The sequence below is a fragment of the Streptomyces cellostaticus genome (assembly GCF_023630175.1).
Lineage (GTDB): Bacteria > Actinomycetota > Actinomycetes > Streptomycetales > Streptomycetaceae > Streptomyces > Streptomyces cellostaticus_A.
In genome coordinates, this window is sequence record NZ_JALLIN010000022.1 from 1 (window position 1) to 115343 (window position 115343).

100 protein-coding genes and 1 pseudogene (1 of these 101 running past the window's edge) are annotated in these 115343 nt (G+C 73.7%); 47 read left to right on the forward strand and 54 right to left on the reverse strand.

The genetic code is table 11. The annotated features are described in order from the left end of the window. Together MXD57_RS15715 and MXD57_RS15720 are read right to left on the reverse strand one after the other, a co-directional pair. A partial coding sequence (locus MXD57_RS15715) for a maltotransferase domain-containing protein (protein WP_250402057.1) occupies positions 1–365 on the reverse strand: 365 nt, incomplete at its 3' end. A 108-nt stretch (positions 366–473) separates the two neighbouring features. Then, positions 474–773: a DUF5133 domain-containing protein gene (locus tag MXD57_RS15720; protein ID WP_250402058.1), complete on the reverse strand. Its 300-nt coding sequence runs from the start codon at positions 771–773 to the stop codon at positions 474–476. 305 nt (positions 774–1078) lie between these two features. Here MXD57_RS15720 and MXD57_RS15725 point away from each other — a divergent pair, with 305 nt between their 5' ends. Both MXD57_RS15725 and glgX read left to right on the forward strand, forming a co-directional pair. Next, positions 1079–1591 (forward strand): pep a2, encoded by a 513-nt coding sequence (locus tag MXD57_RS15725; RefSeq protein ID WP_250402059.1) that lies wholly within the window; start codon positions 1079–1081, stop codon positions 1589–1591. Further along, entirely contained in the window at positions 1588–3777 is a 2190-nt protein-coding gene (gene glgX, locus MXD57_RS15730; protein WP_250402060.1) for a glycogen debranching protein GlgX, read from the forward strand. The genes MXD57_RS15725 and glgX overlap by 4 nt, the downstream gene beginning before the upstream one ends. Before the next feature lie 118 nt (positions 3778–3895). Here the strand turns inward: glgX and MXD57_RS15735 are convergent, their stop codons facing one another. Both MXD57_RS15735 and MXD57_RS15740 read right to left on the reverse strand, forming a co-directional pair. Beyond that, positions 3896–4705: a VOC family protein gene (locus MXD57_RS15735; RefSeq protein WP_250402061.1), complete on the reverse strand. Its 810-nt coding sequence runs from the start codon at positions 4703–4705 to the stop codon at positions 3896–3898. A gap of 204 nt (positions 4706–4909) precedes the next feature. Beyond that, on the reverse strand, positions 4910–5701 hold the full coding sequence (locus MXD57_RS15740) for an RNA polymerase sigma factor SigF (RefSeq protein ID WP_250402062.1): 792 nt from the start codon (positions 5699–5701) through the stop codon (positions 4910–4912). Positions 5702–6166: 465 nt separating this feature from the next. Here MXD57_RS15740 and MXD57_RS15745 point away from each other — a divergent pair, with 465 nt between their 5' ends. Then, positions 6167–6691 (forward strand): hypothetical protein, encoded by a 525-nt coding sequence (locus tag MXD57_RS15745; RefSeq protein ID WP_250402063.1) that lies wholly within the window; start codon positions 6167–6169, stop codon positions 6689–6691. 6 nt (positions 6692–6697) lie between these two features. Here the strand turns inward: MXD57_RS15745 and hemC are convergent, their stop codons facing one another. Both hemC and MXD57_RS15755 read right to left on the reverse strand, forming a co-directional pair. Then, positions 6698–7633: a hydroxymethylbilane synthase gene (hemC, locus tag MXD57_RS15750; protein WP_250402064.1), complete on the reverse strand. Its 936-nt coding sequence runs from the start codon at positions 7631–7633 to the stop codon at positions 6698–6700. Positions 7634–8029: 396 nt separating this feature from the next. Next, on the reverse strand, positions 8030–8983 hold the full coding sequence (locus MXD57_RS15755) for an ATP-dependent DNA ligase (protein ID WP_250402154.1): 954 nt from the start codon (positions 8981–8983) through the stop codon (positions 8030–8032). A gap of 277 nt (positions 8984–9260) precedes the next feature. Between MXD57_RS15755 and MXD57_RS15760 the strand changes: the two genes are divergently transcribed. The 3 genes from MXD57_RS15760 to MXD57_RS15770 are packed head-to-tail and all read left to right on the forward strand — an operon-like array spanning position 9261 to position 12490. Next, positions 9261–9641, forward strand: a complete 381-nt coding sequence (locus MXD57_RS15760; RefSeq protein WP_250402065.1) for a DoxX family protein — start codon at positions 9261–9263, stop codon at positions 9639–9641. After that, positions 9638–10105: a peroxiredoxin gene (locus MXD57_RS15765; protein WP_250402066.1), complete on the forward strand. Its 468-nt coding sequence runs from the start codon at positions 9638–9640 to the stop codon at positions 10103–10105. The genes MXD57_RS15760 and MXD57_RS15765 overlap by 4 nt, the downstream gene beginning before the upstream one ends. A 54-nt stretch (positions 10106–10159) precedes the next feature. Next, positions 10160–12490, forward strand: coding sequence for a SpoIIE family protein phosphatase (locus tag MXD57_RS15770; RefSeq protein ID WP_250402067.1), 2331 nt, complete (start codon positions 10160–10162; stop codon positions 12488–12490). Positions 12491–12508: 18 nt separating this feature from the next. Here MXD57_RS15770 and MXD57_RS15775 read toward each other — a convergent pair whose 3' ends face one another. Beyond that, positions 12509–12943 (reverse strand): cupin domain-containing protein, encoded by a 435-nt coding sequence (locus MXD57_RS15775; protein WP_250402068.1) that lies wholly within the window; start codon positions 12941–12943, stop codon positions 12509–12511. Positions 12944–13169: 226 nt separating this feature from the next. On the opposite strand from MXD57_RS15775, the gene MXD57_RS15780 reads away from it, so the two are divergent. Beyond that, positions 13170–14153, forward strand: coding sequence for a TauD/TfdA dioxygenase family protein (locus MXD57_RS15780; RefSeq protein WP_250402069.1), 984 nt, complete (start codon positions 13170–13172; stop codon positions 14151–14153). A gap of 42 nt (positions 14154–14195) precedes the next feature. Here the strand turns inward: MXD57_RS15780 and MXD57_RS15785 are convergent, their stop codons facing one another. Then, a complete protein-coding gene (locus MXD57_RS15785; RefSeq protein WP_250402070.1) occupies positions 14196–15698 on the reverse strand; it encodes a metallophosphoesterase family protein in 1503 nt (500 codons plus the stop codon). Positions 15699–16118: 420 nt separating this feature from the next. Between MXD57_RS15785 and MXD57_RS15790 the strand changes: the two genes are divergently transcribed. Continuing rightward, positions 16119–18482: a M4 family metallopeptidase gene (locus MXD57_RS15790; protein ID WP_250402071.1), complete on the forward strand. Its 2364-nt coding sequence runs from the start codon at positions 16119–16121 to the stop codon at positions 18480–18482. 62 nt (positions 18483–18544) lie between these two features. Here the strand turns inward: MXD57_RS15790 and MXD57_RS15795 are convergent, their stop codons facing one another. The 3 genes from MXD57_RS15795 to MXD57_RS15805 form a co-directional block, all read right to left on the reverse strand. Then, positions 18545–19744: a glycoside hydrolase family 64 protein gene (locus MXD57_RS15795; protein ID WP_250402072.1), complete on the reverse strand. Its 1200-nt coding sequence runs from the start codon at positions 19742–19744 to the stop codon at positions 18545–18547. 139 nt (positions 19745–19883) lie between these two features. Then, positions 19884–20639: a dienelactone hydrolase family protein gene (locus MXD57_RS15800; protein WP_250402073.1), complete on the reverse strand. Its 756-nt coding sequence runs from the start codon at positions 20637–20639 to the stop codon at positions 19884–19886. Between the two features lie 112 nt (positions 20640–20751). Beyond that, positions 20752–21372, reverse strand: a complete 621-nt coding sequence (locus MXD57_RS15805; protein WP_250402074.1) for an L-threonylcarbamoyladenylate synthase — start codon at positions 21370–21372, stop codon at positions 20752–20754. A gap of 621 nt (positions 21373–21993) precedes the next feature. Here MXD57_RS15805 and MXD57_RS15810 point away from each other — a divergent pair. After that, positions 21994–23523 carry a helix-turn-helix domain-containing protein gene (locus MXD57_RS15810; RefSeq protein WP_250402075.1) on the forward strand — a complete coding sequence of 510 codons (1530 nt, stop codon included), beginning with the start codon at positions 21994–21996 and terminating at the stop codon, positions 23521–23523. Between the two features lie 163 nt (positions 23524–23686). Here the strand turns inward: MXD57_RS15810 and MXD57_RS15815 are convergent, their stop codons facing one another. Both MXD57_RS15815 and MXD57_RS15820 read right to left on the reverse strand, forming a co-directional pair. Continuing rightward, the gene (locus MXD57_RS15815) at positions 23687–24955 is read right to left on the reverse strand and encodes a serine hydrolase domain-containing protein (protein ID WP_250402076.1); all 1269 of its coding nucleotides are present in this window, start codon (positions 24953–24955) and stop codon (positions 23687–23689) included. Positions 24956–25286: 331 nt separating this feature from the next. Beyond that, the gene (locus MXD57_RS15820) at positions 25287–25754 is read right to left on the reverse strand and encodes a hypothetical protein (protein ID WP_250402077.1); all 468 of its coding nucleotides are present in this window, start codon (positions 25752–25754) and stop codon (positions 25287–25289) included. A gap of 298 nt (positions 25755–26052) precedes the next feature. Here MXD57_RS15820 and MXD57_RS15825 point away from each other — a divergent pair, with 298 nt between their 5' ends. Continuing rightward, the gene (locus MXD57_RS15825; RefSeq protein WP_250402078.1) at positions 26053–27402 is read left to right on the forward strand and encodes a transaminase; all 1350 of its coding nucleotides are present in this window, start codon (positions 26053–26055) and stop codon (positions 27400–27402) included. An 18-nt stretch (positions 27403–27420) separates the two neighbouring features. Continuing rightward, entirely contained in the window at positions 27421–27861 is a 441-nt protein-coding gene (locus tag MXD57_RS15830; RefSeq protein ID WP_250402079.1) for an Lrp/AsnC family transcriptional regulator, read from the forward strand. A 35-nt stretch (positions 27862–27896) separates the two neighbouring features. Here the strand turns inward: MXD57_RS15830 and MXD57_RS15835 are convergent, their stop codons facing one another. From MXD57_RS15835 to MXD57_RS15860, 6 genes are all read right to left on the reverse strand, one after another. Beyond that, the gene (locus MXD57_RS15835; protein WP_250402080.1) at positions 27897–28967 is read right to left on the reverse strand and encodes a PP2C family protein-serine/threonine phosphatase; all 1071 of its coding nucleotides are present in this window, start codon (positions 28965–28967) and stop codon (positions 27897–27899) included. Positions 28968–29089: 122 nt separating this feature from the next. Continuing rightward, positions 29090–29980: a Gfo/Idh/MocA family protein gene (locus tag MXD57_RS15840; RefSeq protein ID WP_250402081.1), complete on the reverse strand. Its 891-nt coding sequence runs from the start codon at positions 29978–29980 to the stop codon at positions 29090–29092. A 35-nt stretch (positions 29981–30015) separates the two neighbouring features. Continuing rightward, positions 30016–30999 carry an ATP-grasp ribosomal peptide maturase gene (gene tgmB / locus MXD57_RS15845; protein WP_250402082.1) on the reverse strand — a complete coding sequence of 328 codons (984 nt, stop codon included), beginning with the start codon at positions 30997–30999 and terminating at the stop codon, positions 30016–30018. Between the two features lie 17 nt (positions 31000–31016). Continuing rightward, positions 31017–31208, reverse strand: a complete 192-nt coding sequence (gene tgmA / locus MXD57_RS15850; protein ID WP_250402083.1) for a putative ATP-grasp-modified RiPP — start codon at positions 31206–31208, stop codon at positions 31017–31019. A 158-nt stretch (positions 31209–31366) separates the two neighbouring features. Further along, positions 31367–32233 (reverse strand): fructosamine kinase family protein, encoded by an 867-nt coding sequence (locus tag MXD57_RS15855; RefSeq protein WP_250402084.1) that lies wholly within the window; start codon positions 32231–32233, stop codon positions 31367–31369. A gap of 95 nt (positions 32234–32328) precedes the next feature. Next, positions 32329–33204 carry an SCO6745 family protein gene (locus MXD57_RS15860; protein ID WP_250402085.1) on the reverse strand — a complete coding sequence of 292 codons (876 nt, stop codon included), beginning with the start codon at positions 33202–33204 and terminating at the stop codon, positions 32329–32331. Between the two features lie 667 nt (positions 33205–33871). Here MXD57_RS15860 and MXD57_RS15865 point away from each other — a divergent pair. Both MXD57_RS15865 and MXD57_RS15870 read left to right on the forward strand, forming a co-directional pair. Then, on the forward strand, positions 33872–34471 hold the full coding sequence (locus tag MXD57_RS15865) for an MSCRAMM family adhesin SdrC (protein ID WP_250402086.1): 600 nt from the start codon (positions 33872–33874) through the stop codon (positions 34469–34471). Between the two features lie 112 nt (positions 34472–34583). Beyond that, the gene (locus MXD57_RS15870; RefSeq protein WP_250402087.1) at positions 34584–35303 is read left to right on the forward strand and encodes a class F sortase; all 720 of its coding nucleotides are present in this window, start codon (positions 34584–34586) and stop codon (positions 35301–35303) included. A gap of 22 nt (positions 35304–35325) precedes the next feature. On the opposite strand, the pseudogene MXD57_RS15875 reads toward MXD57_RS15870, so the two are convergent. Together MXD57_RS15875 and MXD57_RS15880 are read right to left on the reverse strand one after the other, a co-directional pair. Continuing rightward, a pseudogene (locus MXD57_RS15875) lies at positions 35326–35851 on the reverse strand (lipase); the annotation flags it as partial. A gap of 137 nt (positions 35852–35988) precedes the next feature. Then, positions 35989–36558, reverse strand: a complete 570-nt coding sequence (locus tag MXD57_RS15880) for a TetR/AcrR family transcriptional regulator (protein WP_250402155.1) — start codon at positions 36556–36558, stop codon at positions 35989–35991. Positions 36559–36783: 225 nt separating this feature from the next. Between MXD57_RS15880 and MXD57_RS15885 the strand changes: the two genes are divergently transcribed. Both MXD57_RS15885 and MXD57_RS15890 read left to right on the forward strand, forming a co-directional pair. Next, entirely contained in the window at positions 36784–37737 is a 954-nt protein-coding gene (locus tag MXD57_RS15885) for a LysR family transcriptional regulator (protein ID WP_250402088.1), read from the forward strand. 157 nt (positions 37738–37894) lie between these two features. Beyond that, positions 37895–39838 carry a collagenase gene (locus MXD57_RS15890; RefSeq protein WP_250402089.1) on the forward strand — a complete coding sequence of 648 codons (1944 nt, stop codon included), beginning with the start codon at positions 37895–37897 and terminating at the stop codon, positions 39836–39838. A gap of 115 nt (positions 39839–39953) precedes the next feature. Here MXD57_RS15890 and MXD57_RS15895 read toward each other — a convergent pair whose 3' ends face one another. Continuing rightward, positions 39954–41414, reverse strand: coding sequence for a glyceraldehyde-3-phosphate dehydrogenase (locus MXD57_RS15895; RefSeq protein ID WP_250402090.1), 1461 nt, complete (start codon positions 41412–41414; stop codon positions 39954–39956). Between the two features lie 168 nt (positions 41415–41582). Here MXD57_RS15895 and MXD57_RS15900 point away from each other — a divergent pair, with 168 nt between their 5' ends. The 6 genes from MXD57_RS15900 to MXD57_RS15925 all read left to right on the forward strand — a co-directional run bounded on the left by MXD57_RS15900 (position 41583) and on the right by MXD57_RS15925 (position 52642). Continuing rightward, complete coding sequence (locus MXD57_RS15900; protein ID WP_250402091.1) at positions 41583–42791, forward strand: hypothetical protein; 1209 nt, start codon at positions 41583–41585, stop codon at positions 42789–42791. A gap of 281 nt (positions 42792–43072) precedes the next feature. After that, the gene (locus MXD57_RS15905; protein WP_250402092.1) at positions 43073–43393 is read left to right on the forward strand and encodes a hypothetical protein; all 321 of its coding nucleotides are present in this window, start codon (positions 43073–43075) and stop codon (positions 43391–43393) included. Between the two features lie 116 nt (positions 43394–43509). Then, positions 43510–44388, forward strand: coding sequence for a PP2C family protein-serine/threonine phosphatase (locus MXD57_RS15910; RefSeq protein ID WP_250402093.1), 879 nt, complete (start codon positions 43510–43512; stop codon positions 44386–44388). A 59-nt stretch (positions 44389–44447) separates the two neighbouring features. Continuing rightward, on the forward strand, positions 44448–45455 hold the full coding sequence (locus tag MXD57_RS15915) for an MASE1 domain-containing protein (RefSeq protein ID WP_250402094.1): 1008 nt from the start codon (positions 44448–44450) through the stop codon (positions 45453–45455). A 400-nt stretch (positions 45456–45855) separates the two neighbouring features. Further along, positions 45856–50106, forward strand: a complete 4251-nt coding sequence (locus MXD57_RS15920; protein ID WP_250402095.1) for a HAMP domain-containing protein — start codon at positions 45856–45858, stop codon at positions 50104–50106. A 133-nt stretch (positions 50107–50239) separates the two neighbouring features. Continuing rightward, the gene (locus MXD57_RS15925; RefSeq protein WP_284505648.1) at positions 50240–52642 is read left to right on the forward strand and encodes a SpoIIE family protein phosphatase; all 2403 of its coding nucleotides are present in this window, start codon (positions 50240–50242) and stop codon (positions 52640–52642) included. Positions 52643–52663: 21 nt separating this feature from the next. Here MXD57_RS15925 and MXD57_RS15930 read toward each other — a convergent pair whose 3' ends face one another. The 4 genes from MXD57_RS15930 to mgrA form a co-directional block, all read right to left on the reverse strand. After that, positions 52664–53116: an ATP-binding protein gene (locus tag MXD57_RS15930; protein WP_250402097.1), complete on the reverse strand. Its 453-nt coding sequence runs from the start codon at positions 53114–53116 to the stop codon at positions 52664–52666. Between the two features lie 183 nt (positions 53117–53299). Continuing rightward, positions 53300–53473, reverse strand: a complete 174-nt coding sequence (locus MXD57_RS15935) for a CsbD family protein (RefSeq protein WP_199209338.1) — start codon at positions 53471–53473, stop codon at positions 53300–53302. A gap of 428 nt (positions 53474–53901) precedes the next feature. Further along, the gene (locus tag MXD57_RS15940; protein ID WP_250402098.1) at positions 53902–54084 is read right to left on the reverse strand and encodes a hypothetical protein; all 183 of its coding nucleotides are present in this window, start codon (positions 54082–54084) and stop codon (positions 53902–53904) included. Positions 54085–54185: 101 nt separating this feature from the next. Further along, positions 54186–55229 carry an L-glyceraldehyde 3-phosphate reductase gene (mgrA, locus tag MXD57_RS15945; protein ID WP_250402099.1) on the reverse strand — a complete coding sequence of 348 codons (1044 nt, stop codon included), beginning with the start codon at positions 55227–55229 and terminating at the stop codon, positions 54186–54188. Between the two features lie 509 nt (positions 55230–55738). Here mgrA and pgm point away from each other — a divergent pair. Further along, a complete protein-coding gene (gene pgm, locus MXD57_RS15950; RefSeq protein WP_250402100.1) occupies positions 55739–57379 on the forward strand; it encodes a phosphoglucomutase (alpha-D-glucose-1,6-bisphosphate-dependent) in 1641 nt (546 codons plus the stop codon). Positions 57380–57440: 61 nt separating this feature from the next. Here the strand turns inward: pgm and MXD57_RS15955 are convergent, their stop codons facing one another. After that, on the reverse strand, positions 57441–58364 hold the full coding sequence (locus MXD57_RS15955; protein ID WP_250402101.1) for an SGNH/GDSL hydrolase family protein: 924 nt from the start codon (positions 58362–58364) through the stop codon (positions 57441–57443). 202 nt (positions 58365–58566) lie between these two features. Next, complete coding sequence (locus tag MXD57_RS15960) at positions 58567–59004, reverse strand: DUF5133 domain-containing protein (RefSeq protein WP_250402102.1); 438 nt, start codon at positions 59002–59004, stop codon at positions 58567–58569. 360 nt (positions 59005–59364) lie between these two features. Between MXD57_RS15960 and MXD57_RS15965 the strand changes: the two genes are divergently transcribed. Further along, positions 59365–60018 (forward strand): maltokinase N-terminal cap-like domain-containing protein, encoded by a 654-nt coding sequence (locus tag MXD57_RS15965; RefSeq protein ID WP_250402103.1) that lies wholly within the window; start codon positions 59365–59367, stop codon positions 60016–60018. Between the two features lie 86 nt (positions 60019–60104). Further along, entirely contained in the window at positions 60105–60956 is an 852-nt protein-coding gene (locus tag MXD57_RS15970; protein WP_250402104.1) for a lysozyme, read from the forward strand. 226 nt (positions 60957–61182) lie between these two features. Here the strand turns inward: MXD57_RS15970 and MXD57_RS15975 are convergent, their stop codons facing one another. Continuing rightward, complete coding sequence (locus tag MXD57_RS15975) at positions 61183–62295, reverse strand: AI-2E family transporter (protein WP_250402105.1); 1113 nt, start codon at positions 62293–62295, stop codon at positions 61183–61185. A gap of 646 nt (positions 62296–62941) precedes the next feature. Here MXD57_RS15975 and MXD57_RS15980 point away from each other — a divergent pair. The 7 genes from MXD57_RS15980 (at position 62942) to hypE (ending at position 70919) form a co-directional block, all read left to right on the forward strand. Beyond that, positions 62942–64660 carry an enoyl-CoA hydratase-related protein gene (locus tag MXD57_RS15980; RefSeq protein ID WP_250402106.1) on the forward strand — a complete coding sequence of 573 codons (1719 nt, stop codon included), beginning with the start codon at positions 62942–62944 and terminating at the stop codon, positions 64658–64660. Then, entirely contained in the window at positions 64657–65247 is a 591-nt protein-coding gene (locus tag MXD57_RS15985) for a hydrogenase maturation protease (protein WP_250402107.1), read from the forward strand. The genes MXD57_RS15980 and MXD57_RS15985 overlap by 4 nt, the downstream gene beginning before the upstream one ends. Before the next feature lie 63 nt (positions 65248–65310). Then, positions 65311–66030: a hydrogenase nickel incorporation protein HypB gene (gene hypB / locus MXD57_RS15990; RefSeq protein ID WP_250402108.1), complete on the forward strand. Its 720-nt coding sequence runs from the start codon at positions 65311–65313 to the stop codon at positions 66028–66030. Beyond that, positions 66027–68375, forward strand: a complete 2349-nt coding sequence (hypF, locus tag MXD57_RS15995; protein WP_250402109.1) for a carbamoyltransferase HypF — start codon at positions 66027–66029, stop codon at positions 68373–68375. Before hypB ends, hypF begins: the two co-directional genes overlap by 4 nt. Positions 68376–68378: 3 nt before the next feature. Next, on the forward strand, positions 68379–68669 hold the full coding sequence (locus MXD57_RS16000) for a HypC/HybG/HupF family hydrogenase formation chaperone (RefSeq protein WP_250402110.1): 291 nt from the start codon (positions 68379–68381) through the stop codon (positions 68667–68669). Further along, a complete protein-coding gene (gene hypD, locus MXD57_RS16005; protein ID WP_250402111.1) occupies positions 68666–69811 on the forward strand; it encodes a hydrogenase formation protein HypD in 1146 nt (381 codons plus the stop codon). Before MXD57_RS16000 ends, hypD begins: the two co-directional genes overlap by 4 nt. Beyond that, complete coding sequence (hypE, locus tag MXD57_RS16010) at positions 69804–70919, forward strand: hydrogenase expression/formation protein HypE (RefSeq protein WP_374114702.1); 1116 nt, start codon at positions 69804–69806, stop codon at positions 70917–70919. Before hypD ends, hypE begins: the two co-directional genes overlap by 8 nt. A 42-nt stretch (positions 70920–70961) precedes the next feature. On the opposite strand, the gene hypA is transcribed toward hypE, so the two are convergent. From hypA to MXD57_RS16055, 9 genes are all read right to left on the reverse strand, one after another. Continuing rightward, positions 70962–71318, reverse strand: a complete 357-nt coding sequence (gene hypA / locus MXD57_RS16015) for a hydrogenase maturation nickel metallochaperone HypA (RefSeq protein WP_250402112.1) — start codon at positions 71316–71318, stop codon at positions 70962–70964. A 9-nt stretch (positions 71319–71327) separates the two neighbouring features. Beyond that, entirely contained in the window at positions 71328–71480 is a 153-nt protein-coding gene (locus tag MXD57_RS16020; RefSeq protein ID WP_250402113.1) for a hypothetical protein, read from the reverse strand. Between the two features lie 53 nt (positions 71481–71533). Then, entirely contained in the window at positions 71534–71740 is a 207-nt protein-coding gene (locus MXD57_RS16025) for a hypothetical protein (RefSeq protein ID WP_250402114.1), read from the reverse strand. Between the two features lie 21 nt (positions 71741–71761). Further along, positions 71762–72355 (reverse strand): DUF5947 family protein, encoded by a 594-nt coding sequence (locus MXD57_RS16030; protein ID WP_250402115.1) that lies wholly within the window; start codon positions 72353–72355, stop codon positions 71762–71764. Beyond that, positions 72352–72918, reverse strand: coding sequence for a NifU family protein (locus MXD57_RS16035; RefSeq protein ID WP_250402116.1), 567 nt, complete (start codon positions 72916–72918; stop codon positions 72352–72354). The genes MXD57_RS16030 and MXD57_RS16035 overlap by 4 nt, the downstream gene beginning before the upstream one ends. Beyond that, entirely contained in the window at positions 72911–74704 is a 1794-nt protein-coding gene (locus MXD57_RS16040) for a nickel-dependent hydrogenase large subunit (protein ID WP_250402117.1), read from the reverse strand. The genes MXD57_RS16035 and MXD57_RS16040 overlap by 8 nt, the downstream gene beginning before the upstream one ends. 79 nt (positions 74705–74783) lie before the next feature. Continuing rightward, positions 74784–75872 (reverse strand): hydrogenase expression protein HypE, encoded by a 1089-nt coding sequence (locus MXD57_RS16045; protein ID WP_250402118.1) that lies wholly within the window; start codon positions 75870–75872, stop codon positions 74784–74786. Next, positions 75869–77488: a hypothetical protein gene (locus MXD57_RS16050; protein WP_374114703.1), complete on the reverse strand. Its 1620-nt coding sequence runs from the start codon at positions 77486–77488 to the stop codon at positions 75869–75871. Before MXD57_RS16050 ends, MXD57_RS16045 begins: the two co-directional genes overlap by 4 nt. 200 nt (positions 77489–77688) lie before the next feature. Then, a complete protein-coding gene (locus tag MXD57_RS16055) occupies positions 77689–78339 on the reverse strand; it encodes a DedA family protein (RefSeq protein ID WP_250402158.1) in 651 nt (216 codons plus the stop codon). 427 nt (positions 78340–78766) lie between these two features. On the opposite strand from MXD57_RS16055, the gene MXD57_RS16060 reads away from it, so the two are divergent. Continuing rightward, on the forward strand, positions 78767–80341 hold the full coding sequence (locus MXD57_RS16060) for a hypothetical protein (protein WP_250402119.1): 1575 nt from the start codon (positions 78767–78769) through the stop codon (positions 80339–80341). 145 nt (positions 80342–80486) lie between these two features. On the opposite strand, the gene MXD57_RS16065 is transcribed toward MXD57_RS16060, so the two are convergent. Further along, a complete protein-coding gene (locus MXD57_RS16065; RefSeq protein WP_250402120.1) occupies positions 80487–81461 on the reverse strand; it encodes a LysR family transcriptional regulator in 975 nt (324 codons plus the stop codon). A gap of 185 nt (positions 81462–81646) precedes the next feature. Here MXD57_RS16065 and snpA point away from each other — a divergent pair, with 185 nt between their 5' ends. Next, on the forward strand, positions 81647–82342 hold the full coding sequence (gene snpA, locus MXD57_RS16070) for a snapalysin (protein ID WP_250402121.1): 696 nt from the start codon (positions 81647–81649) through the stop codon (positions 82340–82342). A gap of 222 nt (positions 82343–82564) precedes the next feature. Here the strand turns inward: snpA and MXD57_RS16075 are convergent, their stop codons facing one another. The 10 genes from MXD57_RS16075 to MXD57_RS16120 all read right to left on the reverse strand — a co-directional run bounded on the left by MXD57_RS16075 (position 82565) and on the right by MXD57_RS16120 (position 95632). Next, on the reverse strand, positions 82565–83362 hold the full coding sequence (locus MXD57_RS16075; RefSeq protein ID WP_250402122.1) for an enoyl-CoA hydratase/isomerase family protein: 798 nt from the start codon (positions 83360–83362) through the stop codon (positions 82565–82567). After that, positions 83359–84648, reverse strand: coding sequence for a cytochrome P450 (locus MXD57_RS16080; protein ID WP_284505636.1), 1290 nt, complete (start codon positions 84646–84648; stop codon positions 83359–83361). The genes MXD57_RS16075 and MXD57_RS16080 overlap by 4 nt, the downstream gene beginning before the upstream one ends. A gap of 56 nt (positions 84649–84704) precedes the next feature. Beyond that, a complete protein-coding gene (locus MXD57_RS16085) occupies positions 84705–86063 on the reverse strand; it encodes a cytochrome P450 (protein ID WP_250402124.1) in 1359 nt (452 codons plus the stop codon). A gap of 13 nt (positions 86064–86076) precedes the next feature. Next, positions 86077–86637: a GTP-binding protein gene (locus tag MXD57_RS16090; protein WP_250402125.1), complete on the reverse strand. Its 561-nt coding sequence runs from the start codon at positions 86635–86637 to the stop codon at positions 86077–86079. A 3-nt stretch (positions 86638–86640) separates the two neighbouring features. Next, positions 86641–87024: a DUF742 domain-containing protein gene (locus tag MXD57_RS16095; protein ID WP_250402126.1), complete on the reverse strand. Its 384-nt coding sequence runs from the start codon at positions 87022–87024 to the stop codon at positions 86641–86643. After that, a complete protein-coding gene (locus tag MXD57_RS16100) occupies positions 87021–87860 on the reverse strand; it encodes a roadblock/LC7 domain-containing protein (protein ID WP_250402127.1) in 840 nt (279 codons plus the stop codon). Before MXD57_RS16100 ends, MXD57_RS16095 begins: the two co-directional genes overlap by 4 nt. Continuing rightward, complete coding sequence (locus MXD57_RS16105) at positions 87857–89035, reverse strand: ATP-binding protein (RefSeq protein ID WP_250402128.1); 1179 nt, start codon at positions 89033–89035, stop codon at positions 87857–87859. Before MXD57_RS16105 ends, MXD57_RS16100 begins: the two co-directional genes overlap by 4 nt. Positions 89036–89777: 742 nt before the next feature. Beyond that, a complete protein-coding gene (locus MXD57_RS16110) occupies positions 89778–91256 on the reverse strand; it encodes a glutamate-cysteine ligase family protein (protein ID WP_250402129.1) in 1479 nt (492 codons plus the stop codon). Positions 91257–91374: 118 nt separating this feature from the next. Continuing rightward, positions 91375–93438, reverse strand: coding sequence for a SpoIIE family protein phosphatase (locus tag MXD57_RS16115; RefSeq protein WP_250402130.1), 2064 nt, complete (start codon positions 93436–93438; stop codon positions 91375–91377). 316 nt (positions 93439–93754) lie between these two features. Beyond that, on the reverse strand, positions 93755–95632 hold the full coding sequence (locus tag MXD57_RS16120) for an acyl-CoA dehydrogenase family protein (RefSeq protein ID WP_250402131.1): 1878 nt from the start codon (positions 95630–95632) through the stop codon (positions 93755–93757). A gap of 386 nt (positions 95633–96018) precedes the next feature. On the opposite strand from MXD57_RS16120, the gene MXD57_RS16125 reads away from it, so the two are divergent. The 4 genes from MXD57_RS16125 to MXD57_RS16140 all read left to right on the forward strand — a co-directional run bounded on the left by MXD57_RS16125 (position 96019) and on the right by MXD57_RS16140 (position 100270). Continuing rightward, the gene (locus MXD57_RS16125; RefSeq protein ID WP_250402132.1) at positions 96019–96702 is read left to right on the forward strand and encodes a ScbR family autoregulator-binding transcription factor; all 684 of its coding nucleotides are present in this window, start codon (positions 96019–96021) and stop codon (positions 96700–96702) included. 121 nt (positions 96703–96823) lie between these two features. Next, a complete protein-coding gene (locus tag MXD57_RS16130; protein ID WP_250402133.1) occupies positions 96824–98062 on the forward strand; it encodes a cytochrome P450 family protein in 1239 nt (412 codons plus the stop codon). Positions 98063–98321: 259 nt separating this feature from the next. Then, positions 98322–98978, forward strand: a complete 657-nt coding sequence (locus MXD57_RS16135) for a ScbR family autoregulator-binding transcription factor (protein WP_250402134.1) — start codon at positions 98322–98324, stop codon at positions 98976–98978. 221 nt (positions 98979–99199) lie between these two features. After that, entirely contained in the window at positions 99200–100270 is a 1071-nt protein-coding gene (locus MXD57_RS16140) for a YihY/virulence factor BrkB family protein (protein ID WP_250402135.1), read from the forward strand. Positions 100271–100695: 425 nt separating this feature from the next. Here the strand turns inward: MXD57_RS16140 and MXD57_RS16145 are convergent, their stop codons facing one another. After that, positions 100696–101922 (reverse strand): cytochrome P450, encoded by a 1227-nt coding sequence (locus tag MXD57_RS16145; protein WP_250402136.1) that lies wholly within the window; start codon positions 101920–101922, stop codon positions 100696–100698. 513 nt (positions 101923–102435) lie between these two features. On the opposite strand from MXD57_RS16145, the gene MXD57_RS16150 reads away from it, so the two are divergent. Next, entirely contained in the window at positions 102436–103809 is a 1374-nt protein-coding gene (locus tag MXD57_RS16150; protein ID WP_250402137.1) for a tannase/feruloyl esterase family alpha/beta hydrolase, read from the forward strand. Between the two features lie 181 nt (positions 103810–103990). On the opposite strand, the gene MXD57_RS16155 is transcribed toward MXD57_RS16150, so the two are convergent. Both MXD57_RS16155 and MXD57_RS16160 read right to left on the reverse strand, forming a co-directional pair. Then, on the reverse strand, positions 103991–105574 hold the full coding sequence (locus MXD57_RS16155) for a glycerol-3-phosphate dehydrogenase/oxidase (RefSeq protein ID WP_250402138.1): 1584 nt from the start codon (positions 105572–105574) through the stop codon (positions 103991–103993). Then, a complete protein-coding gene (locus MXD57_RS16160; protein WP_250402139.1) occupies positions 105571–106170 on the reverse strand; it encodes a TetR/AcrR family transcriptional regulator in 600 nt (199 codons plus the stop codon). The genes MXD57_RS16155 and MXD57_RS16160 overlap by 4 nt, the downstream gene beginning before the upstream one ends. 83 nt (positions 106171–106253) lie before the next feature. On the opposite strand from MXD57_RS16160, the gene MXD57_RS16165 reads away from it, so the two are divergent. Together MXD57_RS16165 and MXD57_RS16170 are read left to right on the forward strand one after the other, a co-directional pair. After that, a complete protein-coding gene (locus MXD57_RS16165) occupies positions 106254–107846 on the forward strand; it encodes an FAD-binding oxidoreductase (RefSeq protein WP_250402140.1) in 1593 nt (530 codons plus the stop codon). A 52-nt stretch (positions 107847–107898) separates the two neighbouring features. Further along, positions 107899–108801 carry a YegS/Rv2252/BmrU family lipid kinase gene (locus MXD57_RS16170; protein WP_250402141.1) on the forward strand — a complete coding sequence of 301 codons (903 nt, stop codon included), beginning with the start codon at positions 107899–107901 and terminating at the stop codon, positions 108799–108801. A 39-nt stretch (positions 108802–108840) separates the two neighbouring features. Here the strand turns inward: MXD57_RS16170 and MXD57_RS16175 are convergent, their stop codons facing one another. After that, on the reverse strand, positions 108841–109257 hold the full coding sequence (locus tag MXD57_RS16175) for an ATP-binding protein (protein ID WP_250402142.1): 417 nt from the start codon (positions 109255–109257) through the stop codon (positions 108841–108843). A gap of 153 nt (positions 109258–109410) precedes the next feature. Further along, positions 109411–109635, reverse strand: coding sequence for a hypothetical protein (locus tag MXD57_RS16180; protein WP_250402143.1), 225 nt, complete (start codon positions 109633–109635; stop codon positions 109411–109413). A 219-nt stretch (positions 109636–109854) separates the two neighbouring features. Here MXD57_RS16180 and MXD57_RS16185 point away from each other — a divergent pair, with 219 nt between their 5' ends. From MXD57_RS16185 to MXD57_RS16215, 7 genes are all read left to right on the forward strand, one after another. Further along, positions 109855–110307, forward strand: a complete 453-nt coding sequence (locus tag MXD57_RS16185; protein ID WP_250402144.1) for a hypothetical protein — start codon at positions 109855–109857, stop codon at positions 110305–110307. 247 nt (positions 110308–110554) lie between these two features. After that, on the forward strand, positions 110555–110734 hold the full coding sequence (locus tag MXD57_RS16190; RefSeq protein WP_250402145.1) for a DUF2945 domain-containing protein: 180 nt from the start codon (positions 110555–110557) through the stop codon (positions 110732–110734). Between the two features lie 142 nt (positions 110735–110876). Further along, entirely contained in the window at positions 110877–111731 is an 855-nt protein-coding gene (locus tag MXD57_RS16195) for an oxygenase MpaB family protein (protein WP_250402146.1), read from the forward strand. 107 nt (positions 111732–111838) lie between these two features. Next, the gene (locus MXD57_RS16200) at positions 111839–113521 is read left to right on the forward strand and encodes a PP2C family protein-serine/threonine phosphatase (protein WP_250402147.1); all 1683 of its coding nucleotides are present in this window, start codon (positions 111839–111841) and stop codon (positions 113519–113521) included. Beyond that, positions 113518–114612: a cobalamin B12-binding domain-containing protein gene (locus tag MXD57_RS16205; protein ID WP_250402148.1), complete on the forward strand. Its 1095-nt coding sequence runs from the start codon at positions 113518–113520 to the stop codon at positions 114610–114612. The genes MXD57_RS16200 and MXD57_RS16205 overlap by 4 nt, the downstream gene beginning before the upstream one ends. Beyond that, complete coding sequence (locus MXD57_RS16210; protein ID WP_250402149.1) at positions 114609–115001, forward strand: STAS domain-containing protein; 393 nt, start codon at positions 114609–114611, stop codon at positions 114999–115001. Before MXD57_RS16205 ends, MXD57_RS16210 begins: the two co-directional genes overlap by 4 nt. A 44-nt stretch (positions 115002–115045) precedes the next feature. Beyond that, on the forward strand, positions 115046–115343 hold the 5' portion of the coding sequence (locus MXD57_RS16215; RefSeq protein WP_250402150.1) for an STAS domain-containing protein. 62 nt of this gene lie beyond the right edge of the window; the window shows 298 of its 360 coding nt (coding positions 1–298); its start codon is at positions 115046–115048; its stop codon lies beyond the right edge, outside the window.

The following is a 115343-nucleotide window of genomic DNA, read 5'->3' on the forward strand; positions in this document are numbered from 1 at the left end:
TCAAGGACCAGGCCGGTGTCGATGCCGGCCGGGACCTTGACGGAGGCGGTGTGCCGCCAGGTCGCCAGCGGATCGCTCCACGCCTCCACCCGGAACGTCCAGCGGCCGGTCGCGTCCGGAGTGACCTCGGCGCCCCACACGTCGCTGCCGGGGGACAGCTCCCGCATCGGCGTCCACGGGCCACGACGGCCCCTCGGATCCCGCAGGACCACGTTGGCACCGACGGCGTCGTGCCCCTCCCGGAACACGGTGGCCGTGACCTGGAACGTCTCCCCGGTCACCGCCTTCGCCGGGCGCCTGCCGCACTCCACGGCCGGCCGGACGTCACGTACCGGTACGCGGCCGATGGCCGGGGTCCTGCGCATGGTCTGTCACCTCCGCCGTGCGCGAAGCCGGGCCCCGGGCCCGGCTTCGCGATCCGATGCACGTCCGGCTGCTGCCGGTTCGTGCGGAACGCCCTGTACGGTGCCAGGTCATGGCCTCGGCGCCGTGGAACGCCGCTCCGAAGGCGGCGCGCGCCGCGCCGCCCGGCCCGGCTGGGGCCGGCCGTCCTGCTCGCGCAGGTAGCCGGCCAGGGTCGAGCGCAGATAGCGCTCGGCCGCGTCCGCTGCCTCCCGGGCGCAGCGCTTTCCCATCAGCACGCACAAGGTGTAGCCCGAGTCCTCGAAGGCTGCCCGGACCGTGCGGTCGTGGGGCGAGGCGAGCATCACGCGCTCCCAGGCCCGGTAACGCCGCAACTGCCTGGCCACTTCGGCCTTGGCGGGTAGCAGCATGACCCTCTTCACCTTCCACGCTCTCGACTGGGCGCGTTCCCGACGGTCGGGTGGTGTCCGCGCAGGGGTGGGCACGGAACCGTTACGGCGATCGAGGCTTTCACTCATGGTGCACGTACAGGCACGCACCGTCCTGTTGGACGTTCAACCACTAGGGCCGTTCGGGATGCTCGTGTTGCACGAATGGCGTAGCGACCCCACTGTGGGGAGTGACTCAGAAGCGATCACTGCTCACGCTCGGTGTCCGGGATCCCTCCCGGACGCAGTGAGAGAGCGAGAGCCTCGCCGGTGAGGAGCAAGCGACGATGAAGACCGCAGTGCCCTGCTACTACCACATAGATGTGGAAGTCAGCCCGGAACGGGTGGGACAGGTCAGCCGCATCCTGGGCGCCCACCTCCGCTACTGGGACCTCGACAACCTCGTGGCCCCCGTCCGCCGCGGCGCCGAACTGCTGCTGCGGGCGATCGAACGGCACGCCACGGACAAGACCATGTCGATCGAGATGTGGTGGAACGGCCAGCATCTGATCACGGCGGTCGGCGGCGGCGACCGCGACCTGCGCCCGGACCAGGACCTGCGGGCCTGCCTGGCGGACATCGCCGCCATGAGCGACGGATGGGGCTGCTGCGCCGCGGAGACCGGAAGCGTGATCATCTGGTTCTCGCAGCGCGCCCGCACCGGCGAACGCGTCCCGCTGGTCCCGACCGCTCCGGCGCCGAGCCTCACCGAGGGCCTGCAGGTGCCGCGCGAGCTGCGGGTGGCCGCGCTCGCCGCGCCGGCGGCCGCCCCGGACGGCCTCCTGGAGGGTGCCCGGTGACGGCACGCAAGTCCCGGCAGGGGGTGTCCGTGTGGAGCGGACACCCCTACCCGTTGGGGGCCGTGTTCGACGGCGAGGGCACCAACTTCGCCCTGTTCAGCGAGGTCGCCGAGCGCGTCGAGCTGATCCTCGTCGACGACGCCGGCGCCGAGACGCCCGTCCCGCTGCACGAGGTCGACGGCTTCGTCTGGCACGCCTACCTGCCCGGCGTCGGTCCCGGCCGGCGCTACGGCTACCGCGTGCACGGGCCCTGGCAGCCGTCCCTCGGGCACCGCTGCAACCCGGCGAAGCTGCTGCTCGACCCGTACGCCCGCGCCGTGCACGGCCAGATCGACAACCACGCCTCCCTGTACGAGCGTTCGCCCGACGGTCCGTCCCCGGGCGACAGCGCGGGGCACTCCATGCTGGGCGTGGTCACCGACCCGTACTTCGACTGGGGCGACGACCGCCCGCCGTGCCACCCCTACGCGGACTCCGTCATCTACGAGGCCCATGTGCGCGGCCTGACCCGTGCGCACCCGGACGTCCCCGAGCGGCTGCGCGGCACCTACGCGGGTCTGGCGCACCCCGCCGTCATCGAGCACCTGACCTCGCTCGGTGTCACCGCGGTGGAGCTGATGCCGGTCCACCAGTTCGTCCACGACGGCGTACTGCAGGACCGGGGCCTCGCCAACTACTGGGGCTACAACACCATCGGCTTCTTCGCCCCGCACAACGCCTACGCCGCCTTCGGCAGTTCGGGCCGGCAGGTCAACGAGTTCAAGGCGATGGTGAAGGCGCTGCACGCGGCCGGCCTCGAGGTGATCCTCGACGTGGTCTACAACCACACCGCCGAGGGCAACGAGTTCGGCCCCTCGCTGTCCTTCCGGGGCATCGACAACGCCTCCTACTACCGGCTGGTGGACGGCGACTGGGCGCACTACTACGACACCACCGGCACCGGCAACAGCCTGCTGATGCGCCACCCCTACGTGCTCCAGCTCATCATGGACTCGCTGCGGTACTGGGTGACCGAGATGCACGTCGACGGCTTCCGCTTCGACCTGGCGGCCACGCTGGCCCGGCAGTTCCACGAGGTGGACCGGCTGTCCGCGTTCTTCGACCTGATCCAGCAGGACCCGGTGATCAGCCGCGTCAAGCTGATCGCCGAGCCCTGGGACGTGGGCGAGGGCGGCTACCAGGTGGGCAACTTCCCGCCGCTGTGGTCCGAGTGGAACGGCCGTTACCGGGACGCCGTACGGGACTTCTGGCGCGCGGAGCCCGGCTCGCTGGGCGAGTTCGCCTCCCGGCTGACCGGATCGTCCGACCTGTACCAGCACAGCCGCCGCACCCCGCGTGCCAGCGTCAACTTCGTCACCGCGCACGACGGCTTCACCCTGCGCGACCTGGTGTCGTACAACGACAAGCACAACGAGGCCAACGGCGAGGGGAACCGGGACGGCGAGAGCCACAACCGGTCCTGGAACTGCGGGGCGGAGGGCGACACCGACGACCCGGCCGTGCTGGAACTGCGTGCCCGCCAGCAGCGCAACCTGCTGGCCACGCTGCTGCTCTCGCAGGGCATCCCGATGCTCTGCCACGGCGACGAACTGGGCCGGACCCAGCGCGGCAACAACAACGCCTACTGCCAGGACAACGAGGTCTCCTGGGTGGACTGGGGGATCACCGACGAGCAGCGTTCGCTCGCCGACTTCACCCGGTACGTGATCGCCCTGCGCGCCCGGCATCCCGTGCTGCGCAGGCGCCGGTTCTTCCGCGGCGAGACCCCGACCAACGCCAGGCAGCCGCTGCCCGACGTGATGTGGCTGCGGCCCGACGCCCGCGAGATGACCGAGCGGGACTGGCACCGCGAGGACGCGTACTCGATGGGGGTGTTCCTCAACGGCGACGCGATCGCCGAGCGCGATCCGCACGGCCGCCGGGTGGTCGACGACTCCTTCCTGCTGCTGTTCAACGGCTACTGGGAACCGGTCGTCTTCCGCCTGCCCGACGGGTCCTTCGGCGAGCGCTGGACGACCCTGATCGACACCGCCGACCCGGACGGCATCCCCGACGAACGGGAACGCAAGGCCGGTACCAGGCTGCGGGTGGAGCCGCGCAGCCTGGTCCTCCTCTCCCGCCCGGCCCGTGACTCCCACCCGGAGCGCGGCACCCGGCCGGCGCGTTCGGCGCGCGGCACCCGCTGAAACCCCGGCCGTCGGCCCCCCCCCCCCCCCCGCCGGGCGCCCCGCCGGGCGGGCCGGCCCCCCCCCCGGGCGGCCGCCCCCCCCCCCGGCGGGCCGCCCCCACGGCCGGGGCGGCCGGTCAGCGCGCGCTGCGCGAGGTCACCGTGAACTGGGCGCCGTCCGGGTCGCGCAGGATCGCCTCCTGCTCGTCCTCGCTCAGCACACTGCCGCCGTGCTTCTCGGCGGTGCGGGCACAGCCCGGCACGTCGTCCACCGCGAAGTGGATCTGCCAGTGCGGCCGCACGGACGGGTCCGGGGCCGCCTCGACCGCGCCCGAGTCGATGCGCGCCACCACGTCGCCCCGGCTGCGCAGCACCACCTCACCGCCCTCGTACTGGACCTCGCAGCAGCCCGGTTTGCCGGACGCCCAGCCGAGGATCTCGCCGTAGAAGATCGCCGAGTCGAAGGCGTTGCGGGTGTGCAGCCGGATGAAGGTCGGGGCCGCCCGGCGCCAGGCCTCCCAGTTGCCGACCAGTTCGCCCTGCCAGATGCCGAAGGTCGCCCCGTCCCGGTCGGCGAGCAGCGCCGCCCGGCCCGGCGGGAAGGACAGCGGTCCGACCGCCGCCGTACCGCCGCGCTCCCGGGCCCGGGCCACGGCCTCGTCGGCGTCCGGCACCGCGAAGTACGGAGTCCAGGCCACCGCCATCTGCCACATCGAGGCGACCGCGGCGATACCGGCCACCGGCACGCCGTTGGCCAGGGCGATGCGGAAGTGCTCGCCGAGTTTGGCGCCGCGCCACCGCCAGCCCAGCAGGGCCGAGTAGAACTCCTGGGTCGCGCCCAGATCGCGGCTGGTCAGGCTCACCCAGCACGGGGCGCCGAAGACGGAGTGCGTCGAGAGGGGCTCGCGCGTCCTCGTCCCACCACCGGCAGGCTTGTCATCGTTCATGGCTGTCGCGTCCTGAGTCTCGGGGCCCGGCGGCCACCGCTCACGCACCAGTGTCCAACCGGAAGGGCCTGATCTGCTCGTCGAGTACCCCGGTGACGATCGCCCGGGCGGGTGACACCGGGAGCCGTGGCGCACGGCGGCACGGACCGGATCGGCGGGCCGGGGGCGGGGCCCACCCGGGTGCCGTGGGCGGGGGACCGGGACTCAGCCCGCCTCCGAGAGCAGCTCCTCCCGCAGCCGGTCGAAGCAGCCGCTCAGCAGACGTGAGACGTGCATCTGCGAGATGCCCAGTTGCTCGGCGATCCGGCTCTGCGTCATCCCGCCGAAGAATCGCAGGTAGAGGATGGTGCGCTCACGCTCGGGCAGCGCCGCCAGGCACGGTTTGACCGCGGCCCGGTCGATGACCAGGTCGAATCCCGGGTCCGGGGAGCCCAGGGAGTCCCCGAGCGCGTACCCCTCCGCGCCGGCCACCTCGGCGTCCAGGGACAGCGCGGTGAAGCACTCCAGCGCCTCCATGCCGGTGCGCACCTCGTCCTCGCTCAGCCGTGTGTGCGCGGCGATGTCGGCGACCGTGGGCGTGCGGCCGGGCGTGGTGTGGGCCAGCTCCTTGAGGGCGGCGCGCACCCGGTTGCGCAGGTCCTGCACCCGGCGCGGCACGTGCAGGGTCCACATGTGGTCGCGGAAATGGCGCTTGATCTCGCCGGTGATGGTGGGCACCGCGTACGCCTCGAAGGCCCGGCCCCGGGCCGGGTCGTAGTGGTCCACGGCCTTGACCAGGCCGAGCGCGGCCACCTGGTAGAGGTCCTCGAGCGACTCCCCGCGACCGCGGAACCGTACGGCGATCCGCTCGGCCATGGGGAGCCAGAGCCGGACCAGTTCGTCCCGGAGCGCCTGCCGCTCGGGACCTTCGGGCAGGCCCGCGAGCCGCAGGAAGGACTCGCCCGTGTCCGGGGCGTCGTCGTGGGGGTGGGGCCTGGTGCTGGCGGTGACAGGCATCGTGCGCACCTCTCTCGGCAGGTGCTGGGTCGACCGACACCGTGGGGGGTGCGCGCGGATGCCTCAGGAAACACCGGGGCGCCCGGCCGGCGCCGGCTCCCACGGACGTGCCTCCTGTCCGAAGCACTCAAATCTATCTTCCCTCCCCTGGGCATAAACAAACAAAACGGTCCATTCGGGTCATGCGTGGAATGTTTCCTTCCCCTTTCCTGTCCGGCCAGGCCCGGCCCCCGGAGCGGCCCGCCGTGTCACCGGGTGCCCCGGCCCCCGGAGGTCCCGCGGTGAAAGTGATGTGCGGCACGCACCCGGGTCCCGCCCGGGAGCCCGCCGGCGGGGTTTCTCCTGGGCAGCGCTTGATCGCCGAGCAAAGCGGGCGAACCCGCTGGCCACAGCGCATTCCGCTCATTTGACAGTGTGCTCGGCACACAGATAGACAGCAGCTCTCGATAGGTGGAGAGGGGCATTGTGTACGAGCCGAACGTGGTCGGGGACTGGCAGGAGTACGACGAGCACGCCGGCCTGCGGATCCGCGTCCACCGCCTGGAAGCGGCCGAACCGCCGCGCGGACGCGACGACGCCGCCGCGGGTCTGACGTACTTCAGTGTCCGGGTGACGATCGAGAACCGCGGCTCACGGCACTACGGTGTCCACCTCGAGGACGGCCAGCTCGACATCCGGGTCGGCCCGGACGGGGAAGGCGCCTTCATCGACTGGCGCAACTCCCAGTTCATCGAGGGCTTCGACGTCTACCCGCTGCGCCGGGCCACCGCCGTCCTCTACGCGGCCGGCCCCGAGGCCTCCCTGACGCACGTGGACGTCCAGGTCCAGCTCCGGGTGGACGACGAGTGGACCGACCGGCGGCTGTGGGCGGGCGGCATCGGCCTGCTGGAGGCCGCCGCGCCCGCCGCCCCGGCGGCCGGCGCGCAGAGCAGCCTGGCCCACCAGGTGAGCGCCTTCCTCAAGGAGCAGACGGAGCCGGGCGGCGCCTGAGGCCGGTCAGTGCGGGATGCCGTCGATGATCTCCCGCGCCCCCTGCCGCAGCAGCGACACCGCGACCGACGTGCCGAGCGTGGCCGCGTCCAGCCGGCCCGCCCATTCGTGGGCGTTCAGCCTGGTCTTGCCGTTCGGGGTGAACACGCAGGCGCGCAAGGAGAGTTCGCCGCCTCGGTCCACGCGCGCGCAACCGGCGATCGGGCTGTTGCAGTGGCCCTGCAGCACGTGCAGGAACATCCGCTCGGCCGTGGCCTCCCGGTGCGTGTCCGGATGGCCGAGACCACTGACCGCGTCGATCAGCTCGGTGTCGTCCTCCCGGCACTGCAGGGCGAGGATGCCCGCACCGATCGGCGGCATCATCGTCTCCGTGGACAGCACCTCGCTGATCACGTCCTCGCGGCCGATCCGCTCCAGACCGGACACCGCGAGCAGCAGCGCGTCCGCGTCGCCGGCGGCCAGTTTGGCCAGTCGGCGGTTGGCGTTGCCGCGGAACGGCACGCAGTCCAGGTGCGGGTGCGAGGCGGCGAGCTGGGCCACCCGGCGCACCGCCGAGGTGCCGATCCGGGTGCCCGCGGGCAGCTCGTCGAGGGTGAGTCCGCCCGGGTGGACCAGCGCGTCCCGCACGTCGTCCCGCTTCAGGAACGCGGCGAACACCGTGCCGGCGGGCAGCGGCCGGTCCGCGGGCACGTCCTTGACGCAGTGCACCGCGAGGTCCGCCCGCCCGGCCAGCAGGGCCGCGTCCACCTCCTTGGTGAACGCGCCCTTGCCCTCGACCTGGGACAGGTCGCCCAGCCACTTGTCCCCGGTGGTCTTCACGGGGACGACCTCGGTGCGCACTCCCGGATGCAGTGCGCCCAGCTCGGCGCGCACACGCTCGACCTGGGCGAGGGCCATCGGCGAGTCGCGGGAGACGATACGGATCAACTCGGGCACGGGCATGGTGGACACCCTAGACCCTCACGGGCCTCCCCTCGCACGCTTCCCCGGCCAGGGGCGGGCCGGCGGCGGTGGCCGGGAGGCGTCGGGCGTTCGGGCCGGGCGGGCCCCCGGACGGGTTGGCCGACGCCGGGTGGGAGCCGGCTCGGATGGCGGGTTCGCGGCCGGCGCGCGGAGTCTTCAACCGGGGCGACGAGTGCGGGAGTTCGGCGTCCCGCCGTGCGCACCGCCGCCGAGGGGGCGCAGCCGGCGCGCGGGTGAGGGGCCGTGGAACGGCCTTGCCCGGTGCCGTGTCAGCCGACGTGCGCCCGTGTCGAACTCCGACTGACGCGGCACCGGGGCCTGTTGCGAGGGTCCCGACCGCCCTGCGGGCGGACGACGGGCGTTTCGCCGCAGGTTCTAGCCGAAGTCGTCCGGCAGGTCCGCCGCCGACTCCTCGGCGGTCAGGTCGGGGCGCAGCCGCCGCCACGAGGGCTGGCGCAGCATCCCGGCCCGGGTGCGGGTGCGGTAGCTGACCTCGCCGACCAGCCGGGGCACCACCCACTGGGCGCCCGCGACGCGCGGGGCGGGGTCGAAGGGGCACCGGCTGCTCGCCGCGGCCCGCAGCAGCCCGGCCAGTTCGGTCCGCTCCGCCTCGCTCCAGCCGGTGCCCACCCCGCCGACGTAGCGCAGCCGGCCACCGGCGCGCTGGCCGACGAGCACGGCGCCGGGCAGCCCGGTCAGGTGCCCCCTGCCGGGCAGCCAGCCGCCGACGATCACGTCCTCGCTGCGCATGTTCCGGATCTTGATCCAGGAGCGGGAGCGCACTCCCGGCTCGTACACCGATTCCAGCCGCTTGCAGACCAGGCCCTCCAGGCCGTGCTCCCGGGTCGCCCGGAGGGCCTCGGCGCCGTGTCCGGTCACCGCGGCCGGCGTCGACCAGTGCGGTCCGCTCAGACCCAGCTCCGTCAGCCGCGCCCGGCGCCGCGTGTAGGGGAACCGGACCAGGGGCCGGGCCAGGTACGGGACGTCGAACAGCACCAGGTGGACCGGCACCCGGGCGGCGCGGCGGGCCGCCCGGGCGGGGGCGTGCGCGAGACCCATCCGGCTCTGCAGCAACTGGAAGTCGGCACGGCCCAGTTCGTCCAGGGCCAGCACCTCGCCGTCCAGGACGGCCGGTGTGGCGCCCAGGGCGGCGCCGAGCGGGCGGAGTTCGGGGTAGGCGCCGGTGATGTCCTCGCCGGAGCGGGCGCGCAGCAGGACGCTGCCGTCGCCGGGCAGATAGGCCATCACCCGCTGGCCGTCCTGCTTGGTCTCGTACGCCCACCGCGCGTCCTGTGCGGCGGGCGGCAGGGTGCCGGGGGTGGCGAGCATGGGCGCGACGAGGGGCAGGGTGGGGGTGTTCACGGCTGGAGGTGTCGACCACTCCCGCCGCCCCCACGCGCCTTTCGGCCCGTGTTCCCCCGAACGGGCCCGGGACCGGTCCGGCCGCTCCCGCCCCACTCTCGCCCGGCGGGCGGCCGGTACCGTCCCGCACCGGCGCCCCGGGCGCGGCGCCGGGCGCCCTTTTGTGCCGCCCGCCCGCCCGAAGCGGCCCGGGTCGCCGCTACTGTCGAGTAATATCCGGCGGCAGGTCACCAGAGGAGGAAACGTGCCCCGGTCCGAACGCTCACCCCTGCTGCTCGCCGGCCTGCTGGCCACCGCGGGGGTCGCCCACTTCGCCGCACCCCGCCAGTTCGACCACCTCGTCCCCCGGACGCTGCCCGGCTCGCCCAGGGCCTGGACCTACGGCAGCGGGGCCGTGGAGCTGGCCCTGGCGGCCGGTGTCGCCGCGCGCCGGACGCGCCCCCTGGCGGCCAAGGCGGCCGCGGCCTTCTTCGTCGGGGTGTTCCCCGCCAACGTGAAGATGGCCGTGGACTGGCGCCACCGGCCGGCTCCCCAGCGCAACGCGGCCCTGGCCAGGCTGCCGCTCCAGGTGCCCCTCGTGCTCTGGGCGCGCGGAGTGGCCCGGAACGGGGAGGGGCGGTCGTGACCGGACGTGTCGAGGTGGGCGACAAGGCGGAGGACTTCGCGCTGCCGGACGAGACCGGCACCGTCCGCAGCCTCACCGGGCTGCTGGCCGACGGCCCGGTCGTGCTGTTCTTCTATCCCGCCGCCATGACGCCCGGCTGCACCGCCGAGGCCTGCCACTTCCGAGACCTCGCCGCCGAGTTCGCCGCCGTCGGCGCACGCCCGGTCGGGATCAGCGGCGACAGCGTGGAACGCCAGCAGGAGTTCGCCGGACGGCACACCCTCGGCATGCCGCTGCTGTCGGACGCCGACGGCGCGGTGCGGGACCGGTTCGGGGTCAGGCGGGGCTTCACCCTCGCCCCGACCAAGCGGGTCACGTTCGTGATCGGCCAGGACCGCACGGTCCTGGAGGTGGTGCTCAGCGAACTGCGCATGAACACCCACGCCGACCGCGCCCTGGCCGTGCTGCGCGCCCCCCGGGACTGATCCGGTCCGCCGCCGCGCTTGATGGACCGCGGTAATCGGATCATCCTGGGGCATATGGAGCGAGTCGCGGCCGCTGTGGTCATCGACGCCCAGGGCAGGGTGACCGGGTGGAGCCAGGGCGCGCGGCTGCTCACGGGCCGTGCGGCGGACGAGGTCGTCGGCCGTCCGGCGGCCGAGCTGCTCGCCGGGAACCACCGCGGCGGAGCCCTGGCCGCCGGGACCGGCGTCGTCACCCTGCGCCACCGCGAGGGGCACGGGGTCGAGGTGACGGTGAGCGTCTGCCCGGTGCTCGGCGCCGACGGGGCACCGGCCGGACACGTGATCACCGCCGACCCGAGCGGCCCGGTGCTGGTCGGCGAGGCCTTCCAGCAGGCGTCCACGGCCATGTCGGTCCTCGACCTCGAACAGCGCTACCTGTACGTCAACGGCACGGCCTGCCGGCAGATGGGGGTGCCCGAGGAGGACCTGGTCGGCCGCCTCTACACGGACACCGTGGCGGAGGGCGAGCACAGCCGTGGCTTCGTGCGCCATCTGCGCGAGGTGGCCGAGACCGGGCGGCCCGTCCGCTACGAGAGCTTCACCGACGCCACCGAGCTGCACCGGGCGCACGCCTGGAGCATCGAGATGTGGCCCCTGTGCGACGGTGCCGGGGCGCCGACGGCGGTGGCCCTGGCCGCCTTCGACAGCAGCGAGCAGTACTGGGCCCGGCGCCGCCTCGCCCTGCTCAACGAGGCCGCCACCCGCATCGGCACCACCCTGGACGTGGCGCGCACGGCCGAGGAGCTGATCGACCTCCTGGTCCCGCAGTACGCCGACTTCGCGACCGTCGACCTCCTGGACTGGGTCCTCGGCGCCGACGAGCCGCCGGCCGTCCCGGACGCCGGCACCGAACTGCGGCGCGTCGCCCACCGCTCCGTCGTGCCGGGCAACCGGGGCGCGGCGCTGAGGCCGGGGGAGTCGGAGGAGTACCTGCCGTCGACCCCGCCGGCCGTCGCCCTCCGCGAGGGCCGGGCGGTGCTCGCCCAGGCCGGCGAGCCGGCCTTCGACGCGTGGCTGGCGGGCCGCAACGCCCGCTCCCCGGAGGGCCGGCCCCACCGCGAAGGCGTCCACTCGATGATCGCGGTGCCGCTGCGCGCCCGGGGCGTCACCCTCGGCGCCGCGGTGTGCGTGCGCAAGTACCACTCGGACGCGTACGGCCCCGACGACGCCGTGTTCGCCGAGGAACTCGCCAGCCGCGCCGCCGTGTGCGTGGACAACGCCCGACGGTTCGCCCGCGAACGCGACACCGCGCACGCCCTCCAGCACAGCCTGCTGCCGAGCGGCCTGCCGGGCCAGGCCGCGGTCGAGGTGGCCCACCGGTATCTGCCGTGCGGCTCGCTGGCCGGCATCGGCGGCGACTGGTTCGACGTGATCCCGCTCTCCGGCAGCCGGGTCGCACTGGTCGTGGGGGACGTCGTCGGCCACGGCATCCAGTCCTCCGCGACCATGGGCCGGCTGCGGACGGCGGTGCGGACCCTCGCCGACGTCGACCTGCCCCCGGACGAACTGCTCACCCACCTGGACGACCTGGTCAGCCACCTGACGTCCGCCGGGACCGGCGAGGAGGTCGCCGAACTCGGCGCCACCTGCCTCTACGCCGTCTACGACCCCGTCTCCCGCCGGCTCAGCCTCGCCGCGGCCGGCCACCCGGCCCCGGCCGTCGTCCTGCCCGGCGGCACCGCCGAGTTCGTGCCCATGAGTGCCGGGCCGCCCCTCGGGGTCGGCGGACTGCCCTTCGAGGCGACGCAGGTCGAACTGCCCGAGGGCTCGGTCGTCGCCCTCTACACCGACGGCCTGGTCGAGGAGCGTGACCGGGACGTCGACCGCGCCGTCGAGGAACTGCGGCTCGCGCTCGGCGCGCCTGCCACCTCCCTCGAGGCCCTCAGCGACGACGTCCTCAAGGCCGTCATGCCCGAGCAGCCCACCGACGACATCGCCCTGCTCCTGGTCCGCACCCGCGCACTGGGCGCCGACCGGGTGGCCACCTGGGACGTCCCGCCCGACCCGGCCGCGGTGGCCACCTTCCGGCAGGCGGCCACCGAGCGGCTCACCGCCTGGGGGCTCGAGGAGATCGCGTTCGTCACCGAACTCGTCGTCAGCGAGCTGGTCACCAACGCCATCCGCTACGGCGAACCGCCCGTCCAGCTCCGCCTGATCCGTGACGGCGCGCTCATCTGCGAGGTGTCCGACGCCAGTTCGACCTCACCGCACCTGCGCCGGGCGCACGCCTACGACGAGGGCGGCCGCGGACTGCTGCTGGTCGCCCAGCTCACCCAGCGCTGGGGGAGCCGGCAGACGGGCGGCGGCAAGACCATCTGGGCGCAGCAGCCGCTGCCCGGTACCTGATCACTCACCGGCACCCGATCACTCGAAGGAGCACCCCGGATTCGGCGCGTCCTGCGAGAACGGGGCACCGTGCGGCAGCACGTAGAGCACCTCCAGGACGACGGGGGTGCTGCCCAGGTTGCGGCCGATGTGCACGTGCCCCGGGCCGGACGGCTCCCGGATGGTCGCGCCCGCGCGGTACACGCCGTCGGAGGCGCAGCCCGAATCGAAGTGGCTGAGGGTGCCCTGCTTCACCACGCCGTACAGCGGACCGTCGTGGTAGTGCCAGCCGGTGCTCTGGCCGGGCGGGATGGTGATCTCGCGCAGGGTGTAGTCGGTGCCGCCGACCGTCCGCTGGGCGACGAGCCGGGCCGTCACCCCGGAGCCCGGCGGGGTGGCGCCCGCGGTGCCGCAGGTGAGGAACGCGGTGGCGGTCACCGTGCCGAGGACGGCGGTGCGGAGTGCGGTGCGCATGCGGGAGCCTCCAGGGTCGCGAGCGGTCACCGACGTGAACATAGGGGCAACGGGCCGGCGCCGAGGGCGGAACCAGGTGATCCGGTCATGGGACCGGGCCGTGCGACGGCGCGGGCGGCGGTGAGCGGCGCGGGCGCACGCACACGGGCGTGGGAGGGTCGCCGCGCGCGGGCCGGCGGTGTCACGATCGGTCGTGGAGCCGGTTCGGACGACCAACGGAGCGCGCATGACGACGCACAGGGCCACGGCAGAGCCCACCGGGCAGGCGGAACGGGCCGGGGGTGTGGAGGTGCGCCCGGTCGCCGGGCACATCGGCGCCGAGATCACCGGCGTCGATCTCGCCGGTCCGCTGGACGACGCGGTGGCCGCCCTGATCAGGGCGGCGGTGCTGCGCTGGAAGGTGGTGTTCTTCCGCGGGCAGGAGCTGGACCACGCCGGGCACGTCGCCTTCGCCCGCCGGTTCGGCGAACCGGTCGTCCTCGGACGGCGGGGCAGCGCCTCACCGGAGGGGTTCGCGGCGGTGGAGACGACCGCCGACCGGCTGGAGCTGGGCGGACGCTTCGGGATGGAGCACGAGGAGTGGCTCTGGCGGCGCCGGCACACGCTGCTGCGCGGCTGGCACTGCGACCACGGCGCCCGGATCGACCCGCCGGCGGCGACCATCCTGCGCGCCGAGACCGTGCCGCCGTACGGCGGCGACACCACCTGGGCCAATCTGGCCGCCGCCTACGCCGGACTCTCGGCACCGGTGCGCGCCTTCGTGGACGGGCTGCGCGCCGAACACCGGCTCGGCGTCGGCTACCAGCCGCGGCCCGGCGACGACGCCTACCTGCGCCACCTGCTGGACCACCAGGTCGCCTCCGTGCACCCGCTGGTGCGGGTGCACCCGGAGACGGGGGAGCGGGTGCTGTACGTCAACGGCTACTACCTGGAGCACATCAGGGACGTCTCCCGGCCCGAGAGCGCGGCCCTGCTGGAGATGCTGCTCGACCAGGCGGTGCGCCCCGAGTACACGGTCCGCTTCCGCTGGGAGCCCGGGAGCGTCGCCTTCTGGGACAACCGCGCCACCATCCACCTGGCCCCGAGCGACAACGCCCACCTCCGCTTCCCCCGGATCATGCACCGGGTGATGCTCGCGGGCGACGTACCGGTGGGGGTGGACGGCAGACCGTCCGAGCCGGTCACCGGTACGCGGGCGGGCCGCTGGTGAGCCGGGAGGCCGGCCGCCCGCGCGGCGCCGGCCGCCGGTGACTCATATCAGCGGGATCGTGACCTCGTCCTCGACCGGCGGATCCAGTTCCTGGGCGCGGTTGCCGGTCGCGGCGAAGCAGCGCAGGCGCACCGCCGCCGCGGTGACGTCCAGGCGCAGGAAGGACTTGAAGAACGGCGGGCTGTACGTGACCGAACCCGGTGAGAAGAGCCGGGTGTGGAGCTTGCGCACGGGCAGCCGGAACCGGGCGGCCCGGTCGGGGCGGCGGCCCGCGCCCAGCAGGCTCGCGACCAGCCGGACCCGCCGGGTGACGCGGACCCGCTGACCGGGCTCCCGGCCGGGCTCGATACCGAGACGCTCGGCCACGACCGCGGTCGCCTCGTCGTCGGTGAGGGCGAAGAAGCGGCGCAGCCGCAGCCGCCGGGCGTACACCCGGCTGTAGAAGGCCAGGGAGTCGCCGCGCAGCGGGTAGCAGCGGAACTCCCGCTCGGTGACGCCGGCGACGGACACCCGGGGGACGGTGTGCGTGGCGTGCATGAACGCGCCGCCACCGCCCGAGACCACGTACTGGACGGTGCGGCCGTCCACGTCGACCGGATAGCGCTGGTAGTTGTGGATGTCGCCGCCGATCGCCGCCACGTAGTGGTGCTCCGGGTCGCGCACGACGTCGTCGACCGTGCCGCCGCCCTCGATGGCGCAGGGGTGGTGCTCGCCGTCCACGTAGAGCGGGGAGCCGGTGATCAGGATCTTGGGCTTCGGCCCCCGGGACACCTCCCGCAGCCACGCGCCCTGCTCGGCGTCGATCGTGCCGAGCAGGCCGGTGTCGATGCCGACGATCCGCACCGGTCCGGCGTCGATCGCCCAGTAGGGCCCCGGCTGCACGGCCCGCTGCTCCGGTGCCGAGCGCAACGCCGCCGCCTCCGCCAGGTGCCGGCCGTCCGAAGGGCGCGCGCGGTGCCACAGCAGGGTGCGCCACCAGGCGCGGGTGAGCGGGCGGGGCCGGGGCTCGGGGGCCGGCGGGGGAGCGTCGGCGCAGAACACCCGCATGAAAGCGGTGAGTTCCTCGTACCAGTCGTGGTTGCCCGGTATGGCGAAGATGGGCGCGGGATAGTCCTGGTACGGCCGGAAGAACTTGGTGCCGTAGTCGTCCGCGCTGCCGACGGGGTAGATGACGTCGCTCGCGATCACCGCGAACTCCGTGCCGCGGCCCGCCTTCAGGAAGCCCGGCACGGTGGCGTACTGGGAGGCGCCGCCCTCGCCGGTGTCCCCGACGACCATGAAGGAGAAGCACTCCGGCACGTCCCGCCGCACCACCTTGTCCGCCGGCGCCCCGGCCGCGGCCTGCGCGGCCACCAGCCGGCTGCGGGTACGGCCGGTCGGGTCGCCGAACCATGACGCGAGCACCCCGTTGCGGGCGGCCCACAGCAGTCTCGGATCCAGCCAGGAGAGCTTTTTCACGTGGTCGGGCATCAGCCGCTGGTAGAGGCCGGGTTCGGAGGGGCCCCAGCCGGCGCCCCGGGCGGTATCGCGTGAGGATTCAGACACGCGAGCACGGTAACAACGCCCCTGTGAATGCCCGGCAGGCGGGACTGGCGTCAAGTGCTGGTAAAATAAGGCGACTTCGTGATTCGACTTCGCGATTCGGTCTCGCCGCGGCCGTGTTCACCTGCCCGGCGCCGCCCGAGGCGCCGGACCCCGCGCGGCCGGAGCGTCCGGGCGCGCCCGGACGCCCACCGGGGCAGGGTAGGGAAAACCCTCGAATTGCCTCTGACGTTGCTGACATGCGCGAGTCAAGGCTGCCATTCTCCCCCAACACGCAGTCGGTTTCGCGTGCAAGTACCTCGCTCCCCACACAGTTCAGCTCGTCCCGGACAGCACACCCGTCTGCCCGGGTCTTCACCGGCCGCTACCCAGGCGGCCGCAGCAGGAGGAAATCGAGTGAGTCGTCTTCCCCACAGACGGGCCATGGCCGGAGCCGCACTGGTCTCCACCGCGGCCTTCCTCGCCGTCGGCATCCAGTCGGTGCCGGCCGCCGCCAAGCCCTCCGCTCCCCACGCCGGCCACCTGCGCACCGGCGGCCTGGAGGCCAAGCTCTCCCCGGCCCAGCACGCCAAGCTGGTCAGGAGCGCCCAGCAGAAGACCGCCACCACCGCCCGCTCCCTCGGCCTCGGCGCCAAGGAGAAGCTGGTCGTCAAGGACGTCGTCAAGGACAACGACGGTACCCTGCACACCCGTTACGAGCGCACCTACGCCGGGCTCCCCGTCCTCGGCGGCGACGTCGTGGTGCACACCCCGCCGGCCTCCGTGGCCAAGGGCACGGTGAGCACGACCTTCAACAACAAGCGCACCATGAAGGTGGCCTCCACCACCGCCGCCTTCGCCAAGGGCGCGGCCGAGACCAAGGCCCTGAAGGCCGCGAAGGCCCTCGACGCGAAGAAGGCCACCACCGACAGCGCCCGCAAGGTGATCTGGGCCGGCGAGGGCACCCCGAAGCTCGCCTGGGAGACGGTGATCGGCGGCCTCCAGGACGACGGCACGCCCAGCGCGCTGCACGTCATCACCGACGCCACCACCGGCAAGGAGCTGCACCGCTACCAGGCCATCCAGACGGGTACCGGCAACACCCAGTACAGCGGCTCGGTCAGCCTCAGCACCACGCTGTCCGGCTCGACGTACCAGCTCTACGACACCACGCGCGGTGGCCACAAGACGTACTCCCTCAACGGGGGGACCTCCGGCACCGGCTCGCTGATGACGGACTCGGACGACGTCTGGGGCACCGGGTCGGGCTCCAACACCCAGACCGCCGGTGCCGACGCCGCCTACGGCGCCCAGGAGACCTGGGACTTCTACAAGAACACCTTCGGCCGCAGCGGCATCCGCAACGACGGTGTCGCCGCCTACAGCCGGGTCCACTACAGCAGCGGCTACGTGAACGCCTTCTGGGACGACAGCTGCTTCTGCATGACCTACGGCGACGGCTCCGGCAACACCCACGCGCTGACCTCGCTCGACGTCGCCGGCCACGAGATGAGCCACGGCGTCACCTCCAACACCGCGGGCCTCAACTACAGCGGCGAGTCCGGCGGCCTGAACGAGGCCACCAGCGACATCTTCGGCACCGGCGTGGAGTTCTACGCCAACAACTCCTCCGACCCCGGTGACTACCTCATCGGCGAGAAGATCGACATCAACGGCGACGGCACCCCGCTGCGCTACATGGACAAGCCCAGCAAGGACGGCGGCTCCGCCGACAGCTGGTACTCCGGCGTGGGCAACAAGGACGTCCACTACTCCTCGGGTCCCGCGAACCACATGTTCTACCTGCTCTCCGAGGGCAGCGGCAGCAAGGTCATCAACGGGGTCAGCTACAACAGCCCGACCTCCGACGGCGTCGCCGTCGCCGGCATCGGCCGCGCCAAGGCGCTGCAGATCTGGTACAAGGCGCTGACGAGCTACATGACCTCGAGCACCAACTACGCCGGTGCCCGCACCGCCGCCCTGAACGCGGCCGCCTCGCTGTACGGCACCAACTCCGCCGAGTACGCCGGGGTGGGCAACGCCTTCGCCGGCATCAACGTCGGCAGCCACATCACCCCGCCGAGCAGCGGTGTGACGGTCACCAACCCGGGCAGCCAGAGCGCCACCGTCGGCACGGCGGTCAGCCTGCAGGTCCAGGCGAGCAGCACCAACAGCGGTGCTCTCACCTACAGCGCCACCGGTCTGCCGGCCGGCCTGTCGATCAACGGCTCGACCGGTCTGATCTCCGGCACGCCCACCACCGCCGGCTCATCCAGCACGACGGTGACGGTGAAGGACTCCACCGGCGCGACCGGCACGGCGACCTTCGGCTGGACGGTCAGCACCACCGGCGGCGGCTGCTCCTCGTCCCAGCTCCTGGCCAACCCCGGCTTCGAGTCGGGCGGCACCGGCTGGACGGCGACGAGCGGCGTCATCACCACCGACTCCGGTGAGGCCGCGCACAGCGGTTCCTACAAGGCGTGGCTCGACGGCTACGGCACGTCGCACACCGACTCGGTGTCCCAGTCGGTGACGATCCCCGCGGGCTGCAAGGCGACCCTGACCTTCTACCTGCACATCGACACCTCGGAGAGCGGCAGCACCGCCTACGACAAGCTGACGGTGACCGCCGGTTCGAAGACCCTGGCCACCTACTCGAACGTCAACGCGGCCTCCGGCTGGAGCCAGAAGTCCTTCGACCTGTCCTCGCTGGCGGGTCAGACGGTCACGCTGAAGTTCAACGGCGTGGAGGACTACTCCCTGCAGACCAGCTTCGTCGTGGACGACACCGCCCTGACCACAAGCTGATCCGGGCACCAGGCGGTCCCGCACCCCGGAGGAACCTCCGGGGTGCGGGACCTTCCCATGTCTCAGCTCAGCGGATCCAGCGTCAGATACGCCTGCCGCGGGCCGCCGTCGTGCACCAGCGACTCCTGGTTGCCGACGTCGTCGAAGGCGAAGGCGTACGCCTTGCCGTCGGCCATCCGGGAGTGGACGGCACGCGCGTAGTGGTTGGTCACGCCGTCCTTGTAGAAGTCCGCCGGCGAGGTGTCGGGCTGGTGCGGATCGCTCAGCAGCGTGGAGCGGTTGAAACCGGCGCACAGCGTGCGGGAGATGGGGCCGCGCACGGTGTCGTTGGGCGCGTCCAGCAGCTTGTGGCAGCCGAAGATGCTGGCGGCGTCCGGCTTCCGGAAGCCGGTGACCACCGCTCCCGAGGAGTCGGTGAAGTTCATGACGTTCCCCGACACCCGGCCGAAGTAACGGGTGTTCGGCTGGTCGGCGAAGGGTGTGACGGTCAGCGTCGACGTCGCGTACTTCTGCCACACCCGGTCGACGTAGTCGTCCATGACGTTCGCCGGCAGGGCCCCGGTCTCCACCCCGTACAGCGGGGAGAGCGCACGCAGCACGGTGCCGTCGGCACGCGTCTGGACCAGGCCGGACCAGCCTCCCGGCCGGCTGCGCAGGGTGTCGAACACCGCCTTGTAGCCGCCGGGTTCGAGACGGCCGGTGGTGCTCACGCCGCCGTCCGCACGCTGCACCCCGTCCGTGTACGGCGCCGAGAACATGTCCACCTGGGTGCTGTTGAGCCACAGGCCGGAGTCGTTCAGGGTGTACTCCGACCAGTTGAACAGGATGTTCCGGTTGGGGTCGGAGGGGTTCTGCACGGCCGGCTGCACCAGGCCGCCGGTGGTCAGCCGGAAGTCGAGTTTCCGGCCGTAGGAGAAGTAGATCCGGCCGGAGAACCTGGGTATCCGGATCGTCCTGGACTGTCCGGGGGCCGGACCGGCGATCGCCGCGTCCGGTGCCGGAGTCGGCGGATCGCCGCCCGCCGGCCAGGCGTGGAAGGCGCCGCCTTCGTCGGCCCAGCCCTGCCGTCCCGAGGAGAGCTGGGTGCCGAGGTCGTATACGTACACGGGCTCGGAACGGCCCGAGTTGTTGGTGATCTTCAGCGGGATGGTGTCCGGGACGGCGGCGCCGGCGCGGTCCGGCGTGCCGAGTGCGAGCACACCGCCCACCAGGGCCGCCGCGGCCGCCAGGGGCAGCACGGGACGTGTACGGCTGGGGAGCACTCTCCACCTCCGTGGGGGGTCGGGGTGGTACGGATATTGGTCCGTACCTGTCGTGAGAGCGCTCTCAGCGTCCTGTTCGATCGCGTGCATGTCAATGATGTGAACAGGATCCGCGGCCCGGCGGACGCCGCGGCGAACCTCAGAGGGCGCGTTCCAGCAGGGACAGCAGGGCGGACCAGTGCCGTTCGTCGGCCTCCCGGTCGTAGGCGGTGGTGTCCGCCTGCGTGAATCCGTGCGCGGCCCCCGGATAGACCTCGGAGGTGTGCCGGACACCGGCGGCGGTGAGCGCGTCCGTCAGCCGCCGGATCTGCGCCTCGGGCATGGACCGGTCCTGGTCGGCGTGGCCGAAGTACAGCTCGGCGGTGATATGCCCGGCCCCCAGGTGCGGACTGTCGGGGGCGTCGGTGGCCAGCCGTCCGCCGTGGAAGCCGGCCGCGGCCGCGACCCGGTCCGGGTGGGTGGCCGCGGTCCGCAGGGCCAGCCGGGCGCCCATGCAGTAGCCCGTCAGCGCCACCGGGCCGTCGGCGACCACGGGGCTGCGGGCGAGCCAGTCCAGGTAGGCGTCCGCGTCCCGCCGGGTCCGGTCCGGCGTGAGGGAGGCCATGACCGGTCCGATCCGCTCCCAGATGGTCGGGTCGGCCGCGGTGTCGATGAACTCCGGGACCTCTCCGATCGGGGTGCGGCCGTGCCGGTGGAAGACGTTGGGCACCAGCACCGTGCAGCCGGCGGCCGCGAGCCGGTCTGCCATCGAGCGCAGCCACGGGCGCAGCCCGTACGCGTCCTGGTAGAGGAGCACCCCCGGCCGCGGCCGCCCGTCTGCGGGGTGGGCGAGATAGGCGTCGGCGACGCCGTCCGCGGTCGGTACGTCGACGTCGGTGCCCTGTACGTCGGTCATGGTGGGGAGCCTCCCGGATGGATCGGCCGAGCGGGGCCCGGGTGCCCACCGGCCTCGCGTGTACGCCCTCATGCTGCCACGCAAGATCCATACGGCCGGGCCGGCCCGTCCGTCACTCGAAGCGGGCCGTGTCCCCGGCGCCCCGCCGGACGATCTCCGCCTCCCCGCCGGAGAAGTCGACCACCGTGGTCGGTTCGGTGCCGCACTCCCCGGAGTCGACCACCGCGTCCACCACGTGGTCGAGCCGGTCCTTGATCTCCCAGCCCTGGGTCATCGGCTCCTCCTCGTCCGGCAGCAGCAGGGTGCTGGACAGCAGCGGCTCACCCAGTTCGGCCAGCAGGGTCTGGGTGACCACGTGGTCGGGGATGCGCACGCCCACCGTCTTCTTCTTCGGGTGCAGCAGCTTGCGCGGCACCTCGCGGGTGGCCGGGAGGATGAAGGTGTAGCTGCCCGGGGTCGACGCCTTGACGGCCCGGAACACGTCGTTGTCGACCCGTACGAACTGGCCGAGCTGCGCGAAGTCCCGGCACATCAGGGTGAAGTGGTGCCGGTCGTCCAGCCGGCGGATCGAACGGATCCGCTCCATGCCGTCCCGGCTGCCGATCTGGCAGCCCAGCGCGTAGCAGGAGTCGGTCGGGTATGCGATGAGCGCCCCCGAGCGCACCGCGTCGACGATCTGGCCGATGCTGCGCGGCTGCGGGTTCTCGGGGTGCACGTCGAAGTACTTCGCCATCCGCCGAGCTTAATGCCCTTCCGGGGGTGCCGCGGGCCGGGCGGGCCCCGTCCGCCGTGGCATCCGTACCGCCGGCACCGCCGGCCGGCGGTGAACCGGAACGGGACGCCCGGTCGGCGGTGCCGGTGCCTCCCCTCGGCGCACCGGCCCGCCGCACCGCCCGTACACCCGTACGCGTTCCGCGCCCCGCCGGGCAGGGCCCCCGCCCGCCGCCCGGGCGCACGCGGGGCACCCGAGCGGGTGCCCCTGGACGGGCTGTGCGCCTCCGCCGCGGTCACCGGTGCGCTCCGCCTGCCGGGCACCCTCCTCGCGGGGACCGGAGTGTGCCGCTCGCCGGGCACGCACACCGGCGCCCCGGACCGCCGGGAGCGATCGGCGGCCCCCGTGCCGGAACTCCCCGCGATTCGCCTCGTGTAGGACGTGCATCAGGGGGCATCCGATGGAGGAGCCGCCCGGGGGCCTCCCCCCCGCCACCGGGCTGCGGTGCCTCCGCCGGCGGTCCACCCCCCTGACCGCCGGCGGAGCCGCGCCCACGGGCGCCGCCGACGGCACGAGGCCGTGAATCGGGTAACGTCCACGTCCGAAACCCGAGGTCGACGCGAGAGCGAGGAGGGGCACGACGTGGTCGGCCGAGTCGACGAAGGCCTCCACGCCGAGGAGCCGCACACCACCGACTGGGCCGAGCAGTTGCTGGACCATCTGCGCCCCGCCGCCCGCGATCCGCACCGGCTCGTGGCCTGGCTGGGACGGGCCCTGCGGGCGGCCGTGTGCCTCCAGGACCCGGACGGCGGCCTCCTCGCGGGCGAGCCGGTGCCGCTCGACTCCGCCGTGCTCGCCGACGTGGGAGGCGGCCGGGTCTCCTCCGCCGCGCTGCACGACGGCGAGCGCCACGTCCGCATGGTCGCGGTACGCCACCGCGAGCAGGGCACCGGCGCCGTGCTGGCCCTGGTCCGCGGCGAACCCTTCGACCCGCGAGCCGCCGCGCTCGTCAACCGCGCCGCCGGTGTGCTCGAACTCCTGCTGCGGCACCGGGAGCTGACCCGTGCGGGGCACCGCCTGCGCCGGGCCACGGCCGATCTGCGGCTCGCCATCCTGCAGTTGCTGATGGTGGAGGACATCGTCTCCGCCCGCAGGGTCGCCGCGGGCCTCTGGCCGGGCCTGCTCGAGGGGGACACCGCCAGGGTGTACGTGGTGGAGAGCGACCCCGCCGAGCGGGACGCCCTCGCCGACGCCTGCGCTTGCGCCACCGACGGCCAGGCACTGGTCGTGCGCTGTCCCGCGAGGGACGGCCATGTCATCGTCGTCGGCCCCGAACCCGCGGCGGGGCAGCGGCTGCGGTCCCTGATCGACGGCCGGCCCGGCGTCTTCCTCGGCGGCAGCCTGCGCCAGCGTCTCGCCCACACCGCCACCGCCTACGGCCAGGCCGTCAGCGCCCTCGCCGTCGCCCGCTTCCGCCCGGACCGGACGGCCGTCCACGCCGAACGCACCCACCCCGAGCGCCTCATGGACCCGGCCGCACTGCACGCCTGGTCCGCGGCGGTGCTGCGCCCCCTCGACACCCTGCCGCACCACACCCGCGCCGAACTCCTCGCCACCACCCGTCTCGGCCTGGAGTTCACCGCCGTGAGCGCGGCCAAGGTGCTCGGTGTCAGCCGCAACACCGTCCGCGCCCGCACGGACCGTGTCGAGGCGCTGATCGGCGCGGACTTCGCCGGCCTCGCCACCCGGGCCGCGGTCCGGCTCGCGCTCGGCTCCGAAGCGGGGCACGGCCGGTACGGCCCCGGCGGCACGGAATCCGCCCCGCCGTCCGGCGTCCGGCTCGCCGACCTGCTCACCCAGCCCGCGCTGCGCGGCTGGGCCGGGGATCTCCTCGGCCGCCTGGACGGCGACGGCCGCGATCTGCGCCGCACCGTGCGCTCCTGGCTCGCCGCCGACGCCAACGCCGAGCGCGCGGCACGGGAACTGGGCGTCCACGCCCAGACCGTGCGCGAGCACGTCCGGGCCGCCGAACCCGTGCTGGAACGCCAGTTGCTGGCCGGCGGGAGCGATCTGTACGAGGTCGTGCTCGCCCATCTGGCGCTCGGTGCCCTCGCCCTGCCCGGCCTCGGCGGGGCGAACCGGGGCCAACCGGACTCGCCTGTGCACGGGTGAGTCCCCGGCGCCGCCGGGAGGGCACGGGCGCGGTACCCGCGGCCGTGCCCCGTGCGTAACGTCGGTGATGCGCGGGGCACGACCGGTACGGGGGACCGGTCGCCGCCCCGCCCCCTTCTCGGCGGCGGGGTGGATCCCCCCCTTCGCGGCAGCCCGGCCGGTCTCACCGCGCCGCGGGCTGGGCCGGCAGGTCGAAGACGTGACCGGGGGAGATGATCCGTGTGACGGCCCGTCCGAACAGCGTGCTCGGCTCCTGGTTGTCGTGGCCGATGTCGGTGTTGAGGGCCACCACCAGGGTCGTCCGCGCCTCGGGCAGGTGGATGGTCAGGGTCTCGTAGCCGGGCAGCGAGCCGTTGTGGCCGATCCATCCCTGCACGTCGAAGATCCCCAGCCCGTACCCGGCGCCCGGGATCGCCGTGGGCGGTGTGTCGAGCCGCTGCCGCTGCGCGGCGGCACTGATCATCCGCCGGCCGTCCGGGAATCGGCCGGTCGCCACCGTGGGCGCCCAGGTCCGCAGGTCCCCCACGGTGGAGATCATCGCGCCGGCCGCCCACGCCCACGACGGGTTCCAGTCGGCCGTGTCCTGCACCTTGCCGTCGGCCGTCTGGTCCGTGTAGCCCTGCGGGTGGGGGGAGGGGAAGCCGGCGCCCGACGGGAAGGAGGTGTCCTTCATCCCGGCCGGGACGAGGATGTGCCGGCGGATGTAGTCACCGAGCTTCAGCCCGCTCTGCCTCTCGACCACCAGGCCGAGCAGGATGAGGTTGGTGTTGCTGTAGTAGAACTTCCGCCCCGGCGGGAACATCACCGGGTGCCGGAAGGAGTAGCCGAGCAACTGCCGTGGTGTGAAGGGGCGTTGCGGATCGGATGTGAGGGCCTTGAAGAAGCCGTCGTCCTCGGAGTAGTTGAACAGCCCGCTGCGCATCCCGGCCAGCTCGCGCAGGGTGATCCGGTCCCCGTTCGGGACGCCGTCGACGTACCTGCCGATCGGGTCGTCCAGGCCGGCCTTCCCCTGGTCGACCAGTTGCAGCAGCGCCGTCACGGTGAAGGTCTTGGTCTCGCTGCCGATCCGGACGTACATGTCCGGTGCCATCCTCCGGCCGTCGCTCCGGTCGGCCACGCCGAAGGAGCGGACGTAGCTGCCGCGGTCCGGCGTCCAGACGCCGACGGTGACGCCGGGCACGTCCGCCGTGCGCATCACCTGCCGCACGGCGGAGTCGAGCCGTCGGGTCACCTGGGGGGTGAGCGGGCGGACGGCGTCCGGTCCGGAGGGGGAGGGGGAGGGGGAGGAGAGGATCGGCGAGCCGGTGGCGGCCGCGACCGGCGCGCCGGCCTGTGCCGCCCCGGCGGGAGCGCCGGTGAGCGGTACCGTCAGTGCCCCTGCCGCGACGGCGACCGCGGCCCCCCTGCGCAGGCGTGCGAGCGAATGCGACATGGGCGACTCCAACCACATGAGAGCCGGACGTGCGGTGGGCGAGACGTCGGAGCCCTGCCCGCTCAGCATAGGGGCGCCGACCGCACCCCGCCCGTCGGCCCGGTGAGGGCGGCGGCCGACGGTCCCCGCCCAACTCGGGGTGAGGCGGCGGTCTTCGGGGCGGTCCGCGAGGAGGGGGCGAACGTCCGGAGCACACGCCCGCCGTGTCCGCTGCGAGCTCCGGGGGAGTGCCGGACGGATGCGCCCGTACCGGGTGCACTCGCGCCGGCGGCCGGTGCGGCGGGGCCGGCGTGCCGGGCGCCCCGGTGCTGTGCGGCGCCGTGGCGGCCCCCTAACGTCCGCACAGGGGAGCCGTGACCGCCAGCATGCCGTTGGCCTGCCGCAGTGCGCTCTCCAGGGTGCCGGGTGTGTGCAGCGAGCCGGTGCCGTCCGGCGGGACCAGCCATTCCAGGGAGCGGGCGGGCCGGTACGGGGGCGGCACGGCGACCCAGGACCCCTTGGTCGCGTACCGCAGGCCGGCCCCGACCCAGCCGCCGGCGGGGTCGGGCGGCAGGAAGAACCCGACCCGTCCCGCGGTGGTGTCCACCAGGGTCGGGCCGGGCACGGGCAGCCCGGGCCGCCACAGCAGGTCAAGTGTGAGCAGACCGAGCCGGTCGGGCACGCTCAGCACGTCCCAGAAGCGGCCCGCCTCCAGCACCGAGACGCCGTCGCCGTGGTCCCACTCCCACTTGCAGGCCCGTGGATCGCCCGCCGCCGCGGCGAGCCACTCCACGCCCCGCATCCACATCGCGTTCGTCATGCACTGCTCCGGGTGATTCTCGCTCGTCCGCCCGCGGCGCGGGAAACGGTCATGACCGGGCACTCGGTGCGTGGGCACGCCAACCCGGCATATGCATGCTGATAGATATTTCTATCCGGCGGAAGGGGTGGCGCAGGCCGGCGTTTCGGTGGCGCGCCCGGCGTTCCCGTGGCCAGGCGGCAACGAGCAGCCGATTCGAGTGTTGTGGCAATCGATTCGAGCGTCAGACCTTGTTCGATGTGCGTTTTCGGTCGTACGCTGCTGCTGTTCCGTTGCCCAGCCCATACCGAGGTACTCCATGGACCGCACGCGTCTGCACGCCCTACTGGCCCGCGAGAGCGCGGAGGCCGAACGCCGCAACCCGCGCTCCAGGGCGGCCTACGCACGGGCCGACCATCTCTTCGGCCGCGTGCCGATGACCTGGATGAACAAGACCGCCGGGGCCTTCCCCCGCTACCTCGCCGGGGCACGCGGCGCCCGGGTCACCGACGTGGACGGCCACGAGTACATCGACTTCTGCCTCGGTGACACGGGCGCGATGGCCGGTCACTCGCCGGCCCCGGTCACCGAGGCCGTCCAGCACCGGTACGGGACGCTGGGCGGGGCCACCGCCATGCTGCCCACCGAGGACGCCGAGTGGGTCGGCGCCGAGCTGACCCGGCGCTTCGGCCTGGCCCGCTGGAGTTTCTCGCTGACCGCGACCGACGCCAACCGGTGGGCGATCCGGCTCGCCCGCGCCGTCACCGGCCGCCCGAAGATCCTGGTCAACAGCTACTGCTACCACGGCAGCGTCGACGAGTCGCTGATCGTGGTCGGTCCCGACGGCCGGGGCGCGGACCGGCCCGGCAACGTCGGCGCCCCGTGCGACGTCACCCGGACCAGCAGGGTCGCGGAGTTCAACGACCTGGCCGGGCTGGAGCGCGAGCTGGCCCACGGCGACGTCGCCGCCGTGCTCATGGAACCCGCGCTCACCAACATCGGCATCGTGCTGCCCGAGCCCGGCTACCTCGCCGGCGTCCGCGAGCTGACCCGGCGGTACGGGGTGCTGCTGATCAACGACGAGACCCACACCTTCTCCGCCGGACCCGGCGGCTGCACGGCGGCCTGGGACCTCGACCCCGACCTGCTGACCATCGGCAAGGCGATCGGGGGCGGCATTCCGGCCGGCGCGTACGGCCTGTCCGCCGAACTGGCCGAGCGGCTGCTGGGACGCGACGACCTGGACCTCGTGGACATGGGCGGCGTCGGCGGCACACTCGCCGGGAACGCCCTGTCGGTGGCCGCGACCCGCGCCACCCTGGAGCACGTGCTCACCGACGGGGCCTTCACCCGGATGGCGGGGCTCTCGGAGCGCTTCGAGGCGGGCGTCCGGGCCGGTGTCGAGGCGTACCGGCTGCCCTGGTCCGTCAGCCGGCTCGGCGCCCGCACCGAGTACCGTTTCACCTCCCCGGCACCCCGCACCGGCACCGAGTCCGCCGCCGCCACCGACCCCGAGCTGGAGGACTTCCTGCACCTCTACCTCGCCAACCGGGGCATCCTGCTGACCCCGTTCCACAACATGGCGCTGATGTGCCCCGACACCACCGAGCAGGACGTGGACACCCACACCGAGGTCTTCGCCGCGGCCCTGGCCGAACTGGCGGAGTGAGAGAGGACGCCCGCCCAGATGGACGAGATCGACCGCGCCATCCTGCGCGAACTGCAGACCGACGGCCGTATCGCCTACGCGGATCTCGGCCCCCGGGTCGGCCTGTCCGCCTCGGCGGCCCGGCAGCGGCTGCAGCGCCTGCTGGACTCCAGGGCCGTCCAGGTCGTCGGCGTCACCGACCCGATGGCGATGGGCGGACAGGCCATGGCGCTGCTCGGCATCGGCGTCGACGGCGACCCGCGGACCGTCGCGGACGCGCTCGCCGCCCGCCCCGAAGTGGTCTACTCGGTGCTCACCGCCGGCGGCTTCGACCTGTTCGCGGAGGTGGTGGCGCCGGGCCCCAAGGACCTGCTGGACTTCGTCAACGACGTGGTCCGGCCCGTCGAGGGAGTCCGCGACGTCCAGTCCTTCCCGTACTTCGGGATCCACACCCACCGGTTCCTCTGGGACGTGGGCTGACCGGTGCGGCACATCCCCGGACACCGGGTGGCCGGTCAGGCACCCGGTGTCCGGGGCGCGAGCACCAGCATGGTGGCGTCGTCGCGGACCTCGTAGCCGAGCCGCGCCAGGTCGTCCCACACCGCGCCGGGCAGCTCGGCCGGGGGGACCGCGGCCAGGCGGGCGAGCCGCTCGGGCAGCGGATAGAAGGCACCGGCGGCGTTCCGGGCTTCCCAGAGCCCGTCCGAGGCCAGCAGCAGCCGGTCGCCCGGTGCGAGGGCGAGGGTGACCTCCTTCGGCGGGTCGAGGCCGACCAGCCCGATCCCCAGCGGCGGACCGGGGGCCACGGTCGCCTCCCTCGCCTGCCCGTCGTGCAGCAGCACGGGCGGCGGATGACCGCAGGCCACCACCCGCACGGCATCGGCGTCGCCGGTGAACTCCAGCAGCACGGCGGTGGCGAACAGCTCCGTCTGCCCGGCACCGGCCGCGTCCACGGAGAGTCTTCGGTCCATCCGGGCCGCGACCGCCTCCAGGTCCGGCTGGTCGAGGGCGGCCTCGCGGAACGCGCCCAGCAGCGACACCACGGTCGCCATCGCCGCCAGGCCGTGCCCCCGCACGTCACCCATCACCGCCCGGACACCGCCGGGACCGTCCCGCACGTCGAAGAAGTCGCCGCCCACGAGGGTCCCGTCCTGCGCGGCCCGGTAGAAGCCGGCGCAGCCGATCCGCCCGACCCGCTCCGGCAGCGGTGGCATCACCGCCCGCTGCACGGCCTCCCCGATGGCGCGTTCCACGACGAGCTGGGCGTCCCGATGGCTGCGCACGTAGGACACGAACACGCTCAGCAGGGCGACGAACACGACCGTGAGCAGATCGGTGTTGCCGGGGCGGTTCAGATGCGTGGCCGGCACATTCAGCACCACGACGACCGCGCCGCCCAGCGCGGCCGTCGCCCAGGGCCCGTACGACAGGACCGCGAGCGGCGGGATGGCGCCGAGCAGGAACCCGAGATCACGTGCCTCCGAGGTGACGAAGGTGGCGGTGGTCACCACCACCAGCAGCACCACCGGCAGCACCCGCACCCACCACGGTGGCGGCGCACCCCGCAGCCAGCCGCGATCCTCCACGTCCCGACGCGACGCCCCGCCGCGCACCCCAGTCACACTCCCACGCTACGCCGCCCCCTCGCCCCGCACCTCCCTCCGCCGCCCGCGACCGCCGGGCGGCGGAGCGCCGGCATCGGGGCGGGTCAGTCGGTCGTGCGGCCGGCCAGGCGGGCCTCGGCCATGGCGAGGATCTCGGTGACGCGCAGGCCGAAAGTGGCGTCGCAGGGATGCGGGCGGCCGGTGCGCGCCGCGGTCAGGAGGGCGTCGGCGGCGCGGGAGAGGGCGGGGACCGCGCCCTCGGAGCTCCTGGGCAGTACCGCCGTCCCGGCCTCGCCGCGCAGCTCCAGGTCGGCCCCGGCCGCCGCCGGCGGGGCCGTCAGGCTCAGGGTGAGGGTGCTCGAGGCGCCGGCGGCGTGGTCGAGCACCAGGTGCACGGTGTCGGCGGGGCCGTGCGCCGCGGCCGCCACCTGCCGGACGTCGCCGAGCACCGGCAGCAGCAGGGAGAGCGCGTGCGGTCCCACGTCCCACAGCGCGCCCTTCTCCCGCCGCCAGGGGGAGTGCGCGAACGGGCTGTCACCGGTGAACACCGCCCCCAGCCACTGCGCCCGCGCCGTGAACCAGCCGGCCGTGGCGGCCTGTTCCTCGATCCACGCCTCCGGCTCCTTCTGGAAGCGGGCGGTGAAGAACACCACGGAAGCCACCTGGGCCCGTTCCACCGCCTCGACGACGGCCCGCCCCTCGGCCGCCCCCGCCGCCAGCGGCTTGTCCAGCAGCAGATGACGGCCCGCCCGTGCGGCCCGTACCGCCAGCTCCGCCTGCGCGGACGGCGGCAACGCCATCGCGACCGCGTCCACGTCGTCCAGCAGCGCGTCCACGTCGTCGTACGCCCGCACGCCGTACCGCGCCGCGAGCTCGGTGGTCGCCTCCGGGCGGCGGCCCCACACCCCGGCGAAGTCCAGGCCGGGGTGCCCGGCGAGGGCGGGTGCGTGGGCCGCCCGGGCCCACGGGCCCGTTCCCAGCAGTCCGATGCGCATGTCGTCTTCCTCTCCTCGGACCGGACCCGACGGCGTCACGACGCCGCGTCCCGGTCGTCGCCCGCGTCCGGCACGGCCGGCTCGCCGTCGCCCGCCAGCCACCGTGCGATGGCCGCGGCGATCGGCTGGCCGGTGTCCATCTCCACGAAGCCGAACTGGCCCGACTGGTTGCACTCCAGGAACCACCAGATCCCATCCGTGTCCTCCGCGAAGTCGAAGGCGCCATAGGCGAGTTCGGCATCCCTCATGTAGCGGTGGACGGCCTCAGCGACGCGCGGCGGAACGTCCGCCGGGAGCCAGGGCGAGACCGACGGCGCGAAGCGCACGTCGACGTCGTCGGGGTGGCCGTCGGGATCGGCCGGCTTGCGTGCGGCCAGCAGCCGGTCACCGACGACGGTGAGCCGGATGTCGGCCCGCTTCGGTATCCGCCGCTGCAGCAGGGTGGGGCCGAAGGCGACGGCGGCGAAGTCGGCGTCCGGTGGGACCCGGCTGGTGGGAACCGCCCGCGGCGGCTCCTGCGGATGCGCGCCGGAGACCGGTTTGACCACCAGGTCCGGGAAGCGCTCGGCGAACTCCCGGGCCGCCTGCGGGAATGTCGTGATGAGTGTCGCCGGCACGGCGAGGCCGCTGTCCTGCGCGAGCCGCAACTGCCAGGGCTTGTGCCGGGCGCGGCGGGCCGCGTCCGGATGGTTCATCCAGCGTGCCCCGGTGGAGCGCAGCATGCCGTACAGCGCCTGGGCGGACTCCTCCGTCAGCCAGGCGGACGGCTGGGCGGCTCGGGAAGCGGCCTCCCCCGGCCTGCGCACCCAGACGGACCGCAGGCCGCTCATGCTCACCAGGCGCCCGCCGGCGGACAGGTGTCCGCGACAGGCGCCGTGCACGAACTCGCCGGACAGCGCGACCCCGTTGGTGAGATCGGCGGGGTCCAGCCGGACCACGGGCACTCCGGCCTGGCGCAGCCGGAGCACCACCATGTCCGCCGTCACGTCCTCTTCACTGGTCAGGATGAGCACGGTCATCTTCCGTGGGCCCGCGGTCAGTCGTCGAAGTGCGTCTTGGAGCCGGCCGTCGAGGTCGTCGTCCCCAACGCTCTCAGCGTGGCGTGGTCGGTGGCGGCGATCCGCCCGTCCGGGAGGACGTTCAACTGCAGTCCGGAGTCGTACGCGTACGGAGTGGCGACGTCCAACTGCACAGCGGGCCGCGCGTAGTTGAGCGTGAACGGTTGCATTGGTCTCTCCCTGATTCGGCTTTCACGTCCTTATACGAGTCGAACGGGTGATTGGTTTCCTTACGCTCCGTAATCATGGTCGGGAGCAGGGTCGTTCGCGGGCGTCAGGTACTAGGACGCCGGCCGGGGCCGCGAGGCTGCGCGCGGCCGCCGCGGATTCATCCGGCCAGGGCCGCCCGGGCCGCCGCGAGGGCCTGATCCGCGTATCCGCGTCCGAACAGCACCACGTGCACCAGTAGGGGAAAAAGCTGGTGCAGACCGATCCGGCCCCGCCAGCCGTCCGCCGGCGGCGCGGCCTCCGCGTAGCCGGCCAGCACCCGCTCCAGCCGGGGGCAGCCGAAGAGCCGGAGCATCGCCAGGTCCGTCTCGCGGTGCCCGCCGTGCGCGGCCGGATCGATGAGGCGCACGTCCCCGTCGGCGCCCCACAGCACGTTGCCGTTCCACAGGTCGCCGTGCAGCCGGGCGGGCGGCTCGGCCGGCCCGGCGAGGTCCGGCAGCCGCGCGCAGACCTGCTCGATCAGGGCGCCCTCCTCGTGCCGCAGGGTGCCGGCGTCGACCGCGGCCCGCAGGTACGGCAGCACCCGGTGCTCGGCGTACCACGCGGGCCAGTCGGCCGCCGGGGTGTTGCGCATGGGCGCGGCCCCGATGTACGCCTGCGCGGGCCCGCCGGGCGGCGGTGCGCCGAACGCGGGCGCCCCGGCGGCGTGCAGGGCGGCCAGGGCCCGGCCGAATCGCACGGCCCCCGTGCCGTCCGGCTGCCCGGTCGGCACCCGCTCGGTGACCAGCCACCGCTCGTCATGCCCGAGCACCGCCGGGACGGGCACCGCGTCCGCCTCGCGCAGCCAGCGCAGCCCGGCCGCCTCGGCGCGCACCGCGCCCGGTGCGTCAGCGCGCTTGACCATCACCACCTCACCGCCCTCGAGCGTCACTTCGGCGGGTGACGCGGACGGCGCCCGCACGGCCGCGACCCGGCGCCCGGTGAGCCGGGCCGCCGCCCGCCCTGCTTCCTCGTCTCGGTTGACCACGGCGTCAGCGTACGACCCGTGCGCGAGGGCACTCTGAGCACACTTCGGACCTGGCCTGATCAGGTTTCAGCCGCCGTGGGGCGATCCGGCGGCCGTCACCGCTCGGCCGACGTCCTCGGGGACAGCCCCACCGGGTTGCCGGGCGGCAGCAGCCCCGACTCCCCGACGGCGCGGGTCAGCGGCTCCAGCAGCCGGGCCAGGCGTGCGGTGCGCTCCGCGCCGAGCCCGCGCCAGGGCCGCGCGGCCGCCTCGTCCGTCCGGCGCTCGACCAGCGCCCGGCCCTCGGCGCCCGCGCGGGTCAGTGAACCGTCGGCGGCGAGGAACCCGCGCTCGCGCAGGGCGGCCTCGGCCGCCGCCCAGTCCGCCGGCTCCCACTTGCGGGTCTCCCGCAGGAACGCCCCGTCCGACTCGCCGGCGGCCGCCTTGAGCACCATGGCCTCCACGGGGCCGATCCCCAGGCTCACGAGCACCGCGACGTGCCCGTCGCCCCGGTGCTCCCGCAGCGTCGTCACCGCCTGCCAGAGCCGCGCGGTCGCCCGGCCGGGCCGCTCCAGCGCCTGGTTCGCCGCGGCCAGCACCCGGCCCGTGGTGTCCGCAGATGCCGCCGCCTCCCACGCTAGGTCGGCCGCCTCCGCGAACTCCGCCGACCGTGCCGCCTCGGCCCCGAACAGGCGCGTCATCGCCGCGTCCATGGCCTCCCCGCGGGCCGCCAGCACCTCCGCCGGTGCCGCGTACTTCCAGGCGTCGGGGAGCGCGCGGGCGACCCGGGAGGGGTGGAAGACGCTGAAGGCACTCGTCACCACGCTCGGGCCCACCGGGCCCAACGGGGCGGCGCGCAGTGCGAAGTACCCCATCCAGTACCCGCGCATCCCGAGCCCCTCGGCCGCCCGCAGCGCCTCGGGCGCGAAGTACACCAGGTCGTGCACCGGCTCGAACCGCTCCCACATGTCCCGCGCCGTCGAATCCACCACAGCGTCCTCCCGCCGTACCGCCCCGCCGGGCCACCGCCGACCGGGCTCGCCTGCGAACCGTCGAACAGCCTGCTCTATGACGCCGGTCATAACAAGGGGCTTCCGCGCTCCCGCACGGACGGGTGGCGGCGTCGCGGGGCCGGTGCGGCCCGGGCACCGCCCCACCGCCGTGGCCGGCGGCCCGGTGCCCCACGCGCCGCCGTGGCCTCCGGTGGCCGCAAACGGCACCCCGCCGCGGTCGTCCGGCACCCGGAAGGGCGCGCTCACGCGGCCCGCGCCGGATCCGACGGCGGACCGGCCGCCGCCCCGCCGGGGGTAGGCGGGCCGGCCGAGCGGCCCCGCCGCGCCGGCCGGGAGCAGGTGTTCCGCCGTCAGATGATGCGTCGTCGGGTTTCGCGCACGCCCGCCACCGCCGCGGCGGGGAACGGCCCGAAGGGGGGTGCACCCGTGTCGCCAAGGGCCTGTCCGGCGCGCGGCCGGGTGACGTCCGGTGCCCCGGACGGGGGGTGCCGCGGGGTGCCGCTGAGGCAGACGGGTGGCGCGATGACCCGGCTGGGCCGCCCGGATGGTGCGCGGTCACGGCCTGACTGACGGTGGTTCATGTCGAGACCGGGCTTATCAAGCTGATGACGTATCCGCTGCCCGGCCACGGCGGAAGGACACCGATATGCGCTCTGCCCGCATTCTTCTCGCCACGGCGGCCGCCTCCGCCGCCCTGGCCTTCGCCACGCCCGGCGCGGCCTTCGTCGCGTCGGCCGCGGACGGCGGGGGCCGGGGCGACTCCTCGCACAGCAAGGAGCACGACAGCGACTCCGACAGCGGTTACGACAAGGGTTCCGACGGGGACCACGACAAGGGGTCCGGAAAGGGCTCCGGCAAGGACCACGACAACGACTACAGCAGCGAGGACGACGGCGGCCGCAGCCACGACGGGCCGCGCGGCGGAATGCACACGGGCGGCGGTGCGCTCGCCGCGGTCCGAGGCGGGGACGACTGGGGCTCGGGCGGCGACAGCAGGTTCGACCCCGAGACCTACCGCGACAAGGACAAGGGCGGAGGCAAGGAGGACGGCGGAGGCAAGGAGGACGGCGGAGGCAAGGACGACTGGGGCGGCGGCGACCACGGCAAGCCGCGCGGGGGCATCCACACCGGAGGCGGCGCCCTCGCCTCTCCCGGTGTCACCACGGGCGGTCTCGCCGTGCTCGCCGTAGGCGCCACCGGCCTGTACGCGCTGCGCCGCAGGAAGGCCGCCGAGCCGGCGTCCTGACCGGCCCTCTCTTCTCCCGGGGCCACTCACGCCGCCGGCGCCCCCGCGCCGGCGGCCCGCGCCCCGCGGAGCCCGCCGCCCGTGCTGCCGCGCCCGAGTGAGGTGATGTCCGATGGCAGCAGACCCCTCGTCCCCGGACTCCCCCTCTCCCGACTCCCCGCCCGAGGCCCGCGCCGAGCGGTCCCGGGCCGCTCAGGACGCCGGCCGCGGCGGGCGGCTGACCCTGTGGGGCGTGGCGATCGTCTTCATCGCCGTCAGCGTGTTGGGCGGCCACCGCGCCGGCGGTGACGTCCCGCGGGCCCCCGGCGGTACGACGGTGGGCGCCGGCACCGAACGGCCCGGTGCGCGACAGCCGGGCACGGGCCAGGCGGAGCGGTCGCTGACCCGCGCCACCCCGACCCGCCTGGTCATCCCGAAGATCTCCGTGGACGCCCCCTTCACGCCCCTGTCCCTCGCCTCCACCGGTCAGCTCCAGCCGCCGCCGGGGGCCGACACCAACCTCGTCGGCTGGTACGCCGACGGCGTCACGCCCGGCGAGAAGGGCACCGCGATCATCGCCGGCCACGTGGACACGGTGACGTCGGCGGCGGTCTTCGCCAACCTCTACGAACTCGCGCCCGGCGACCGCTTCACGGTGGACCGGGCGGACGGGCAGAAGGCGGAGTTCGTCGTCGACGACACGGAGACCTTCGCCAAGGACGCCTTCCCGAGCGACCGCGTGTACGCCGACGCCGACCGCCCCGAGGCGCGGCTCATCACCTGCGCGGGGGACTACGACCACACGGTGCGGGACTACACCGACAACCTGGTCGTCTTCGCCCACCTGGTCTGAGGGTCCGGCCCGGCGGTGCCGGTCAGCCGCTCCGGCGGCCGAGCGGGCCGCCCGGTCGGAGGGCGAGCGAGGCGAACCGCTCGCCGCTCCGGCGGTGTGCGGCGGCGTCCGGGCGGAGCCCGTCGGGCAGCGGCAGTTCGGCGAGGTCGGACGCCCCGTGGAGTCCACGGCCGTCGAGGCGGTGCAGCGCCGGGTCCCCGCCGGCCCGTTCCCGCACGATCCGGGCCGGCGACTCCCGGACCACGCCCGGGGTGAGTCCGCCCCGCGCGACCTCCGCGGGTCCCCGGCGGCCCGGAACCTGAGCCGTCCGGAACCCAGGGCCATCGGGTCCGGCGCGCTCGGGTCCGGCGTGTCCTCGTGGACGGGGCACAGGGCCGGCGAGATCACGAGCAGCGGCGTACCGGATGTCCCTCCCGCGCGGTGTCGAGGAAGCCGTGCAGGGCAGGCCCGGGCGCGCGCGGCACCAGTCGTACGCCGGACGGCCGGGACTCCGCATCCGCGGTTGCGGATCCGCGCACCGGGCGCGGGCCCGGGCGGGCAGCCCGTGCGGCGGCAGCCCGTGCCCGGTGCGCTCCAGGTCCAGGGCGCCGCGCAGGAGGCCGCCGGTCAGCGGGGTGGTGATCCGGCCGGACGGGGTGGAGGTCATCGGATGAGCCGAGCCTGTGCTGCGGGGGAGCCGAGGGGTTCAGGGGGCCGGCCAGGCGCGCAGCAGCGCGTCGAGGGCGTCCAGGATCCGGGTCCACGACTCCTGCGAGTCGGGGGCGCTGTGGCTGAAGCCGCCGGCCGCCTCCAGGTCGACGTAGCCGTGGAACACGCTGCCGAGCATCCGGACGGCGTGGGTCTGTTCGGGCTCGGTGAGGTCGTAGCCGCGCAGGATCGCCCGGGTCATCTGCGCGTGCCTGCCGCCGGCGCTCGCGGCGGCGGTCTCCGGGTCGAGCCGGAAGCGTGCCGCCTGGTAGCGCCCGGGGTGCTCCCGGGCGTAGTCGCGGTAGGCGTCCGCGAAGGCGCGCAGGGCGTCCTTGCCGGCCCGGCCGGCGAGCGCCTCCGCGGCGCGGTCGGCGAGTTCCTCCAGTGCGAGCAGGGCGATACGGGTCTTCAGGTCGCGGGAGCTCTTCAGGTGCGAGTACAGACTGGCCACCTTGACGTCGAAGCGCCGGGCCAGGGCCGACACCGTCACCTGGTCGAAGCCGGCCTCGTCGGCCAGTTCCGCCCCCGCCAGGACCAGACGCTCCGTGGACAGACCCGCGCGTACCATCGGCTTCCTCCTCATGGACTAGTTCCATTATGTGTATGCCTAATATGCTTAGGCAAGTGCCATAAAACGGTAGCCGTGTCCCGTCGATGGATGGGCGAGGGGCGCGACCGGGGACGGCCGGGGAGGTGATGGGCGCCGGCCCTCCCGGGGTGGACAATCGAGCGGGGCCGGCCGTGCGCCGGCGCCGGCTGCGTGGCGGGTGCGACCGGGACGGGGAGTGGATCGATGGAGCTGGAGCTTCGGCACCTGCGGGTGCTCTGCGCGATCGCGGACGCGGGCGGCGTGGGCCGCGCCGCGGCGCAGCTCGGCTACTCGCAGCCCGCCGTCAGCACCCAGCTCCGGCGTATCGAGCGGCACCTGGGCGAGCCGCTCTTCGAGCGGGGCGCGAGCGGGGTGCGGCCCACTCCGTACGGCGCCGAGGTCGTCGCCCGGGCCCGGGACGTCCTCGCCCGCGCCGACGCCATCGGCCACCGCGCGCCCGCCGCCCGCCCGGCCCGCACCCTGCGCGTGGCCGCCACCAACTCGCCCATGCTGTCGGGCACCATGTCCCGCCTCCGCGCCCGGCTGCCCGACCTGTCCGTCGCCGTGACCAGTGTCTACGCCTCCTCGCGGATCGTGGAACTGCTGGAGGAGGGGGCGGTGGACGCGGCCATAGCCGCCGACTACCCGGGCCGGGAACTGGCGCACTCGCCCGCAGTGCGCCACCGCGGCATCGTCACCGAGCCCACGTTCGTCGCCCTGCCGGCCCGCCACCGCCTGCGCCAGAGCGCCCAGGTGCAGCTCGCCGACCTGGCCGAGGACCCGTGGTTCGTCACCCCGGACGACGGGGCCGGCTGGCCCGGGGTGTTCTACGACGCCTGCGCCGCGGCCGGGTTCACCCCCGTCACCGTGCACGAGTTCCTCGGCGACCAGGCGCAGCTCCAGAGCATGATCGCCGACGGGATCGGCGTGTCCCTGGTCCAGCCCACGCTGCGCCCGATCTCGCACGTCGCGGTGAAGCCCCTGGCCGGATCACCGCTGTGGTGCCGGTACGTGCTGGCCTGGCGACCGGCAGCGGTCGGTGACGACGTCGTGGAGGCACTGATGCAGTCGGCCGCCGGCGCCTATCGCGAACTGGTCGCCGCCGCACCGCACTTGAGGGCGTGGGCCGCGCGCACCTGGAGCATCGCCGGGGCCTGACGGGCCGGCGCCCGCCGCTCTGGCGAGGACGGGACGTTATGGGCGGGCGATGTCATGTGCTATGTCACACGCCATTGTTGCCGCCGCGTCGCGCTGAGACATTCCTCGCACGCCTCGACACCCCACAGAGGCGCACCCCTTCCTGGAGGGATCCCCGATGCGCCATCGCTTCGCGCTGCCCGGACGGCTGGCCTGCGCGGCCGCCGTCTGCGCCACCGTGGCCGGCCTGCTGTCGGCCCCGGCCCCGGCCCTGGCCCTGCCCGGACCCCCGTCCGGCCCGTCGGCCGTCCCCGCCGGGCCCGTGACCGCGCCGCCGCCCACCGGTCCGGCCCCCGCCGCCACCGAACGCCCCGCTCCCGGCCGGGCGCGGCCGCTCAGCCCGGCCCAGTTACCGCCTAGGGCGACGCCGTTCACCCACGGCGGGGAACGCCGCCCGCGACCCGGGGCGAAGGCACGCTCGTGCGCCCCGGGCGACTTCGGCGGCCGCACCGGAGCGGCCCTCGTCGCGTTCGTGAGGGCCTCCACCGCCGACTGCGTCGACACCCTCTTCTCCGTCACCGGCACCGACGCCCACGACGTCTTCCGCCAGCCGCAGATGCTGAGCGTCGCCCGGGCCTTCACACGCGCGGCGCGGCGGTACCGGGGCGACAACTCCGCGGGCCTGCTGCAGCTCGTCCTCTTCCTGCGCGCCGGCTACTACGTGCGGTTCCACCACCCCGGCGACGTGGGCCCGTACACCACCCGTCTCACCGCCGCGACCACCGGCGGCCTGGACGCCTTCTTCGCGGGCCGTCACTCCCGGGACGTCACGGCGGCCAACGGCGACATCCTCGGCGAGACGGTGATCCTCACCGACAGCGCCGACCAGCAGGACCGCTATCTCCCCGTGTACCGGCGGCTGCTGGACGCCTACGACGGCTCGTACGACGCGATCGGCAGCATGGTCCGGGCCGTCAACGACGTCCACACACCGCTGTGGCGCGGCAACTGGAACCCCCGGTACGTCGCGGCGGTCGCCGCCGACCCGCGCGTCACCGGCGCCCTGCACGACTTCGCGCTGGGCCATCTGGACCTGCTCGGCACCGATCTCGCCTTCCTGGACACCAACGCCGGCATGAACCTGGCCCGTTACGTCGAGCACCCGGAACTGCGCGCCACCGTGCGGCCGTTGGCCCGCGACCTGCTGGACCGGTCGCGGATCACCGGCCCGACGGCCGGACTCTGGGTGGCGGTCGCCACGCAGGCGGACGCCTACGACGGCGCCGGCTGCTCCTACTACGACGTCTGCGGCCTGCCCGGCAGGCTGACCGAGGCCGCCCTGCCGATCACGCACCGCTGCGACGCGGCCCACTCGGTCCGCGCCCAGGCCCTCACCGCGGACGAACTGGACGCCGTGTGCGCCAGCGTGCTGGGCCAGGGCCCCTACTTCCGCGGCGTGGTCGGGGCCGACGGCCCGATACCCGGCCAGTACGTCTCGACCATCCGGCTCGTGGTCTTCGCGAGCCGCGCCGACTACCGGACCTACGCGGGCGCGATCTACGGCGTCAGCACCGACAACGGCGGCATCACCCTGGAGGGGGACCCGTCCGACCCGGCCAACCGGCCGACCTCGATCATGTACCAGAAGGAGGCGGACGACGGTTTCGCGGCCCGGGTCTGGAACCTGAACCACGAGTACACGCACTTCCTCGACGCCCGGGACGACCTGCCCGGCGACTTCGCCCAGCAGACCTCGGTGCCGGACGTGTGGTGGATCGAGGGTCTCGCCGAGTACGTCTCGTACGGCTACCGGGGGCTGGCCTACGACCAGGCCGTCCAGGAGGCGGCCCGGCACACGTACCGCCTGAGCACCCTCTTCGAGAACACCTACGGCAACAGCGACGTGACCCGCACCTACCCGTGGGGCTACCTCGCCGTGCGCTACATGGTGGAGCGGCACCCCGACGACGTCCAGCGCGTGCTCGCCCGCTTCCGTGCCGGTGACTACTCCGGCGGATACGCGCTCTACCACGACGGCATCGGCACCCGCTACGACGCCGACTTCGACCAGTGGCTCACCGCGTGCGCCGCGGGGGCCTGCGCCCCGCCCCGGCGGCTCTGACCGGGAGCGCCGAGCACGAAGGCCGCCGACCGGAGGCCCGGTCGGCGGCCGTCATGCGCTCGGTGCCCGGTGCTCGGTGCCCGGTGCCCGGTGCCCGGTGCCCGGTGCCCGGTGCTCAGAGCTCCGGCGTCCGGCCTTCCGCGGCCGGGTACGTCGGGTACTCCACGCCCGAGACGTGCTGGACGACCCGGACGACCTGGCAGGAGTAGCCGAACTCGTTGTCGTACCAGAGGTAGAGGATCGCGTTGTCCCCCTCCACCTTGAGGGCGCCGGCGTCCACGATCGAGGCGTGCCGCGAGCCGATGAAGTCGCTGGAGACCGCGTCGGGTGCCGTGGTGAAGTCGATCTGGCGCTTGAGCGGTGAGGTGAGCGACACGTCCCGCAGGTAGTCGTGGACGTCCTCGCGGGTGGTCTCACGCGCGAGCTGGAGGTTGAGGATCGCGATCGAGACGTCCGGCACCGGAACGCGGATCGAGCTGCCGGTGATCGGCGCCTTGAGGTCGGGCAGCGCCTTCGCCACGGCCGAGGCGGCACCGGTCTCGGTGATCACCATGTTGAGCGGTGCGGAGCGGCCGCGACGCTCGGCCTTGTGGTAGTTGTCCAGCAGGTTCTGGTCGTTGGTGAACGAGTGGACGGTCTCCACGTGGCCGCGCAGCACGCCGTACTCGTCGTCCATGGCCTTCAGCGGCGGGACGATCGCGTTGGTGGTGCAGGACGCGCAGGACAGGATCCGCTCGTCGGGCTTGATCGTGTCGTGGTTGACGCCGTGCACGATGTTCGGGACGTCGCCCTTGCCGGGCGCGGTCAGCACGACCTTGTCGATGCCGGGGCGCAGGTGCTCGGACAGGCCCTCGCGGTCGCGCCACTTGCCGGTGTTGTCGATGAGGATGGCGTCCCGGATGCCGTACTCGGTGTAGTCGATCTGCGACGGGTCGTCGGCGTAGATGACCTTGATCGCGTTGCCGTTGGCCACGATCGTGCTGTTGTCCTCGTCCACCGTGATGGTGCCCTGGAACTGGCCGTGGATGGAGTCGCGGCGCAGCAGCGAGGCGCGCTTGACGATGTCCTGGGCGCCGCCGCCGCGGACGACGACGGCGCGCAGCCGCAGGCCGTTGCCCGAGCCGGCCTTCTCGATCAGCAGCCGGGCGACGAGGCGGCCGATGCGGCCGAAGCCGTACAGGACGACGTCGCGCGGTTCGCGGCGCTCGATCTTGTTGGCGCCGGTGGCGCCGGCGACGGCCTCCGCGGTGAACTCCGCCACGCCCAGGCCGCGGTCGTCGGCCTTGTAGGTGGCGGCCAGCATGCCGAGGTCGATCTGGGAGGGCCCGAGGTCGAGGGTGGTCAGGGCCTGGAGGAACGGCATGGTCTCGGTGACCGACAGCTCCTCACCGGCGATCTGCCGGGCGAAGCGGTGCGTCTTCAGGATGCTGACCACCGACTTGTTCACCAGGGAGCGGCTGTGCAGCAGGACGGTCACGTCCCGCTCGCGGTGCAGCTTTCCGATGATCGGGATCATGGACTCCGCGATTTCCTCGCGGTGCATCCAGTTGGTGAACGAGTCGTCGTTGACAGTCACAGATCTATCTTTCGAGCTAGGCAGCGCTCATATGGTAACCACACCCTACTTCGATCCTGCCGGGGGTCCCCGGGAGGGCGCCCCGCGCCGTTCCTGAATCAGGGTGAAGGGGCCGGGACACGCGGGTCGCGCATTGCACGACCGAACCGGCCCCACCAAGGTCGGGGCGTGAGCACGTCTTCCGTACCCCGGCCCGAGCCCGCCGCCCCGTCCGGTCTCCTCCGCCGTCCGGTGCCGCGCCCGACGGCACGGCACCGGATGCCCGAGGGAGCCCCGGCGGCCCTGGCGGTGTTCGCGACGGCGCGGCTCGCCGGCATCCTGGTCGTGATCGCCGCCGACCACCTCGCCGGACACACCCTGGCCAGGAGCCTGGCCCACTCCTGGGACGCCCGCTGGTACCTGCACATCGCCACCCACGGCTACGGCCGCCTCATCTGGATCACCCCGTCCGGAGCGGTGCAGACGGACTGGGCCTTCTTCCCCCTGTATCCCGGACTCGTCCGCGCCGTTCTCGCGGTGCTGCCGTGCACGCCCGGGCAGGCCGGGCTGCTGGTCGCCTGGGCCGCCGCCGGCGTGGCGGCCTACGGCCTCTACCTCATCGGCCACCTCCTGTACGGCCGGGCCGCCGCCACCGCCCTGGTGGCCCTGTGGGCCGTCCTGCCCCACTCCGTCGAGCTGACCATCGCCTACACCGAGTCCCTGTTCGCCGCGCTGGCGGTCTGGTCCCTGTACTGCCTGCTCACGGGGCGCTGGCTGTGGGCCGGCTCGCTCGCCGCGCTGGCCGGACTGTCCCGGCCGACCGGATTCGCCGTGGCCGCGGCCCTCGGGGTCGCGGCCGCACACGAACTGCTGCGCCGGCGGGGCCGGGTGCCCGCCACCCTGTGGGCCGGTGTCCTCCTGGCCCCGCTGGGCTGGCTCGGCTACGTGCTGTGGGTCGGCGCCCGGACCGGCGCCCCGCTCCGGGGCTACTTCACGGTCCAGAGCGCCTGGGAGTCACGCTTCGACTTCGGCGCCGGCGCCCTGCGCTTCCTCCGGCTGCTGTTCCTGTACGGCGGCGGCGTCGTCTACCCCGCCGCGCTGATCCTCGTCCTGGTCGGTGTGGTGCTCTTCGGACTGCTCTGCCTGGACCGCGCCCCGCTCGCCCTGGTGGTGTTCGCGGGGGTCCTGGTGCTGCTGGTCCTGGGCGGCTCCGGATCCTTCTCGTCCAAGCCCCGCTTCCTGCTGCCGGTCTTCCCGCTGCTGATCCCGCCGGCCCGCGCACTCGCCCGCACCTGGCGGGTGCGACCCGCCCGGGCCCTGCTCGTCGGCGGCGCCCTGGCCGTGGTGTCCCTGCTGTACGGCGCCTACGTGACGGTGGTGGCGCACTCACCGCTGTGAGCCTCCACCCGCCCGGTCCCACCGGTCTCGCCGCCCCCGCCCGGGCGGTCTCGCCACCCGCCCCTCCCGGCCACCGGCCGCCCGGCGCCCCTGACGCCCTCCGGCCGCCCCCCGTGGATCGCCCGCGGTCCGGTGACGGGGTCCTGCGGCGCCCGGAGCGGTGGGACGAGCGGATCCCCGAGGGGCCCCGGCGGGGCGGCACCACGCCCGAGCGGGGGACCGGGGAGCGGGTCGCCGTCCCGAATCGGGGTAGGCGTGGAGGGCCCGAGGAAAGGATCGCCATGACGACCTACGTCATCACCGTGCCCGGTACCTTCACGACGGGAGTCGGGGACGAGGCCCGTGCGCGGCTGAGCCGGGCGCTCCGGCCGGCCGATCCGCACACCACGCGGATGGGCAGCACCGAGGACCTGGACGTACTCACCGTGAACGAGGACAACACCTTCACCCTCCGTCTGACCGTCGAGGCGGACACCGGCCCGCACGCCGAGGAGGAGGCCCGCAGGCTCGCGGACTCGGCACTGCGCGGCGCCGGGCTGGACGAGCGGACGGCCCCGCTGGGACCGGCGGTCGTCACGGGCATCGACTCGGAGGTCCACTGACCGTGCGGACCTCGGGTGCCGCACGGACCGTGCGGCCCCTCCTTTGGGGGAATCGCCGCGAATGGGTAAAATCTAGGCGTTTACCCGAGAGGCTGCCGCCCAGCCGGATGTGATCGATGCCCCGCAAGCGCTCCATGGACGATGGCGACGAGCTGCTGGTCCGGCTCGGGACGCTCACCGCCCAGGCACGCGAGCGCGCCGAGCTGCAGCGCAGCCAGGTCGAACTGGCCATCGCCCTGCAGCGCGGCATGCTCCCCCCGGACCTGCCCACCGCGCCCGGCCTGCACCTGGCGGTGCGCTACACACCCGCCTGCCAGGGCCTCAACGTGGGCGGCGACTGGTACGACGCCTTCCACCTGCCCGACGGCCGCATCGGGATGTCCATCGGGGACGTGCAGGGCCACAACATCGAGGCCGCCGCCTTCATGGGCCAGGTCCGCACCGCGCTGCGGGCCCTCGCCTCGGTCAGCACCGAGCCGGGCGAGGTCCTCGCCCGGACCAACGAACTGCTGCTCTCGCTGGGCATCGAGCTCTTCGCCACCTGCACCTTCATGCGTCTCGACCCGGCCACGGGCGTCCTGGAGAGCGCGCGGGCCGGGCACATCCCCTTCGTCTGGGCCACCGCGGACGGCAGGTCCGGCGTCGCGGAGGACGAGGGAGGACCGCCGCTCGGTATCCAGCAGGGCGCGACGTATCCGGTGACCCGGCACCGGCTCACCACCGGCGGGGTCTTCGTCCTCCTCACCGACGGCGTGGTGGAGGGACCCTCGCTGCGCATCGAGGACGGCCTCGACCAGGTGGTCCGGCTCGCCGGCATCGCCGCGGTCGCCGGGCTCGAGCCGCACGCGCTGGCCGCCGCCGTGATCAAGGGCGCCGAGGGCGTGGGGCACGAGGACGACGCGGCCGCACTGGTCGTGGGCCTCGACGGGCCCGGAGCGCACTGGCGGGACGCGGTGGCCGGGGGGTCCCGGCAGCGCCCCGGCGTTCAGCCATAGGGCGGGACCGATCACCGCTCACCTCGCAGACGGGGAGCAGGCGGTGTGAGATTGCTGCTGTGGTGCCATACCAGGATCCGCGCCGGCCGGGCGGCTACGCGATCCGGCTTCTGGCGGTCGCCGCCTGCTACTACGGGTCGGCGCGCCTCGGACTCATGCGCGAACTGGCCGTGGAGGGCGCCGTCGTCACCCCGATCTGGCCGCCCACCGGAGTGGCCGTCGCCGCCCTGCTGCTCCTCGGCCTCGGTTGCTGGCCCGCCATCACGGTCGGCGCGCTGCTCGCCGTCTGGTCCCTCGGCACCCCCGGTCCCGACGTGGTCGGCATCCTCTTCGGCCAGACGGTCGCACCGGTGACCGCGGTGCTGCTGCTGCGCCGGTCCGGCTTCCGGACCGACATCAGCCGGCTGCGCGACGGTCTCGCCCTGGTGTTCCTCGGTGCGCTGGCGGCCATGACGATCAGCGCGACCTTCGGCGTCGGCGTCCTCGTCCTCACCGGCAAGCTGGCGCCGCAGGCCTTCTGGGCCGTGTGGCTGGCCTGGTGGGTGGGCGACGCCATGGGCGTCCTGCTCGTCACCCCGGTCCTGCTGTTGCTGCGGCGCACCACCTGGCCGCCGCCGCTGGGGCGCTGGAGGGAGGCCACCGCTCTGGTCGTGGTCGCCTGCGCCCTCGTTCCGCTGGCCGCCTACAGCTCGCTCAGCCTGCTCTTCCTCGTCTATCCGCTGATCATCTGGGCGGCGCTGCGCTTCCAGCTCGCCGGCGGCATGCTCTGCGCCCTGCTGACGTCCGTGCTGGCCACGGTCGCGGCGACGGACGCCGCCGGCGCCTTCGCCGGGCTGAGCCAGATCGAGATCATGGCGAAACTCCAGGCGTTCAACGGCGCGATGGCCCTCACCGCGCTGCTGCTGTCCGCCGTGATCACCGAGCAGCGCAACACCCGGCGCTCCGTCGAACAGGCCTGCAAGGAACTGGTGGAGGTCCTGGCCCACCTCACCGCCGGCGAGGCGCCCCAGCGGCGGACGCCCCCGCCGGCCGGGGACCGTCCGCGGGAAACCGACGGCGGTCCGTGACACGGCCGGTCGGTCCCGGAGCGCCGGACCACGTCGCCCGCGGACGACGAGCCGACGCCCGCCCGGGCACGGCGGGGCCGGCGTGCCCGGGCGGCCTGTGCCCGGCAGCCGCGGGACGCGCTGCCGGGATTAGGCTCGCCGGCACGTACCGAACACATACCACTACCCGGGGTTGCGGACTCCACACCCGGGGCGGCGGATCGTCCCGAGAACTCCCGCCGGCCGGGCGACGGCTTTGTGAGGGGTCGTGAAAGTGGGTTAGCCTGCGACGTATTTTTCTCATCAGGCAAATCCGTGAACTGCGGAAATGCACACACCAAGGGCCGGGTCAGGCCGCGTGCCCGGCGGTGGTTCCGAGCCCTCTGCCCGAGGGCTCCTGGGGAGCGGAACGAGGGTGCACATGGCCGGCAAGGCGACGGGGACGACCGACGCGGTCCCGGGTGAACAGGAACTGAGACGGCTCCTCGCGGGGCTGACGGCGGTCCGTGACGGCGACTTCGGCACACGTCTGCCGGACGACTCCAGCGGCCTGATGGGCGACATCGCCACCGTCTTCAACGGCATGGTCGACCAGTTGTCGGTGTTCACCTCCGAAGTGACCCGGGTGGCCCGCGAGGTGGGCACCGAGGGCACCCTCGGCGGCCAGGCCGAGGTGCCGGGGGTCTCCGGTACCTGGGCCGACCTCACCGACTCGGTCAACGCGATGGCGGGCAACCTCACCACCCAGGTCCGCGACATCGCCCAGGTCGCCACCGCCGTCGCCAAGGGCGATCTGTCGCAGAAGATCGACGTGCCCGCGCGCGGTGAGATCCTCCAGCTCAAGGAGACCGTCAACACGATGGTCGACCAGCTCTCCGCGTTCGCGGACGAGGTGACCCGGGTGGCCCGGGAGGTCGGCACCGAGGGGCGGCTCGGGGGACAGGCCCAGGTGCCCGGGGTCGCCGGTGTCTGGCGCGACCTCACGGACTCGGTCAACTTCATGGCCGGCAACCTCACCGCGCAGGTCCGCAACGTCGCCCAGGTGACGACGGCGGTGGCGCAGGGCGACCTGTCGCAGAAGATCACGGTGGACGCCCGGGGCGAGATCCTGGAGCTGAAGAACACCATCAACACGATGGTGGACCAGCTCTCGGCGTTCGCGGACGAGGTGACCCGGGTGGCCCGGGAGGTCGGCACCGAGGGCCGGCTGGGCGGCCAGGCCGACGTCAAGGGCGTCAAGGGCACCTGGCGCGACCTCACGGACTCGGTCAACTTCATGGCCGGCAACCTCACCGCGCAGGTCCGCAACGTCGCCCAGGTGGCCACGGCGGTGGCGCAGGGCGACCTGTCGCAGAAGATCACGGTGGACGCCCGGGGCGAGATCCTGGAGCTGAAGAACACCATCAACACGATGGTGGACCAGCTCTCGGCCTTCGCCGACGAGGTGACCCGGGTGGCGCGCGAGGTCGGCACCGCCGGCAACCTCGGCGGACAGGCGACCGTGCGCGGGGTCTCGGGCACCTGGAAGGACCTCACCGACAACGTCAACGTGATGGCGTCCAACCTCACCGGTCAGGTCCGCTCCATCGCCCAGGTCGCCACGGCCGTCGCCAAGGGGGACCTGTCGCAGAAGATCACCGTCGAGGCCGAGGGCGAGGTCGCGGCGCTCGCCGACGTCATCAACACCATGGTCGACACGCTGTCCGCGTTCGCCGACGAGGTCACCCGGGTGGCCCGCGAGGTCGGCACCGAGGGCCGGCTCGGCGGGCAGGCCCACGTGCCCAACGTGGCCGGCACCTGGAAGGACCTCACCGACAACGTCAACTCCATGGCCAACAACCTCACCGGCCAGGTGCGCAACATCGCGCTGGTGACCACCGCCGTGGCCCGGGGCGACCTGTCCAAGAAGATCGACGTCGACGCGCGCGGCGAGATCCTCGAACTGAAGACGACCATCAACACGATGGTGGACCAGCTCTCGGCGTTCGCGGACGAGGTGACCCGGGTGGCCCGCGAGGTGGGCACCGAGGGCAGGCTCGGCGGACAGGCCGAGGTCGAAGGAGTCTCCGGCACCTGGAAGCGCCTGACGGAGAACGTCAACGAACTCGCCGGCAACCTCACCCGGCAGGTGCGCGCCATCGCCGACGTGGCGAGCGCCGTCGCCGAGGGCGACCTGACCCGGTCGGTCACCGTCGACGCCTCAGGCGAGGTCGCCGACCTCAAGGACAACATCAACTCCATGGTGGAGTCCCTGCGCGAGACCACCCTGGCCAACCAGGAACAGGACTGGCTCAAGACCAACCTCGCCCGTATCTCCGCCCTCATGCAGGGCCACCGCGACCTTCCCGTCGTCGCGGAACTGATCATGGACGAGCTGGTGCCCCAGGTCTCCGCCCAGTACGGCGCCTTCTACCTCGCCGAGGACGGCGAGAGCGGCCCCGAGCTGCGGCTCGTCGGCTCCTACGGCAGGCCGGAGGACGACGACCGGCCCGCCCGCATCCCGTTCGGCCGCTCCCTGGTCGGCCAGGCCGCACGCAGCCGCCGCACGATCGCCGTCGACGAGCTGCCGCCCGGCTACGTCACCATCTCCTCCGGGCTCGGACAGGTCGAACCCACCGCCCTGCTGCTGCTCCCCATCCTCTTCGAGGAGCAGGTCCTCGGCGTCATCGAGCTCGCCTCGGTCACCGCGTTCACCCCCGTCCAGCGGGACTTCCTGCAGCAGCTCGTGGACACCATCGGGGTCAACGTCAACACGATCGTCGCGAACGCCCGGACCGACGAACTGCTGGAGGAGTCCCAGCGCCTCACCAGCGAACTGCGCTCACGCTCCGCCGAGTTGCAGGCACGCCAGGAGGAGCTGCAGCAGTCCAACGCCGAACTGGAGGACAAGGCCTCCCTGCTGGCCGACCAGAACCGGGACATCGAGGCCAAGAACCTGCAGATCGAGCAGGCGCGACAGGAACTGGAGGCCCGCGCACAGCAGTTGTCGCTCGCCTCCCGCTACAAGTCCGAGTTCCTCGCCAACATGAGCCACGAGCTGCGCACCCCGCTCAACAGCCTGCTCATCCTCGCGCAGCTCCTGGCCCAGAACCCCTCCCGCAACCTCACCCCGAAGCAGGTCGAGTACGCGGGGATCATCCACTCCGCCGGCTCCGATCTGCTGCAGCTCATCAACGACATCCTCGACCTGTCCAAGGTCGAGGCCGGAAAGATGGACGTCAGCCCCGAGCGGGTCCCGCTGCGGCAGCTCATCGAGTACGTCGAGGCCACCTTCCGCCCGATGACCTCGCAGAAGAGCCTGGACTTCACCGTCACCACCGCGCCCGGCGCCCCCGCCGACCTGCTCACCGACGACTCCCGGCTGCGCCAGATCCTGCGCAACCTGCTCTCCAACGCGGTGAAGTTCACCGAGCAGGGCAGCGTGGAGCTGCGCATCGAACCCGCCCCCGGAGACGAGGTGCCCGAGGGCGTGGTGCGGGGCGCGACCATCGTGGCCTTCCGGGTGAAGGACACCGGCATCGGCATCCCCGAACAGCAGCGGGAGACCATCTTCGGCGCCTTCCAGCAGGCGGACGGCACCACCAGCCGCAAGTACGGCGGCACCGGCCTCGGCCTGTCCATCACCCGGGAGATCGCCCATCTCCTCGGCGGAGCCGTCACCGTGACCAGCACCCCCGGCAAGGGCAGCACCTTCACCCTCTTCCTGCCCGTCGCCCGCGTGGACTTCGAGGAGCTGCTGGGCAGCGCGCCGAAGCCGCCCGAGCTGTCGCCGGCCGGCACGGCGCCCGGAACCTCGGCCCTGGAGGGCGCGCCCCCGGCGTCCGCCAGGCGGGAACGCCCGCGCCGCCTGCTGGTGGTGGAGGAGCGTCCGCGCGGCCTGCTCACGCTCGTCGCCGAGAGCGTCGTCGGGGACCTCGGGCACGGCCGGGCCGAGGGCGCCACCGTGGACATCATCGCCGCGGTCGGCGCGCACGAGGCGGCCGGCGCCCTCGCCGCCGAACCCTGCCACTGCGTCGTCGTCGAACTCGGCGCGCCGGACGGGGAGTCGGCACGCTTCCTGCGGGCGCTGCGCGGTGACTCGGCTCTCGCGAGCGTCCCGGTCCTGGTGCACAGCTCGCACCGCACCGAGCATCTCGCCGAGGAACCCTCGGGCGGCTCGCTGGAGTACCTGTACAGCCTGGACGAGCTGCGCGAGCGGATCGCCCTGCACCTTTCGGCCGAGGAGCCCGGTGAGGTGCTGACCCTGGTCCGTGGCGAGGAGCCGCAGCTCACGGCACCCCAGCCGGTCGACGAGCGGACCCGCGGCCGTACGGTCCTCGTCGTCGACGACGACGCCCGCAACCTGTTCGCGCTCAGCGGCATCCTCGAACTGCACGGTTTCCGCGTGCTGCACGCGGAGAACGGCCGCAAGGGCATCGAGACGCTGACGAACAACCCGGACGTCGAACTCGTCCTGATGGACGTGATGATGCCCGAGATGGACGGCTACACCGCCACGGCCGAGATCCGCAGGATGCCCCGGTACGCCGAGCTTCCGGTCATCGCCGTGACCGCCAAGGCCATGCAGGGCGACCGGGAGAAGAGCCTCGCGTCCGGCGCCAGTGACTACGTCACCAAGCCGGTCGACACCCAGGACCTCATCGCCTGCGTCCGGCGCTGGCTGCCCGCATGAGGACGCACGCCATGACCGCAGGCCGAGGAGCAGGTGACCGGTGAACGACCACGAACCGCTGTCCGGGGCGACCGCCCCGGACCCGGGCCCGCCCGGTGCCGGCCCGCCCGCCGTACCCGGCCCGCCCGGGGCCCTGGAGGCGCCGGGTCGGCCGAAGAGCGCGGCGCCCCACGGGGCACCGCAGGAGGGCGACCCGTCCGGGGCGCCGGCCACCTCGCTGGTGGGCAGGCTCGCCGCCACCGTCGAGCGGCTGCGCGGCGAGGTGCGGGCGGCGCAGGCCGAGGCCGAGGGCCGGGCGCTGCTGGAACTGGCCAAGGGCATCCTGGTCGAGCGCCTCGGCTGCGGACCGGCCCAGGCCGCCCGCCAGCTCGCCGAACTGACCGAGCAGGCCCGGGTGACCCCGCTGGAGTTCGCGGTCGAGGTCATCAACCAGGCCGCCCGGGACCGGGTGTCGGAGGTCGCCAAGGCCTTCCTCGCCGCCACCGCGGACCCCGCCGGGCAGGACGAGGACTCCGCCGCCGTGCGGCTGCGCGCCGCCGAGAGCGGTGTCCTCGCCGCCCCCGACACCCAGGCGGTGGCCGACTCGCTGCTCCAGCACGCCCTGCGGCCGCTCGGCGCGGTGGCCGTCGCGGTCTGGGCCGCCGGCTCCGACGGTTCGCTGACCCTCGCGGGCAGCGCGGGGTTCGCGCAGGCCGAGGCGGAGCGCTGGCGCTACGTCCCGCCGGACGTGGCCACCGTGGCCCGGCGCGGCCTGACCGAGCGGGACGGCCAGTGGCTGGCGTCCCTCGCCGAGTCCGGGCTGCCCACCATCGGCCGCCGTGACTTCGCGGAGGGCGCCCGGGCCGCCGTACCGGCCGGCGTGGGCGGCCGCATCCACGGCGTCCTGGAGATCGCCTGGCCGGGTCCCGAGGGCCCGCAGCCGCCCCAGGTGGTCCGTCAGGTCGAGGCGCTCGCCGAGCTGTGCGCGCACACCCTGGAGTCGCATCCGCTGCTGCCGGGGGCCCGGGAGACCCGGGTGCTGCCGGACGCGGTGGAACTGATGGACCTCGCGGACGGACTGCACGACCCGGCCCTGGTCCTGGTGCCGCACCTCGACGACAGCGGGCAGCTCGTCGACTTCCGCATCCAGCACGTCAACGGTCGCTTCCTCGATCCGGCGGGCCGGCCGCGGGCCGTGGTCGGCGGCGCCCTGCTGCTGGAGGCCTACCCGATGGCCGCCGGGACCAACGAGCTGTTCCAGCGGGTGGAGCGGGTCTACGCCACCGGAGAGCCCTTCCGCGCGCACCGCATGCGGCTCACCGCCCTGGTCGACCAGGTACCGCTGTCCGCGGTCGCGGACATCAGCATCAGCCGGCACGGCTCCAGCGTGCTGCTGATCTGGCGGATCGAGGACGAGGCGGCCCGGCTGGCCAGCCTGCTCCAGCACGCTCAGCGGCTCGGCCGCATCGGCGGCTTCGAGGAGAACCTGCTGACCGCCGAGATCACCTGGAACGGGCAGCTCTTCGACCTGTACGGCCGGCCGCCCACCAGCCCTCCGGTGCCGCTGGAGGACCTGGCCGCGCACGCGCACCCCGACGACGCCGTCGGCATCGGCCGGTTCCTGCGCACCCTGGTGCACCACCGGCGCCCGGCCTCCGTCGCCTTCCGGCTGCAGCGGCCGGAGGGGGTGACCCGGCATGTGCGGGTGGTGGCCGAACCGGTCCTGGACACCGACGGTCAACTGCTCGTCGTCCGCGGCGCCTACCAGGACATCTCCGCCCAGCACTGGACGGAGGTCGCCCTGTCCGCGACCCGTGACCAGCTCGCCCACACCGAGCAGCAGGCCGACGAGCGCAACCGTCTGGCGCTGCAGCTCCAGCACGCCATCATGCCGCCGACGCAGTCCCCTCTCGAGGTGCCCGACCTGCAGGTGGCCGTGCGGTACCGGCCCGCCGAGACGGAGCAGCTGGTCGGTGGCGACTGGTACGACGCGGTGGTGCTGCCCTCGGGCCTCGTCCTGCTGTGCGTGGGGGACGTCGCCGGGCACGGGATAGAGGCGGCGACCAGCATGGTCGTCCTGCGCAACGCCCTGCGCGGTCTGGCCGTGACGGGCGCCGGGCCGGCGCAGCTGCTGTCCTGGCTGAACATCGTCGCCCACCATCTGACCGGTGCCGTCACCGCCACCGCGGTGTGCGGTCTCTACGACGGCGAGCGGCGTACCCTGCGCTGGGCCCGGGCGGGACATCTCCCGCCGGTCCTGGTCCGGGACACCGAGGCCACCGCCCTGCCCACGCTCAAGGGGCTGCTGCTGGGCGCCGTACCGGAGGCCGAGTACGAGGAGACGGAGGTCCAGCTCGCGGCCGGGGACACCCTGCTGATGTACACCGACGGCCTGATCGAGCGGCGGGACCGCTCCGTGCAGGAGTCCCTGTCGCACCTGCTGTCCATGGCGCGCTCCGCGCCCTGCGGCCTGGACCAGCACCTGGACCGGCTGCTCACGCACAGCAGGTCCGACACCGACGACGACACCTGCATCGTGGGGATCAGGCTGGCCTGATCCCGGCGGCCGGGCCGGGCGTCACCCGGCCCGGCCGCCGGAGTGCAGGGCGACGGTGGCGGTGACGCGCTTGCCGTGCGGCAGCGGGGCGACCTCCAGGCCGCCGCTGAGCATGTTCACCAGCAGCAGCCCGTGGCCCCCCACGCGCGCCGGGTCGGGCGGGGGCTGCCGGGGCAGTTCCGGGGACGTGTCGACGACCGTGATGCTCAGCGCGGTGGCGTCGGGCGACAGCTCCAGCCGCAGCGCGCACGGGCCGGGAGCGTGTTTGACGGCGTTGGTGACGAGCTCGCTCGCGACGAGCTTGGCATCCTGGACCGCGCGCCCGCCCGGTGCGGGCAGCGCCTGTGCCAGGAGGACGCCGACCGCGTCCCTCGCCTCGGCGATGCGGGGCGCGCCCCGATCCCAGGTGCGGCTGTGCCGCAGCGGCCCGGGGCGGGTCTGCGTGGCCGTGTGCGTCGACAGTCGGATGTCCATACCTCGTTGCCCTCTTCCTCCGGGGTCGGGGTCCCTTCCTGATCGGGGAGGCTCGTGCCGTCCCTGTCGCGCATACCCGTGGGAGGGTCGATCAAGCACACGCGAACCGGGGCAGGCCGCGGAAATCGCTGCGAGCGATCCCTGCGGCCTGCCCCGGCGGCGGTTTCCCGGGTTCGGCGCCCGTCAGTGCTTGAAGGCGTCCTTGCCCTTCTCCTTGGCCTGTCGGGCGTCGCCCCGCGCGCCCTCCATGCGGCCCTCCGCCTCCATGCGCTCGTTTCCGACGGCGCGGCCCACGGCCTCCTTGGCCTTGCCCTTGGCCTGCTCCGCCTTGGCCTTTGCCTTCTGGTTGCCTGCCATGGGGTAGTCACATCCCAACGTCGTTCCGAAGTGCGGTCGCCATCCGGTTTGCCACTCTGCGCGGGTCCAAACACCCCGCCCCCGCGCCGCGGCCTCCCGCCGCACGGGTTCTCGCGGCCGCTCCTCCTCCGCCGCCGGATTCACGGGCCGGCCCGCCCCGCGGATCCGGCCCGCCCCGCGGGTCCGGCGCGCCCCGCCCCGGACGGCTCGTGCCCGCCGGCGCCCGGGTCGGGAGCGGCCGGCCGTGTCCTGGTCGTGCGGTACGCGTTCGGCGTCCCCGGTGAGTGCCGTGCCACCCGCGTCCGGCCGGGTGGCCGGTGCCGTACGGCGGCCGCCCGGGGCGGTGAGCCGGCGGGCGGCCGGTTCCGTGCGGCGGGTGGTGAGGCGGCGCCTAGGGCGACCGGGATCGAATCCCGGCCCAGGCGGCACTAGAAGACGGAGCCGGGGCCGCCCTCGCCGTCGTGCGGGTCGGGCTGGCAGGTGCGGCACAGTTCGTGTTCACCGTCACGGGTGACGACGGTTCCCCAGCCGAGGCAGTGCGCGCAGTGACGAGCGAGGCCGAGGTCGGGGTGGGGCGGCGGGAAGGGGCTGTGGTGGGCTCCGTAAGCCATACGGGGAGCGGCTCCTCGAGTCGCGGTCGCGGTCCGAATGACTTCCATTATGTCCGACTTTTTCCTTATGTCCACACTTTCGTGTCACTCAGTGCCATGTATCACCCGAGAGTGCCCTGGCGCGCCTCCCGCCACAGGTCCACACCGCCGTCGGTGGCCAGCTTGTCGATCTCGGCCAGCTCCTCGGCGGTGAACTCGAGGTTCTCCAGCGCGGCGACGTTCTGCTCGAGCTGCTCCGTGCGCGAGGCACCGATGACCAGCGAGGTGACCCGCTCGTCACGCAGTGCCCAGGCCAGCGCGAGCTGCGCGAGACTCTGCCCGCGGCGCGCGGCGACGTCGTTCAGGGCGCGCAGCCGGTTCCGCATGTCCTCGGTCAGCCAGGCCGGGTCGAAGGACTTGCCCGCAGCGGCCCGCGAGTCCCCGGGCACGCCCTCCAGGTAGCGGCCGGTGAGCAGCCCCTGGGCGAGCGCCGTGAAACCGATGACGCCGAAACCCTCCTCCTCGGCCGTGTCCAGCAGGCCGTCGGTCTCGATCCAGCGGTTGAGCATGCTGTACGACGGCTGGTGGATCAGCAGCGGCGTGCCCAGTTCGCGCAGGATGGCCGCGGCCTGCCGGGTGCGCTCCGCGTCGTAGGAGGAGATGCCGACGTACAGCGCCTTGCCCTGGCGGACGGCGGTGTCCAGCGCGCCCATCGTCTCCTCCAGCGGCGTGGTCGCGTCCAGCCGGTGCGAGTAGAAGACGTCCACGTAGTCCACGCCCATGCGCCGCAGCGACTGGTCCAGCGAGGCCAGCACGTACTTGCGGGAACCACCGCCCTGTCCGTAGGGGCCGGGCCACATGTCCCAGCCCGCCTTGGTGGAGATCACCAGCTCGTCCCGGTAGGGCGCGAGGTCGCTTCGCAGCAGCCGGCCGAAGTTGATCTCGGCGGCGCCGTACGGCGGGCCGTAGTTGTTGGCCAGGTCGTGGTGGGTGATCCCGAGGTCGAAGGCGCGCAGCGCGATCTCGCGCTGGGTCTCGAACGGCCGGTCGTCGCCGAAGTTGTGCCAGTAGCCCAGGGACAGGAGCGGGAGGTCCAGTCCCGAGCGGCCGGTGCGCCGGTAGCGCATGGTGCCGTCGTAGCGAGCGGGGTCCGCGACGTGGTTCATCGGGTCGTCTCCGGGTGGTGCCGTAGGGGTGCCCTTCGTGTGCGAGAGGGCACTTCCCACCCTGCGCCTCCATGATTCGTAAGTCCAACCACCACCTGTCATGGCATTGAGCGGTCCGGTTTCTGAATCGGTGCCGCGCCGGGCACCGGTCGGGGCCGCGATCACTCCGCTGTGTGGCGAGTGCGAGGCAGGGCGGCCCAGGTGCCGATCGACGGCTCGCGGCCGATGGCCGGTTCGCAGGAGGAGCGGCGGGGGCTGATCACCACCTCGAAGCAACCGTACGCGGTCGCGCGGGAGCGGGCCGGGCCGCCGGGGCCGCCCGTCGGCCCGTCGGTCCGGCGGAGCGCACCGCCCGATCCGGCGCGCGTCGCTCCGGGCGGGTCCGCGGGCCGCAGCGACCGGCCCCGGCGGCCCGGCGAGGAGGGGCCCGGCGTACTCGCACGCCGGGCCCTCGACGGGGAAGGATGGGCTCCGAGCGATCGATCACACCGATGCGGAGGAGCGGACTCATGCCGCACGAGCGAGCGGGACGGCCGGCCGGACCCGAGGACCTCATCGACGTGGCCCGGCTGGTCACGGCGTACTACGCGCTGCGCCCCGACCCGGCCGACCCCGGCCAGCGGGTGGCGTTCGGCACCTCGGGACATCGGGGTTCGTCCCTGGCGGGCGCCTTCAACGAGGACCACATCGCCGCCACCAGCCAGGCCATCTGCGAGTACCGCGCGGCACAGGGCGTGGACGGGCCGCTGTTCCTGGGCGCCGACACGCACGCCCTGTCCGAGCCGGCCAGGGTCACCGCGCTGGAGGTGTTCGCGGCCAACGACGTGACCGTGCTCGTCGACAGCGCGGACGGCTACACCCCGACGCCGGCCGTCTCGCACGCCATCCTCACCCACAACCGGGGCCGCGGCACCCGTCTCGCCGACGGTGTCGTCGTCACCCCGTCGCACAACCCGCCCGCCGACGGCGGCTTCAAGTACAACCCGCCCAGCGGCGGCCCGGCGGCCTCGGACGCGACGTCCTGGATCCAGGACCGCGCCAACCAGATCATCACGGGCGGCCTGAAGGAGGTGCGGCGGCTGCCGTACGCCCGCGCGCTCGCCGCCGGTACCACGCGGCGCTACGACTTCCTCGGCACCTACGTCGGCGACCTGCCCGCCGTCCTGGACCTCGACGCGATCCGCGCGGCCGGGGTGCGCATCGGCGCCGACCCGCTCGGCGGTGCGTCCGTCGCCTACTGGGGCCGGATCGCCGAGCAGCACCGCCTCGACCTGACCGTGGTCAACCCGCACACCGACCCCACCTGGCGGTTCATGACCCTGGACTGGGACGGCAGGATCCGCATGGACTGCTCGTCGCCGTACGCGATGGCCTCGCTGATCGAGCAGCGCGACCGGTTCCGCATCGCCACCGGCAACGACGCCGACGCCGACCGGCACGGCATCGTCACCCCGGACGCGGGCCTGATGAACCCCAACCACTACCTCGCCGTCGCCATCTCCTACCTCTACCGGCACCGCGAGCAGTGGCCGGCCGGCACCGGCATCGGCAAGACCCTGGTCTCGTCGACGATGATCGACCGGGTCGCCGCCGACCTGGACCGGCACCTGGTCGAGGTTCCGGTCGGGTTCAAGTGGTTCGTGGACGGACTCGCCGGCGGCACCATCGGGTTCGGCGGCGAGGAGTCGGCCGGGGCGTCCTTCCTGCGCCGGGACGGCTCGGTGTGGACCACCGACAAGGACGGGATCCTGCTGGCCCTGCTCGCCTCCGAGATCACGGCGGTCACCGACCGGACGCCGTCGGAACACTACGCGGAGCTGACCGCCCGCTTCGGCGAACCCGCCTACGCCCGCATCGACGCCCCGGCGACCCGTGAGCAGAAGGCACTGCTCGCCAAGCTGTCCCCGGCCCAGGTCACCGCGGACACCCTGGCCGGCGAGGCGGTCACCGCGGTGCTCACCGAGGCGCCCGGCAACGGCGCCGCCATCGGGGGGATCAAGGTCACCACCGCCAACGCCTGGTTCGCGGCCCGCCCTTCGGGCACCGAGGACGTCTACAAGGTCTACGCCGAGTCCTTCCTCGGCCCCGACCACCTGGCCCGGGTGCAGGAGGAGGCCAAGGGCGTGGTCCGGGCCGCGCTCGGCGGCTGATCCCGGCCGACCGCGCGACCGGCCCCGGCGCACCCGTGCCGGGGCCATCCGCGCGCGGTGCTCAGCCGCGCCCGCGCCCGTGCCCGTGGTCCAGCCGGTCCCGCACGGCCCGCGCCATGGCGTCCTCGCCGCGTGCGTTGGGGTGTGCGGGGGCCGCCGGCGCGGCCGGCTGGAGCGGCTCGATCCAGCGGTCGGCGGGCGCCTTGCACATGTCGTGGCCCACCGTGGGCCCGTAGGTGTCGGCGTAGTCGACCCGGTTCCACGCGGCGACCGTGCGCAGCATCAGGTTCAGCCGCTTCTCGGTGTCCCGGAGATAGGGGAAGTCCTTCGCCGCGAACGGAACCGCCGGGAAGCAGCCGACGCCGTCCTCGGGGAGCAGGTCCGGATAGCCGACGAGGAGGACCCGCGCGTGCGGCGCGCGCCGGTGCACGGCCCGCAGCACCCGGTCGACCTTCGGCGCGGTGCGCAGGACGGCGAGGGCCAACTGGTCGTAGCCGCCCCCCTTGTAGAAGCGTTCGCAGGGATTCCCGGCCGGCTCCTGGGCGCCGAGACGGGCGCAGGTGCTGATGATGGAGCCGAATCCGACGTCGTTGCCGCCGATCTGGACCGTCACCAGGTCGGTGCTGCGGTCCAGCGCGTCGAGCTGGGCCGCGTTGCCGCCCTGGGCCTGCCACATCTCCTTCGTCGTCGCCCCGGCGCAGCTCACGTCCTTGAACGCGCTCGCTCCGCGCCACGACGCAAGCAGCGAGGGGTAGTTGTGGTCGGAGCGGGCGCATTCGGCGTCCACCTGAGCCGGGATGAGCGGGCCCGAGGTGTACGAGTCCCCGAGGGAGACGTACCTGAGCCCGTGGCCGTGTCCGGCGGGGTGGGCGGTGGCGGGCACCGTGGCGGCGGCGACGAGGGCGCAGCCCCCGAGTGCCGTCCCCAGTACGGCGGTCCCCCGCCGGCCTCTCGCCCCGCCGGCCGCGCGCGTGTCGTTCGCCATGGTTCCTCCCCCGGAAGCTGGGCACACGGACGGCCCGAGCGGCGGTCCGTTTTTCAACTGGGCCTGTATACCGCCCGGTAGGTCGCGTGGGCCATAACCGGGAAGGAACTCGTGGGAAGGAACGACAAGAGGGAGGGAAGGCGTGAGGCCGGCCGGGGGAGCGGCCGGCAGGATCGCGTGTGCCGCCCGGACGGGCTCGCCGTCAGACGCCCGCCGCCGGTCCGGACAGGGCGGCCGAGTCCGGCGCGGCGGCCGGCTCCAGCACGGCAGCCGTTCCCCCCGGGGTGGCGGGGTCCAGCAGGGGAGAGGCCTCCCGCGCGGAAGCCTGCCCCACCGAGGGGGCGGGACCCGGCACCGGAGACGCCTCCAGAAGCGAAGACGCCTCCCGCACGGGGGCGGGGTCCAGCACGGCGGTCGGCCCCAGCAGCGAGTCGTCCTCGGGGCGCGCCCCGGACAGCCGGTGACGGGCGGCGATCAGCGCCATGTCGACGTCCTTGGTACCCGTGGCGACGCACAGCGAGTAGGCGATGTCCGCAAGCCGCTGCCGGGCCTGCGGGGTGCTCTCCTCCGCTCCGAGCAGTGTGAGGGTCTCGTACTGGGCGATCAGGTCCTTCAGTACCGCGGGGTGTGCCATCAGCATGAGATCCGCCTTTCCGGTGCGAAGCCGAGTTCGATCAAGTCGAGAGCCGACTACCCGCGCCCCGGCCCCGCATGTCCCCCGATCGGCCGCGGGCCCGATCCGTCCGGCGCTCCTCCTCCGAGGGCTGTCCCACGATCCCCGGCGGGCGCACGACGGCAGCCGCGGCACGTCGCCGTGTCGCCGGACCGCCCGGATGTGCCCGGCCCCCGACGACCCTCCGCCTTCGGCGCACCGCGTCCGCGCCGTGCGCCGATCCACCGGGGGCCACGGGACAGCACCCGGGCGGAGCCGATCATGAGGTCCTCCGCGTGTGAAAGGCTGGCAAGGCTCATGTCCCCGCGTCCCAGGAGGAGTTGACGCATGGCCGTCATCCACCGCACCACCCTCACACCGACCAAGCTGGAACTGCTGGCCCGGTGGCTGCCCACCCGCCCCTGGTACCGCGGGGGACCAGTGCCCGAACCGCGGAAGTCCGGCGGCTTCCGGCTCGACGATCCGGCGGGCGAGGTCGGGATCGAGTTCATGGTGACCACCGACACCTCCGGCCCCGAGCCGGTCGCCTACCTGGTCCCGCTCACCTACCGCGGAGCCCCGCTGGCCGGTGCCGAGCACGCGCTGATCGGCACCTGCGAGCACGGCGTGCTGGGCAAGCGCTGGGTCTACGACGGCTGCCACGACCCGGTACTGGTCACCGAACTGCTCGCCCTGATCGAGGGCCGCGCCGGGGCCGTGGCGCAGAGCGTCACCGACACACCCGACCGGGAGGTGACCCGCGCCTACACCGGCGAGCCCTTCCCCCGGGACGCGTGCGTCCCGCGCCCGGCCGACGACGAGCACGGCACCCACCTGCCCGCGCCGCACGGCACGACCCTCCATGTGCACCGCGTCCCGGTCCCCGCCGCCGGGGACCCGGCGCTGCCCGGCGGGGATCCGCTCGGCCATGTCGCGGGCGGCTGGCCGGGTCCGCACGGCACCCGCCTCAACGCCGTCCTCATCACCCTGGGCACCCGCTGAACGCCACACCCGCATGGCCCAATGTCCGGCCGGGGTGACACCACACGGCCGTATCCGGCGTGCGGTGCGGTCCGACCCCGGGTCAGATGGATCCCGTGCGAAGCCATATAACCCTTCATCGCCGCCGCTCACGCTGGTCCGTCACCGGCGTTCTGACCGGCCTCCTGCTGTCCCTGACGACACCCGCGGCCGTGCCGGCGCCGGCCGGCGGGTCCGTGCCCGAGCGCGGCAGCGCCTACATGGGCATCGGCGTACTGACCCACGACGGCGCCGGCCCCACGGACGAGTTCACGCCGACGGCCCCCCGGACGACCCAGACCGAAGGGGTGGACGTCGCCAGCTACCAGGGCAACGTCGCCTGGCCGACGCTGTGGAGCAGCGGCGTCCGCTGGGCCTACACCAAGGCCTCCGAGGGGACGTACTACACGAACCCCTACTTCACGCAGCAGTACAACGGGTCCCGTGACGTCGGCATGATCCGCGGCGCGTACCACTTCGCGACGCCCGACACCACCACCGGCACCACCCAGGCCGACTACTTCGTCGACCACGGCGGCGGATGGTCCAAGGACGGCAGGACGCTGCCCGGTGTGCTGGACATCGAGTGGAACCCGTACGGCGACGACTGCTACGGAAAGTCGCACAGCGGGATGGTCACCTGGATCCGCGACTTCCTGGACCGCTACAAGGCCCGCACCGGCCGCCACGCCGTCATCTACACCGCCACGAGCTGGTGGACCCAGTGCACCGGCAACTACGGCGGCTTCGCCGCGAACAACCCCCTCTGGGTCGCCCGTTACGCCTCCTCGGCGGGGACGCTGCCCGCGGGCTGGTCGGCGTACACGATGTGGCAGTACACCTCCACCGGTCCGACGGTCGGCGATCACGACCGGTTCGACGGAGCCCTGGACAAGGTCGTCGCGTTCGCGAACGGCTGACGTGCCGGCTGCGGGCGGGGTCCCGGCCGCAGCCGGCGTCAGGACGGGACGGCCAGGTGCCCGGTCCTCCACCGGTCCCTGTCGCCCGGGGCGCGACGGACGCCACCGGCGCCACCGGCGCCGCCGGCCTGCCGGCCGGCGGCGCCCTGCGGCGCATCGCCTCTGTTCCACGCGCGACGCGCACCGGGTGCCGTCGCCGCGGGTGCGCATGCCCCGTCCGTCACGCTCAGGGCGGAGCCGGGCGCAGCGCACGCACCACCGCCCAGATCACCGAGACGAACGGGACGGCCACGACCGCCCCGATCACCCCGGCCACGATGCTGCCCGCGATGACCGACACGGCGACGACGAGCGGATGCAGGCGGACCGCCCAGCTCAGCACCAGCGGATGCAGCACATGACCCTCGAGCTGGCCGATGACGACGATGAGCACCAGCACGGCCAGGGCCGTCAGCGGCCCGCGCCCGGCGAGGGCCACCACGGTGGCCACCCCGAGCGCCACCGGCGAGCCGACCAGGGGCACGAACGCGGCGAAGAACTCCAGCAGCGTCAGGGGCAGTGCCAGCGGTACCCGCAGCACGAGCAGGGCGATGCCGACGAGTACGGCGTTGGTGGCCGCGACGATGATGATCCCCCGGGTGTACCCGGCGAACGTCCGCCACGCCGTGCTCCCCGCCCGGTCCCAGGCCGCGCGGGCGCCGCCCGGCAGGAGCTGGTCGCGCGCCCAGGCCCACAGGCGCTCACCGGAGTGGATGAAGAAGACCGAGGCGAAGAGCGCGAGCGCGCCGCCGGTGACCAGTTCCACCACCCTGCCGAGCTGCGTGACCGCGCTGCTGAGCAGTCTGGACCGGTGGGCGTCGATGTAGTCCGTCACCTGGTTCTCCAGGGCGGAGAGCCGGCCCGGGCTGAGCCGGAGCGGCGGACGCTGCAGCCACAGTTCGATCCGGTGCACCCCGCCGCGGAACTCACCCACCAGCGTGGCCGATTCGCTCGCCACGGCATTGCCGACGAGGGCGAACAGGGTGAGCAGCAGCAGCGAACTGCCGAGCAGGGCGACGGCGACGCTCAGTGGCCGGGGCAGGGCGCGGTCGAGCAGATCGGCGAGCGGGCGCAGGACCGAGGTGACGATGAGGGCGACGAACAGCGCCACGGCGATGAGCTGGAAGCGGCCGAGCACGGTGAAGACGCCGTACACCACGACGCCGACCAGGATGAGCCGCCAGGCGTAGGCCGCGGTGATCCGCAGCCAGGGCATGATCCGCGCCGTCACCGCCGCGTCGGTGGCGGGCGTGGCGCGCGCCGGGAGCCGCACCGGGTGCGCGGGCCGGCTGCCCAGCACCGTCCCACGCGTCCGGTGCCCCCGGCCCGTCCGCCGTCCCGGACCGCCCACCCGGCCTCCCGCGCACTCGACGTATCGAAGCTGTGACGTTCGGTCACCGGCGAGAACGTTACGGGCAGAGCCGTGCCGCTTCGGCGCAACGCGCCCGTCCCCGCGGGCGCCGTCCGATTCCACCGACGCGCCGGGGAGCCGCAGGACTTTCGCACGCCCGGGCGCCGGGCCGGGCACTCGTCCGCCGTACTCGCAGGGAGGAGTTCTCGAGATGGCCCTCGTCGCGCTTGTGCTGCTTCCCGCGCTCGCCGTGCTGCTCTTCGGCCTCGACCGGATCGAGGACCGCTGGGTCACCCGGCCCTCCGGGCCGCGGCACGCCCGGCGGCGGCCCTTCTTCCGGCGCACCCGCCGGCGGGGGCGCCACCGGCCGGTCCCGGCCGCCCGCCGCCCGCCGCCGCATCCCGCCCGCCCCCGCGGCGTGCCGCCCGGCGCGGGTGTCCGCGCCGCCCCCGGCGAACGCCGAGCGACGCCGAGCGACGCCGAACGTTCAGAAAACGCGCCGTGCGAGCCGCTTGGTGGAGCTATCCGACCGACCCTGACGAAACGCCGCACCGGTTCTTCACGGCACCCCGTGAAAGGACGAACATGCCGCGTCATGGACATTTTGCTCGTCGCAAGCGCGTTCAACAGCCTCTCCCAACGGGTGTACGCCGAGCTGTCGGACCTGGGCCACCGGGTGGATGTCGTACTCGCCGCGCAGGGCGCCGAACCGGTCCGGGCCGCCGTCCGCGAACTGCGCCCCGACCTGGTCGTCGCGCCGATGCTGAAGTCGGCCCTGCCCGAGGACGTCTGGCGCGACCACACCTGCCTCATCGTGCACCCGGGACCGCCCGGTGACCGCGGCCCGTCCGCACTGGACTGGGCCATCGCCGAGCAGGGTCCGCACTGGGGCGTGACCGTCCTCCAGGCCGGGGCGGCGATGGACGCGGGCGACATCTGGGCGTCCGAACCCTTCCCGGTCCCGCCCGTCGGCAAGAGCGACCTGTACCGCAACGAGGTCTCCGACGCCGCCGTGGCCGCCGTCCTGCTCGCCGTGCGCCGGTACGCCGACGGCTCGTACAAGCCCCGCCCGCAGACCCGCGACGCGGGCATCGCCCCGCACATCGTGTGGCGCGACTTCCTCCGGCAGGACCGGCGCCGGATCGACTGGGACCACGACGGCACCGACACCGTGCTGCGCAAGCTGCGCGGCGCCGACTCCCAGCCGGGCGTCCTCGACGAACTCCTCGGCCGGGAGATGTTCCTGCACGGCGGACACCCCGAGGACCGGCTCCGCGGCCGCCCCGGCGAACTGCTCGCCACCCGGGCCGGCGCGGTCTGCCGCGCCACCCGCGACGGCGCCGTGTGGATCCCGGAACTGCGCCCGCGGCGGAACTCCGGCGACCCCGCGCCCTTCCGGCGCCCGGCCGCCTCCGTACTCGCCTCCCTCCTGGACGCGCCCCGCCTGCCCGAGGACTCCGTCCCCCTGGAACCGCCCCCGGACCGGCGCACCTGGAGCGACATCCGCTACCGCGGGCGCGGCGACACGGGCTTCCTCACCTTCGCCTTCCCCGGCGGCGCGATGAGCACCGAGCAGTGCCGCAGACTGCTCACCGCCTACCGGTACGCGCTCGCCCGCCCCACCTCCGTCCTCGTGCTCGGCGCGGACCGGGACTTCTTCTCCAACGGCATCCACCTCAACGTCATCGAGGCGTCCGCCGACCCGGCCGAGGAATCCTGGACCAACCTCAACGCCATGGACGACCTGGTGGAGGCGGTACTGCGCACCACCGACCGGCTGGTGGTGGCCGCGCTCCCCGGCAACGCGGCCGCCGGCGGCGCCATGCTCGCCCTCGCCGCCGACGAGGTGTGGTGCCGCACCGGCGCCGTCCTCAACCCGCACTACCGGCGCATGGGCCTGTACGGATCCGAGTTCTGGACCTACAGCCTGCCGCGCCGGGTGGGAGACGGCCTCGCCCACCGGCTGACCGGCGAGGCGCTGCCGCTCAGCGCCGCCTCCGCCGCCCGGATCGGACTGGTGGACCGGCTGGTGCCCGCCGCGCCGGGCGAGTTCGGCGCCCAGATCGAGCGGCTGGCCGCGGACCTCGCCGCCGCACCCGGCCTCGCCCGGCGGATCGCCGCCAAGGAAACGGCGCGCCGGCTGGACGAGGCACGGCGGCCGCTCGCGGAGTACCGGCGCGACGAACTCGCCCGCATGCGCGCCGTCTTCTTCGACCCCGCGGCCCCGTACCACGCCCTGCGCTCCGCCTTCGTACGCAAGAAGCCGGCCGGCTCCGTCCGCCCTCTGGCACCGGTCACAGGAGAGCTCGGATGAGCGCCCCGTCCGGCCGGCTCCTCGTCGCGGGCGTGGGCAACATCTTCCTCGGCGACGACGCCTTCGGCCCCGAGGTGATCAGCGCCCTCGACCGGCGCCCGCTGCCGCCAGGGGCCACGGTGCGGGACTTCGGCATCCGCGGCATGGACCTCGCCTACGCGCTGCTCGGCGGCTGCGCCACCGCCGTCCTGATCGACGCGGCCCCGCGCGGGCACCGGCCCGGCACCCTGACCCTGATCGAGGCCGAACCGCCCGACGCGAGCGTCGCGCCCGAGGCGCACGGCCTCGACCCGGAGAAGGTGCTGGCCCTCGCCACCCACCTGGGCGAGGAGCCGCTGCCCCGCGTCCTCGTGCTCGCCTGCGAACCCGCCGTCCTGCCCTCGGGCGACGAGGACATCCTGCCGGGACTGAGCGCACCGGTGCGCGCGGCCGTCGACCGGGCCGTCGACGCGCTGCACACGCTCGTCCCCGTCCTGCTGGCCGACCCCGCCGCCCCCGCACCGCCGTTGGGCCGCCCGATGGAATCCGGGCCCCCGCACACGGCTGCGCTGCCCCGCCTCGCGGCCGGCGCGGCCGAAGATCGGTGAGACCCCGGACCGCACAGGGCGTGGCCGGGGCCTTCCGCCCCACGACCGCGAGGAGCTGCGCCCATGTGCCGGTCCGACGTCAAGCAGGCCGTCCTGGCGAAGAACGACGACCTGGCCGCGAGTCTGCGACAGGACCTGGCCCAGCGGGGTGTGACGGTGGTCAACCTGCTGTCCAGCCCCGGCAGCGGCAAGACGGAACTGCTCGGCCGGGTCCTGGCGCGGGCCGTGGAGCGAGGGGTGCCCGTCGCCGCGCTCACCGCCGACCTGGCCACCGAGAACGACGCGGTCCGGCTGGCCCGTTCGGGCGCGCCGGTCCGGCAGCTCCTCACCGACGGACTGTGCCATCTGGAGGCCCGGCAGGTACGCGGGCATCTCGACGGCTGGCTGCCCGAGGACACCGCTGTGCTGTTCGTGGAGAACGTCGGCAACCTGGTCTGCCCGGCCTCCTACGACCTCGGCGAGACCCTGCGTATCGTGCTGATGGCGGTCACCGAGGGCGAGGACAAGCCGCTGAAGTACCCGACCGCCTTCGGCTCCGCCCACCTGGTCGTCATCACCAAGACCGACCTGGCCGAGGCGGCCGGCTTCGACGAGGCCGCCTTCCGGGCCAACGTCCAGCGCGTCAACCCGGGCGTGGAGATCGTACGGTCCTGCGCCCGCACCGGCGAAGGGTCCGACACCCTCCTGACCCACGCCCTCGCGGCCCGCGACTCGGCGCCGGCGCACCGGCCGCCGCTCGCCCCGCACCCCCACGGGCACCACCACCCCGCCCCCGCCTCGTGACCGCGCCCGTCACCGGCCGGGTGCGCCGCCGGATCACCGTGCGCGGCACGGTGCAGGGAGTGGGCTTTCGGCCGTACGTGCACCGGCTGGCGGCCGAACTGGCCCTGACCGGGTTCGTCGGCAACACCGCGAGCGGCGTGCTCATCGAGGTCGAGGGCCCGGCGCAGGACGTGGCCCTCTTCCACGACCGGCTGGTCAAGGAGCCGCCCCCGCTGGCCGTGGTGACCGGCACCGGCTGCGAGGACGTCCCCGCCACCGGTGCCGCCGCGCCCTTCACCATCCGGCCCACCGGTGAGTCCACCGGCCGCACCCAGCTCCCGCCCGACACCGCGACCTGCCCGGACTGCCTGCGCGAGCTGGCCGATCCCGCCGACCGCAGGCACCGCCATCCGTTCATCACCTGCACCCACTGCGGCCCCCGCTTCACCATCGCCACCGCGATGCCCTACGACCGCGCGGCCACGACCATGGCCGGTTTCCCGCCCTGCCCCCGCTGCGCCCACGAGTACGGCGACCCCACCGACCGGCGCTTCCACGCCCAGCCCGTCGCCTGCCCCGACTGCGGCCCGCGGCTCACCCTGACCCCGGCCGCCGGCACCGGCGTCCGGGCGGCCCGGGACGCGGGCGCCCTGGCCGCGGCGAGGGCGCTGCTGGCCGCCGGACGGATCGTCGCCGTCAAGGGCGTCGGCGGGTATCACCTCGCCTGCGACGCGACCGACGCGGCGGCGGTCGCCACCCTGCGCGACCGCAAGGAGCGCGGTGGCAAGGCCTTCGCCGTGATGTGCCCCGACCTCGGCACCGCGCAGGACATCGCCGTCCTCACCGGCGCCGAACGCGCCGCCCTCACCAGCGCCCGCCGCCCCGTCGTCCTGCTGCGCCGGCGCCGGGCCCCGGCAGGACCCCGGCTCGCCGACCAGGTGTGCCCGGGCAGCCCGTACGTCGGCGTCATGCTGCCCTACACCCCCCTGCACACCCTGCTCCTCGGACTGCCCGGCGATCCCCCCGGGCCGCGCGTCCTGGTCATGACCAGCGGCAACCGCTCCGGCGAACCCATCGTCACCGACGACACCGAGGCGCTCGACGGACTCGACGGACTCGCCGACGCCTGGCTCTCCCACGACCGGCCCATCGCCTCCCCGTGCGACGACTCCGTGCTGCGGGTGCGCAGCGACGGCACCGAGCAGGTGCTGCGCCGCTCCCGCGGCTACGTCCCCCGGCCCCTGCGCCTGCCGGTCCCGGTCCGGCCCGTGCTCGCCGTCGGCGGGGACCTGAAGAACGCCCTGTGCCTGGGCGACGGCGACCAGGCCTGGTTCGGGCCGCACATCGGCGACATGGGCGACCTCGCCACCCTCGACGCCGCAGCGCGGGCCGAACGCCACGTCACCGCCCTCACCGGTGTCACCCCCCGCCTGATCGCCGCCGACCGGCACCCCCGCTACCACTCGGCCGGCTGGGCCCGGCGCCTGTCCGGGGAACGGGGCCTGCCGCCGCCCGTGCCGGTCCAGCACCACCACGCCCATGTCGCCGCCGCGATGGCCGAGCACGGCCTCGACGGCACCGCCCCGGTGATCGGCGTCGCCTTCGACGGCACCGGGTACGGCGACGACGGCACCGTCTGGGGCGGGGAGGTGCTGCTGGCCGACTACTCCGGCTTCTGCCGCTTCGCCCACCTGGCCACGGCTCCGCTGCCCGGCGGCGACGCGGGCGTGGCCAACCCGTGCCGGCTGGCCCTGGCCCGGCTGTGGGCCGCCGGGCTGCCGTGGGAGCCGGACCTGCCGAGCCACCGGGCCTGCACCGGCGCCGAACTCTTCGTGCTGCGCCAGCAGTTGGAACGGAACGTCGCCTGCGTGCCCACCTCCAGCATGGGCCGCCTCTTCGACGCCGTGTCCTCGCTGGCCGGCGTCTGCCACCGCACCACCTACGAGGCACAGGCCGCGCTGGAACTGGAGGCCGCGGCGACCGAGGCCTGGGGGACGGACACCGGGGCCTACCCCTTCCGCTTCGGGGCCGGCCACCGGATGGACCCCGCACCCCTGCTGGAGGCGCTCCTCGCCGACCGGCGGCGCGGCACCCCCGCGCCGGTGCTGGCGGCCCGCTTCCACCGCGGGGTGGCGCGGGCCGTCGCCGAGGTCTGCCGCCGGGCCCGCCGGTCCGCCGGCCCGAGCACCGTCGCCCTCACCGGCGGTGTCTTCGCCAACGGGCTGCTGGAGGAGGAGTGCGCCGCCCTGCTGGACACGGACGGGTTCACCGTCCTGCGGCACCACGAGGTGCCGCCGGGCGACGGCGGGCTGGCGCTCGGCCAGCTCATGGTCGCGGGAACAGCAAACCACCACGAGACGGAGTGACCCATGTGTCTGGCAGTGCCCGGCAAGGTCGTGTCCATCGACCACAGTGCCGACCCGCTCACCGGGCTGATCGACTTCGGCGGAGTGCAGAAACAGGCGTGCCTGGAGTACGTGCCCGAGGTACGGGTGGGGGAGTACGTGATCGTCCACGTCGGCTTCGCCCTGCAGCGCCTGGACGAGGAGTCGGCCCGGGCCTCCCTGGAGCTCTTCGAGCAACTCGGTCTGCTCGATGAGGAGTTCGGTGACGCCTGGGAACAGGCGGCCCGGCAGGAGAGCGGGAGCGAGGTCCGGTGAAGTACATCGACGAGTTCAACGACCCCGCCCTGGCCCGCCGGCTGCTGGACGAGATCCGGGCCACGGCCACCCGTCCCTGGGCGCTGATGGAGGTCTGCGGCGGCCAGACGCACTCCATCATCCGGCACGGCATCGACCAGCTCCTGCCGGAGCAGGTGGAGCTGATCCACGGTCCCGGCTGCCCCGTGTGCGTCACACCGCTCGACGTCATCGACAAGGCGCTGGAGATCGCCGCCCGCCCCGACGTCATCTTCTGCTCCTTCGGCGACATGCTGCGGGTGCCCGGCACCGACCGCGACCTGTTCCGGGTCAAGAGCGAGGGCGGTGACGTGCGGGTGGTGTACTCACCGCTCGACGCCCTGGAGCTCGCCCGCAGGAACCCCGCCCGGCAGGTCGTGTTCTTCGCGATCGGCTTCGAGACCACCGCCCCCGCCAACGCCATGGCCGTCCACCAGGCACGCCGGCTGGGCCTGGCCAACTTCAGCCTGCTGGTCTCGCACGTCCGGGTCCCCCCGGCGATCGACGCCATCATGAGCGCCCCCGCCTGCCGGGTGCAGGGCTTCCTCGCCGCCGGGCACGTCTGCAGTGTGATGGGCACCGCCGAGTACCCGGAACTGGCCGACAGGCACCGGGTGCCCGTCGTGGTCACCGGCTTCGAACCGCTCGACATCCTCGAGGGCATCCGCCGCGCCGTGCACCGGCTCGAACGCGGCGAGCACCGGGTGGACAACGCCTACGCCCGGGCCGTGCGCGACGAGGGCAACCCGGCGGCCCGGCGGATGATCGAGGAGGTGTTCGAGGTCACCGACCGCAACTGGCGCGGCATCGGCCTCATCCCGGCCAGTGGCTGGCGGCTCGGCGAGGCCTTCCGCGACCACGACGCCGAGCACCGCTTCGACGTCGCGGACATCCGCACCGAGGAACCCGCCGTCTGCCGCGCCGGCGAGGTCCTGCAGGGCCTGATCAAGCCGACCGAGTGCGAGGCGTTCGGCGGGGCCTGCACCCCGCGCACCCCGCTCGGCGCCACCATGGTCTCCAGCGAGGGGGCCTGCGCGGCCTACTACCTGTACCGCCGGATGAGCGGCTCCCCGGCACCCCGGGGAGCCCGCATTCCGCAGGAGGAGATGAACCCCGTTGGCTGACCTCGCCACCGAAGCGGCCCGCGACGCCACGAAGGCGCCCGCCGATGCCGCCGGAACGCCCGTCGACCCCGCGAACTGGACCTGCCCCGCCCCCCTGCGCGACCAGCCGCTCGTGGTCATGGGCCACGGCGGCGGCGGCGCGCTGTCCGCCGAGCTGATCGACCAGGTCTTCACCCCCGCCTACGGCAACCCCACGCTCGCCACGATGGCCGACTCCGCCGTCTTCGACCTCGGCGGCGCGCGCCTCGCCTTCTCCACCGACTCCTACGTCGTACGGCCGCTGTTCTTCCCCGGCGGCTGCCTCGGCGACCTCGCCGTCAACGGCACCGTCAACGACCTGGCCATGAGCGGCGCCCGGCCGGCCTACCTCTCCACGGCCTTCGTCCTGGAGGAGGGCGTGGAACTGGCCGTCGTCGGACGGATCGCCCGCGCCATCGGCTCGGCGGCCGAGGCGGCCGCGGTCACCGTCGCCACCGGCGACACCAAGGTGGTGGAGTCCGGACACGGTGACGGCGTCTACGTCACCACCGCCGGTGTCGGCCTCGTCCCCGACGGGGTCGACATCCGCCCGCAGCGTGCCCGGCCCGGTGACGTGGTCATCGTCAGCGGGCCGATCGGGCTGCACGGCGTGGCGATCATGAGTGTGCGCGAGGGCCTTGAGTTCGGTGTGGAGATCGCCTCCGACACCGCGCCGCTGGCCGGTCTGGTGGCGGCCATGCTGGCGGTCACCAAGGACGTCCACGTCCTGCGCGACCCCACCCGGGGCGGGCTCGGCGCCTCGCTCAACGAGATCGCCCGCGCCTCCGGCACCGGCGTACGGCTGCGTGAACGCGCCCTGCCCGTGCCCGACGAGGTCGCGAACGCCTGCGGCTTCCTCGGGCTCGACCCGCTCTACGTCGCCAACGAGGGACGGCTCGTCGCCTTCGTGCCCCGGGACCGGGCCGAGGCCGTCCTCGCGGCGATGCGCGCCCACCCGCACGGCACCGGGGCGACCGTCATCGGCGAGTGCGTCGAGGAGCATCCCGGCATGGTCGTCGTCGCCACCGGTCTCGGCGGCACCCGGGTGCTCGACCTGCCGCTGGGCGAGCAACTGCCGCGCATCTGCTGAAGCGGCCCCCGGACCGTCCCGGCGGCGGGAACGGCCCCGCGCTCAGCGCGGGGCCGGCACCGCCTCGACATCCGTGATCTCCAGTTCCCGTCCGCTGCGCAGTTCCCGCGTGGGACGGTCGCAGCGCGGGCACCAGAAGAACGGCGGCATGCCCACCGCGAACTCCTCGGCGCACCCGCCGCACCAGGCCTGTGCCGTCACCTGCTCGACGACGAGCCGGGCCCCGGCCAGTGCCGTACCGTCCCGGGCCACCTCGAAGGCGAACCGCAGCGCGTCCGGCACCACACCGGCCAGTTCCCCGACCCGGACGGTCACCGCCGACACACCGTCGACGCCGTCCGCCCGGGCGATCTCCTCCGCCTGCTCCACGATCGCGGTCGCGATCGACAGCTCGTGCATGCGGCGGACTCAGGGGTACCGGCGGTGGGCGCGGAGCCCACCGGTCATCCGGTAGATCCGCACCTCCCGCAGCAGGCCGGGCAGCTCCTTGAGGAACAGGGCGGCCACCACGCCGCCCACCAGGGCGGCCTGCGCGAGCAGCACCTGCCGTCCGGTCGTCACCGACCTCTTCGTCGTCCTTGCCCTTGCACAGCGTTTGGTCACTTTCCGCCCTCTCATCCCGGTGAGATGTTCGGCATGGCGTCGATCAGGGCGTCATGCCGCTTCGAATGGATCCCGGTGGAGCGGCGGGCGTCGGAGGTGCCGTCCGCGTGGAATCCGGACTGTCGGTCGCGCGGGCCGCTGTTGCCCTGGTGAAGACCGGGCACATGGCTGGGCGTGTCGGGCCTCGCCTGGGCGCGGCCCACTCGGATGCTGCCCATCTTTTCTCTCCTTCCAGGTCCTCAGCGTCGCTCGGTGAGCTCCGCGAAGAACCGTTCCACGGCCGGCCAGACCCGGCCGCCACCGGACAGGCCCCGCCACTCGCGGCGGACCAGGGCGACCATCCGGAAGCAGTCGTCGACCGGCACGATCCAGTGTTGCTCGCAGCCGCGTGCCGTGTTCACCAGCAGCGCCTCCACATCGGGTGCCATCCCGGCGAGCGGCGCACACTCGCCGGCCAGCCGCCGCCAGGCCGCCGCGTCCACCTCCCACCGCATGGCCCCGGCCGGGCTCGGGCCCTGCGCGGTGACCGTGCCGTCGGAGCGCGGCACGAAGAACACCAGGCCCACCGGCACGCCCAGCACCGCCGTGTCGACCGGCGGCAGCCGCAGCCTGCGCCGCGGCACCAGCCGGTAGCGGCCGTCGCCCGCCCCGTCCCCGGCGAAGAGCACCGAGCAGGGGCCGCACACGCACCGCACGTCCGCGTCCGCGGTGTCGTAGAGATGCGGGTGGGTCTCGGCCACCGGAGCCGCGCACAGCTCGCACACCTCGGCCTCGGCCGCCGCCCGGCCCGCGGCCGAGCGGATGACACGGGCCAGCGCTCCCTCGGCGGTCACCGGGCCTCCTCTGCCGCGGCCCGGCGCCTGATCGAGCCCAGCGGTACGAACGCGGGAGCCGCCCGCCGCTCCTCGGTCACCGGCTCCACCGCCGTCAGCTCCGGAGCGGCGGCCAGCACAGCCGCCCGGACCACCTCGGTGACGTCGGCGGACCCGCCGCCGCATCCGGAGCCGCACCCGCCCCCGCCGCTCACCCGCACCCGGGCCACCCGACCCTCGATGCCGGCCCACTCCAGGTCGCCGCCGCGCTCGCGCACCGCCGGGCGCAGCCTCTCGACCGCGCGGGCGGCCCGGCGCTCGGCCGGCTCGGGGTGGACGCGGTGCAGCACCAGCAGGTGTCCCAGCAGCTCGTCCCCGGCCAGCCGCTCGCTCAGCCGCTCGTCCGCCACGTCCACGACCCGGGCCAGCGCCTCGCCGTACACCTCGGTCAGCAGCCGCACCGACTCCAGCGCCTCGCGGGCGGCCGGGCCCGGCGCGGACTCCAGCCCCGCCAGCAACTCGTCGAGCCGGGCGAGCCGTGCCTCCACCGCCGGGTCCGGGAGCCGGACGGCGGACTCAGCCATGATTGGCCCCGTACGTCGGGGAGTGCACGGTGGTCAGGGTCCTGCCCTTGCCCATGTACATGTGGACGCCGCACGGCAGACAGGGGTCGAAGCTGCGCACGGTGCGCATGATGTCGACGCCCTTGAAGTCGTCCGGCCCGTTCTCCTCGAAGATGGGCTGGCCCTGCACGGCGTCCTCGTACGGCCCGGGGGTGCCGTAGATGTCGCGGGGGCTGGCGTTCCAGGGGGTGGGCGGATAGGGGTGGTAGTTGGCGATCTTCTTGTCGCGGATCACCAGGTGGTGCGAGAGGACACCGCGGACCGCCTCGTGGAAGCCGCAGCCGATCGCGTCGTCCGGCACCTCGAAGTTCTCGAAGACCTTGGTGTCGCCGCTGCGCAGCATGCCCATGGCCTCCTCCAGGAACTGCAGGGCCATGGCGGCGGCGTAGGCCACGAAGTACGGCCGGGCACGGTCGCGTTCGATGGTGTTGCTCCACTTGGGGATGTGCCACTCCAGTGTGGTCTCCGGCAGCGACTCGCCCTTGGGCAGCGAGATCCGCACGCTGTTGCCGGTGGACTTGACGTAGGGCGTGTCGACCAGGCCGCTCAGCGCGGTCGACCACAGGCGTGCCAGGGGGCCGCCGCCGGTGTCCAGGGCGAGGTGCTCGCCGCTGTCCCGGTGGTACCAGCGCGGGCTCATCACCCAGCTGTAGTTGCCGTCGAAGTCCCGCTTCTGCGGCACGGGGACGGTGGTCTGGTTCCACGGGTGGCGCATGTCGACGGGGTTGCCGAGCGGGTCGTGGGTGACGAACGGCTGCTCGTTGACCCAGTCCTCGTAGAAGGAACTGCCCAGCATGATGCGCAGGCCGAGGTTGATGTCGACCAGGTTGTTGGTGACGAGCTTGCCGTCCACGACGATGCCGGGGGTGACGTACATCGCCTTGCCCCACCGGTCCATGTTCTCGTACCGGTAGTCGACGACGTCCGGGTTCTGCCAGGCGCCCCAGCAGCCGAGCAGGATGCGGCGCTTGCCGACCTCCTCGTAGCCGGGCAGCGCCTCGTAGAAGAAGTCGAAGACGTCGTCGTTCATCGCCACCGCCTTCTTCACGAAGTCGATGACGTGCATGAGCCGGCTGAGGTAGTCGGTGAAGGTGTTCGGCTGTGGCATCGTGCCGACGCCGCCCGGGTAGAGCGTGGAGGGGTGCACATGGCGCCCCTCCATCAGGCAGAACATCTCCCGGGTGACCCGGCTGACCTTCAGCGCCTCCTTGTAGACCTCGCCCTCGAAGGGGTTGAAGGCCTTCATGATGTCGGCGATGGTCCGGTAGCCGTGGATGTCGCCTCGGGGAGCGTCGGTCCGTTCGGCACGGGCCAGCACTCCGGGGTTGGTGGCCTTGACCATCGCCTCGCAGAAGTCCACGAACACCAGGTTGTCCTGGAAGATCGTGTGGTCGAACATGTACTCGGCCGCCTCGCCGAGGTTGGTGATGTGCTCGGCCAGCTTCGGCGGCTTCACGCCGTACGCCATCTGCTGCGCGTAGTTGGAGCAGGTGGTGTGGTTGTCGCCGCAGATGCCGCAGATGCGCGAGGTGATGAAGCCCGCGTCGCGCGGGTCCTTGCCCTTCATGAACACCGAGTAGCCGCGGAACAGCGACGAGGTGCTGTGGCATTCCACGACTTCCTGGTTCGCGAAGTCGATCTTCGTGTAGATGCCGAGGTTGCCGATGATCCGGGTGATCGGATCCCAGGACATGTCCACGATCTGGGCGGGTTTGCGCTGTGTCTGCCGGGACTCGGTGGTGGTCATCTGCGGTACTGCCCCTCGCTGTTCGGGATCGGCGGTTCGGTGGGGGATTGCGGGACGGAGACGTACGGGACCACGGCGGTCACGGGCGGTAGCGCGGGTCGTAACCGCTGGTGAGCTTCCGCTTGTTGTGACGCCACCTGGGCTCGTGGTTCACCATGTCGTTGGTCAGGCCGCGCAGCCGGCGGATGACCGCCCCGTAGGGCTTGATGACCATGGACGACAGAGTGCCGCCGGGCGGCTCGTCCATGAACGGCATGAAGGCGTCGGGGAAGCCGGGCATCGTGCACCCGATGCAGATGCCGCCGACGTTGGGGCAGCCGCCGATCCCCGCCATCCAGCCGCGCTTGGGCACGTTGCAGTTGACCACCGGTCCCCAGCAGCCCGTCTTCACGAGGCACTTGGGGGAGTTGTAGTCGAGTCCGAAGTCGGCCTGCTCGTAGTACGAGCCCCGGTCGCAGCCCTCGTGCACCGTCTTGCCGAACAGCCACTGCGGACGCAGCATGTGGTCCAGCGGGGGCGGGGGAGCGGTACCGGCGGCGTGCTGGAGCACCCAGATCAGGGTCTCCATGAAGTTCTCCGGCTGGATGGGGCAGCCGGGCACGTTGACCACCGGCAGCCCGGCCTGTGAAGTGAACTCCCAGCCCAGGTAGTCGGCGAGGCCCATGCAGCCGGTCGGGTTGCCGGCCATCGCGTGGATGCCGCCGTAGGTCGCGCAGGTTCCGGCGGCCACCACCGCCCAGGCCTTGGGCGCCAGTTGGTCGATCCACCAGTTCAGGGTCTGCGGTTCCCCGGTCTCCGGGTCGTTGCCGAACGACGTCCAGTAGCCGTCGCCGTCGATGATGTTCTGGTTCGGGATGGAGCCCTCGATCACCAGGATGAACGGGGCCAGCTCGCCGCGGGCCGCCGCCCGGTAGGGCGCCAGGAAGTCCTCGCCGCCCAGGCTGGGCGAGAGCACCTTGTTGACCAGGTTGACCTTGGGCAGGCCCGGGATGAGACCGAGGACGACGTCCTCGATCGAGGGCTGGTCGGCGGCCGTCAGGGAGACGGTGTCGCCGTCGCAGCTCATCCCCTCCGAGATCCAGAGGATGTGGATCTCGTCGATCCCGTCGCGTGCTCCGGCCCCGCCGGGCTCGCGGCTGACGTGGGTGGTACCGCTGTGGCTGCTCATGTCGTCGGCCTTTGCTGCAGTCGGTCGGGGAGTCGGCCGGCGGCCTGCGCCGGCGTCTCGGAGGCGTCCGTCGCGCCGTCCGTCGAGCCGTCCCTTCTCCGGCCGGCCGGCCGGGCGCGGGGACCGCGGGAGCCGCGGCCGGGTGGGGCGACCGGGTCCGCGGAGGCGAGTGGTTCGACCTCGTCGGGCCGGAAGTAGTGGAAACGGCCGTACCAGCCGTGGAGTTCGGCCGCGGGATCGTCGTCCACGGTCACCGCGAGGTGCGTGCTGCCGTCCACGTCGTGGAAGACCGCCGCCACCCGCGCCGTCCGGCCGGACAGGAACATGTCCTGGGCGTCGGCGCCCCGGCCACGCGGCCGCAGCCGCACCGGGCTGCCGCCGCCGACGTCGACACCGTCGACGACGACCGTGTCGGTGGCCGGGGACAGCCCGTCGTCGGCGCCCTCCTGCCACCAGGCGGGCCGGTCCACGAGGGCTCCGGGCGGGGACGGGCGCACCGGGGTGAGGGATCGGATGGCGCCGTGCAGCTTGGCGAAGACCTCGGGGGGCATGCTGTCGACGCGGTCCAGGATCCGGGCGGCACGCGGGTCGGTGGCCCGGGCCTCGGCCTTCTCGTCGTCGGTCAGCAGCATCGTGCGCAAGGTCAGGATCTCGTCGATCTCCGCCGCGTCGTGCAGATCGCCCGGGCTCTCCGGCGCCACCTGCGGGCGGTCCGGGAGGATGATCGGACAGGACAGCACGACCGGTCCGGCCCGACCCGTGTCCTCGGGCGCGCCCCCCAGCACCGGGTAGGTGAACGCGTTGACGCAGCCGCGGGCCTGCTCCTCCAGGTCGGCGGGCGGATCGACGAGCGACACGAACTCCAGGTCCGCCCCGCCGATCAGGGTGTGCGCGGCGAGCAGCGCGTGGCGCAGCGCCTCGCCGCGTACGGCCCGGACGTCCGGTGCCCGCCCGGTGTTCTCGGTGCGCACGCGCAGCCGGTACACGTCGTCGGTGAGGCGCTCGGCCATGACGGTGGTGCGGGCCCGGACCTCCTGGCGCCGTCGCACCACCCGCCCGGCACCGCCGGGCAGCGGCTCGGTCTCCTCGGCGGCCGGCGCCCCGGTCGCGGCACCGCACTCGCCGCGCAGCAGATCCGCCAGCGGCCACGCGAGATCGACCTCGTGCGGCACCGCCTCGTCGAAGGTGAGGTGGTCCCGCCCGTCGTCCGTACGCAGTGACTCGACCGGGCGGTCCCAGCCGTCCGCGGCCGCCGCCCGCACCTGCTTGTGCTGCATCTGCAGGTACCGCACCCGCACCCGTACGACCGCACCGGGACGCCGCACCCGCACCAGGCACTCGGTGCGCTGGTACCAGGAGTCGGCGGAACCGGAGACGCCCGGGACGACGGGGCCGTCCGCCTCCACCCAGTCACGGGGCAGCAGCACCCCGAACTGCCACCGGACGCGGTTCTTCGCCGAGGAGCGGCGGTAGGGGTAGAGCAGGTAGCCCTCGTACAGGACGGCGTCGGCGACACCGCTCACCCGCGCGAAGGCGTCGCCGGAACCGCCGTCCCGGGTGTCGCCGCCCATGAGGGCGACACCCGCCACGCCGTCAACGTCGCCGGACTCCGGCATACCGCCTCCTTGTCACAGGTGCACCGGCCCATCCCTTCCACCACGGAAACACCCCTCACCGGACCTCGCCCCTCCGGCCGAGCCGCGTTGGGCCGGTCGGGCGACGGCTGGATTCCGCGTGGCGTCGAACGCCGGTCCCGCGCCGTCCCGCGGGCCGGCCGCCGCGGCCCCGGTCCGGGCTCGGCCGCCTCGGCCGAGGCTCAGCCGTCCCGGCGGCGTTCCTGGTCGCGCCGCAGGCGGCGCGTCCGGCGGGCCTCCGCCAGCAGCGGCAGCAGCGAGAGCGCGACGATGACGGTGACCAGCGGCAGCAGGTAGTCGTCGACGTGCGAGACCGACGAACCCAGGAGGTATCCGGCGAGCACCAGGCTCTGGGACCAGAGCAGCCCGCCCACCGTCTGCCAGAAGGTGAACGCCCGTATCGGCACCCCCAGCGCCCCGGCCGCCGGATGCAGCACGGTGCGCAGCATCGGGACGAAGCGGCCGATCACCAGCGCCTTGCCGTACCCGTACCTGGCCAGAAGCCGCTCCGCCCGTGCCGTGCTCTGCTGCACCCGCCGGTTCGAGGAACGTTCCAGCAGGGGCCGCCCGCCGTGCCGCCCGAGCAGGTAGCCCACCTGGCCGCCCACCACGGAGCCGACGGCCGCGCAGAGCATCACCTGCCACAGCTCCAGCCGCGGCGGCTGCCCGTCGCCCGCGGCGCACAGCACTCCGGCGGGGAACAGCAGCGTGTCACCGGGCAGGAAGAACCCCACGACGAGCAGACCCGACTCGGCGAAGATCACCGCCAGGACACCCAGCGCCCCGAAGGCAGCGAGCAGCGAGGCGCTGTCCGTCGGATTGACGGCGATCACCACGCTCGCCTCCCTGCCCCGCTCGCCGGCCGCTTTCCCCCAGTGTCCCGGTGCCCGGGGCCGCCGGCCGCTCCGACGGCCCGACCGGGCATCACGTCGCCGGATCCGTACGTCCTCGCCGTTCCTCGGGGCCGAGATCGGCACCGGTGCCGGCTGCGGCGTCGTGGCCGGCGGTCCTGCGCATCCCCGGTACCCCCGGTGAGGCCGGCATCCCCGTCGCCCCGGCGGCGCCGGCCGCCTCCGGCCCGCGCCCCGCGGCCGCCCCCGCCGTGCGCGCCCAGGGCGACCACAGCCGCCCACCCGGACCCGCCCCCCGGCCCGCGCCCCGGCCGGGCGCCGGTCCCGGACCCCCTCTGTCGGGCCCCGCCCAGCGGCCCTACACTGCCCATCCGCAGACATGTGGGGACAGTTGACGGGGGGAGCCGCCATGTCCGGAGATCCGTACGGCCCGGAACCTGGATTCGCCGTACCGCCCATGCCCCAGGCACCGCCGCCCGCACCGCCGGACGGCCTGCGCGCGACCGCCGTCGCGGTGCTCAACCTGAGCGGCCTCGGCCTCGGGTACGCACTGGTCCGGCGATGGCTGACGATGGCCGGCTGCTGGGTGGCGACCGCGGCCCTGCTGTTCGTCGCCCTGCCCGCCGACGCGGACGGCGTCCCGGGAGCCGCCCTCGCCCTCTACGGCGTGGTGCTGCTGCTCGCGGCCGTGCACGGCGCGGTCGCCGGACTGCGCACCCGGCTCACCGGACCGGCCGGCGCGCCCCTCGCCCTGCTGCTCGCCGTGCTGCTTCTCGCCGTCCCGGCGGGCGGCGCCCTCTGGTACCAGGACGCCCGGGAGGAGGCCGTGCAGCAGGCGCTCCTGGACCGTCTCGAACGGGCCGACCACCTGGTGACGGCGGCCGGCCGGCACCCCTTCGCCACCGCCCGGTCCGACTACCGGACCGCCCTGGACGTCTACCGCGACCTCGCCGTGGAGCACCCCGGTTCCCGCGCGGCCGACCAGGTCCCCGACCGCATGCGGACCTACTACACGACGGTCGGCGCGGCCTACGGCCACCAGGACTACTGCGCGGCCGTCGAGCCGCTCACCTACCTGCGCACGGTGCCCCGCGGCATGCCGGAGCGGCAGCTCGGCTCGCTGGCGCGGTGGCCGGACGGCCGCCTCGCCACCTCGCTGTTCGAGTGCGGCTCGGCAGGGCTGACGAGCGGTGCGCAGGACTGGGCGGCGCGCTTCGGCGACCTGCTGACCACCTTTCCGCGTTCCGCCCCCGCGGCCAGGGTGGCGCCGGCCGTGGACGCGGCGGTGCGCAGGGCCGAGAAGGGCGTCCACGGCGGCGACCCCTGCGCCGCCGTCGAGCGGTTGAACAGCCTCAGCAGCCGGATCACCGATCTCGCGCGGAGCGCGGCCGGCGCGGCGGACGCGGCGGACGCCCTCGACGGGACCGCCGGCCGGGCGGGCCGCAGCGGGAACGCCGGGCAGTACTCCTGCGGCGTCGACCAGTTCGAGGACGGCGACTTCGACGCGGCGCAGAAGACGATGGAGAGCTACGTCGACGACAACGAGCACGGCGGGAACCTCGAGCGCGCCAAGAAGATAGCCATCGGTGCCGAGGTCGCGCGGACGCTGCCCGCCGCGGGGAAGAGGCTGCCCACGACCGCCTCCGGCGGCAGCATCTCCGTCACGGTCAAGAACGACAGCCCCGACGACGTCACCGTCCTGTACACCGGGCCGGTCACCGGCAGCTTCACCCTCAAGGGATGCGGCGGCTGCAAGGCGTACCCGCTCTCCAGCACGCTCCTGACCGGCTTCAAGCCCTGCGCCGACAGCGGCCGGCACTACCCGCAGCGCACCCTCAGCCTGCCGGTCGGCACCACGTACTTCGTGCACAAGCCGCACGGCGGCAGCACCGCCACGCCCGCCTCCGACACCGCCCGGCTGCGGTCCGGCTACGTCTACACCGAATGCGCCTACACGACCCGGTCCCTGGGGTCCGCCCACTGACCGCGCCGGGCCCCTCGCATCCGGCCGGCCGTGTCGGTTCCGCCGGCCGGCGCGGGACCCGCCGGGGGCCCGCGCCGAGGACCGCGGCGACCGCCGCGGCCGGCCGGGGTGCCCCGGCTCCGGCGCGCCCGGAAGCCGTGGCTCCTCAGGCGCCCACCGCACGCAGTGGCTGCGTGGACCGCCCGGCGGCGGCGTCGCGCGCCAGCCACCCCTGGTACGCCGGCGCCTGCCGGGCCGCCTCCCAGTAGGCCTCCTCCAACTCCCGCCAGCCGAGGCCGAGTTCGTCAGCCGTCCGGGCCGCGAGCAGCAGCCGTACTCCTATCGGGTCACCGTGCAGGGGCCGGATGACCAGGTCGGAGCGGGGCGGGAGCGCGGTCGGCTGGCTGACCGTGACCACCTCGCCGATGGCGGCCAGGAAGTAGGCCGTGAGGTAGTCGCCGTGCAGCAGGTCGGGCTCGATCCCGGCGGCGCGCAGCACCCGGCACACTCCGTCCCACTCGCCGTCGACGGTGGCGTCCACCATCCAGCGGTCGTCCGCGAGGTCCGACAGACGGACCTCGCGCCGGGCCGCCGCGGGGTGGTCGGCGGACATGGTGACGAACTGGGGTTCGCGCTCCATCAGGACCCGCAGACTCAGCCCCTCCGGGACGCGCAGCGGGCTGCCCTCGACCTCGTGCACGAACGCCAGGTCCAGCCTGCCCTCGGCGACCTGCCGCAGCAGGGCGTTCGCGGACACGTCCATCTGCAGGCTGGGCTCGACGGGTGGAACGCGGGCGCGCAGCCGGCTGAGCCAGCCCGGAATCGCCCGGCTGGCCGTGGCGCCGATGCGCAGCCGGGGACCGCCCGCCGCGCGGGCGGCCGCGGCCCGGGTCTCGGTCACGATCGCGGTGAGTTCGGCGACCACCGGCCGGGCGCGGCTGACCACGACGTGCCCCAGCGGCGTGGGGCGGCTGCCCGTACGGTCGCGGGTGAAGAGCCGCCCGCCCAGCAACTGCTCGATTCGGCGCAGCTGAGTGCTCAGCGAGGGCTGGGCCATGCCCAGTTCACGAGCCGCCTTGTGCAGGCTGCCGGCGTCGGCGATGGCGCACAGCACGCGTAAGTGCCTCACCTCGAGCTCCATGCGCGGAGCGTATGGGGTGAGCCTGATGAGGCGCCAGATGTTCAAACGCCAACGGAACAGCACGAGTCGCCCTGATAGCCGGGCGCTATCCCCAGTTGCCATCATCCGCACGGCCCCCGGGCTGGCCCAGACTCATGGGCGACCGATCGTTCACCACCCCACACGAACGAGTAGGAGCCCCCCACATGACGTCGACCCGTAGGCCCTCCATGTCCGCGAAGGCCTCCAGGAGACTGCTGGCGCTCGGCCTGGGCGTGACACTCGCCGCCCTGGGCGGCGCGATCCCGGCGAGCGCCCGGACCGGCACCCCGACCACCGGCTCCACCGCCACCGTCCGGGCCGGCTACACCGGCTCGGACCACGAGGCGGCGAACAACAAGGCGTTCTTCGAGGCCGTGCTGGACTCGGTCGCGAAGAAGCAGGCGGCGCACCCGAATCTGCGGTCGGTGACCGTGTACTACAACGCCACCCAGGCGCCGACCTTCCGCTCCCAGATATCGAGCGCCGCCTCGATCTGGAACAGTTCCGTGAGCAACGTCAAGCTGGCGTCCACCTCGGGCAGCGCGGACTTCTCGTACTACGAGGGCAACGACTCCCGCGGCTCGTACGCCTCCACCAACGGCCACGGCAGGGGCTACATCTTCCTCGACTACGCGCAGAACCGGCGGTACGACTCGATCCGCGTCGCCGCGCACGAGACCGGCCACGTGCTGGGGCTGCCGGACCACTACAGCGGGCCCTGCAGCGAGCTGATGTCGGGCGGCGGCCCCGGCCCGTCCTGCACCAACCGCTACCCCAACTCCACCGAGCGGTCACGCGTCAACCAACTGTGGGCCAACGGTCTCACCAAGGCCCTCGACAAGCTGAACTCGGTGCGCTGACACCCTCGGGGCAGTCCTCCGCTCCTGCCCGAAGCGGGCCGTGCCACCGGCGGCACGGCCCGCTTCCGCGTGCCGCCCGGCAGGCCCTTCCGGTCGCCGGTCGCGGCAGCGGGGTGTCCGGCGGCCACCGGAACCCGGCCCGACCGCGGTGAGCGGCCCTGGTGCCGTGACCGGGAAGGTTCACCGGCTCGCGGCGTCCGGCAGACCTTCCCGGTCACGGCACTAGGTGTGCCGTCCCGCCCGCCGCGGCCGGCCCAGCTCCGCGGTCAGCAGGTGCGCGTCGAGCAGTGCGACGTCGGCGGTGCGGGCGGCCCGCGAGTGGCCCGCGAGCATGCGCTTGGTGAGGGTGACGGCCTCCGGCGGGCGCCGGACGAGCGGCCTCACCCACGCCTGGACGGCGGCGTCCAGTTCGCCGGGCGGGGCGACCTTGTGCAGCAGACCGAGCCGATGCGCGGTGGCGGCGTCGAAGACGTCGCAGGTGAGCATGAGTTCACGGATCCGCGCGGCACCGCCCTCCACGATGAGGCGGCCCATCGCACCGCCCCAGGCCGGCGGGAGTCCCACGCCGATCTCGGGCATGCGGAACCGGCAGGTGTCGGCGCCCGCGCGCAGGTCGCAGAACGAGGCGAGCGCGAGGCCGGCGCCGATGACCCTGCCGTGCAGCCGGGCGATGGTGACGGCGTGGGTGTTCTCCAGGGCGTCGCACACCCGGTGGGCCTTGTCCGCGATCCGGCGCATGACAGCCCCGGTCGGGTCCTCCGCCAGCGCCTCCTGGTACTCGTTCCGGTCGGCGCCCAGACAGAAGTCGTCGCCTTCGGCCGACAGCACCAGCACGCGTACGTCGGGGCGGTCGTGCAGGCCGTGGAGCAGCCCGGCGAGGTCGTCGAGGGCGGCCACGGTCAGCGTGCTGTCCCGCCCCCCGGGGTTGAGCCGGACCCGCAGGACCGGCCCGTCCTGCTCGGCGGCCAGCGCCTTGCCGTGGAACACGCCGGCGGGGGAGGGGTTGACGATCTCGGTCATGACAGGGCGACGTCCAGGTTCAGCAGGCGCCGGAAGGCCACGCGCGGTGCCCATGACGGCCGGCGTACGAGGGTCAGTCCGGGCAGGCGCCGGACCAGTTGGTGGAGCAGGGTCTGGGCCTCGAGGCGGGCCAGCGGCGCCCCGAGGCAGTAGTGGACGCCGCCACTGAAGGACAGGTGTCCCGGTTTGCGGTGCAGGTTGAACAGCTCCGGGTCCGGGTGCCGGGCCGGGTCGCGGTTGGCCGCGCCCACCATGAGGTGGACCATGTCGTCCCGGCGCACCTCGGTGCCGCCGAGTACGCAGTCCCGGGAGGCAACGCGGCTGATGACGTGCGTGGGCGGGTCGTAGCGCAGCGACTCCTCGACGGCCGCGGGGACGAGCTCGGGACTGACGGTGAGCCGGTCCCACTGCCGCGGGTGCTCCAGTAGCAGCAGGGCCGTCGTGGACAGCAGCGTGGACGTGGTCTCCAGGGCCGCCAGCAGGAAGAACAGGGCCAGGTGGTAGACCGCTTCGTCGGCCTTGTCGCGGTCGCTCTCCATGCCGTCCCACACCGCGAGCCAGCGGGACACGGGGTCGTCACCGGGATGCGCCCGCCGGTCGCGCACCAACTCGGTGAAGTAGTCGCGCAGTTCGGCCGTGGCGGCGTCGGACAGGGCCAACTGGCTGGCCGAGGGGAGGAGTTCCTGGGTGAAGACCTGGTCGTGGGTCAGGTCCCGCAGCCGGGGGAAGTCCGCGGCCGGCAACCCCAGCCAGTGGCCGATGGTGGCCACCGGCAGCTCCTCGCCCACCAGGGCGTTGAAGTCCGCCTCGCCGTCGCGCAGCCGCTCGGCGAGGGTGTCGAGGAGTCCACCGGTGATCTGTTCCACCGTCCCGCGCAGTTCCTCCAGGGAGGTGCGGTCGAACATGCCGGCCGACCGGCGCACCCAGGTGTGGTCCGGGGCGTTGAGCGCGGGCAGCGTCTTGCTCATCTCCCTGGAGGAGGGCGCCGTCCAGCGCGTCCCGTCTCCCTGCTGCTCCCGCCAGCGCGTGTCGGGTTCCAGCCACTCGCGGCTGCGCAGGACCTGGTCGCACAGGCCGAAGCCGGTGACGAGATGACCCCCCCAGGGTGCCGCGACCACTCCGCCCCTCGCCCGAAGCTCGGCATAGATCGGAAAGGGGTTCGCCTGACCTTTCGCCGTCCGCAGCCGGGAGAAGAGCGAGACGGCGAAGCGTCTGTCGGCGGGCGGAGTTGTCGCGATCTCCACGACGGTCCCTTCTTGATCGTCAGCATCGGGCGCGCCATGCATACCCCACCGATGGCTGATACATACAAGATGACTATGCGCGGTGCGAGTTGCCTACGTCACTCACCCCTGGTCCACGCCAGGAACCGGCTGAACAGACCGGGCTTCGCCTTGGGCGCGGTCGGTGCCGCGGACCGCGGCGACGGGCCCGGGACCTGGTGCGCGCCGCTCGCGGCCGGCTGCGGCTGCGGCGACTGGGCGGGCGTCACGCTGCGCGGCGTGAACCGGACCGGCAGATTCACCAGGGAACGGCTCCACGGGGCGGGCACCCAGTTCAGGTCCTTGAAGGGAACCCGGACCTCGACGTCGGGCAGCCGGTTGAGCAGCGACTCGACGGCGGTGACCGCGATCACGAACGCCGGGTCCTTGGCCGGGCAGGCGTGCGGCCCCGCCCCGAAGGCCAGATGGGCCTTGGCGCTGAGCTGTTCGCGGTGCTCGGCCAGCCGGGGGTCGGTGTTGGCCGCGGCGAAGGAGATCACCACCGGGTCGTTGGCCCGGATGGTCCTGGCGCCCAACTCCACGTCGTGGGTGGGGTAGTGGGCGGCGTAGTTGGCGATCGGCGCGTAGTTCCACAGCACCTGGGTGACGGCGTCCTCGACCGGCAGTCCGACCTGCCAGTCCTCGCCGAGGATCAGGGCCCCGGCGCTGCCTATCGTCGCCGACAGCGGAGCGGTGCCACCGGACAGCAGGGTCACGAGCTGGTGCAGCACCTCCTCGTCGGTGAGCTGCGCCGAGTGCTCCATGAGACGGGTCGTCAGGTCGTTGCCGGGCCGGCGCCGCTTCAGCGCGATCAGCTCGCCGAGCGCTTCGCCCAGCACCTGGTCCGCGCCGGCCGTGCCGTCGAAGATGCCGCTGATGCCGACGATGACACGGTCACCGATCTCCGGCGGGCACCCGAACAGGTCGCTGAAGACCAGCAGCGGCAGCGGCTGGGCGTACTCGGCCATCAGCTCGGCCTGCCCGAGGCGGTCCGAACTGAACCGGCTGATCAGGTAGTCGGCCGACTGCTGGGTCTGCCGCACCAGTTGGAGTTCGTTGACACCGGCCAGGCTGTCCGTGACCGCCTGGCGCAGCCGGGCGTGCGCCGCACCGTCGCTGAACAGCGCGTTGGGCCGGTACCCCATCATGGGCAGGGCCGGGCTGTCCGAGGGCACGCGTCCCTCGTTCAGCGCCCGCCAGCGGCGGGAGTCCCGGACGAACGAGGCCGGGTTCTGCAGGATGTACAGGGCGGCGTCGTAGCTGGTGACCAGCTCGACCTCCACTCCCGGGGCGATGTCCACCGGCGCGCTTGGGCCGAGACGGCGCAGTTGTTCGTAGTGGGCGTCCGGATCGGAGCCGAACTCGGGTCCGTAGAGCGGGACGTTGCCGTGCGCGGGGCAGCCGGGCGGTGGCCCCTGGATGCCGGGAGGCTGCTGCATGTGGGGGTGGCTCCTAGTCGAGAAGGGACAGAAGGTGGTGGACGAGGGTGATCAGGGCCTGTGCCGACGACTGCTGGTCGCGTACGTCGCAGGCGACGACGGGGGTGCGCTCGGACAGGTTCAGCGCCTCGCGGATCTCCGCGAGCGGGTAGTCGGTCGTGCCGTCGAAGTGGTTGACGCCGATGGCGTACGTGAGCCCGAACCGCTCGACCAGGTCGAGGACGGGGAAGGAGTCCGAGAGCCGCTCGGGGTCGACGAGGACGAGTGCGCCGAGCGCGCCGCGGGACAGCTCCTCCCACATCTCCTTGAAGCGCTCCTGACCCGGCGTGCCGAAGAGGTAGAGCACCACCTCGTCGCTGATGGTCAGGCGGCCGAAGTCCATGGCGACCGTCGTGGTGGTCTTGTCCGGGGTTCCCGACAGGTCGTCAAATCCGACGCTGGCCTCGGTGATCTCCTCCTCGGTCCGCAGGGGCTCGATCTCGGAGATGCTCCCGATGCACGTGGTCTTCCCGACCCCGAAGTGCCCCACCACGAGGATCTTGACCGCGGTGAGAACACCTGAATCCAGGTACACGAATCACGCTCCGAATCGGGCTTTGAGGCCGTCGAGTACGGCGTTGAGCACTTCGCGGTCGACGCGTTCGGCGGGTGGAACCGGCTTGCGCGCGATGATGTGGCCGCTCTCCTCCATCTGCGCCAGGAGAATCCGCACGATCCCCAGCGGCAGATGCGTGTGGGCGGCCACTTCGGCCACGGAGAGAAAGCCCTCCGTCACGAGTTCCAGGACCCGGCGCGCCTCCGGTGAAAGGGTGCGCGCCGAAGCGGCGGCACCCTCTTGCGCGGACACCAGCGTGGTGCGCTCGTAGGTATTGTCCGGTGGCAGGGCCCGCCCGTTCGTGATCACGAAGAGCGGGACTAATGCCGAGGTCAGTTCGAGTTCCTCGTGCGGCTCGTCAATCACGTACGGCTCGCCTCCCCACGGGGTGCCAGATATCCGTTCAGCCGGGGCACCGCCTGATGCAGACGGGTGGTGAACTCCTCGATATCGGCATCGTGTTCGGCGGCCGCCGCCAGGAAGGCGCCCTGCCCGGCCGAGATCAGGAAGATCCAGCCGTGCTGGAACTCGATGACCGTCTGCCGCCATCGCGCCGCCTGTTCCGGCCCGGCGAACTGCGAGGTGGCCCTGCTGTAGGCGTGGATACCCGTCATCGCGGCCGAGATGGTGTCGGCCAGGTCCTGGCTCATGCCCGTGGTGGCGCCGCGCGGCAGGCCGTCGTGACCCAACAGGACGGCGTGACGGGCGCCTTGCACCTCGCCTACCGCCGCGTCGAGGTCCGCGATCGGGATCCCCGTGCCGCCCACCGGTACCTGCTGGGTCCCGCCGGAAGGCCCGTCGCCGCTCTCCGCGTGCACGCGCGGCGGCGAAGTGAGGTTGTTGCCGAGCCGGGCGACGAGCCGGTGCATACGGAAGGAGATCTGCTGCATGTCGACGTCGGGGGCGGCGGCCGCGGCGAGGTAGGCACCCTGGCCGGCGCCGATCAGGAAGATCCAGCCGTGCGAGAACTCGATGATCGTCTGGTTCCACTGCCTGTCCGTCCCGGGCCCGGCGAAGTGGGAGGTCGCCCGGCTGAGCGACTGCATGCCCGCCATGGCGGCGGAGATCGTCCGCACGTCCTTCTGCTCCATGCCGTCGGTCGCGCCGCGGGGCAGGCCGTCCGAGGAGAGCAGGACGGCGTGGCGTGCCTTCGGCACGTTGTGCACGATGTCCTCTAGCATCCACGACAGGTCGCTGGTCATGCGTCATCGGACCCTTCGGACGGCGCCGAGGCGAGATTGCGACCCGAGAGCGTGCCGCGCTGGAAGGCTCCCAGGCTCCGGCCGACGGCTCGTCCGGCGTCCTCCGACGCCGGGGCGGGCGACGCGCCGGCCTGATCGGGAACGCTCGCGATGGGTACCTGACGGGCACCCCGCCGGGGCAGGCCGTGCGCGGTGCGGGCCACCACCTCCGGCCGGCCCACGCTGCCACGTATCCCGCTGACCTGGGGCTCCTCGGGCACCGCCGGCTCCTCCTCGGTCCACAGTTCCTCCGGCAGCAGGACGACCGCCCGCACACCGCCGTAGCGGGAGACGCCGGTCACGTCCACCCGGAATCCGTACTGCCGCGCGAGCAGGCCGATCACCGGAAAACCGAACTTGGGCTGGTTCCCGAGGTGCGAGAGCCGCGGGCTGAAGTCACCGGAGAGCAGTGTGGAGGCCTTCTGCCGGTCCTCGTCGTTCATACCGACACCCGCGTCGTCGATGACGATGCACAGATTCTTCTGCACCCGCTGGAAATTGACCTCGATCGGCGAGCCCTGCTGGGAAAAGCTGGCAGCGTTGTCGAGCAGTTCGGCGACCGCGAGTGCGACCGGGGAAACGGCGGACGCCTTCAATGCAAAACCGGTCTGCTGCATGATTTCGACGCGCCGGAAGTTTCGAATCTGTCCCTGCGCGCTGCGCACCACGTCATAAACGCTCGCGGGCCTGTTGCGGCGGCCCAGCGGCGCACCGCACATCACGGCGATGCCCTGTGCCTTGCGTGCCATCTGCGCATTGGCGTGACTGACTTCCAGCAGGTCGCCCAGCACGGAATGACCGCCGTATTTGCGCTGGATTTCCTCGAGCAGTGCGAGCTGTTCCGCGGCAAGGCTCTGCAGAAAGCGTGCCGATCCCTTCAGGACGGCCTTCGTGCTTTCCTCGGCCGCCTCTTCGGCGTCCGCGATAGTCTGGTCGTGCTCGGCCCTGTGTCGCTGCAACTCTGCGCTTAAAGCTGCCAGTTGACCGTCTGCCGCGCTCAGTTGCCGGGTGAGTTCGGCTTCGGCCAGGCGCTTCTTCGCGGCGATGGCCTTGTTGCGACGACTGAGCGCGAGTGCCGCGGCGACGGCGATGACCGCCACCGCGCCCAGGCACCAAACGAGTGCGTCTCGAAACATGGATACCTTTCCTATGTGTAGCCTGCAGCCATCAGTGGACGGACATGGGGGGAATCCGTGACACAACCGCTCGGAACGACTCGGCCGACTTCGGGTCGAGAAGCCGGTCCCAGCGCAGCGCCCGAGCCGAGTGGACCAAGGTCGCAGACGCGGGGATGCTATCACTGACTTGGGGAAGTGTTTGCAGCGCGGAGTGGCTGTATCGAGCCGGTCCGGGGTGCTGGTTCCGTCTCTTTTGCCGGCGTGCCGGTGGCCGTGCGTGACCCTGGTAACCGGCGGTTGTTCGCCGCGGCGCCTATTGAATGCGCGCCGCCCGTCATTTTCCCGACATGCAGCCGGACTCATTGCCTTTTGTCGGACTTGGGATCGGGTCCGTCCGTATACACGGCCGGGCCGTCCCGCCCGGCCGGGAGGGAACCGGCACGGGGGCGCGTCGGCCCGCCGTGTGTCCGACGCCGCGGCGCGTGTCCTGTGGGGAGTCCACCTTCTCGTCGGCCTGTCCGTGTCCACCGGGCGTCCCCACTGCGCGCCCGACCGGTCGGCGGCCGCGATCTCCTTCGGGGCGGACGCCCTGCTCCTGCGGACCACCGCGCAGCCCTTACGCGCGGGAGGGAGGGCGGAGGTGGAGGACGGCGCGGAGCGGCTCGCCCGACGGATGCCGCGGCGCCCGGCCGGCCACCGCCGGGGGAGCCCGGCCCGTGACCGGCCGGGCGCCGGCGGACCCGCTGCGCGAGCGGCGCGGTCAGTCCACCGGCCAGGTGTGGACCGGGGCGTTGAGGTGCATGTAGTCGATGTACAACTCGGTCATCCGGCGCAGCGCCTCATGTCGGCCGGCCTGGGTGCCGGACTCGATGCGGTGGAACATCTCCTTCTGCCACACCGCCCCGTTGCGGGCGGTGACGCAGCGCTGCTCGATGATGCCGAGCAGCGGCTCCCGCCAGGCCGAGTCCATGCCGGAGTGCTCGAGGCCGCGGTGCGCCAGCGGCAGCAGCCTGCGCAGCACCAGTTCGGGCACCGGCACCTCACCCATGCCGGGCCAGTACAGCAGCGCGTCGATCCCCTGCCGGGCCGCCGTGTGGAGGTTGTCCTCGGCCGCGGCGAAGGACATCCGCGACCACACCGGCCGGTCCTCCTCCACCAGGGCGCGCGTCAGACCGTAGTAGAAAGCGCCGTTGGCCAGGGTGTCGGCGACGGTCGGTCCGGCGGGCAGCACCCGGTTCTCGACCCGCACGTGCGGCTTGTCGTGGGCGATGGCGTAGACCGGCCGGTTCCAGCGGTAGATGGTGCCGTTGTGCAGGGTCAGTTCGGACAGTCCGGGTACGTCCCCCCGGTCCAGCGTCTCACCTGGATCCTGCTCGTCGCACAGCGGCAGCAGCGCGGGGAAGTAGCGCAGGTTCTCCTCGAACAGGTCGAAGACGCTGTTGATCCACCGCTCGCCGAACCACACCCGGGGCCGGACCCCCTGGACCTTGATCTCCTCGGGGCGGGTGTCGGTCGCCTGCTCGAACAGCGGTACCCGGGTCTCGTGCCACAGCTCCTTGCCGAACAGGAACGGCGAGTTGGCCGCCAGTGCCACCTGCACCCCGGCGATGGCCTGCGCCGCGTTCCAGTAGTCGGCGAAGTTCTCCGGGGACACCTGAAGGTGGAACTGGGTGCTGGTGCAGGCGGCCTCCGGGGTGATCGTGTCGGCGTACGTCCGCAGCCGGTCGACGCCGTCCACCTCGATCCGCAGGTCCTCGCCGCGTGCCGCGAAGACCTGGTCGTTCAGGAGCCGGTAGCGCGGGTTCTCGGACAGGGTCCCCTCACCGATGTCGTCCTGCCGCAGCGTGGGCAGGATACCGATCACGACCAGGCGCGCGCCGACCGATCCGGCCCGCTCGTCCGCGTGGTTCAGCGCCGCGCGGATCTCGGACTCCCAGGCGTCGGGTCCGCCCTCCGTCAGCGTGCGGGGCGGCACGTTGATCTCCAGGTTGAACCGGCCCAGCTCGGTGGACCAGGCGGGGTCCGCGATGGCCTCCAGCACCGCGGTGTTGCGCATGGCGGGCTCGGCCGCGTCGTCGACCAGGTTCAGCTCGATCTCCAGCCCCACCTGGGGCCGCTCCGCCTCGAAGCGCTGATCGCGCAGCATCTGCGCGAAGACGTCGAGACACTCCTGCATCTTGATCCGGTACCGGCGCCGGTCCTCACGGGTGAAGACGAGTGCCGGGACGTCCCGTCCCATCCGTCCTCCTGGATCGCGCTCCTCGAAAGACCTCCCGTCCCAGGGTGGCATTGCGGGGCGAACCGCACCATGTGGGGCGGGGATTGCGTCCGGCGCCCGGCGCCCGGCGGCGCGGTCCTCATAGCGCCCGGGCGACGAGCAGGGCCACGTCGTCGTGGTCCTCGGGATGCCGCAGGCCGTACAGCAGCAGGTCGCAGGTCTCCTCCAGCGGCCGTTCCGGCTCGTCGAGGAAACCGAGGAGCACGTTGAGGCGGTCGTCGATGGAGTGCTGCCGCGTCTCCACGAGACCGTCGGTGTACAGCACCAGCAGATCCCCGGGCCCCAGCTCCACCGTGGCCGTCTCGAACTCGACGCCCCCGACGCCGAGCGGCGCCCCGGCCGGCAGGTCGAGCAGCTCCGGCGCCCGGCCGGGCCGGGCGAGAGCGGGCGGCATGTGCCCGGCGTTGGCCACGGTGCACCGCCCGGTGCGGGGGTCGAAGGCGGCGTACAGGCAGGTGACGATGTAGTGCTCCAGGTCGCAGGTGATCCGGTCCAGGTGCTGGAGCACCGCGTCGGGGGCGAGGTCCAGGTCCGCGTAGGCGCAGGTCGCCGTGCGCAGCCGGCCCATGGTGGCGGCGGCGTCGATGCCGTTGCCCATGACGTCGCCCACCACCAGTGCGGTCTTGTCGTCGGCCAGCGGGATGACGTCGTACCAGTCGCCCCCCACCTCGCTGGTGGCCTGCGCCGGCTGGTACCGCGAGGCCAGCTCCAGGCCGGTGTGGTGGGCCGAGTGGTCGGGCAGCAGGCTGCGCTGGAGGGTGAGCGCGGTGTTGCGCACGCTCTGGAACCAGCGGGCGTTGTCGATGGCGATCGCGGCGCGGCCGGCCAGCTCTCCGGCCAGCACGACGTCGTCGTCGTCGAAGGGCAGCGGATTGCGGGTGCGTTTGAGGTCGAGGGCGCCGAGCACCTCCCCGTGCGCGATCAGGGGAACGGCCAGATACGAGTGCACGCCCGCCCGGGCCAGGTAGGCGCCGGCCTCCTCGTTCCGCGCGATGCGCGACAGGTCCCGCTCGCCGACGTGCCGGACCAGGACCGGACGGCCCGTGTGGACGCACAGGGTCACCAGCCGGTCACCCTCGTAGGAGGTGAGGTCGCCGGGCGGATCGGCGGCCCGCAGCGCCACCGTGGGGTGGGCCGCCCGCAGCGCGAGGGCGCGGAACAGCTCCGGTCCGTTGTCCGGCCGGCGGACGCGCCGGCAGGCCAGGGCCGAGTCGAGGACGTCGACGGCGACCACGTCGGCGAGGCCCGGCGTGGCGATGTCGGCCAGTTCGCGGGCGGTCTGTTCCACCTCGAGCGAGGTGCCGACCCGGGTCGAGGCGTCCGCGATGAGCGCCAGCCGCCGTCTGGCCCGGTCCGCCTCGGCGGCCGCGTGGTGCCGCTCGGTGACGTCGACCACGGAGGTGGCCGCGCCCAGCACCCGCCCGCCGGGGTCCTCCAGGCGGTAGAAGGACAGCGACCAGGCGTGCTCGTGCTCCGGGTCGGAGGGCGGCAGGCCCACGTGGTACTGGTCCAGCAGCGGCAGGCCGGTGGCGATCACCTGGCGCAGACAGGACTCGACGGTGCCCACGTCGAAGAACGGCAGCATCTCCCGCAGCCGGCGCCCGATGTGCTCCTCGGCGGGCACACCGTCGATCCGCTCGAGCGCCGGGTTGACCAGCAGGTAGCGCAGCTCCGGGTCCAGCAGGGCCAGGCCGATCGGGGACTGGTTGATCAGCCGCTCGCACAGGGCCAGATCGGTCTCCACCCGCTGCAGCAGCGTGTGGTCGGCCGCGATGCCCAGGGCGTACACCTCTCCCACGTCGTTCAGCAGCCGCATGGTGCGGAACTCCGTCAGCCGGCTGCTGCCGTCCTTGAGCCGGATCGGGAAGGCGCCGGCCCATCCCCGGCCGGTCTGCAGGACCTCGGAGAACAGGCTCACCACGGCCTGCAGGTGCTCGGGACGGACCAGTAGCTGCGCCGCGTACTGGCCGAGGACGTCCTCGGCCGTGTATCCGAACAGCTCCTCGGCCTGCGGGGTCCAGAAGACGATGCGCCCGCTGGTGTCGAGCGCCACGGCGGCCACACTGAGCACGTCCAGCAGGCCGGTCGGGCGCGGCCGGTCGGGGCTGTGCTCGTCGCCGGCGCGGAAGGAGTCCACTGCCATACCGGATCCACCTCCACCGGTCGGTCGTCGGGGGCCGTACTCCGAGCGCGGGGGACCGGTACCTCCATGCTGCCCCTGGCGCCGGGCCCGCCCCAACCGCAGAACGGCCCGTGCGCCCCGGGCGGACCGGCGGGGGCGCGGGGCGCGCAGCACGCGGGACGGTGGAGGGCGCGGACGGAACCCGCAGCGGCGGTCCGGCGCGGCTTCTGCGCCCGCGACGGACGGGAGCCGCCGGATCCCGCCGCGGCCGCCGCGAGTCCGCCGCCCCGCGGCCGGGTGGAGCGTCCGGTCCGGGCGGACGGTCCCGCCGGTCCGGTCAGTCCTCGACGCCGTCGGCAGCGTGGTCGGTGCAGTGGCCGGCGAGCGCGACGGGGCCGGGGCCGGCCATCGGGATGCCGTCGAGATACTCCCTCGGCAGGTCGAACGCCTCGACCAGTTCGGTCATGTGCGGCGCGAGGTCGCGCAGGACGTCGTCGAGGAGCCGGGGGAGGGCGCGTACCTGGTCGGCGGAGAGGTGGCCGTCGGCCAGCAGGTCACCGGTGAACTCGCCGAGCTGCTGCAGCAGGAACAACCGGCACAGTCTTTCCAGCAGTTCGCCCGCCTCGGGGCTGCGCGCCCGGCCCACCGCGGTCAGGAAGGCGTCGGCCGCCTGCAGCCGGGCGTGCACCGAGACCATCTCCAGAGCGGCGGAGGAGGCGCCGTTCCACCGCTCGACCGGATCACCCGAGGGACCCCGGCGCAGCGCGGCCCGCGCCCGGTCCTGCCAGACGGCCTCGGCCCGGGCGAGCAGACCGCGCAGATGCCGGACGTCCGCCAGCCGTTCCACGCCACCGGGCGGTTCGGGGTCCTGGCGCGGCGGCTGATGCTCGAACAGCATCTCCGCGGCCGCCTTCACCCAGATCACCAGGTTGTCGCCCTCGGCGGTGATGGTGCCCTCGATGTACTGCGGGAACTCCGACAGGCCGTTGGCGGCGAACAGACCCTGGGCGCCGCAGCGTTCGCGGCACTCGACCGTGATGTCCCGGGCCTGCCAGGTGATCCAGCTCTTGGCCACGGCGACCAGCCGCTCGGCGTCGGCGCGTTCCCCGGCGTCCGCCGAGGTGCGCCCGAAGGCCCAGCGGGCGAGCACCGCACGGTGCAGGAAGGTCATGGCGTAGGCGGTGGCGACGCCCCTCAGCAGTCGCCCGTGGTGCGAGCGGTGGGCGTTGACCGGGATGCGCTCGCCCGCGCGCGGACCGCTGACCAGCCGGTGCTCCCCGTGGCGAACGGCGATGGCGAGCGCGGCCCGGGTCGCTCCGACGGCGGCCCCGCTCATGCACAGCTTGCCCGTGGTGACCCGGCCGATGGAGTGCAGGAACCGCTTGCGCCGGTTCCCGAGACGGCTGCGCAGCCGGCCCTCGGCGTCCAGGCGGCCGTGCTCGGACTCCAGCAGGGCCTCGCGCGGCAGCGCCACCCGGTCGAACGCGGTCAGGCAGTGGTCCACCGGCGCCCCGGTGCGCAGTGGCAGCCGGCGGACCCGGACCCCCGGCAGCAGTCCCCGCTCGTCGCTCAGCGGGGTCAGGAAGAGGAAGACCCCCTCGTCCCGGCCCCCGACGAGGAGGCGGGCGGCGACCACGGCGCTCTTCGGGCCGCCCGTCATGCTGGTGTTGGGCATGAACTTCTGCGCGCCCGCGTGCGGGGTGTCGAGCACGAACCCGCCCGTCTCCGGGTCCAGTTCCGCCGTGGTCTCCAGCGCCGAGGCGTCGTTGCCGTGGTCCAGCTCGGTGCACAGGAAGGTTCCGGTACGCCGCAGGGCCGTGAAGTCGGACAGGTCCCGGTGCCCGGCTCCCCCGTGGTCGAGGAGGCTGCCGAGGAAGAGGTTGTAGTGGATGCTCGCCACCGTGCACAGGCCCCCGCCGCCGTCCACGATCGCCGCCCACTCGTGCAGCGCGGCCAGCAACCGCGGATCGTCCGCGAGCCGTTCGGCCTCTCCGGCGGTGTCGTTCACCAGGCGCAGCCACTCGTAGGCGAGCGCGGCGCGCTCGGCGGCGCCGAGTCCGGGGCGGTGGCGGAAGGTGTCCTTGGCGATGAGGTCGCGCCACATCCCGTGGACGCGCTCCCGGTCGTCGCCGTCGAAGAGGAGCCGGGTCAACTCGCCGTGGTCCTCGGCCTCCGGCGAAGGGGGGAGGTGTACCTGGGGCGTCAAAAGGGTCATGGCCCTCTCCCGTCGTCGCGGATCCGGCAGGGTGGGTTGCGCAGAGTCAGAAGATACGGACCTTCCGGTTTGCTTATCAAGCCAAATTTCTGCCAACGGTGGCCGAACAGGAGTGCCTCGTGGACCCCGCCGGACGCGGCCGTGAGTGGAATGCGCGACTCCCCTCGGGCGCGGTGTTCCTCCCCGTGCGGACGGGTTCCGCGGGGCATTGAGATACCGGTCGACAGGTTTTATCGTGGCGTCGGCGACGGCCCGGGGGCCCGTGCGCGCGGTGCAGGGGAGGCATCCATATGGTTGAAAGGGCATCTTCCGAGGTGGCACGATACGTACCTGTCGGTTTCTTTTCATGGCCGACGGGTCCGTGAAGCCAGTGCGGAGGATGTGCCGTGGCCCTGCAGGAACGAGCGATCAGGACGAGGCGCAACATCCTGGTGGCGGCAGCCGAGGTCTTCGCCGACGTCGGCTACGAGGCCGCGACCATCTCGGAGATCCTCCAGCGGGCGAACGTCACCAAGGGCGCCCTCTACTTCCACTTCGCCTCCAAGGAGCAGCTCGCCCAGGCGGTGCTGACCGACCAGCTCAAGTCGGTGCCGGCATCGCCGCCGCGGGAGCTGGTGCTCCAGGAGGGGCTGGACGCGGGCTTCCTGCTCGCCCATCTGCTCGGCTCGGGAGACGCCATGGTGCGCGGCAGCATCCGTCTCACCGTGGACCAGGGCTCACCGCAGGACGGGCTGGACCGGCGGGTGCCCATGGCCTCCTGGGTCGACTACAACGCCATGCTGCTGGAGCGGGCGAAGGCGAACGGGGAGCTGCTGCCCCAGGTCGACGTCCGCGCGGCGGCGAAGGCGTTCGTGGCGGCGTTCACCGGTGCACAGGTCCTCTCCAAGATCATGAACGACCACTCCGACCTGATGGAGCGGGTGGTCGACCTCTACCGGCACCTGATGGCCGGCATCGCCGTCCCCGCGGTCCTGGTGCGTCTGGACATGTCGCTCGACCGGGGCAGACGCGTCCACGAGGAGGTCATGGAGCTGCGCGGGGAGCCGCAGGAGGCCCCGGCAGCCGGCTGAACGGAGGTCCTCCGCCGAGCACGGCCGCCGGTTCCCTCCCGGAGCGGGGGAGCCGGCATCGCTGCCATGGGCACGTCGCCACGCCACAACGTGATGCAGGACCGACCCAGGGAGCACACCGATGGAACAGACCACCTGCCCGCACGCACTGGACCTCACGGGCCGGGACCACATGGGGGAGGCCGCGACGCTGCGTGCCCAGGGCCCCGCGGTACGGGTCGAGTTGCCCGGCGGCATCCTCGCCTGGGCCGTCGTGGGGCAGACGCACGTGGAGCGGCTGCTGACCGACCCGCGCGTCTCGCGCAGCGCGCGGCTGCACTGGCCGCCCTTCATAGCGGGGGAGATCACCGAGGAATGGCCGCTCTACCCGTGGGTGGCCAACGAGAACATGCTGTTCGCCTACGGCGAGCACCACACCAGGCTGCGCCGGCTGGTGGCCGGCGCGTTCACCGCGCGGCGCTCCGAGGCGCTGCGGCCCCGCGTCCGGGAACTGTCCGCCGAACTGCTCGGCGAACTCGCCGCCCTGCCGGCCGGCGCCCCAGTCGACCTGCGCACGGCCTACGCGGAGGTGCTGCCGCTCCGGGTCGTCTGCGAACTGTTCGGTGTGCCGAGGGGACCCGAGACGGACGCCCTGTCCGCCGCGCTGAGCACCGTGTTCAGCTCCACCGTCCAGGGAGCCGAGATGGAGGCGGCCCGGCTGGAGGCCTTCGGGCGGCTGGCCGCACTGGTCGAGGTCAAGCGGGAGCGGCCGGGAGACGACCTCACCAGCTCGCTGATCGCGGCCAGGGACCACGGAGACCGGCTCACCGAGGACGAACTGCTGGGCTCCCTCTTCATGTTCATCGCCGCCGGCCAGGACACCACCGCCACCCTCATCACCAACGCGGCCGCCGCCCTGCTCACCCACCCCGACCAGCTCGCTCACGTGCGCGAGGGCCGGGCCACCTGGGCGGACGTGGTCGCCGAGACCATGCGGGTGCACACGCCCGGCGCGTACGCGCCGATGCGGTTCGCCGTGGAGGACATCGACCTGGACGGGGTGCGGATCCGCAAGGGCGACTGCATCCTGGTCAACTTCGCGGCAGGCGGCCACGAGGCCGAGCGGCACGGGCCCGACGCCGACCGCTTCGACCTGCTGCGCGAGCGGAATCGGGACATCCTCGGCTTCGGCCACGGACCGCACCGCTGCCTCGGCGCCCCGCTCGGGGAGATCGAGGCGGCCTCCGCGCTCTCCCGGCTCTTCGAGATGTTCCCGGCCGTTGAACTCGCCTGCTCGCCGAAGGAGTTGGAGCCATTGCCCACGTTCATGCTGAACGGCCACCGGTCACTGCCGGTGCTGCTGGGCCCGCGGCACCCCTGAGTACGCGGCCGCCGGCGGTCCGCCGTCCGTTCGGGCGGCGGACCGCCCGCGCCTTCCCCTCGCCGACCGGTCGCGCGGTTTTCCCGCCGAGTCGACGGCGGACCCCCCGCGCCATGAGGGGTCTTGAGAGTCCCGCGGGGTTTTCCCGCCGCGTGTGACGGCAGGCCTTGCCGTGCCCGTCCGGCATAAACATACTGAACGTGCGGTTTACGGGGCCGAGGAGTGGCCTGCCTCCGCGCCGGCCCAGGAGGAGGGCTACATGGTCAAGCAGGTACGGGCGGTGCGCACCCGGCAGGCCCTGGTCCGCGCGGCGGCGGAGGCCTTCGCCCACGACGGCTACGCCCGCGCCTCCCTGCCCGCGATCAGCGGAAGGGCCGGGGTCAGCGCCGGCGCGCTGCACTTCCACTTCCCGAGCAAGGACGCCCTCGCCCGCGAGATCGAGTGCGCCGCCGCGTACTCGGTGCGGGAGCTGGCCGAGTGCGCGCGGTCCACGGAGGCGGGTGCGGCGGGCACGCTGGTCGCCGGGATCCGCCGGCTGGTGGTGGCCCTGGCCGCCGATCCCGTGGTGCGGGCCGGGTTCGTACTGAGCGCCGACCCCGCGCGGCACAACGGGACGGCGGTGCTGGACACCTGGCGCGACTGGGTGCGCGACACGGCCCGGCAGGCCCACGAGGCCGGGGAACTGCGGGAGGGGGTCTCGCCCGAGGGCGTGGCCACGGTCGTGGTGGCGGCGACGGTCGGCTTCGAGCGGCTCGGAGGCCCGGACCGCGACCCGGAGTCGGAGGACCGCATGGTGGAGTTCTGGACCTGCCTGCTGCCCCGGCTGACCGCCGCGCCCGCCGCCTGCCCCGCCCGCCTCCCGGCCGGCGAGCCAGCCGTCGGCCGCGGCGCCGGTAACAGCATGGCCGGGCTGTAGCCGCCGTCCCGTGCCGGCCGGCCTGGAGAGCGGTCCGGCCGGGCCGCCGCAGGCGGCTGCTGCGGGGCCGGAGGACGCGTGCTCCACCCGGCCCGGCTCCCGCGGGGCGAGGGGAGCCGGACCACGCCGGCCGCGGCCCGCGACACGAGGCCGCCCGGCGGAGAACCGCCCCGGTCCCGGCACCGGCTGCGTATCCGCGTCTGCGGGGGTACCCGGAGGACATGGCGCGACTGCATCTTCCAGGGCACAAGGACCACCACGACGGCGACGGCGACCGTGCGCGGGAGCCCCGGCCCCCGTCACCGGAGGAAGCCGGGCCCGGCCCGGAGGTCGAGCGGCGTGCCCCGGACTCCCCGACGAAGCTGCCGAAGGCGGCGTGGGGCCGCGTCCTCAAGGGCTCGCTGCGCGAATTCAAGGAGGACGAGCTCACCGACCGGGCCGCCGCGCTCACCTACTACGGCGTGCTGTCCCTCTTCCCGGCGCTGCTGGTGCTGATCTCCCTGCTGGGCATCACGGGCAAGTCCGCCACGGACAGGGTGCTGGCCAACCTCAAGCACCTCGCGCCCGGCCCGGCCCGCGACATCCTCACGCGCGCGGTGGAGCAGTTGCAGGGCAGCGCGGGCACCGGCTCCGTCCTCGCCGTCGTCGGTGTGGTGCTGGCCGTCTGGTCGGCCTCCGGCTACGTCGCCGCCTTCATCCGCACCGCCAACGCCGTCTACGACGTCCCCGAGGGCCGGCCGATCTGGAAGATCCTCCCGGTCCGCCTGGGTGTGACGGTCGTCCTGATGGTGCTCGCCGTGATCAGCGCCCTCATCGTCGTGTTCACCGGCGGCCTCGCCCGGCGTGCCGGGAACGCCCTCGGCATGGGAGACGCCGCCCTGACGGCCTGGGCGATCGCCAAGTGGCCTGTGCTGGTCGTGCTGGTCACCGTGATGATCGCGATCCTGTTCTGGGCGACCCCGAACGCCAGGATCCGGGGGTTCCGGTGGATCACCCCCGGCAGCTTCCTCGCCCTGCTCCTGTGGCTGCTGGCGTCGGCCGGGTTCGCGCTGTACGTCGCCGGGTTCGCCTCGTACAACAAGACCTACGGGACCATGGCCGGCGTCATCGTCTTCCTCGTCTGGCTGTGGATCAGCAACCTGGCGATCCTGCTGGGCCTCGAGTTCGACGCGGAGACCGCACGGCAGCGGGCGATCGCCGGCGGGAACCCGCCGGAGGCGGAGCCGTACGTCGAACCCCGCGACACACGCGCGTGGGACGAGGAGGACATACGCCGGCTGGACGACGCGTGAGGGAACCGGGCGCGGCCGGCCCGGCTGCCGTACGCCGCCGGCGACTGCGCCGTCGTCGTCCCCGCCGGGACGATCCACCGGGGGGATGCCGAGGACCGCGCCGCTCGCGGTGAGCCGCGGGTCCGCCCGGGAGGCGGCGGGCACCGGCGTGAGGGCGGACCCCGTCAGCGCCGGGCCCACCCGCGCCGGCGGGGCCGAGTTCCTCGCGCGCGGACGCGCCGGCCGTTCCCCGCGTCGGGGCGAGGCCCGGCGCGCCTCGTCCACGAGCACCCCCGCGGTCCGCGCCACGGCGCCCGACCGAGCCGGCGGAGACCGCCGGCACGGCGGTCCACCCCGGCTCCGGGCGGGCCCGGCCGCCACCGGGGAGCGCCGCGCGTGCACGGCGGTCACGCGGACGCGCGCCTGCCCCGACCGGCGCCGCGCGGCTACCAGGTCACCGGCAGGACGCGCGGCCCGCGGATCAGACCCTCGCGCTGGAACTCGACGTCCTCGGACGCCACGGCGAGCCGGATCCGCGGGAAGCGGCCCAGCACGGCCCTGATCATGACCTCGGCCTCCATCCGGGCCATCAGGGCCGCCAGGCAGAAGTGCGGGCCGTGGCCGAAGGCGAGGTGACCGGCGCCGTCGCGGCCGAAGTCGAGAGCGTCCGGGTCGGGGAAGACGGCCGGGTCGCGGTTGGCGGCGACATAGGCGTTGTAGACGACCTCGCCCCGGCGGATGAGCCGGCCGCCGACCTCCACGTCCTCGGTCGCGATCCGGGGGATCCCGACGCCGTTGCGGTGGGGCACGAACCGGTACAGCTCCTCCACCGCCTTCGGCACCAGCGCCGGGTCGCGCCGCAGCCGGTCGCGGTGGGCCGGATGGGTCAGGAGCGCGTACATCATGGAGCCGCTGTTGTTGCGGACCGCGTGCCCGCCGCTGACGTAGACGGCCATGGCGAGCGAGACCGCCTCGTCGTCGCTGATCTCGCCCGCAGCGGCGGCCTGGGCCAGCACAGTGGCGAGGTCCTCCCGGGGCTCCGCGCGACGCCGTGCGAGCAGATCGACGACCCGGCCGCGGGTCGCCTCGCGGGCCGCCCGGTTGCGGTCACCGCCGTCCGGGTCCTTGGACAGCAGCGCCTCGGAGTTGCCGGCCCAGTCGCGCCAGTCGTCCTCGTCCGCGCCGAGGAAGAAGCACACGACGGCGATCGGGAACGGGGTGTGCAGGTGTTCCATGAGGTCGGCCGGCGGTCCGGCCTGCTCCATGCCGTCGAGCATCCGCTCCGCGGTGCGCTCCGCCAGCGGGCGCAGCCGGTCCATGCCCCTGGCGGTGAACGCCCGGGCCACGACCCGGCGCAGCCGGGTGTGCCGCGGCGGGTCGATGTACTGCAGCCCGGCCGTCTGCGAGGCCACGGCCTGCGGCGCCATGCTGGTCACGGAGCGCCCGACGAGCTCCGCGCGGGAGAAGCGCGGGTCGGAGGTGACGAACCGGACGTCCTCGTAGCGGGTGACCAGCCAGGCGTCCCCGGAGCCGTACGGCAGTGTGATCCGGGTGACCGGCTCGTCCCGGAGCACCTCGTCCAGGAACGGGTCGGGTTCCAGGGCGGGCAGGTCGTCGACGGGCCAGTGCCGCACCTGCGGGGCAGGTGCCGCGGGCTCGGTGTCGAAGCTCATGTCGCATCACTCCTGACTGCCCCCCGATTCCGAAGTGCGGTTCCGCCTGCGGGCGGCCGCGCGTCAGCAGGTCCCGTGCTCCACGCCGGAGTATCCGGGGGAGGGGCTGTCGCGGTGCGGACGCGGTGCCCGCCGTACGACCACCCGGGCCGGCCGCCGCGTCCGGGACTCCGCGCCCGGTCGCGGGGCCGGCTGGTGCGCTCGCCCGGCGCCGTCCGCGCTGCCTCGCCCGGACGGCCGGGGCGGTCTGCCGCCGTCGGCCACGCTGCGTCCTTTCGCCGAACCTCTCTGTAGCGTGCCGCAGTCGCCGACCGCCCGCACGCCGGGACCCTCGGGAGCGCCCTGGGAGGGCGAGTGCGCCGGACCTCGGCGGCATGTGTGCCCATGCCATCCCTGACGCTCTCGGTGTGTGGCCATCGACCATGGTCGGGCGGGCGTGGGGGGCCAACCATGTGCACGGCACGCGCTCCAGCTCCCTCCGTAGCCGCACCACCGGACCCGGAAGGCCGCACCATGCACCCCAGTCGACGAAGCACCCTCCTGTCCGTCGCCGTGCTCGCGGCGGCGTCCGTCACCCCCGCGGCCTCGGCCCGGGCCGACGACGGCTCGCCCGGCCGGGGCGCTGCCCGGCGCCGGATCACGGTCCCGGGCGCCGAGCTGCAGCAGATCTCCCGCCACGACGACCTGACGACCAGCGCCCTCGCCGGCACGGCCTGGACCGACACCGCCGACTGGGCCGGACTCGCCGCCAAGGGCACCCGCAACCCCACCGGCGTGCCCGGTCTGCAGATCGACGGCTACTTCCCGGGCTCCTCGCGGCTGAACACGCTGCACGGCTGGAACCGCGACGCGCAGTTCGTGATCCGGCTGCCCGAGGACTGGAACGGCGCACTGGTGGTCACCGGCGCCCCGGGGGTGCGCAGGCAGTACGCGATGGACACCCTGGTCTCCGACTGGGTGCTGGCCCAGGGGTACGCGTTCGCCGCCACCGACAAGGGCAACAGCGGACCCGACTTCTACACCGACGGCAGGCGTCCCGGCGACGCCGTCGTCGAGTGGAACCGGCGCACCACCCAGCTCACCCGCGCCGCCAGGGCGGTCGTCGCCCAGCGTTACGGACACGCCCCGCGCCGCACCTACATGACCGGGATCTCCAACAGCGGCTACCTCACCCGGTGGCAGCTCGAGAACCACCCCGAACTGTACGACGGCGGGGTGGACTGGGAGGGGCCGCTGTGGCGCCCGGAGGGCCCGAACCTCTTCACGTTCCTGCCCACGGCCGTCGCCCGCCTGCTCGGCCGGGCCGGGGACGAGGACATGTACGCGGCCGGGTTCGCCCGCGGCTCCGAGTTCCTGTGGCCCTACCACGAGAAGGCCTACTGGGGACTGACCCAGAAGACCTACCGAGCCGAGTTCGACCCCGCCTACGACCCCGCCGACCCGGGTGCCTCGGCGGGTTCGACGGTCGAGGAGATCCTCGCCCCCTGCCCCTCGGACGCCGACTACGACTACGCGTCCCGGCCGCGCGCCGTCCACGACGCGGTCGCCCGGGTCTCGCTCACCGGGCGGATCGGCAAGCCCATGATCACCCTGCACGGCACCCTGGACGCGCTGATACCGATCCGGGTCCAGTCCGACCTGTACGCGCGGATGATCGCCGAGCAGGGCCGCTCACGGCTGCACCGCTACTACCGGATCGAGGGCGGCACCCACGTCGACAGCCTCTACGACGCCTACCCGGACCGGCTCCGCCCGATCCTGCCCTGCTACCGGGCCGCGTTCACCGCCCTGACCGACTGGGTGGAGCACCGGGAGGAACCCCCGGCGAGCGGCACGGTGGCCCGGCCGGCCACCGGTGACCTGGTCGACACGGGGTCGCTGACGTGAGCACGGACCGTCCGCCGCCCGGGTCCGCGCCGCGGCCCCGTCCGGTACGGGCGCGGCGCGGTGCGTCCGGTACGAGGGCGATGCTCCGCCGTGCGGCGTGCCGCACCGGACGACGCGCGCCTTCCGGCGGACCTCCCCGGTCACGGCACCGGAAGAGGGCCGGGCACGGCCGCGCCCGGACTCAGCGCTGGCCCGCCGCCGCCCGTTCCAGCGCCTCCCGGGCCGTGGTGAGGGCCTCGGTGCGGTCGTCGGGGACCAGACCGATCCGGGTGCGGCGGTCCAGCAGGTCCGAGGCCTCCAGCGCGCCCTCGTGCAGGGCGGCCCAGACGAGCTCGGCCCGGGTGACCGGGTGGCCCGGCAGGACCGCTTCGGCCAGGCCCGGATCGCGTTCGGCCAGGGCCTGCACGGCCGGCGCCTCGGTGCCGTACCGGCGGACCAGCCGGCGCCGCGCGGGCAGGGCCCGCAGCACCGCGGGCGGCGCGGCGCCCACCAGCGGGAGGCCCGTGGTGGGGGAGGGCCGGGCGGGCAGGCCGCGGGCCTCGAGGACGGCGTCCACCGCGTCCTGAGCCATCCTCCGGTAGGTGGTCAGCTTGCCGCCGACGACGGTGGTCACCCCGTCCGGCGAGGTCAGGACCGCGTGCCGGCGGGAGATGTCGGAGGTTCGGGCCGCCGCGTCGGCCTCGGCCCCGGACCCGCCCGTGTCCAGCAGCGGGCGCAGCCCGGCGAAGGCTCCGACGACCTCGTCCCGGCGCACCGGAACGTCCAGCACGGACCCGAGCACGTCGAGCAGGAAGCCGATGTCGGTCTCGGGCACCTCCGGCACGTCCGGCAGGGGGCCGTCGACCGGTTCGTCGGTGAGCCCGACGTACACCCGGCCGTCGCCCTGCGGAAGGACCAGCACGAAGCGGTTGGTCTCGCCGGGGATCGGGATGTGCAGCCCGGCCGGCAGCGTGCCGAGCCGCTCCGAGCGCAGGACCAGGTGGGTGCCGCGGGAGGGGCGGATCCGGATGCCGTCGACCAGCTCGCCCGCCCACACGCCGGTGGCGTTGATCACGGCGCGGGCGCGGATCTCTCCCTCCTCGCCGGTCAGTTCGTCCCGGACGCGGGCGCCCGCCCCGGTCAGCTCCAGCACCCGCACCCGGGTCAGCACCCGGGCGCCGCGCGCGGCGGCGGTCCGGGCGAGGGCGGTCACCAGGCGCGCGTCGTCGGTCACCCGGCCGTCCCAGGACAGCAGCCCGCCGCGCAGCCCGTCCGCGCGCACCGCGGGCGCCAGGTGCCGGGCCTCCGTCGCCGACAGCCGGCGCGGCGCGGGCAGCACCTGCCGGGGCGTGCGCGCCGCGAGCCGCAGCATGTCACCGGCCCGGAACCCGGCCCAGGCCAGTGAGGCCTGGGCCCGCGACACCAGCGGCGTCAGCGGCAGTACGAACGGCTGGGCCGACACGAGGTGCGGGGCGGTACGGGTCATCAGCACCCCGCGCTCGACCGCGCTCTCGTGCGCGACGTCGAACTGCGCCGAGGCGAGATAGCGCAGCCCGCCGTGGATCAGCTTCGAGCTCCAGCGCGAGGTGCCGAACGCGAGGTCGTGGGCGTCCACGGCGACGACGTCCAGCCCGCGGGCGGCCGCGTCCAGCGCCGCTCCGGCCCCGGTGGCGCCGAGCCCGACGACCAGGACGTCGCAGACCCGGCCGTCCGCGGCCTCGGCGACTTCACGGGCGCGCCGGCCCGCGCTGAGGGACGAACCGGGTACGGCCTCGGGGTGACTCATGGCGTCAGGGTCCTCTCCAGAAGGGCGCGCAGCTCACCGAGCAGGGCGGCGGAGTCGAGGTCCGGGTCGTCCTCGTCGGTCATCGTGCGCAGGGACAGGGCGAAGGACTGCACCACCAGCAGCAGGGCGCGCGCCTGCCGCTCGGTGTGTGCGGCGCGCACCGAACCGTCCGCGTGGCCCTCGCGCAGCGCCTCGGCCAGCAGCGCCAGCAGCGCCTCCTGACTGGTGCCGCGCCGGTCCAGGACGTAGGGGAGCAGCAGTTCGGGATCGACGTCGACGATCTTCCGGAAGAGCGGGTGCGCGCGGAACGCCTCCACCCCCGCCACCAGCCCGTCCACGATCCGGGCGCGGGTGTCGGTGTCCGGTGCGGACTCCGGTATCGCGCGGGTGGCCACGTCGATCCACTCGCGGGTCATCAGATCGCCGACCAGGGTGCGCAGATCGGGCCAGCGCCGGTACAGCGTCATCCGCGAGACACCGGCGCGGCGGGCCACGTCGGCCAGGGTCGTACGGCGCACTCCGACGGCCAGTACGCAGTCGCGCACCGCGTCGAGTACGGGATCGCTGTCCGAACCGTTGTGACGAATAGGCGTCATGTGTCACAGTGTAACGCCCCGGGGGCCGGGCGGAGCCGCCGCCGCGCGAACCGAGCACACCGACCTGTGAGGACGACCCTTCGATGGACATGCTGTGGAACGGCTGGGGCGACCCGGCGAAGGCCGCGCCCCTGCCCGGCACGGTGACCGCACTGCTGCGCGACCTGCTCGGTGTCACACCGCGCACCGCGCCGGCGCTCGCGCTCGAGGACATCCGGCTGCCCGAGCCCACGGCCGCCCCGGCCGCGCTCGAGGCGCTGGCCCGCGCCGCCGGCGGCGCCGAGCACGTCCGCACGGACGTGGAGAGCCGCGTCCGGCACACTCGCGGCAAATCCACCCCCGACCTGCTGCGGCTGCGCGCCGGTGACCTCCACGACGTCCCGCAGGCGGTGGTCCTGCCCGCCACCCACGACGAGGTGCTCGCCGTGCTGCGGGCCTGCGCCGCGCACCGCCTCGCCGTCGTCCCGTTCGGCGGCGGCACCTCGGTCGTCGGCGGGCTCACCCCCGAACGGGGCGCCTTCGTCGCTCTGGACCTGCGCCGTATGAACGGCCTGCTCGACCTCGACCCGGTCTCCCGCACCGCCGTGCTCCAGCCCGGCCTGCGCGCCCCCGAGGCCGAGGCCCTGCTCGCCGAACAGGGCTTCACCCTCGGCCACTTCCCGCAGTCCTACGAGTGGGCCACCATCGGGGGCTTCGCCGCCGCGCGCTCCAGCGGCCAGGCCTCCGCCGGCTACGGCCGCTTCGACGACATGGTGCTCGGCCTGACCCTCGCCACCCCCGAGGGCACCATCGAGACCGGCCGCGCCCCGCGCTCCGCCGCGGGCCCCGACCTGCGCCAGCTCGTCCTCGGCTCGGAGGGCGCCTTCGGCGTCATCACCTCCGTCCTCGTCCGGATCCGCCCGCTGCCGCAGGCGCGCGTCTACGAAGGCTGGCGGTTCGACTCCTTCGAGGAGGGCGCGGCGGCCCTGCGCCGGCTCGCCCAGGACGGACCGCGCCCCACCGTGCTGCGCCTGTCCGACGAGACCGAGACGCTGATCGGCCTCGCCCAGCCGGACGCCATCGGCTCCCGGCTCGAACGGGGCGACGCCGGATGCACGGCCATCACCGGCTACGAGGGCACCGCCGAGGACACCGCCCGGCGGCGCGAGCGGGCCGCGGACGTCCTGCGGGCCTGCGGCGGCACCCCGATCGGGTCCGAACCGGGCGAACGCTGGGCGCACGGCCGCTACTCCGCGCCCTACCTGCGCGACGCCCTGCTCGACGCGGGCGCCTTCGCCGAGACCCTGGAGACCGCCGCCTTCTGGTCCCGCGTCCCCGAGCTGTACGCCGCGGTCCGCTCGGCCCTGACCGACACCCTCACCCGGGCCGGCACCCCGCCGCTGGTGATGTGCCACATCTCCCACGTGTACGAGAACGGCGCCTCCCTGTACTTCACCGTGGTCAGCGCCCAGGGGGAGGACCCGGTCGCACACTGGGCACCCGCCAAGCACGCCGCCAACGACGCGGTGCTCGCCGCCGGCGGCACCATCAGCCACCACCACGGCGTGGGCACCGACCACCGGGACTGGTACGTCCGGGAGGCGGGCGCCCTCGGCGTGGCCGCGCTGCGCGCCGTCAAGCACCGCCTGGACCCGGACGGGCTCCTCAACCCGGGCGTCCTGCTGCCCACCGACTGACCCACCCCGCCGGCCCCATCCGTTCCCACTGTCACCGCCCGGAGGCACACCGATGCGACAGTTCACCGCCGTCGTCAACCCGACCGCGGGTGACTCGACCGGGGCGGCGTCGCTGCTCCAGGTGGCCCGCCTGCTCCGCGAGGCCGGGGCCGGGCTGGAGACGGAGTACAGCCACAGCCTCGCCCACGCCCAGGACATCGCCCGGCAGGCCGGAGCACGCGGCCGGGTGGTCCTGGCAGTGGGCGGCGACGGCATGGCCGGCGGTGTCGGCGGCGCGCTCAGCGGGACCGGTACCGTCCTGGGCCTCGTACCCGCGGGACGGGGCAACGACTTCGCGCGCGCCCTCGGCCTGCCCCGTGACCCCGCGGCGCTCGCCGACATCCTGCTGCACGCGGAGCCCGGACGGGTCGACACCATCGAGGTCGAGTCCGCCGTCCACCGGCGCACCGTGGTCCTCGGCAGCGTCTACGCCGGCGTCGACGCGCTCGCCAACCGGCACGCCAACCGCACCCGGCTGCTGCGCGGGGCCGCCTCGTACTACACGGGCGGCCTGCGGGCCGTCACCAGCTGGCGGCCGGCCGACTACCGGGTCACCGTCGACGGCGAGGAGCACCACCACCGCGGCTACACCGTCGTCGCCGCCAACTCCCCCTACTACGGCTTCGGCCGCCTCATCGCCCCCGGCGCCCGGGTCGACGACGGGCTGCTCGACGTCGTACTGATCCGCGAGGCACCGCGCCTGCTGTTCTTCACACTGATGAACGAACTGAAGACCGGTGACCATGTGAAGCGCCCCGAGGTCCGGATCCTGCGTGGAAGGGAACTGCGCATCGAGGCCTCCCGGTCCGTCCCGTACGGCGCCGACGGCGAGGTGGAGGCCACCTTGCCGGTGACGCTCCGGGTGCGCCCCGCCGACCTGCCCGTGCTCTACCGCCCGGGCACCGCCGGCGACTGACCGGCCCCGCGGACGCCGGGCGGCCGGCGGGGCCGGCGGTCAGTCGCCGGCGGTGCGCGGCGGCCGGAAACAGGCGTGCACCACCTTGCCGTCCGGACAGTGGCGGGCCTGCCAGGTGTCGGCCAGCGCGTCGACGAGCAGCATGCCCCGTCCGCCCGGGCGCTCGGGGTCCGCCGCGCGGGGGACCGGCAGCCGCCGGGAACGGTCGTGGACGGACACGTGCAGGCAGGTGCTGTCCCAGGTCAGCACCAGATCCGCCGCGCTGTGCGCGTGCACGTGCGCGTTGGTGACCAGCTCCGAGATGGTCAGCAGCACGTCGTCCACGGTCCCCGGCGCGGACTCGGTCCAGCCCAGCGACCCGAGATGCCCGCGCGCCCAGTCGCGCGCGGTCTTGACGCTCGAGTCCAGTGGCAGTGAGCGTGCCCAGCCCACCGCCCGCAGCGATGCTTCCTTCACGATGTCCCTCCCGCAGTGCCGGTGCGACGCGGATACCCGCTCGGCGGACATCGACGCGACCGGCGGCCCACCGGGCCCGGTCCGGGCCCGCGCGGACGCCTCGGGCGGAACGTCCCGGCACCACCCCGGGAGGGCCGCGCGGGCGGGCCGCGCTCAGGCCCGGGTCTCGGCCTCCCACCGGTCCGGACCCATGCCGCGCCAGTCGATCAGCGGCGAGTCCGCCACGTCCTCCGGCTCGATCTCCAGGCCCGCCCGGCGCAGGAACTCGACCAGGTCGCGCACGCTGTGCGCGAGGCCGAGGATCTCTCCGCCGACCCGCACCCGGCGTCCGCCGGTCGGGGACGGCAACTGCACGATCACGGGGCGCTTGCCGGGCATGGCTCCAGCATCGGCCGATTCCGCCGCCCCCGCACTCGGGACGCAGACACGACATGTGTCGGGCACGGCCCCGCGGGGCACTCGGCGAGCGGCACCGGACGGACGGATCCACCGGGAGGCGGTGGGGCGGCCCGGCGCCGCCCGCACTCGCGCCGAGCCGAGGACACGGGGGAAGCAGTGACTGATCGTCGTCGACGGGCACCCGCTCCGGGGAGCGGCGTGAGCGAGCACCGGGACGGCCCCGACCGCCGGCACCGGCGTCCGGCGGGTGTCGACGACAAGACGGTCGAGGCGCTCGGATCGCTGTCGAAGGCCCTGGAGACGACGGAGCGGGCCCGCGGCAGCCTCTACGACTTCCACCAGCTCACCGGGGGAGCCGACCTCGAACTGGAACGCGCGGTGACCCTGTTGCGGGAGGCCGGGCACCGGGAGTGGGCCGACAGGATCGAGACGGAGATGCTGGGGCGCAACGTCATCCCCGGCCGCTGGACGTTCCAGATCGTCGAGGCCTACGAGCAGACCTACTACCGGCCGTTCCGGGACCTCGAGCGCGGCGCCGTCGACGAACTCGCCGACGGGCGGGACCACCTGTACGAGGCGGAGATGAAGGAGGCCCGCCGTACGGTCGGGCACCCGGACCACACGGCCCGCCCCCAGGAGGAGGAGACCTGACCGCCCACGAGGTCGCGGGCGCGTGGTCCGCTGCCCGCGCCGCCGCCGGACGGCGCCGTACGCACCGGCACGGGGCCACGGCCCGTCCAGCCGCTGCGGGCCGTCCCGCCCCCGGGTGGCCCGCGGCCGTCCCACCGCGAACCGCCCCGTCCGCGAGCGTGCCACGCAGGGACGCGACGAAAGGACCGATGACCACGGCGGCGACAAGCGGGACGGTTCCCGGAAGGACCTCGCCAAGGGGGACGAGGTGACCTGGAAGAGCCGCGGAAGCACCACCGAGGGCGAGGCCGAGCGGAAGCTCACCAGCCGCACCGAGGCCGCCGGACGCACGGTGGACGCCTCCCGCGACGACCCGCGGTACGAGGTCCGCAGCGCCAGGTCCGGCAAGCGGGCGGTGCACAAGCCGTCCGCCCTGCGCGGGAGGTGACCGCGGCCCGCGCCCCGCGGGGCGCCCGGCGCCCTGCCCTGGGTGACGACCTGCCGTATGTGTGGCCGCGCTCCCACCGGGAACGAGACGGAAGTGTCCGCCGGCGAGTGACGCGGGCGGCCGACGGGAGACGGGAGAAGCCGTGCTGCCGGACCTGCGCGCGCAACTGGGCGCGACCCTCTTCCGCCGGGTGGCGGGCCCCGACGGGCGGGAGATCCGCGCCCGGATCCACGGCACCCCCGGTCCCCGCTGGTTCGGGCCCGACCGGCCCATCCGGACCGTCCACGGCGACGCCTCGATGTTCATCGGCGGGATGAGCGCCCTGCTGCTGCAGTCCCTGCACCCCCTGGCCATGGCGGCCGTGGACGCGCACTCCGGCTACCGCGGCGACCCCTGGGGGCGGCTGCAGCGCACCAGCGCCTTCCTGGCCGTCACCACCTACGGCACGGCGGCGGACGCGCAGGCGGCCGTCGACCGGGTCCGGGGCATCCACGACGCCGTGCGCGGGCGCACCCGGCGGGGCGAGCCCTATCACGCAGCCGACCCCCACCTGCTCGGCTGGGTGCACACCGCCGAGACGGAGTGCTTCCTGCGCGCCCACGAACGCTACGGCGCCCACCGTCTCGACCCGGCCGGCTACGACGGCTACGCCGCCGACACCGCCCTGGTCGCCGGGGCCCTCGGGGTGACCGAGCCACCGCGCGACCGCCACGCGCTGACCCGCCGGCTGGAGAGCTACCGGCCCGAACTGGAGGCCACCCCCGAAGCCCGCGCCGCGGCCCGCTTCCTGCTCCTCGAACCCCCCGTGCCGCTCGCGGCGCGCCCCCTGTACAGCGCCCTGGCGGCGAACGCCGTGAACCTCCTGCCGGACTGGGCCCGCGCCCTGCTGCGGCTGCCACGGATCCCGCTCGTCGAGGACCTCACGGTGCGCCCGGCCGGCCACCTGCTCACCCGCACCATCCGCTGGGCCATGGCACCGCCCCCGACGCCGTCCTGACCCTGTGCGAATGCTTGGGGGCGGCTTGCTTCCCAGCGGTGGATGCGGGACGGTTGCCGAAGGACAACATCCCCTGACGCAGGAAGGTGGTGGGGCGCGCGGTGTGCGTGCCCCCGCTTGTGTGCGCTTCCCCGAGTTCCTTTGCCGACCCGCGGGACGCCGGCGTCAACGTCGGCGCGACCTGGGGCGACGCCCCCTACCCGGTCCTCGTCATCGACCGGGACGGCGCTCTCGTGGGCCTGAACGCCGCCGCCCGCCGGCTCCTGCCGCGGGGGAACGGCGAGGGCACGCGTCGGCACCTCGTGCCGTCCTGGCTGTCCGCCGCCCACCGGCGCCTCACGGAGAGAGCGGCCGGCACCGTCACCGCCCCCCTGACCGGAGAGATCGACGAACGCCGCTACGAGGCACACGCCACCCCGTCGGAGGACGGGGCCGTGGTGTGGTGGCTCATCGACGACACCGACCGGCGCGTGGCCGAGGCCGCGCTTTACAGCTCGCAGGAGCGGGTGGCCGTCCTGTCGGCCGTGTCCAGCCGCCTGCTGTCCACCCTCAACGTGCCGCGCTGCGCGGAGGCGACCGTGAGCATGGCCGCCGAGCACCTGGCCGAGGCCGCCGTGCTCGTACTGCCCCCGCAGGGCCGACGGCACACCCTGACCCACGCCCGGCGCGGCCACCCCGTCCAGCGCGTCGTGCGGCGGATCGACCCGCGCACCGTGCAGGGCCTGGCGGAGGCCCTGCAGGGGTTTCCACCGGTGCCGGCCCGGTGGATCGACCCCGACGGCCTGCCGGACTGGGTGATCCCGGAGGGCTTCACCGGGCCCGTCGGATCGGTGATCGTCACCCCGCTGCCCGGGCACGGCGTCCCCGCCGGCGCCCTCATCCTGCTCCGTTCCGGCACCGAGCGGGCCTTCACCGAGGGCGAGGAGGTCTTCGCCCGGCTGTTCGCCGCCCGGGCCGGAGCCGCCCTGTCCGCGGCCCGCCTGTACACCGAGCAGACGGCCATCACGGCCACGCTGATGCGTGAACTCCTGCCACCCGCGCTGCACACGGTGGACGGGGTCGAGTACGCCGGGCAGTACCGCCCCGCCGGGGACGAGGAGCGGGTGGGCGGTGACTTCTACGACTTCCACCCCGGCAGCGAGAGCGCGCAGGAGACCCTCGTCGTGCTCGGTGACGTAGCGGGGAAGGGTCTGGACGCGGCCGTCCTGACCGGCAAGATCCGCAACACCCTGCACGCCCTGCTGCCCCTGGCCGGAAACCACGACGAGGTGCTGAGACTGCTCAACGGCGCCCTGCTGACCACGCAGCACACCCGGTTCGCCACCCTGGTGCTGGCCTCCGTGCGCCGCCAGGACGACCGGGTGCACGTACGGCTGACCAGTGCCGGGCACCTGCCGCCGCTGATCGTCCGGCGCGACGGCAGCGTGGAGGAGGTGCCGACCCGGGGCACCCTGGTCGGCGCGCTGCCGGAGATCAGCTCGGTCGGGGCCGAGGCGGTGCTCGGCCCCGGAGAGACCTGCCTGCTGTACACGGACGGCATCACCGAGGCACGCGGCGGGCCGCTCGGGGACGAGATGTTCGGCGAGCGGAGGCTGCGCCGGACCCTGGCCGAGTGCGCCGGGCTGCCGGCCGAGGCGGTCGTGGAGCGGGTGCAGATGCTCGCCGCCCAGTGGATCGGCGCCGGCCGTCACGACGACATGGCGACCGTCGCCGTCAGTGCCCCGGCGAAGGTCCCGCCGGGCAGCGCGGACCGCGAGGGCGCGGGCGAGCACGGCGGGAGGCGGAAGTGACCCTCCCCATACAGGTGAGCCGGCTCCGGGAACGGCTCTGGCGGGCCGTCGTGGACGGCGACGAGTACAGCGCGGTCCGCATCGCGCACGGCGCGCTGGCCGAGGGGATCGAAGAGGAGACCCTGCTGCTGGACGTCATCGCCCGGGTCCAGGAGAAGGTCGGCACCGAATGGGCCGCCGACCGCATCAGCGTGGCCCAGGAGCACGCCGCCACCGCCATCAACGAGCGGGTGGTCGCCGCCCTGGCCCACCGCCCGGACGGCGGCCCGTACCGGCAGGGACACCGCGGCCGTGTGACGGTCGGCTGCGTGGACGGGGAGTGGCACGCCTTCCCCGCCCGGCTGGTGGCGGAGATCCTGCGCCTGCGGGGGTGGCAGGTCGACTACCTCGGCGCGCAGACACCCACCCCCCACCTCGTCGCCCACCTGCACCGCACCAACCCGCGGGCGGTGCTGCTGTCCGGGTCCATCCCCACCCACCTGCCCACCGCGCACGCGGCCATCACGGCCTGCCAGGCCGTCGGTGTGCCGGTGCTGGCCGGCGGCCGCGCGTTCGGCCCGCTGGGCCGCTACGCGTTCGCGCTCGGAGCGGACCGGTGGGCGGCCGACGCCCGGGGCGCGGCGGCGGCACTGGAGGCCGAGCTGCCGCACCCGGACCCGGCCGCCGTCCGGCACATCGTGGACGACCTGCCGCACCTGGCCGACCAGGAGTACACGATGGTGGTCCAGTCGCGCGGCACGCTCGTCAAACAGACGCTGCGGGACCTGGAGGACCGTTTCCCCGCGCTGCGTGAGTACAGCGACGAGCAGCGGGAGCGGACCGCCGAGGACATCGCGCACATCGTCGACTTCCTGGCCACGGCGCTCTACGTCGACGACGCCGAGGTGTTCACCGGCTTCCTCCTGTGGACCGCCGAGATCCTCGAGGCGCGAAGCGTCCCCGCGGTCTCCCTGGTCAGCGGCCTGGACGCACTGTCCGACCGGCTGCGCGACTTCCCGCGTACCCTGAACCTGCTCCGTGAGGGCACCACCGCCCTGCTCGAGCGTGCCCACTCGCCCGCGCACGGACCCGGACCCGACCTGCACGTATGACCCAGCACCCTGCCACCGAATTCAGCCTCACCACGGTCAGCGCGCCGTCCACCCTGATCGTGCGCGTCGCCGGGGAACTCGACTACGACACCAGCGACGAACTGGTGGACACCGTCGCCGCCGGCCTGGCCCGCGCGCCGGCGCCCCGTCATGTGCGCCTGGACTTCGCCGCACTCACCTGGATCGACTCCATGGGGTTGTCCGCGCTGCTGATGGTCCACCGGCACACCCGGGCGGCCGGCGCCGCGCTGTACCTGGACAACCGGCCCGACGTCCTGGAGCGCATGCTGGGCCACACCAACGTGCTCGACCATCTGACGGCACCCGTCACGCAGGACGCCCCCGGCCCGCCGAAAGAGGGCGACGTCACCGGGGCGGTGGTCTCGTGACACCGGCCTCGCCTTCCCCCGACCGCGGATGGCAGGATGACCGCATGCGGTGGGGATCCGATACAACAGTGCAGGTCGCGCGGCACGCGCGCGTCCTGGAGATCAGGGTGCGCGGGGAGATCGACTTCGACGAGTGCGACCTGCTGCGCGCCGCCTGGGCCGAGGCCGACGAGTCCGATCTGCCCACCACCGTGGTGGATCTCTCCGGTGTCACCTTCGGCGACAGCCAGTTGCTCAGTGCCCTCCTCGACGCCGAGCGGCGCCACCGCGCGGGGGGCCGCGAGTTCGTCATCCTGGGCCCGCTGCAGGAGGGTCTGGTCCGGCTGCTGACCATCAGCGGCA

Coding starts and splice junctions, on each gene's coding strand:
- MXD57_RS15890 (WP_250402089.1), top strand. CDS start 37,895: ATGCGCCATCGCTTCGCGCTGCCCGGACGGCTGGCCTGCGCGGCCGCC.
- MXD57_RS16060 (WP_250402119.1), top strand. CDS start 78,767: ATGTCCGGAGATCCGTACGGCCCGGAACCTGGATTCGCCGTACCGCCC.
- MXD57_RS15930 (WP_250402097.1), bottom strand. CDS start 53,116: ATGGACATCCGACTGTCGACGCACACGGCCACGCAGACCCGCCCCGGG.
- MXD57_RS15815 (WP_250402076.1), bottom strand. CDS start 24,955: ATGTCGCATTCGCTCGCACGCCTGCGCAGGGGGGCCGCGGTCGCCGTC.
- MXD57_RS16120 (WP_250402131.1), bottom strand. CDS start 95,632: ATGACCCTTTTGACGCCCCAGGTACACCTCCCCCCTTCGCCGGAGGCC.
- MXD57_RS15770 (WP_250402067.1), top strand. CDS start 10,160: ATGGAGCGAGTCGCGGCCGCTGTGGTCATCGACGCCCAGGGCAGGGTG.
- MXD57_RS16080 (WP_284505636.1), bottom strand. CDS start 84,648: ATGCATGGCGCGCCCGATGCTGACGATCAAGAAGGGACCGTCGTGGAG.
- MXD57_RS15920 (WP_250402095.1), top strand. CDS start 45,856: ATGGCCGGCAAGGCGACGGGGACGACCGACGCGGTCCCGGGTGAACAG.
- MXD57_RS15865 (WP_250402086.1), top strand. CDS start 33,872: ATGCGCTCTGCCCGCATTCTTCTCGCCACGGCGGCCGCCTCCGCCGCC.
- MXD57_RS16170 (WP_250402141.1), top strand. CDS start 107,899: ATGCGACAGTTCACCGCCGTCGTCAACCCGACCGCGGGTGACTCGACC.
- pgm (WP_250402100.1), top strand. CDS start 55,739: ATGCCGCACGAGCGAGCGGGACGGCCGGCCGGACCCGAGGACCTCATC.
- hemC (WP_250402064.1), bottom strand. CDS start 7,633: ATGCCCGTGCCCGAGTTGATCCGTATCGTCTCCCGCGACTCGCCGATG.
- MXD57_RS16075 (WP_250402122.1), bottom strand. CDS start 83,362: ATGACCGAGATCGTCAACCCCTCCCCCGCCGGCGTGTTCCACGGCAAG.
- hypA (WP_250402112.1), bottom strand. CDS start 71,318: ATGCACGAGCTGTCGATCGCGACCGCGATCGTGGAGCAGGCGGAGGAG.
- MXD57_RS16025 (WP_250402114.1), bottom strand. CDS start 71,740: ATGGGCAGCATCCGAGTGGGCCGCGCCCAGGCGAGGCCCGACACGCCC.
- MXD57_RS15720 (WP_250402058.1), bottom strand. CDS start 773: ATGCTGCTACCCGCCAAGGCCGAAGTGGCCAGGCAGTTGCGGCGTTAC.
- MXD57_RS15820 (WP_250402077.1), bottom strand. CDS start 25,754: ATGACGAACGCGATGTGGATGCGGGGCGTGGAGTGGCTCGCCGCGGCG.
- MXD57_RS15970 (WP_250402104.1), top strand. CDS start 60,105: ATGGATCCCGTGCGAAGCCATATAACCCTTCATCGCCGCCGCTCACGC.
- tgmA (WP_250402083.1), bottom strand. CDS start 31,208: ATGCAACCGTTCACGCTCAACTACGCGCGGCCCGCTGTGCAGTTGGAC.
- MXD57_RS15960 (WP_250402102.1), bottom strand. CDS start 59,004: ATGCTGATGGCACACCCCGCGGTACTGAAGGACCTGATCGCCCAGTAC.
- MXD57_RS15775 (WP_250402068.1), bottom strand. CDS start 12,943: ATGCGCACCGCACTCCGCACCGCCGTCCTCGGCACGGTGACCGCCACC.
- MXD57_RS15880 (WP_250402155.1), bottom strand. CDS start 36,558: ATGGTACGCGCGGGTCTGTCCACGGAGCGTCTGGTCCTGGCGGGGGCG.
- MXD57_RS15790 (WP_250402071.1), top strand. CDS start 16,119: ATGGCCGGAGCCGCACTGGTCTCCACCGCGGCCTTCCTCGCCGTCGGC.
- tgmB (WP_250402082.1), bottom strand. CDS start 30,999: ATGACCGTGCTCATCCTGACCAGTGAAGAGGACGTGACGGCGGACATG.
- MXD57_RS16145 (WP_250402136.1), bottom strand. CDS start 101,922: ATGAGCTTCGACACCGAGCCCGCGGCACCTGCCCCGCAGGTGCGGCAC.
- MXD57_RS16110 (WP_250402129.1), bottom strand. CDS start 91,256: ATGGGACGGGACGTCCCGGCACTCGTCTTCACCCGTGAGGACCGGCGC.
- MXD57_RS16210 (WP_250402149.1), top strand. CDS start 114,609: ATGACCCAGCACCCTGCCACCGAATTCAGCCTCACCACGGTCAGCGCG.
- MXD57_RS15755 (WP_250402154.1), bottom strand. CDS start 8,983: ATGCTCGCCACCCCCGGCACCCTGCCGCCCGCCGCACAGGACGCGCGG.
- MXD57_RS15955 (WP_250402101.1), bottom strand. CDS start 58,364: ATGGCGAACGACACGCGCGCGGCCGGCGGGGCGAGAGGCCGGCGGGGG.
- MXD57_RS16105 (WP_250402128.1), bottom strand. CDS start 89,035: ATGTTTCGAGACGCACTCGTTTGGTGCCTGGGCGCGGTGGCGGTCATC.
- MXD57_RS16045 (WP_250402118.1), bottom strand. CDS start 75,872: ATGAGCAGCCACAGCGGTACCACCCACGTCAGCCGCGAGCCCGGCGGG.
- MXD57_RS16165 (WP_250402140.1), top strand. CDS start 106,254: ATGGACATGCTGTGGAACGGCTGGGGCGACCCGGCGAAGGCCGCGCCC.
- MXD57_RS16135 (WP_250402134.1), top strand. CDS start 98,322: ATGGTCAAGCAGGTACGGGCGGTGCGCACCCGGCAGGCCCTGGTCCGC.
- MXD57_RS16155 (WP_250402138.1), bottom strand. CDS start 105,574: ATGAGTCACCCCGAGGCCGTACCCGGTTCGTCCCTCAGCGCGGGCCGG.
- MXD57_RS16180 (WP_250402143.1), bottom strand. CDS start 109,635: ATGCCCGGCAAGCGCCCCGTGATCGTGCAGTTGCCGTCCCCGACCGGC.
- MXD57_RS15800 (WP_250402073.1), bottom strand. CDS start 20,639: ATGACCGACGTACAGGGCACCGACGTCGACGTACCGACCGCGGACGGC.
- MXD57_RS15885 (WP_250402088.1), top strand. CDS start 36,784: ATGGAGCTGGAGCTTCGGCACCTGCGGGTGCTCTGCGCGATCGCGGAC.
- MXD57_RS15805 (WP_250402074.1), bottom strand. CDS start 21,372: ATGGCGAAGTACTTCGACGTGCACCCCGAGAACCCGCAGCCGCGCAGC.
- MXD57_RS15780 (WP_250402069.1), top strand. CDS start 13,170: ATGACGACGCACAGGGCCACGGCAGAGCCCACCGGGCAGGCGGAACGG.
- MXD57_RS16000 (WP_250402110.1), top strand. CDS start 68,379: ATGTGTCTGGCAGTGCCCGGCAAGGTCGTGTCCATCGACCACAGTGCC.
- MXD57_RS16035 (WP_250402116.1), bottom strand. CDS start 72,918: ATGGCTGAGTCCGCCGTCCGGCTCCCGGACCCGGCGGTGGAGGCACGG.
- MXD57_RS15735 (WP_250402061.1), bottom strand. CDS start 4,705: ATGAACGATGACAAGCCTGCCGGTGGTGGGACGAGGACGCGCGAGCCC.
- MXD57_RS15910 (WP_250402093.1), top strand. CDS start 43,510: ATGCCCCGCAAGCGCTCCATGGACGATGGCGACGAGCTGCTGGTCCGG.
- MXD57_RS16040 (WP_250402117.1), bottom strand. CDS start 74,704: ATGACCACCACCGAGTCCCGGCAGACACAGCGCAAACCCGCCCAGATC.
- MXD57_RS16085 (WP_250402124.1), bottom strand. CDS start 86,063: ATGCAGCAGCCTCCCGGCATCCAGGGGCCACCGCCCGGCTGCCCCGCG.
- hypB (WP_250402108.1), top strand. CDS start 65,311: ATGTGCCGGTCCGACGTCAAGCAGGCCGTCCTGGCGAAGAACGACGAC.
- MXD57_RS16100 (WP_250402127.1), bottom strand. CDS start 87,860: ATGACCAGCGACCTGTCGTGGATGCTAGAGGACATCGTGCACAACGTG.
- MXD57_RS16115 (WP_250402130.1), bottom strand. CDS start 93,438: ATGGCAGTGGACTCCTTCCGCGCCGGCGACGAGCACAGCCCCGACCGG.
- snpA (WP_250402121.1), top strand. CDS start 81,647: ATGACGTCGACCCGTAGGCCCTCCATGTCCGCGAAGGCCTCCAGGAGA.
- MXD57_RS16150 (WP_250402137.1), top strand. CDS start 102,436: ATGCACCCCAGTCGACGAAGCACCCTCCTGTCCGTCGCCGTGCTCGCG.
- MXD57_RS15965 (WP_250402103.1), top strand. CDS start 59,365: ATGGCCGTCATCCACCGCACCACCCTCACACCGACCAAGCTGGAACTG.
- MXD57_RS16050 (WP_374114703.1), bottom strand. CDS start 77,488: ATGCCGGAGTCCGGCGACGTTGACGGCGTGGCGGGTGTCGCCCTCATG.
- MXD57_RS15825 (WP_250402078.1), top strand. CDS start 26,053: ATGGACCGCACGCGTCTGCACGCCCTACTGGCCCGCGAGAGCGCGGAG.
- MXD57_RS15830 (WP_250402079.1), top strand. CDS start 27,421: ATGGACGAGATCGACCGCGCCATCCTGCGCGAACTGCAGACCGACGGC.
- mgrA (WP_250402099.1), bottom strand. CDS start 55,229: ATGAACCACGTCGCGGACCCCGCTCGCTACGACGGCACCATGCGCTAC.
- MXD57_RS16160 (WP_250402139.1), bottom strand. CDS start 106,170: ATGACGCCTATTCGTCACAACGGTTCGGACAGCGATCCCGTACTCGAC.
- MXD57_RS15980 (WP_250402106.1), top strand. CDS start 62,942: ATGGACATTTTGCTCGTCGCAAGCGCGTTCAACAGCCTCTCCCAACGG.
- MXD57_RS15905 (WP_250402092.1), top strand. CDS start 43,073: ATGACGACCTACGTCATCACCGTGCCCGGTACCTTCACGACGGGAGTC.
- MXD57_RS15840 (WP_250402081.1), bottom strand. CDS start 29,980: ATGCGCATCGGACTGCTGGGAACGGGCCCGTGGGCCCGGGCGGCCCAC.
- MXD57_RS16065 (WP_250402120.1), bottom strand. CDS start 81,461: ATGGAGCTCGAGGTGAGGCACTTACGCGTGCTGTGCGCCATCGCCGAC.
- MXD57_RS16130 (WP_250402133.1), top strand. CDS start 96,824: ATGGAACAGACCACCTGCCCGCACGCACTGGACCTCACGGGCCGGGAC.
- MXD57_RS15985 (WP_250402107.1), top strand. CDS start 64,657: ATGAGCGCCCCGTCCGGCCGGCTCCTCGTCGCGGGCGTGGGCAACATC.
- MXD57_RS15940 (WP_250402098.1), bottom strand. CDS start 54,084: ATGGCTTACGGAGCCCACCACAGCCCCTTCCCGCCGCCCCACCCCGAC.
- MXD57_RS15870 (WP_250402087.1), top strand. CDS start 34,584: ATGGCAGCAGACCCCTCGTCCCCGGACTCCCCCTCTCCCGACTCCCCG.
- MXD57_RS16140 (WP_250402135.1), top strand. CDS start 99,200: ATGGCGCGACTGCATCTTCCAGGGCACAAGGACCACCACGACGGCGAC.
- MXD57_RS15725 (WP_250402059.1), top strand. CDS start 1,079: ATGAAGACCGCAGTGCCCTGCTACTACCACATAGATGTGGAAGTCAGC.
- MXD57_RS15740 (WP_250402062.1), bottom strand. CDS start 5,701: ATGCCTGTCACCGCCAGCACCAGGCCCCACCCCCACGACGACGCCCCG.
- MXD57_RS15935 (WP_199209338.1), bottom strand. CDS start 53,473: ATGGCAGGCAACCAGAAGGCAAAGGCCAAGGCGGAGCAGGCCAAGGGC.